100 protein-coding genes, 4 tRNA genes and 1 pseudogene (1 of these 105 cut by a window edge) are annotated in these 115,343 nt (G+C 42.0%); 37 read left to right on the top strand and 68 right to left on the bottom strand.

Going from position 1 to position 115,343, the window contains the following annotated elements; all coding sequences use genetic code 11:
• Window positions 1-686: 686 nt before the first annotated feature.
• The 3 genes from NKI27_RS09365 to NKI27_RS09355 form a co-directional block, all read right to left on the bottom strand.
• Complete coding sequence (locus NKI27_RS09365) at window positions 687-1,880, bottom strand: tyrosine-type recombinase/integrase (RefSeq protein ID WP_265049391.1); 1,194 nt, start codon at window positions 1,878-1,880, stop codon at window positions 687-689.
• 200 nt (window positions 1,881-2,080) lie between these two features.
• Window positions 2,081-2,650: a LemA family protein gene (locus NKI27_RS09360; RefSeq protein WP_265049390.1), complete on the bottom strand. Its 570-nt coding sequence runs from the start codon at window positions 2,648-2,650 to the stop codon at window positions 2,081-2,083.
• 31 nt (window positions 2,651-2,681) lie between these two features.
• A complete protein-coding gene (locus tag NKI27_RS09355) occupies window positions 2,682-3,755 on the bottom strand; it encodes a hypothetical protein (RefSeq protein WP_265049389.1) in 1,074 nt (357 codons plus the stop codon).
• 307 nt (window positions 3,756-4,062) lie between these two features.
• On the opposite strand from NKI27_RS09355, the gene NKI27_RS09350 reads away from it, so the two are divergent.
• From NKI27_RS09350 to NKI27_RS19480, 8 genes are all read left to right on the top strand, one after another.
• Entirely contained in the window at window positions 4,063-4,710 is a 648-nt protein-coding gene (locus NKI27_RS09350; RefSeq protein WP_265049388.1) for a hypothetical protein, read from the top strand.
• Window positions 4,711-4,731: 21 nt separating this feature from the next.
• Window positions 4,732-5,736: an SNF2-related protein gene (locus NKI27_RS09345; protein WP_265049387.1), complete on the top strand. Its 1,005-nt coding sequence runs from the start codon at window positions 4,732-4,734 to the stop codon at window positions 5,734-5,736.
• Window positions 5,737-6,050: 314 nt separating this feature from the next.
• Window positions 6,051-7,619, top strand: a complete 1,569-nt coding sequence (gene istA / locus NKI27_RS09340; RefSeq protein ID WP_265049386.1) for an IS21 family transposase — start codon at window positions 6,051-6,053, stop codon at window positions 7,617-7,619.
• A 31-nt stretch (window positions 7,620-7,650) separates the two neighbouring features.
• Complete coding sequence (gene istB / locus NKI27_RS09335) at window positions 7,651-8,409, top strand: IS21-like element helper ATPase IstB (protein ID WP_265045903.1); 759 nt, start codon at window positions 7,651-7,653, stop codon at window positions 8,407-8,409.
• A gap of 449 nt (window positions 8,410-8,858) precedes the next feature.
• Complete coding sequence (locus NKI27_RS09330; protein ID WP_265049385.1) at window positions 8,859-8,996, top strand: hypothetical protein; 138 nt, start codon at window positions 8,859-8,861, stop codon at window positions 8,994-8,996.
• A gap of 125 nt (window positions 8,997-9,121) precedes the next feature.
• Window positions 9,122-11,137 carry a hypothetical protein gene (locus NKI27_RS09325; RefSeq protein WP_265049384.1) on the top strand — a complete coding sequence of 672 codons (2,016 nt, stop codon included), beginning with the start codon at window positions 9,122-9,124 and terminating at the stop codon, window positions 11,135-11,137.
• Window positions 11,138-11,167: 30 nt separating this feature from the next.
• Window positions 11,168-11,656 (top strand): hypothetical protein, encoded by a 489-nt coding sequence (locus NKI27_RS09320; protein WP_265049383.1) that lies wholly within the window; start codon window positions 11,168-11,170, stop codon window positions 11,654-11,656.
• Between the two features lie 27 nt (window positions 11,657-11,683).
• Complete coding sequence (locus tag NKI27_RS19480) at window positions 11,684-11,797, top strand: GFA family protein (RefSeq protein WP_455168458.1); 114 nt, start codon at window positions 11,684-11,686, stop codon at window positions 11,795-11,797.
• Window positions 11,798-11,933: 136 nt separating this feature from the next.
• On the opposite strand, the gene NKI27_RS09315 is transcribed toward NKI27_RS19480, so the two are convergent.
• The 14 genes and pseudogenes from NKI27_RS09315 to NKI27_RS09250 form a co-directional block, all read right to left on the bottom strand.
• Entirely contained in the window at window positions 11,934-13,178 is a 1,245-nt protein-coding gene (locus tag NKI27_RS09315) for a tyrosine-type recombinase/integrase (RefSeq protein WP_265049382.1), read from the bottom strand.
• 4 nt (window positions 13,179-13,182) lie between these two features.
• Entirely contained in the window at window positions 13,183-13,371 is a 189-nt protein-coding gene (locus tag NKI27_RS09310; RefSeq protein ID WP_265049381.1) for a helix-turn-helix transcriptional regulator, read from the bottom strand.
• A 431-nt stretch (window positions 13,372-13,802) separates the two neighbouring features.
• Window positions 13,803-14,396: a site-specific integrase gene (locus NKI27_RS09305; protein WP_265049380.1), complete on the bottom strand. Its 594-nt coding sequence runs from the start codon at window positions 14,394-14,396 to the stop codon at window positions 13,803-13,805.
• 1 nt (window position 14,397) lies between these two features.
• Entirely contained in the window at window positions 14,398-14,592 is a 195-nt protein-coding gene (locus NKI27_RS09300) for a helix-turn-helix transcriptional regulator (protein ID WP_265049379.1), read from the bottom strand.
• A gap of 129 nt (window positions 14,593-14,721) precedes the next feature.
• Complete coding sequence (locus NKI27_RS09295; protein ID WP_406803142.1) at window positions 14,722-15,645, bottom strand: tyrosine-type recombinase/integrase; 924 nt, start codon at window positions 15,643-15,645, stop codon at window positions 14,722-14,724.
• 18 nt (window positions 15,646-15,663) lie between these two features.
• Window positions 15,664-15,852, bottom strand: a pseudogene (locus tag NKI27_RS09290) (Arm DNA-binding domain-containing protein); the annotation flags it as partial.
• 262 nt (window positions 15,853-16,114) lie between these two features.
• Window positions 16,115-16,201: transfer RNA gene (locus tag NKI27_RS09285), tRNA-Leu, on the bottom strand.
• Window positions 16,202-16,246: 45 nt separating this feature from the next.
• Window positions 16,247-16,320, bottom strand: a tRNA-Cys gene (locus NKI27_RS09280).
• 114 nt (window positions 16,321-16,434) lie between these two features.
• Window positions 16,435-16,510 (bottom strand) — tRNA-Gly (locus NKI27_RS09275).
• A gap of 80 nt (window positions 16,511-16,590) precedes the next feature.
• Window positions 16,591-17,148: a CDP-diacylglycerol--glycerol-3-phosphate 3-phosphatidyltransferase gene (gene pgsA, locus NKI27_RS09270; protein ID WP_265049378.1), complete on the bottom strand. Its 558-nt coding sequence runs from the start codon at window positions 17,146-17,148 to the stop codon at window positions 16,591-16,593.
• Between the two features lie 20 nt (window positions 17,149-17,168).
• The gene (gene uvrC, locus NKI27_RS09265) at window positions 17,169-19,001 is read right to left on the bottom strand and encodes an excinuclease ABC subunit UvrC (RefSeq protein WP_265049377.1); all 1,833 of its coding nucleotides are present in this window, start codon (window positions 18,999-19,001) and stop codon (window positions 17,169-17,171) included.
• Window positions 19,001-19,651, bottom strand: coding sequence for a UvrY/SirA/GacA family response regulator transcription factor (uvrY, locus tag NKI27_RS09260; protein WP_265049376.1), 651 nt, complete (start codon window positions 19,649-19,651; stop codon window positions 19,001-19,003). Before uvrY ends, uvrC begins: the two co-directional genes overlap by 1 nt.
• Before the next feature lie 123 nt (window positions 19,652-19,774).
• A complete protein-coding gene (locus NKI27_RS09255; RefSeq protein WP_265049375.1) occupies window positions 19,775-20,224 on the bottom strand; it encodes a hypothetical protein in 450 nt (149 codons plus the stop codon).
• Window positions 20,225-20,614: 390 nt separating this feature from the next.
• Window positions 20,615-20,705, bottom strand: a tRNA-Ser gene (locus NKI27_RS09250).
• A gap of 271 nt (window positions 20,706-20,976) precedes the next feature.
• On the opposite strand from NKI27_RS09250, the gene NKI27_RS09245 reads away from it, so the two are divergent.
• The 6 genes from NKI27_RS09245 (at window position 20,977) to NKI27_RS09220 (ending at window position 24,317) form a co-directional block, all read left to right on the top strand.
• Window positions 20,977-21,663 (top strand): Bax inhibitor-1/YccA family protein, encoded by a 687-nt coding sequence (locus tag NKI27_RS09245; RefSeq protein WP_265049374.1) that lies wholly within the window; start codon window positions 20,977-20,979, stop codon window positions 21,661-21,663.
• 144 nt (window positions 21,664-21,807) lie between these two features.
• On the top strand, window positions 21,808-22,200 hold the full coding sequence (gene tusD / locus NKI27_RS09240) for a sulfurtransferase complex subunit TusD (protein WP_265049373.1): 393 nt from the start codon (window positions 21,808-21,810) through the stop codon (window positions 22,198-22,200).
• 35 nt (window positions 22,201-22,235) lie between these two features.
• Window positions 22,236-22,607: a sulfurtransferase complex subunit TusC gene (gene tusC, locus NKI27_RS09235; protein WP_265049372.1), complete on the top strand. Its 372-nt coding sequence runs from the start codon at window positions 22,236-22,238 to the stop codon at window positions 22,605-22,607.
• A 7-nt stretch (window positions 22,608-22,614) separates the two neighbouring features.
• Window positions 22,615-22,917 (top strand): sulfurtransferase complex subunit TusB, encoded by a 303-nt coding sequence (gene tusB / locus NKI27_RS09230; protein ID WP_265049371.1) that lies wholly within the window; start codon window positions 22,615-22,617, stop codon window positions 22,915-22,917.
• A gap of 6 nt (window positions 22,918-22,923) precedes the next feature.
• The gene (locus NKI27_RS09225; RefSeq protein ID WP_265049370.1) at window positions 22,924-23,241 is read left to right on the top strand and encodes a TusE/DsrC/DsvC family sulfur relay protein; all 318 of its coding nucleotides are present in this window, start codon (window positions 22,924-22,926) and stop codon (window positions 23,239-23,241) included.
• Window positions 23,242-23,306: 65 nt separating this feature from the next.
• Window positions 23,307-24,317 (top strand): glycosyl transferase family protein, encoded by a 1,011-nt coding sequence (locus NKI27_RS09220; protein ID WP_265049369.1) that lies wholly within the window; start codon window positions 23,307-23,309, stop codon window positions 24,315-24,317.
• A gap of 75 nt (window positions 24,318-24,392) precedes the next feature.
• Here NKI27_RS09220 and NKI27_RS09215 read toward each other — a convergent pair whose 3' ends face one another.
• Genes NKI27_RS09215 through nfuA form a run of 3 tightly spaced genes read right to left on the bottom strand, consistent with a single transcriptional unit; the run spans window position 24,393 to window position 26,505 of the window.
• On the bottom strand, window positions 24,393-25,619 hold the full coding sequence (locus tag NKI27_RS09215) for a DUF445 domain-containing protein (RefSeq protein WP_265049368.1): 1,227 nt from the start codon (window positions 25,617-25,619) through the stop codon (window positions 24,393-24,395).
• A gap of 17 nt (window positions 25,620-25,636) precedes the next feature.
• Window positions 25,637-25,873: a hypothetical protein gene (locus NKI27_RS09210; RefSeq protein ID WP_265049367.1), complete on the bottom strand. Its 237-nt coding sequence runs from the start codon at window positions 25,871-25,873 to the stop codon at window positions 25,637-25,639.
• Between the two features lie 50 nt (window positions 25,874-25,923).
• A complete protein-coding gene (gene nfuA, locus NKI27_RS09205; protein WP_265049366.1) occupies window positions 25,924-26,505 on the bottom strand; it encodes a Fe-S biogenesis protein NfuA in 582 nt (193 codons plus the stop codon).
• Between the two features lie 329 nt (window positions 26,506-26,834).
• Here nfuA and metH point away from each other — a divergent pair, with 329 nt between their 5' ends.
• The 4 genes from metH to NKI27_RS09185 all read left to right on the top strand — a co-directional run bounded on the left by metH (window position 26,835) and on the right by NKI27_RS09185 (window position 34,248).
• Window positions 26,835-30,533 (top strand): methionine synthase, encoded by a 3,699-nt coding sequence (gene metH / locus NKI27_RS09200; protein WP_265049365.1) that lies wholly within the window; start codon window positions 26,835-26,837, stop codon window positions 30,531-30,533.
• A gap of 217 nt (window positions 30,534-30,750) precedes the next feature.
• Window positions 30,751-32,409: a nitrite/sulfite reductase gene (locus tag NKI27_RS09195; protein ID WP_265049364.1), complete on the top strand. Its 1,659-nt coding sequence runs from the start codon at window positions 30,751-30,753 to the stop codon at window positions 32,407-32,409.
• Window positions 32,393-32,878, top strand: a complete 486-nt coding sequence (locus tag NKI27_RS09190; RefSeq protein WP_265049363.1) for a DUF934 domain-containing protein — start codon at window positions 32,393-32,395, stop codon at window positions 32,876-32,878. Before NKI27_RS09195 ends, NKI27_RS09190 begins: the two co-directional genes overlap by 17 nt.
• A gap of 203 nt (window positions 32,879-33,081) precedes the next feature.
• Window positions 33,082-34,248: a cation:proton antiporter gene (locus NKI27_RS09185; RefSeq protein WP_265049362.1), complete on the top strand. Its 1,167-nt coding sequence runs from the start codon at window positions 33,082-33,084 to the stop codon at window positions 34,246-34,248.
• A gap of 147 nt (window positions 34,249-34,395) precedes the next feature.
• On the opposite strand, the gene sohB is transcribed toward NKI27_RS09185, so the two are convergent.
• On the bottom strand, window positions 34,396-35,442 hold the full coding sequence (sohB, locus tag NKI27_RS09180) for a protease SohB (protein WP_265049361.1): 1,047 nt from the start codon (window positions 35,440-35,442) through the stop codon (window positions 34,396-34,398).
• Window positions 35,443-35,826: 384 nt separating this feature from the next.
• Here sohB and NKI27_RS09175 point away from each other — a divergent pair, with 384 nt between their 5' ends.
• Entirely contained in the window at window positions 35,827-36,141 is a 315-nt protein-coding gene (locus NKI27_RS09175) for an SCP2 sterol-binding domain-containing protein (RefSeq protein WP_265049360.1), read from the top strand.
• Between the two features lie 78 nt (window positions 36,142-36,219).
• Here the strand turns inward: NKI27_RS09175 and NKI27_RS09170 are convergent, their stop codons facing one another.
• From NKI27_RS09170 to NKI27_RS09160, 3 genes are all read right to left on the bottom strand, one after another.
• Window positions 36,220-37,932 (bottom strand): hypothetical protein, encoded by a 1,713-nt coding sequence (locus NKI27_RS09170; RefSeq protein WP_265049359.1) that lies wholly within the window; start codon window positions 37,930-37,932, stop codon window positions 36,220-36,222.
• 285 nt (window positions 37,933-38,217) lie between these two features.
• Window positions 38,218-38,916, bottom strand: coding sequence for a DNA polymerase III subunit epsilon (dnaQ, locus tag NKI27_RS09165; protein WP_265049358.1), 699 nt, complete (start codon window positions 38,914-38,916; stop codon window positions 38,218-38,220).
• A 76-nt stretch (window positions 38,917-38,992) separates the two neighbouring features.
• Window positions 38,993-39,796 carry a class I SAM-dependent methyltransferase gene (locus NKI27_RS09160; RefSeq protein WP_265049357.1) on the bottom strand — a complete coding sequence of 268 codons (804 nt, stop codon included), beginning with the start codon at window positions 39,794-39,796 and terminating at the stop codon, window positions 38,993-38,995.
• Between the two features lie 150 nt (window positions 39,797-39,946).
• On the opposite strand from NKI27_RS09160, the gene gloB reads away from it, so the two are divergent.
• On the top strand, window positions 39,947-40,750 hold the full coding sequence (gene gloB / locus NKI27_RS09155; protein WP_265049356.1) for a hydroxyacylglutathione hydrolase: 804 nt from the start codon (window positions 39,947-39,949) through the stop codon (window positions 40,748-40,750).
• 263 nt (window positions 40,751-41,013) lie between these two features.
• Window positions 41,014-42,822: a lytic transglycosylase gene (locus NKI27_RS09150; protein WP_265049355.1), complete on the top strand. Its 1,809-nt coding sequence runs from the start codon at window positions 41,014-41,016 to the stop codon at window positions 42,820-42,822.
• On the opposite strand, the gene NKI27_RS09145 is transcribed toward NKI27_RS09150, so the two are convergent.
• Window positions 42,819-44,267 (bottom strand): HDOD domain-containing protein, encoded by a 1,449-nt coding sequence (locus tag NKI27_RS09145; protein ID WP_265049354.1) that lies wholly within the window; start codon window positions 44,265-44,267, stop codon window positions 42,819-42,821. The two genes, NKI27_RS09150 and NKI27_RS09145, sit on opposite strands and share 4 nt — an antisense overlap.
• A 130-nt stretch (window positions 44,268-44,397) precedes the next feature.
• On the opposite strand from NKI27_RS09145, the gene NKI27_RS09140 reads away from it, so the two are divergent.
• From NKI27_RS09140 to NKI27_RS09110, 7 genes are all read left to right on the top strand, one after another.
• Window positions 44,398-46,305 carry an extracellular solute-binding protein gene (locus NKI27_RS09140; protein ID WP_265049353.1) on the top strand — a complete coding sequence of 636 codons (1,908 nt, stop codon included), beginning with the start codon at window positions 44,398-44,400 and terminating at the stop codon, window positions 46,303-46,305.
• Window positions 46,306-46,326: 21 nt separating this feature from the next.
• Window positions 46,327-48,222 carry an extracellular solute-binding protein gene (locus NKI27_RS09135; protein WP_265049352.1) on the top strand — a complete coding sequence of 632 codons (1,896 nt, stop codon included), beginning with the start codon at window positions 46,327-46,329 and terminating at the stop codon, window positions 48,220-48,222.
• A 31-nt stretch (window positions 48,223-48,253) separates the two neighbouring features.
• Entirely contained in the window at window positions 48,254-49,342 is a 1,089-nt protein-coding gene (locus tag NKI27_RS09130) for a microcin C ABC transporter permease YejB (protein WP_265049351.1), read from the top strand.
• A 3-nt stretch (window positions 49,343-49,345) separates the two neighbouring features.
• Window positions 49,346-50,377: an ABC transporter permease gene (locus NKI27_RS09125; protein WP_265049350.1), complete on the top strand. Its 1,032-nt coding sequence runs from the start codon at window positions 49,346-49,348 to the stop codon at window positions 50,375-50,377.
• Between the two features lie 6 nt (window positions 50,378-50,383).
• Entirely contained in the window at window positions 50,384-52,000 is a 1,617-nt protein-coding gene (locus tag NKI27_RS09120; protein ID WP_265049349.1) for an ABC transporter ATP-binding protein, read from the top strand.
• A 44-nt stretch (window positions 52,001-52,044) separates the two neighbouring features.
• A complete protein-coding gene (locus NKI27_RS09115; protein WP_265049348.1) occupies window positions 52,045-52,833 on the top strand; it encodes an enoyl-ACP reductase FabI in 789 nt (262 codons plus the stop codon).
• A gap of 204 nt (window positions 52,834-53,037) precedes the next feature.
• The gene (locus NKI27_RS09110; RefSeq protein ID WP_265049347.1) at window positions 53,038-54,105 is read left to right on the top strand and encodes an alpha/beta fold hydrolase; all 1,068 of its coding nucleotides are present in this window, start codon (window positions 53,038-53,040) and stop codon (window positions 54,103-54,105) included.
• Window positions 54,106-54,201: 96 nt separating this feature from the next.
• On the opposite strand, the gene NKI27_RS09105 is transcribed toward NKI27_RS09110, so the two are convergent.
• Window positions 54,202-54,591: a PilZ domain-containing protein gene (locus tag NKI27_RS09105; RefSeq protein ID WP_265049346.1), complete on the bottom strand. Its 390-nt coding sequence runs from the start codon at window positions 54,589-54,591 to the stop codon at window positions 54,202-54,204.
• Window positions 54,592-54,602: 11 nt separating this feature from the next.
• On the bottom strand, window positions 54,603-56,354 hold the full coding sequence (locus NKI27_RS09100) for a DUF1631 domain-containing protein (protein ID WP_265049345.1): 1,752 nt from the start codon (window positions 56,352-56,354) through the stop codon (window positions 54,603-54,605).
• Between the two features lie 160 nt (window positions 56,355-56,514).
• Between NKI27_RS09100 and NKI27_RS09095 the strand changes: the two genes are divergently transcribed.
• Together NKI27_RS09095 and NKI27_RS09090 are read left to right on the top strand one after the other, a co-directional pair.
• Complete coding sequence (locus NKI27_RS09095) at window positions 56,515-56,709, top strand: hypothetical protein (RefSeq protein ID WP_265049344.1); 195 nt, start codon at window positions 56,515-56,517, stop codon at window positions 56,707-56,709.
• A gap of 244 nt (window positions 56,710-56,953) precedes the next feature.
• On the top strand, window positions 56,954-58,039 hold the full coding sequence (locus NKI27_RS09090; RefSeq protein WP_265049343.1) for a 3-deoxy-7-phosphoheptulonate synthase: 1,086 nt from the start codon (window positions 56,954-56,956) through the stop codon (window positions 58,037-58,039).
• 68 nt (window positions 58,040-58,107) lie between these two features.
• On the opposite strand, the gene cysG is transcribed toward NKI27_RS09090, so the two are convergent.
• The 21 genes from cysG to leuC form a co-directional block, all read right to left on the bottom strand.
• A complete protein-coding gene (cysG, locus tag NKI27_RS09085; protein ID WP_265049342.1) occupies window positions 58,108-59,484 on the bottom strand; it encodes a siroheme synthase CysG in 1,377 nt (458 codons plus the stop codon).
• A 101-nt stretch (window positions 59,485-59,585) separates the two neighbouring features.
• Window positions 59,586-60,863, bottom strand: a complete 1,278-nt coding sequence (gene serS / locus NKI27_RS09080; protein WP_265049341.1) for a serine--tRNA ligase — start codon at window positions 60,861-60,863, stop codon at window positions 59,586-59,588.
• A gap of 37 nt (window positions 60,864-60,900) precedes the next feature.
• The gene (gene crcB / locus NKI27_RS09075) at window positions 60,901-61,275 is read right to left on the bottom strand and encodes a fluoride efflux transporter CrcB (protein ID WP_265049340.1); all 375 of its coding nucleotides are present in this window, start codon (window positions 61,273-61,275) and stop codon (window positions 60,901-60,903) included.
• Between the two features lie 105 nt (window positions 61,276-61,380).
• Window positions 61,381-62,670, bottom strand: a complete 1,290-nt coding sequence (locus NKI27_RS09070) for a replication-associated recombination protein A (RefSeq protein ID WP_265049495.1) — start codon at window positions 62,668-62,670, stop codon at window positions 61,381-61,383.
• 92 nt (window positions 62,671-62,762) lie between these two features.
• Window positions 62,763-63,422 carry an outer membrane lipoprotein chaperone LolA gene (gene lolA / locus NKI27_RS09065; RefSeq protein ID WP_265049339.1) on the bottom strand — a complete coding sequence of 220 codons (660 nt, stop codon included), beginning with the start codon at window positions 63,420-63,422 and terminating at the stop codon, window positions 62,763-62,765.
• Window positions 63,423-63,440: 18 nt separating this feature from the next.
• Entirely contained in the window at window positions 63,441-66,041 is a 2,601-nt protein-coding gene (locus tag NKI27_RS09060) for a DNA translocase FtsK (RefSeq protein WP_265049338.1), read from the bottom strand.
• 188 nt (window positions 66,042-66,229) lie between these two features.
• Window positions 66,230-67,456, bottom strand: a complete 1,227-nt coding sequence (locus tag NKI27_RS09055; RefSeq protein WP_265049337.1) for an O-succinylhomoserine sulfhydrylase — start codon at window positions 67,454-67,456, stop codon at window positions 66,230-66,232.
• Between the two features lie 5 nt (window positions 67,457-67,461).
• Window positions 67,462-68,982, bottom strand: a complete 1,521-nt coding sequence (purF, locus tag NKI27_RS09050; protein ID WP_265049336.1) for an amidophosphoribosyltransferase — start codon at window positions 68,980-68,982, stop codon at window positions 67,462-67,464.
• Window positions 68,983-69,127: 145 nt separating this feature from the next.
• Complete coding sequence (locus NKI27_RS09045) at window positions 69,128-69,616, bottom strand: CvpA family protein (RefSeq protein ID WP_265049335.1); 489 nt, start codon at window positions 69,614-69,616, stop codon at window positions 69,128-69,130.
• Window positions 69,617-69,720: 104 nt separating this feature from the next.
• Entirely contained in the window at window positions 69,721-70,380 is a 660-nt protein-coding gene (locus NKI27_RS09040; protein WP_265049334.1) for an SPOR domain-containing protein, read from the bottom strand.
• Between the two features lie 43 nt (window positions 70,381-70,423).
• Window positions 70,424-71,731, bottom strand: a complete 1,308-nt coding sequence (folC, locus tag NKI27_RS09035) for a bifunctional tetrahydrofolate synthase/dihydrofolate synthase (protein WP_265049333.1) — start codon at window positions 71,729-71,731, stop codon at window positions 70,424-70,426.
• Entirely contained in the window at window positions 71,724-72,611 is an 888-nt protein-coding gene (gene accD / locus NKI27_RS09030) for an acetyl-CoA carboxylase, carboxyltransferase subunit beta (protein WP_265049332.1), read from the bottom strand. The genes folC and accD overlap by 8 nt, the downstream gene beginning before the upstream one ends.
• A 62-nt stretch (window positions 72,612-72,673) precedes the next feature.
• Window positions 72,674-73,477 (bottom strand): tryptophan synthase subunit alpha, encoded by an 804-nt coding sequence (gene trpA / locus NKI27_RS09025; protein ID WP_265049331.1) that lies wholly within the window; start codon window positions 73,475-73,477, stop codon window positions 72,674-72,676.
• A gap of 21 nt (window positions 73,478-73,498) precedes the next feature.
• The gene (gene trpB / locus NKI27_RS09020) at window positions 73,499-74,695 is read right to left on the bottom strand and encodes a tryptophan synthase subunit beta (protein WP_320109460.1); all 1,197 of its coding nucleotides are present in this window, start codon (window positions 74,693-74,695) and stop codon (window positions 73,499-73,501) included.
• A gap of 4 nt (window positions 74,696-74,699) precedes the next feature.
• Window positions 74,700-75,332, bottom strand: a complete 633-nt coding sequence (locus NKI27_RS09015) for a phosphoribosylanthranilate isomerase (protein ID WP_265049329.1) — start codon at window positions 75,330-75,332, stop codon at window positions 74,700-74,702.
• An 80-nt stretch (window positions 75,333-75,412) separates the two neighbouring features.
• The gene (truA, locus tag NKI27_RS09010) at window positions 75,413-76,252 is read right to left on the bottom strand and encodes a tRNA pseudouridine(38-40) synthase TruA (RefSeq protein WP_265049328.1); all 840 of its coding nucleotides are present in this window, start codon (window positions 76,250-76,252) and stop codon (window positions 75,413-75,415) included.
• Window positions 76,253-76,316: 64 nt separating this feature from the next.
• The gene (locus NKI27_RS09005) at window positions 76,317-79,649 is read right to left on the bottom strand and encodes a FimV/HubP family polar landmark protein (protein ID WP_265049327.1); all 3,333 of its coding nucleotides are present in this window, start codon (window positions 79,647-79,649) and stop codon (window positions 76,317-76,319) included.
• A 369-nt stretch (window positions 79,650-80,018) separates the two neighbouring features.
• Window positions 80,019-81,134 carry an aspartate-semialdehyde dehydrogenase gene (gene asd / locus NKI27_RS09000; protein ID WP_265049326.1) on the bottom strand — a complete coding sequence of 372 codons (1,116 nt, stop codon included), beginning with the start codon at window positions 81,132-81,134 and terminating at the stop codon, window positions 80,019-80,021.
• A gap of 100 nt (window positions 81,135-81,234) precedes the next feature.
• Window positions 81,235-82,320, bottom strand: coding sequence for a 3-isopropylmalate dehydrogenase (gene leuB, locus NKI27_RS08995; protein ID WP_265049325.1), 1,086 nt, complete (start codon window positions 82,318-82,320; stop codon window positions 81,235-81,237).
• A 117-nt stretch (window positions 82,321-82,437) separates the two neighbouring features.
• Window positions 82,438-83,085, bottom strand: coding sequence for a 3-isopropylmalate dehydratase small subunit (leuD, locus tag NKI27_RS08990; protein WP_265049324.1), 648 nt, complete (start codon window positions 83,083-83,085; stop codon window positions 82,438-82,440).
• Between the two features lie 32 nt (window positions 83,086-83,117).
• The gene (gene leuC / locus NKI27_RS08985) at window positions 83,118-84,536 is read right to left on the bottom strand and encodes a 3-isopropylmalate dehydratase large subunit (RefSeq protein ID WP_265049323.1); all 1,419 of its coding nucleotides are present in this window, start codon (window positions 84,534-84,536) and stop codon (window positions 83,118-83,120) included.
• Between the two features lie 172 nt (window positions 84,537-84,708).
• Here leuC and NKI27_RS08980 point away from each other — a divergent pair, with 172 nt between their 5' ends.
• Window positions 84,709-85,599: a LysR family transcriptional regulator gene (locus tag NKI27_RS08980; RefSeq protein WP_265049322.1), complete on the top strand. Its 891-nt coding sequence runs from the start codon at window positions 84,709-84,711 to the stop codon at window positions 85,597-85,599.
• 12 nt (window positions 85,600-85,611) lie between these two features.
• On the opposite strand, the gene NKI27_RS08975 is transcribed toward NKI27_RS08980, so the two are convergent.
• The 13 genes from NKI27_RS08975 to NKI27_RS08915 all read right to left on the bottom strand — a co-directional run bounded on the left by NKI27_RS08975 (window position 85,612) and on the right by NKI27_RS08915 (window position 100,258).
• Window positions 85,612-87,420 carry a PHA/PHB synthase family protein gene (locus NKI27_RS08975; protein ID WP_265049321.1) on the bottom strand — a complete coding sequence of 603 codons (1,809 nt, stop codon included), beginning with the start codon at window positions 87,418-87,420 and terminating at the stop codon, window positions 85,612-85,614.
• A gap of 207 nt (window positions 87,421-87,627) precedes the next feature.
• Window positions 87,628-88,077 carry a phasin family protein gene (locus NKI27_RS08970; RefSeq protein WP_265049320.1) on the bottom strand — a complete coding sequence of 150 codons (450 nt, stop codon included), beginning with the start codon at window positions 88,075-88,077 and terminating at the stop codon, window positions 87,628-87,630.
• A gap of 325 nt (window positions 88,078-88,402) precedes the next feature.
• Window positions 88,403-89,593, bottom strand: a complete 1,191-nt coding sequence (locus NKI27_RS08965) for an MFS transporter (RefSeq protein ID WP_265049319.1) — start codon at window positions 89,591-89,593, stop codon at window positions 88,403-88,405.
• Between the two features lie 52 nt (window positions 89,594-89,645).
• On the bottom strand, window positions 89,646-90,752 hold the full coding sequence (aroC, locus tag NKI27_RS08960) for a chorismate synthase (RefSeq protein ID WP_265049318.1): 1,107 nt from the start codon (window positions 90,750-90,752) through the stop codon (window positions 89,646-89,648).
• A gap of 65 nt (window positions 90,753-90,817) precedes the next feature.
• Window positions 90,818-91,828 (bottom strand): 50S ribosomal protein L3 N(5)-glutamine methyltransferase, encoded by a 1,011-nt coding sequence (gene prmB, locus NKI27_RS08955; protein ID WP_265049317.1) that lies wholly within the window; start codon window positions 91,826-91,828, stop codon window positions 90,818-90,820.
• An 87-nt stretch (window positions 91,829-91,915) separates the two neighbouring features.
• Window positions 91,916-92,944, bottom strand: coding sequence for a patatin-like phospholipase family protein (locus NKI27_RS08950; RefSeq protein ID WP_265049316.1), 1,029 nt, complete (start codon window positions 92,942-92,944; stop codon window positions 91,916-91,918).
• 46 nt (window positions 92,945-92,990) lie between these two features.
• Complete coding sequence (locus tag NKI27_RS08945; RefSeq protein ID WP_265049315.1) at window positions 92,991-93,944, bottom strand: DUF4892 domain-containing protein; 954 nt, start codon at window positions 93,942-93,944, stop codon at window positions 92,991-92,993.
• Window positions 93,945-93,988: 44 nt separating this feature from the next.
• On the bottom strand, window positions 93,989-94,861 hold the full coding sequence (locus NKI27_RS08940; RefSeq protein ID WP_265049314.1) for an alpha/beta fold hydrolase: 873 nt from the start codon (window positions 94,859-94,861) through the stop codon (window positions 93,989-93,991).
• 16 nt (window positions 94,862-94,877) lie between these two features.
• A complete protein-coding gene (locus NKI27_RS08935; RefSeq protein WP_265049313.1) occupies window positions 94,878-95,654 on the bottom strand; it encodes a TatD family hydrolase in 777 nt (258 codons plus the stop codon).
• Between the two features lie 67 nt (window positions 95,655-95,721).
• On the bottom strand, window positions 95,722-96,072 hold the full coding sequence (locus tag NKI27_RS08930) for a PilZ domain-containing protein (RefSeq protein WP_265049312.1): 351 nt from the start codon (window positions 96,070-96,072) through the stop codon (window positions 95,722-95,724).
• Window positions 96,073-96,161: 89 nt separating this feature from the next.
• Window positions 96,162-97,217 carry a DNA polymerase III subunit delta' gene (locus tag NKI27_RS08925; protein ID WP_265049311.1) on the bottom strand — a complete coding sequence of 352 codons (1,056 nt, stop codon included), beginning with the start codon at window positions 97,215-97,217 and terminating at the stop codon, window positions 96,162-96,164.
• Window positions 97,218-97,224: 7 nt separating this feature from the next.
• Window positions 97,225-99,300 (bottom strand): transglutaminase family protein, encoded by a 2,076-nt coding sequence (locus tag NKI27_RS08920; protein WP_265049310.1) that lies wholly within the window; start codon window positions 99,298-99,300, stop codon window positions 97,225-97,227.
• Between the two features lie 13 nt (window positions 99,301-99,313).
• Window positions 99,314-100,258, bottom strand: a complete 945-nt coding sequence (locus tag NKI27_RS08915; protein WP_265049309.1) for a DUF58 domain-containing protein — start codon at window positions 100,256-100,258, stop codon at window positions 99,314-99,316.
• Between the two features lie 271 nt (window positions 100,259-100,529).
• Between NKI27_RS08915 and NKI27_RS08910 the strand changes: the two genes are divergently transcribed.
• Complete coding sequence (locus tag NKI27_RS08910) at window positions 100,530-101,192, top strand: hypothetical protein (RefSeq protein ID WP_265049308.1); 663 nt, start codon at window positions 100,530-100,532, stop codon at window positions 101,190-101,192.
• Window positions 101,193-101,456: 264 nt separating this feature from the next.
• Entirely contained in the window at window positions 101,457-103,898 is a 2,442-nt protein-coding gene (locus NKI27_RS08905; protein WP_265049307.1) for a Calx-beta domain-containing protein, read from the top strand.
• 408 nt (window positions 103,899-104,306) lie between these two features.
• Here the strand turns inward: NKI27_RS08905 and NKI27_RS08900 are convergent, their stop codons facing one another.
• The 5 genes from NKI27_RS08900 to NKI27_RS08880 form a co-directional block, all read right to left on the bottom strand.
• The gene (locus NKI27_RS08900) at window positions 104,307-105,113 is read right to left on the bottom strand and encodes a DUF6160 family protein (protein ID WP_265049306.1); all 807 of its coding nucleotides are present in this window, start codon (window positions 105,111-105,113) and stop codon (window positions 104,307-104,309) included.
• Between the two features lie 218 nt (window positions 105,114-105,331).
• On the bottom strand, window positions 105,332-106,432 hold the full coding sequence (locus NKI27_RS08895; protein ID WP_265049305.1) for a DUF6160 family protein: 1,101 nt from the start codon (window positions 106,430-106,432) through the stop codon (window positions 105,332-105,334).
• 176 nt (window positions 106,433-106,608) lie between these two features.
• The gene (locus NKI27_RS08890; RefSeq protein WP_265049306.1) at window positions 106,609-107,415 is read right to left on the bottom strand and encodes a DUF6160 family protein; all 807 of its coding nucleotides are present in this window, start codon (window positions 107,413-107,415) and stop codon (window positions 106,609-106,611) included.
• Between the two features lie 217 nt (window positions 107,416-107,632).
• Window positions 107,633-108,733: a DUF6160 family protein gene (locus tag NKI27_RS08885; protein WP_265049305.1), complete on the bottom strand. Its 1,101-nt coding sequence runs from the start codon at window positions 108,731-108,733 to the stop codon at window positions 107,633-107,635.
• A gap of 206 nt (window positions 108,734-108,939) precedes the next feature.
• Window positions 108,940-109,524, bottom strand: a complete 585-nt coding sequence (locus NKI27_RS08880) for a hypothetical protein (protein ID WP_265049304.1) — start codon at window positions 109,522-109,524, stop codon at window positions 108,940-108,942.
• 238 nt (window positions 109,525-109,762) lie between these two features.
• Between NKI27_RS08880 and pabB the strand changes: the two genes are divergently transcribed.
• Window positions 109,763-111,163, top strand: coding sequence for an aminodeoxychorismate synthase component I (pabB, locus tag NKI27_RS08875; protein ID WP_265049303.1), 1,401 nt, complete (start codon window positions 109,763-109,765; stop codon window positions 111,161-111,163).
• A gap of 64 nt (window positions 111,164-111,227) precedes the next feature.
• On the opposite strand, the gene thrH is transcribed toward pabB, so the two are convergent.
• A complete protein-coding gene (gene thrH / locus NKI27_RS08870) occupies window positions 111,228-111,839 on the bottom strand; it encodes a bifunctional phosphoserine phosphatase/homoserine phosphotransferase ThrH (protein WP_251812196.1) in 612 nt (203 codons plus the stop codon).
• A gap of 259 nt (window positions 111,840-112,098) precedes the next feature.
• On the opposite strand from thrH, the gene NKI27_RS08865 reads away from it, so the two are divergent.
• On the top strand, window positions 112,099-112,827 hold the full coding sequence (locus tag NKI27_RS08865) for a phosphoadenylyl-sulfate reductase (protein WP_265049302.1): 729 nt from the start codon (window positions 112,099-112,101) through the stop codon (window positions 112,825-112,827).
• Window positions 112,828-112,868: 41 nt separating this feature from the next.
• Here NKI27_RS08865 and cysB read toward each other — a convergent pair whose 3' ends face one another.
• Complete coding sequence (cysB, locus tag NKI27_RS08860; protein ID WP_265049301.1) at window positions 112,869-113,846, bottom strand: HTH-type transcriptional regulator CysB; 978 nt, start codon at window positions 113,844-113,846, stop codon at window positions 112,869-112,871.
• Between the two features lie 154 nt (window positions 113,847-114,000).
• Between cysB and NKI27_RS08855 the strand changes: the two genes are divergently transcribed.
• Together NKI27_RS08855 and NKI27_RS08850 are read left to right on the top strand one after the other, a co-directional pair.
• On the top strand, window positions 114,001-114,798 hold the full coding sequence (locus NKI27_RS08855) for a sulfite exporter TauE/SafE family protein (RefSeq protein ID WP_265049300.1): 798 nt from the start codon (window positions 114,001-114,003) through the stop codon (window positions 114,796-114,798).
• A 159-nt stretch (window positions 114,799-114,957) separates the two neighbouring features.
• On the top strand, window positions 114,958-115,343 hold the 5' portion of the coding sequence (locus NKI27_RS08850) for a LuxR C-terminal-related transcriptional regulator (RefSeq protein WP_265049299.1). It continues 2,323 nt past the right edge of the window; the window shows 386 of its 2,709 coding nt (coding positions 1-386); the start codon lies at window positions 114,958-114,960; its stop codon lies beyond the right edge, outside the window.

Below are 115,343 nucleotides of genomic sequence, written 5' to 3'. Positions count from 1 at the left end.
GGCCTTCAGTCAAATACGCATTTTTTGTCTAAATAAATAACGGCGTCAGCATAGAGTTATCAATTAAAAGGGAAATAAGCGACGGGAATAGTACCAGTATCAGCTCAAAATAAGATTAAATAAATTAACGATAAAATCGCTAAGGGTGGGTCAATTTTAAATTACCGTTTAACCGCCAAAGTGGGTCAAAATTCAGTTACCGTTGACAATTTGTCTTCATTATTACTATCTCTAAATAGGTCTATTGATTTAAAGAGATAGTATTGACTTGGTTCCCCTTCTAAAAAGGGATAAAAGGTTGCTATTTTCACCCTTTCTAAACGTCATTAAACAGTCGAGATCAATGTGTATTGACGATGTCTAATGCTGAAGCTTAAATTTAAAATTATTGCACGTAATATGCTCAACGCAATTACTATCATTCGATCAATTGCGGTATAAATATTCTCAGTCCGTATTTCACAGACAATGAGGCATAGGTTTTCAACAGATCCCTTTGAATCACCCCTGAACCTCCCCCAATAGAGTGAGCTTCTCTATTACTATCAAGATGATTAAATACCTGAGGAGGTATTATCAAACGACTAACAGTGGTAATAACGATCAAATAGTCTCTATATTCACCCCCATAAGGACTAAACGCAGCTATCCCCCACTTCTAGCTTGCAAAGCTGTTTGCTTATTATTTAATAGCTTTTCCGCAACTGCTCTAAATGATTACCCCACCAAGCCATCATTTCACATCGATCCTTTAGGTACATCGCCCTGTTATAGGCCGCTCGAACGCTGTTACGTTCAACATGTGCTAACTGCCGTTCAATAATGTCATAACGAAATCCGTTTTCATTGAGTATCGTTGAGGCGACCGTTCTAAATCCGTGAGCGGTGGCGTCGTAGTGCAACCTTTTCCGTATTGAATATGTCACCGTATTTTCAGACATGTAAAGCCTGGGGTTGTGCTGCCCAGGGAATAAATACTCTCGTTTTCCGGTTTTAGAATGGAGCTCTTTTAGAATGTCTAATGCTTGAGAGGAAAGAGGAACGATGTGCATTTCTTTCATTTTCATACGTTCAGCTGGAATCCTCCATTCCTGCTTAATAAAATCTATCTCAGACCATTTCGCAGCCCTAAGCTCACCTGAACGTACAAAAGTATGAACTAAGAATTTAATCGCTTGTTTGGTAACAAATGTTAATCGCTCACTCACATCAACATCATTTAGAAATTTAGGTAGCAGGTCTAGATCTAAAGCCTTCTGATGCTTCACTTTACGTGCCTTAATGACATCCTTGAGGGCATCAACAGGATTATTATTTACGTATCCAGTATAAATAGCATAACGGAATATTGAGCCCATTCGCTGTTTCACACGGCCAGCAACATCTAGCGCATCCCTTGCTTCAATATGACGTACAACAGACAAACAATCTTGTGATGTTATTTGGTCTATTTGCATATCACCAATAATAGGAAAAGCCTCTTTCTCTAATGTTCTTTTTACACTTGCAGCATGATCTACAGTCCAAAGGCCTGACTTCTTATTCCACCATTCAATGGCAATTGATTTAAAATCATTCTCAGCTCGGCGTTGCTGTTCACGCCTTCTATGTACTGACGGATCAATGCGTTGAGTAACTAATTTTTTAGCCGCAAGTACCTTTTCCCTAGCATCTGCCAAAGTCACGTCTGGATATATACCAATCGACAGGCTTTTCTCTTTTCTATCAATAAAATACTTTAGTCTCCAATAGCGAGAACCATTTGTGCCAACTATTAAATAAAGCCCACCACCGTCGCTTATTTTGTACTGTTTTTCTTGTGCCTTAAAACTCTTAATTTTCGTATTAGTTAACTTTCCAGGTAAGCGTTGCCTGCTCATATGAGCCCTCTCCAAATCATATTAATGAAGAGATTAATTTACGCTTTTCTGAGGATATGCAATGACAATTAGTGGGGTTGGAATATAGCTGTCGCGTTAGGTTGCTCTAATTGGTGACTATTAAGGTAGGTTGACCTCTATGAAATATTTCATAGAGGTCATTTAAATGAAAATATTAGAATATTACCAGATCACCCCTATCAAAAATTAGGCTTAAATTCAAAACCTGAAGACGCAGTAGAATCAGAAAAGGTATCTAGCGTTGTCTTTTTTACCAACATGGTATTTATAAATGAATTTGGAAAATACTGAATACTATTATTAAATTCTTCAACGCCTCGATTAAAAAGTGTTATTGCCGCAGCAACATTTGTATTTTTATCTGAAATCTCCTGCATCAATTGCTGTACTACCCGATTTGTTTTTAATTCAGGATAAGCTTCAACAGACACACGCAGGCTCTCAGTTACATCTTTCGACATTTGTTCAACAACAGTCAGCTTACTCGTATCAATTGCTCTTTCATTTAAACCCTGTATTGCAGTACGTAGTTCAGTTACCTGTTTAAGTAAACCACTTTCAAACTCCTTAAAGTCTTCTGTGATATCAGCTAATTGTGGCAAAGTATCATTTTTCAAACGTTCATAAGTTATCACATCACCCCAAGCTCGTTTAGCCCTGTTGAAACGGCCAACGATCACATTAAAAGTGATGACAACCCAAAGCACGATAATAACAATCATTCCAATGATTACAGTAGTAGTATCCATACATTTTCCTTTTTAAACTATCAAAAAATAATTAGGCGCTATATTTATTGGTATTAAATGCAGTAATTACAGCAATATTTGATACCAATTCATTTAGCTCATTGTTTTGTTTATCTCCTCTCAAGACCTCAATAAATTTATTTCCCAATGAAAGGCTAATTGAGTGAGTGGATGGCAATATACGATTACTGGAAACAGATAAGCATAAACGCCCCTGCCCTTGAACCTGTAAGCATGGTTGTTTAAAACCCAATAAGCTCTGTTCAAACTTGAGGACTACTGCGGGCTGTAACAACTTAGCTAAGGTCAACTCATTTGAAGCCGTCATAGCAAGCTTCCGATTGAGCAATCTGTTTGTTGTTTTCCACTTAAATTTATAAGGTTTTAAACCTGTAGTTGATAGACAAAAGTCTGAACCACAAGGAAAATCCATAAGAATACCGTACCTATACCGAGTATGTCTGACGGTTTCAGTTTTTGTTTCATGTAGTTCTGAACTTGAGTTATATTCTGTATAAGTTCGTGTTTCTACATCTACATAATGAAACGAGTACAACCGGTACTTAAATTGAATTACCTCACCATCAAACCTACCTTCATAAAGCTCATCAATATACTGACTTTCATCTCCTCGACGAAAATCAGGAAAATCTTGCTTAAGTTCTTTCCATAATAAGCTTCCATTAAAAGCTGCAGATTCAAGATTATTATCAATCAACGTGCTTTTTAGTAACAAAGCCTTTGATACTTTAAGAACTTTATTTCGGTTTTGGCTAAAACCAATAGCAAACACGAAAAGACCAGTAGCTAAAGCAACTAACGAGGATATAGTGGAAGTATCATCCCTAATAATATCTGCTTGTCCTGTGACCCAAAAAATTAACGCCACTAAAGCAGAAATAATAAAAAAGATTAACAGATGAGTATGCTTGTACTGAAAATCGCCAGTTTGAGCAAAATGCTCAATTTCAGAGGCAATTCTATTAATATCTTCAGCAGTTTTTGCTGACTGCCGAGCAATGTCAATTTTCTCCAGTATCGTATCAAGCTGTTGATTACTAGATTTTGAACTTTCCAACGCAGTTTTTAGTGATGATGTGTCCATACAAAGCCACCCGAGTCCATGGTGTAATAGTTTATAGTACTTTGTTTAAACAGGATTTTTATCTTTCATTTTTGTTAATGTGAAGCTACTCACAAATATTTAAACCTTCATTTATTCATGTGTCAACGGCGCCCCCATTACCGATGAATCAATTACTACATATCATATATTCTAAATCAATAAACTCGATATGCTTACGTTATAGCGCATCATATAGGCTCTAAGCCCTATCCTTTCCATGGTCCAATAATCATGTACCGCCGCAAATGGCATTCAACTCAATATACATATTATTTGGAAATAAGAGATGACTTTAAAACCAACCATTAATAACACAGATAAAAATGAAGACGACTATATAACTGCTATCGCCGCTGAGAATATGCTTCCCGAGCAACAAACAGGCATATTATTCCTACACGGTGATACAGGGATCAAATGGAACCCTGACGATGAGCAGCATAGCTATCTATATAATAGAGTTAAAAAGTTGAATGGTAACTGGAATGGCATATTTTGGAATCTGAACACTACAGAAAACTTAAAAAAATTCTTAGAATTTTCAAATCAAAAGAAAAAAATTCGTAGCTATGAAATTATGCCAGTTAATAGCCAATTCACAGGAACAGTAATTAAAGTGGTTCGTCTCAATGATGACGCAGGTTACTTCTATCATGACAACCCAGAGATCGCTAGAGCTGAACTGAAACACACTTGGGTTACCAACAGCTCGCTGAATGCGTCACAATGGTGGTTAAACTCTCCAACTCTTATCTCATCTAATATTGATCAGGTATTAAATGAATATATGGAAAAAGGCGCAACCATTGAATTTATCAATAAAACCTCATTACCTATCACCGTATCCAAACTAGGGCGAGTTACTCAACTTAGTTGCAACCCTATTGTTGACCCTAGCCACTATTTATTGCGAGAAAGACTAGACAAAACATAGAAATGGTCTGGCAACTACCCTATGGGTATTAGAACACCTATTTCTTGGGATGGTATTATTAACATTGCTTCTGAGGACTTAGACAGCTGGCTGAATTTTCTCAATAGTTTAGGCATCCCCCATGAAATTGAACACACACCTGAAAATAAAGCGAGAGCGCTAACATTAGATTACTCAGCAATTCCTGGCTGGAATCAAGCGGCTCGCAATGGCAAGGTACTTCACCAGTATCAAAGGGAAGGCATTGAGTTCGCTACAGCCAACAGAGGCCGCATTCTCAATGGAGACGAAATGGGGACGGGCAAGACAGTTCAAACCCTAGGGTTCGCTGCAGGGATTCATGCTGAGCGGATACTGATAATCGCCCCAGCAAATGCACGCTATGTTTGGGACAGAGAAATAAAAGACTGGATTGGCCCTGAGGAAACGATACAACATATTACATCTAATTTGGACGAGATATGCCTAACCACACGCTGGACAATAATTACCTATGACGTCTTAGTTGAAAGACCTGGAATTATTAATATTTCAGAACAATGCGACAAGGATATAATTTCCTCAGCAAATTTAGATGATGAGATCATTGCATGGAGAGTATTGGAAAACGGAGACTGGCGCCTAACCATTACAATGCCTGTAAAACTTTCAGGACTGACCACGAAAGCTACCAAAAAGTTAAACAGAGTTAACGAGCGTCTTGGCGGAAAACTAACTGATTCATTAATGAATAACTCTATAGACCTATTGATAGCAGATGAGGCACATTATCTCAAAAACCCGAAAGCCAAACGGACCAAAGCAGTCTCTCGCATCGCTAATACCATTGATAAGAGGTTGCTCTTATCAGGCACTCCAATCAGAAACACCCTAGAAGAGGTTACCAGCCTGTTGAATTTAACCTGCAATGATGCGACTCAAGATATCAATCTGTTAAATAAAGATAGTCAATCTGCTTCTGCGGCACTCACCGAGTATTTCTACAGTGATACCTCGCTTCTGTCTAAATGTACTTGCCTCCAGTGAAGTGACGTCAGCTCTTGCGGGTTTATCAATGTATGCATGAAAATCAGTGCAGCTAATTTATATGGATGCGGTCCTCGGTAATTGTTGCATATTCCGAATGATCATGATCACCCTCTACGATCCAAGTTGATCACCTTCTGCGATTGAACGTGATCGCTTCCTGCGATCGATGATGATCACTTTTCGATAGTTATCGCAGAGAGTGATCAAGTTGTCGCAGACACCGATCACCTTCGACCGCAGACTCTTCCTACGCATTGATTTTAATCGTTTTTAGTATTGTATTCTTAGTGCTTTTTGAGCCTGAGGGTACGATGCCAAGCAAGAGATTACCAATGCGACAAATCAAAGATATTCTCCGCCTCAAATTTGAAGCTAAATTGAGTCATAGAAAAATTGCCCGCTGCCTTAATATTGGCGTCGGCACGGTCTCTCTATATGCTCGTCGAGCCAACGAAGTCGGTCTTACCTGGCCGCTACCGTCTGAGCTGAGTGAAAGTGAGTTGGAACAGCGCTTATTCCCAGAGCCTAAGATCAAAGATAGGCATGGCCGTGTTGAACCTGACTATGCACAGATTCATCAAGAGCTTAAGCGTAAAGGCGTTACTAAGCAGTTGTTGTGGGAAGAGTATAAGCAAGCCTATGGCGATGCAGGCTACCAGTTTTCCCAATACTGTAATTACTATCGTCAATGGATCAAGAAACAACAACGCTCGATGCGTCATATCCATCAGGCAGGTGAAAAGCTGTTTGTTGATTACAGCGGGGCGACGGTTCCGATCGTCAATCCAAACACTGGTGAAATACACCCAGCCCAGATCTTCGTTGCGACACTGGGTGCGAGCCACTATACCTTTGCCCTAGCTTCATGGTCGCAGCAAAAGGCTGACTGGATTGATGCGCACGTAAAAGCATTCGAGTTCTTTGGTGGTGTACCGGAGGTCGTGGTACCCGACCAGCTAAGAAGCGCTGTCAGTAAACCGTGCCGTTATGAGCCTGAAATAAACAGGAGCTATCAGCACCTGGCAACACACTACAAAACGGTAATTATCCCAGCCAGACCGCTAAAACCCAAAGATAAAGCCAAAGCAGAAAATGCAGTATTGATCGTACAGCGATGGATACTGGCACGACTGCGACACCAAACCTTCTTTACCCTCGCAGAGCTTAATCTCGCAATCAAAGCCCTGCTAGCTGACCTTAATCAGCGACCGTTTAAAAAACTGCCTGGTAGTCGGTTAAGTCAGTTCGAATTACTTGATAAACCAGCACTCAGACCGCTGCCCAGTACACGTTATGAATATACCGAATTTAAGCTCGCCAGAATTAACATCGATTATCATTTTGAATTTGATAAACACTTTTACTCAGTCCCGCACCACTTAGTTAAACATGAGGTTGAAATACATGCGACACGCGAAGGTATTGCCGTGTTCTTCAAAGGGCAGCAGATCGCAAGGCATGGCCGAAGCCAGCGACCAGGAAGCTTTACGACAGACGCAAATCATATGCCTCAAGCCCACCAACGACATAAGACATGGACTCCTGAGAGGTTAATGAACTGGGGGCGTCGTATCGGGGAATCAACACAACAGCTCGTTAAAGATATTATTGAGCAGAAACGCCATCCTGAGCAGGCGTATCGCGCATGTCTAGGCTTACTCAACTTGTCAAAACAGTACACGCCCGCACGGCTAGAGGCAGCGTGTCAGCGTGTCAGCGTGTCAGCGTGTCAGCGAGCAATACATATTAAATCCCCTCGATTAAAAAGCGTTAAGTCGATCCTCGAAAGCAATATGGATCAGTTACCGTTACCTCTCAGTCCGAATCAACCCAGCACACCCAACCACCCGAATGTACGTGGATCAGATTACTACCACTAACCGATCAGACACTCAGGAAAAGGAATCACTTATGCTACAAATACAAAGCCTACAACAACTTCGTCAGCTGAAACTACTGGGGCTAGCAGATGCCTTAGAACAGCAGTTTAATCAACCCAATACCTATGATGGTCTCAGCTTCTCTGAGCGCATAGGGCTACTAATCCAATACGAGATGACGTATCGCAACGATAAGCGATTACAAAGGCTGTTAAAAGCAGCGCATCTAAAAGTTCCAGCCCGCTTAGAAGATGTTGATTACAGTCACCCCAGAGGCTTGGGCCAAAGCACCGTTGCAGGACTACAGAGCAATGAGTGGATCAAACGGCACCAGAACCTAGTGATTACAGGGCCAACAGGCTGCGGTAAAACCTATCTGGCTTGCGCCTTAGGTCATCACGCCTGTCATCAAGGTTATCGAGTGCGTTACTTCAGGGCGAGTCGGTTGTTCGAACAGTTAACGATCTCACACGGAGATGGCAGTTATCTAAAGCTACTGGCCCAGATAGCGAAGATGGATTTACTCATTATTGACGACTGGGGGCTAGAGCCGCTAACTCAAAGTCAACGGAATGATCTGTTAGAGATTATGGAGGATAGGCACAATAGCAAATCGACCCTATTTACGAGTCAGCTACCGCTGACACAGTGGCATGATTTTATAGCTGACCCAACATTGGCTGACGCCATTTTGGATCGGCTATTACACAATGCTCACAAGCTAAATCTGAAAGGAGAATCGATGAGAAAACTAATGACAACATTGACGGAAGATGATCACTTAAAGTAAAAAGTAAGTTCGTAATGCTTAGGAAGAAAAAGTGATCATCATCGATCGCAGAGAGTGATCATCTTCAGCGGAATACGCAATTGTCAGAGACAGCTATATATGCAGTCCCAAGTTGAGTATTCAAAGATATCCGATCATTTATCAAGGCATTCATTAAAATCTCCATTTAGGTACTAATAAACATGAAGAAATTATGCTGATGACAGAAAACCTAAATGTTCCATAAGATTGCGAGAAACAACATCTATTGGATAAAACTAGGAATGCACCAAAAAAGGATTAATGATTATGAATTACGCACAACATGAATATTTTATTAATCATCGATCTCTACTGTTAAAAACCTCAAATAAACTATATAATCTATACATTAGGACGATTGATTGTTCTCATGCATTTGGTTTCCCCGTCAAACGAAACCAACAATGCATGCGTGAAAAGGATTTTTTATGATTAAGAAAACTCTAGACTCTACTAGTCGAGCCGCACATTTATCTGTGCGTTCAGCCGACAACATTAATATCTACTACCTCCCAAACGCCTTAATCGGTTTTCGCTTGAAACCAAAAACTCACCAACCGAGTTAGCTACACCCGACTTACAAGCCAATCACCTGATGACGACAATTACTTCTACCTGCTAACACAACCCCCTTGCAATTTAAGCCCAGGTAGTAAGCTAAGGACCCCATTCATTTTTCAAGGATACGAATATGAAAAAACTGGCAATTCCAACAGCATTAATTTCTGTTACAGCACTGATATCAGGGTGTGGCGGTGGCTCATCCACCCCTGCCCCCAGCCCTGAACCCAGTATCAACCAAGGCCAATTCATTGATTCAGCTGTCGCGAACCTGAGATACGTTACAGATAGCCAAGAGGCTTATACTGATGAGCAAGGTTATTTCGATTACCTAGAAGGAGAAACCATCAGGTTTTATATAGGAAATATATACCTGGGAGAATCCTTAGGAAAAGCCATCGTTACACCATTGGATCTATTTACGACTGACTCAGATATTGCATCTACTTCTGCATTGAACGCTATTCAACTTCTGCAATCATTGGATGAGAATCAAGACGTAAGTGATGGAATTAAGATCCCACAAGCGATTCATAATTTAGCGAGTGGAATGAGCATCGACTTCAGCGATTCAGCTTCAGTTTTTTCCCTAGATGAAGACGTAATCGAACTCATTAATCATTTAGGAATAAATTCCTTGGTCGATCGCAGCGGTGCTAAAAAGCACTTTAGCGAATCACTGGAAAACTTTGGAATAACGTATACAGACACATTTAAGTCTCTCAGCGCTCCAAATTTCGAGTTACTCACCGCTTTTTATGATGAACAGCTGATTAGCTACAGTTATGAAAACAACGCCCTAGCAACAGTGGTAGAAGACCAGCTCGCACCTGAATACACCCTTAAACCCCTTGTTCTCAATATTGAAACGGGATCTTTAGACAATAACATCATCATTAGCCAAGATGATAAGAAGCTAGTGGCATTTAACAGAACCGATGGTTCCTTACGAAACTTGAGCGGTCAAGGCTCTTCGACCCCCTGCTATTATGCAAAATCATTTGTTTCTACCTCCAATGACCTTACGTTTACCCAGCTATCAGGAGAAGACGGGTTATGTGGAATAGGAGGTGACGACTATATAGCTAGAATTCTCATTGATGATAGCGAAAATGACGAAGTTGTACCCACTGAATTAGATATAACCCCTACGGGCGCACTTTATGACTATTCAGGCCAAGTTTCTTTGATGTACGGAGGAAAAACTGATGGCACTACGGGTAGAGTTGGTTTTGTCGACGCAAACCTAGATAGCGGTACCGAACTTGACCTCAGGAGCCTGATTCAAACAGGTCCGAAAGGCGAATCCCAAAGCGCTATATACGCTTTGGCCAATAGAGATAGATCCTTGTATTTAGTCACAGCTGAAGATTTACTCCAGTCAGGCTATCAACTGCCCGGCACGCCGATATTCTCCGCCGAGACCTCGATTTATCTACCCACTTTCAATCAATTGGGAACGAACATTAGTCTGTTTTTTGCCGACTCTGCGGTCTATCAAGTTGATAGAACCGACCTATCAATAAACAAACTCTTTGACATAGAAGAAAAAACATCAGTGACTGATATATCACTGCACGGAGATTATTTAATCTTTGAAATTCGAGATATTTCTGATATTTCAGATTTCAAAGACCATATCTATTCGTATAACCTAAGCACGAGAGCATTTTCTCCGATATTCGAAGATAAATACCACGGACATATTCACGTCCACGGGGATGTATTGGCTGTATCCTATAGAGACAGCAACTCAACATCTATCAATGAAGCCACCGTATCACTTTTTGACCGCAACCTTGATATTGCACAGAACATAACCAACGCGCAATTGAAGCCTTATTTTGACTTAACATCTAATTCTCACTCCTTATTGATTGAGCAAAATTTGAATACTTCCGAGTCAACAGCTTTCGATATACGCCTCTATTCTATTTCAAAGGATAATGGTGCTCTCCGAGAAATATTAATCCTAGGCGACGTAACGGATACTTCGGTTAGTGATGCGCAAGATGAAAAGCTCCATGTGATTGCCAAGGGCGGAACAAATTCACGCCTTCACCAGGTTTCACTTGTTGAAATGGCAACTCAATCAACAAACCTACCTGAATACTCGCTATCCCCTATTCACGGACGCTTGTACTAACTCGTAAACCAAATTCAATGGATGAACACAATGAAAACATCAAAAGCACTTTTATTAGCACTCAGCATTCTAACCTTGGCTGGTTGCTCAAGCACAATAATCAAAACGGCCGACATGTTGAACGCTGAAGGTGAAGCACATGTATGCAAAGGGAAGGTGATTGGCTCTGCCATTTCTCTGGGGAATCAAATTATTGCTGCACGAAATAGAGATGCATGCGTCGATATATTCTCTAAGAAAGGGTTTATTAAAGTCGATGATATTGGTTGTTATCCTGTTATCATCGAAATGGAGAACGACAAGCCTATGGTTTTAGAAGCATACAAAATTTCTCATGGGCTCCCTGAAAATATGCCAGTAAGCTTAGCCTCAATCAATGGCGTGGAAATACCTAATATAGACGCCTACAAACAAGCAATATTTGGAAGTATAGATATGCCATTGTCATTTCTATTTGATCAACAGGGGACCAGCATTAGTGCTACGAAGAAGCTCGATGAATGCAAGCAGACACCATAACTTGGTTATTAGTTAAGAGGCCATTAAATGCTGAAAGGGAGCTGCCTCTGCAGGCAAGTGCAGTACGAAATCAAAAGCATGCCGCGAAAAGTATCACATTGCCATTGTCGTATGTGTCAAAAGCAGCACGGGGCAGCCTGAAGCAGCTTTCAACGAATGCCTGCTTCAGTTAGATTTACACTCATTGAAAGACTTGCATTACATAATTTCTGAAACAAAATCAGTCTCATTAATATCTAGATCCAGCAAATTTCTGCTGAACCTAGATATCAAAAAATTAATCAATTACATATTCAATCGGCTCCCTCTTCCCTAGCCTAACATCAGCTAGGTACTCGGACCACCAAGACATAAACTCTGTTCTCTTATTTAAATATTTTGCCTTATTATAAATGCCAACAATCTTGTTTTTCTCCACATGCGATAACTGGCGTTCTATAGCTGGGTGAGGATACCCTACTTCATAAAGCGTTGTGCACGCGATTTTCCTAAATCCGTGAGTTGTACCATCAAATCCTAGTCGCCTAATAGCTGCATTTAAAGTCCCCTCACTGATCGGCTTTTTAGGATTTATAGTGCTTGCAAATATCAATTCTCGGCGACCATTGATATCCCTGAGCCTTGTCAATATAGCTATAGCGGCATCGCTAAGAGGTATAACGAAATCCAAATTATTCTTCATTCGCTCTTTGGGTATATGCCAGAGCTTTTTCTCAAAATCAATTTCGCTCCATGTCCCCTCTCTAACCTCAGCTGACCTGCCAAACGTTTCAACTGAGAGCTGTAACGCCAGTCTGGTTAACTCTTCTATACGTATACTCGTTTCAACAGCATTAAGATATGAGCTAAGTTCTGAGACTGCTATTGCTTTGTAGCCCTTTGTTTTGCGCTTTTTACCAAATTTTCGTAGAGGCCCCACAGGATTTGACTTTATAAAATCAAATATAATTCCATGATCAAATATACAAGACATTCTCTGCTTAATTTTTTTACACGTTTCTAATGCTCCCCGTTTTTCAATTTTTTGCAAAATAATCAGGCAATCCTGTGTTGAGATCTCGTGTATTGGAACATCACCAAATGTTGGAAAAACATCTTTCTCCAACGAGTCCCATATATCAGCGGCGTGCCCTGTCTTCCATTTCTCTAACTCATTTTCGTGCCATGCTTTGGCAACTGATTTGAATTTGCTATCAGTTGAGGCATTCCCCTTATTTCCAATTCTCAAGGAGGGGTTAACACCTCTCAGCAGCATTGCTTTAGCTTCCAAAGCTGCTTCTCGCGCCTCTAACAGGGAAACGCCCTTATTATTAGGCAAGTAAGGACCAATAGTAATACACCGCTCCTTTTCAGCAAATTTGTACCTCATCTTCCAACGCTTAATATTCTTGCCGTCAATTTTCGTTTTGCTTACCTCCAGGAATAAACCTCCCCCATCATAAAGTTTATACTTTTTGCCCTTATCCTGGGCATTGCGGATGGTTGCATCTGTCAGGCGGCTTGGAATCGTTCGTCTAGTCATTATCTTACGCTCCTATGCTGTCAAACCAAGACTGAATATCATCTTGCCGCCAGGCAACCCGTCGCCTAGTGATTCGAATTGGCCCAGGAAATTCTCCATCTTTGATCAGTCTATAAATAGTGCTGCGAGATAACCCCGTTATTTTAGTAACCTGAGGGATCTTGAGTAATTGGGCGGTATTTGATTGAGGCATTTTGTACTCCACAGTAGGTTTCGATTAATGTGGAGGTATTATTGAGCTTAACGTAGTGGGTAAATCGGCTAAAAGATTGCTATATTCGCACTCGAAACGACTATATTAAAAATAAGCAACTAAACAACCGCTCTCACATCTATATCCTATTGATTTACTTAGGCATATTTAATTTGATATTTTTACTACAAAATCACAGCGCTTAAGTTATTAAACGGTGAGAAGTACGCTGCTTCACTCATTCCCACATCTCTGCTATAAATGTCTTTACTGTGTATTTCATTGATTTATTTGACGAATAGACTTGCTTTCTTATTGTCTAAGTCAGATTTAATAGGTTGCCTTGTTTATTTATAAGGATCAAATTGCACAAAAGCCAATAACAGATCAATAGATCCATTACTGGCTATGTTAAATCCAATCTAGAGCAGTTAAGGAAGAAAATATCGTAGCGATAACCTAAGGTTATCGATGTAATCTGCCCACCATTGAGTCAATACTCTACGCTCATCAAGTCGATCATCATCTCTCCAGATACTCTCGGATACTGAGATCACTCCAAATTGAATGGCGACCGCATCCCAGTCTGCGAATTTTTCAACAAGTGTATATTTAGCCAATTCTAATATTTTTGAGACTGGCAAATAGAACCCCGTTTTTCTTAGAGCATTGGTTAGCTGGCTCTCTGCAATATGGTTGTTTGATGTTTTATTTTTCGAAAAGACAAACCGATTAGCACCCGTAATCGACTTTAATGCCTCTAACAATCTGATCGCTCTCGTAGAAATAGGAATCAAAAGCAGGTTGTCACCTGAACGACTTCTCAACAAAGCATTGTCTAGATCAACATCATCCCATTGGATTTTAACAAAGATTTTCGGGTTCATCGGCATATAGATGTAGAGCTCAACGGCAAATTTGGCTACTTGGGAAATCCTGTATGCTTCCTCTACTAGGTTTGCTGCCTTAGCCACATCTAGCGAATTTAACGAGCAGGACGCCTGCTCCTTATATTCCATGTGCATATCAGGCCTCCAGTGATTCGAACCAGTTCATAATATCAAGTTCGCGCAAAGCAATACGGCGGCGAGTGATATGTACCGGTTTAGGAAAGCTATTGGCCTCTACGTTTCTATAAAAAGTACTTCTAGACAGACCAGTGATGCTGCTAACATCATTGATACGCAACATACGTGGGTATGTTGTTGTTTGTGCACTCATAATGACCTCCACACGAGTAGCAGTTAATGTAAGGAGGTATTATTAACGGTTATATATAAGCTAATTGACTCGAAAGATAGCTTATTTCGTCATGTTTCAGATAAAGTGAACTTATTTGAATATTTTGGCTTATTTAGTATTGCTATCCCTGTACTGTCGTAGCAATTCAGCTAGGTAACTAGCCCACCACTCCATCATATCACGGCGCTCATTAAGATAAAGGGCTCTATTATAGGCTGCTCTAACCCTATTTCGCTCAGAGTGCGCTAGTTGCCGCTCAATAATATCAGGCCTAAATCCATTCTCATTAAGTACAGTCGATGCCACCGTTCGAAAGCCATGACTGGTTGCATCAAAATTAAGGCGCCTACGTATTGCGTATGTCAGGGCATTCTCTGACATATGAGTACGAGGATTGTGATAGCCAGGGAACAAGTACTCAAATTTGCCGGATTTTGCCTGCAACTCGATGAGAATTGTGATTGTTTGAGGGGCGAGAGGGACAATATGGGTTTCTCGCATTTTCATTCGCTCAGCAGGAATTCGCCACTCCGCGTTATTCCAGTCTATTTCAGACCAGCGTGCAGCCCTAAGCTCACCAGGGCGAACAAAACAATGAACCAACAATTTGAGACCTAGCCGAGTCACCTCGGTTAGCCTATTGCATTCATCAACATCATTTAAAAATTTCGGGAGTAAAGGCAGGTCTAACGCTTTTTGATGGCGAACTTTTCTGCTTTTTATCACATCCCTGAGTGCATCAACCGGATTACCGTCTACATACCCAGTATAAATTGCGTAACGAAATACCGCACTCATTCGTTGCTTGACGCGACTGGCAACATCCAGTGCACCACGAGCCTCAATATTACGGACGACCTGTAGGCAATCTTGTGCAGTTATTTTATCAATGGGCATTTCACCAATAACTGGAAAAGCCTCTCGCTCTAGAGTCTGTTTTACCCGATTCGCATGGTCAGTAGTCCAAACACTCCGCTCTTTCTCCCACCACTCGAGAGCAATGGCATTGAAACAATTCTCTACCTGGCGCATTTTATTTCGCCTTTTCTGAACAGCAGGATCAGTCCCTTCTTCTAGTAGCTTTTTAGCTTCCACAGTTTTGTTTCGGGCCTCCTCTAATTTTGTCCCTGGATATACCCCCAAAGATAAAATTTTCTCTTTATTATCAATACGGTATTTTACACGCCAATAACAGGATCCATTAGGATGAATAAGTAAATGAAGACCTCCACCATCGGAAACCTTATAAGGCGTTCTTTTGGCTTAAGCTTCTTGATTTGTGCTTCTGTTAATTTTCCAGGCCATTTCTGTCTTTTCATAGGGACAATACCTAAACCACACTCAATTTGCCCCCTAATTTACCCCTTACAGAAAAGATGCAATGACACAACGCGGAACACAGTGAGACAAACAGGCACAGAAAAACCAACGCTAATACGCTGTATTTATTGGACTTTAGGACTATATTGGATTTTATGATACGAAGTGAAACTATTGAGAATGGTGCCTGGAGCCGGGGTCGAACCGGCACGCCCTTACGGACACGAGATTTTAAGTCTCGGGTGTCTACCAATTCCACCACCCAGGCTTTTCTTTTTTCTAACTAAATCGAATTGCTTCGACCTTCTAAATTTGGAGGCGCGAGCCGGAGTCGAACCGGCCTACGTGGATTTGCAATCCAGTGCATAACCGCTTTGCTATCGCGCCTTTATGCTACTTTTACCTAACTATCTAACATAACTACGCGAAATTTAACATAACTACGCTAAACAAGTTTGTAGTATAACTAAAAACCCCAGCTTTGCCGGGGTTTCTAAAATTTGGAGCGGGAAACGAGATTCGAACTCGCGACCCCAACCTTGGCAAGGTTGTGCTCTACCAACTGAGCTATTCCCGCTTGAGTGGCGCATATATTACTTGATTAACGATTTCTGTCAAGCGCCAAAAGTAAGATAATGTCACGCAATAACAGATTGATTATTTAATGTACATTTCTTCAGATAAATCGGGCCATGCAGCCTTCAAATATATGAACATTGACCATAAAGTGAGCACTGATGCCAAATACAATAACACCACACCAATATTTGCGACCAGTTCACCCGGTGGTGAGAATAGCATAAGCAGGATTGCCCACATTTGAGCCCCTGTTTTAATCTTACCAATATAAGAAACAGCAACACTTGCCCGTTTACCCATTTCAGCCATCCACTCTCGTAGTGCCGATATGACTATTTCACGGCCAATTATGATAATTGACGGAATGGTTATCCACATCGAATTAAAGTCTTCGACGATCATTGTCAGTGCTACCGCGACCATCAGTTTATCTGCTACTGGGTCTAAGAAGGCACCAAAACGAGTCGTCTGATTCATCTTACGGGCGATATATCCATCTAGCCAGTCAGTAAAACCGGCCAGAAAGAACACTCCCGTGGCCACCATACGATGAGACTCATTAGGTAAATAAAACGCAAGGACGAAAACCGGTATTAGCACGATTCTCGACATGGTGAGCATATTAGGCAATGTCATAAATAAGTTGTTTCGTCTCATCAATCTGAATGAAGGTGGTCATAAATTATGACGGCAATGGTTTTGGATATACCTGGGACTTTCGCAATCTCTTCTGCGCTTGCTTTCTTCACTTCTTGCAGTCCACCGAAGTATTTTAGCAATTCTCGACGCCTTTTGGGCCCTATTCCGTCAATATTTTCTAAAGTAGAGGTTTTTCTTACTTTATCTCGACGTTGCCGGTGACCTGTAATGGCAAAGCGGTGCGCTTCATCCCTTACATGCTGTATTAAATGCAATGCCGGTGAATCTGAAGCTAAGTTCAGCGTTTTATCCCCTAACGCTTTAGGAAGTATAAGCGTTTCGAAGCCTGCTTTTCGAGTAGACCCCTTGGCAACCCCCACAAGTTGTATGCCGGTTATTTGAAGTGCTTCAAAAACCTCGATAGCAACACCCAACTGACCCTTACCTCCATCAATCAAGACGATATCAGGCCATTTACCTTCACCCGCTTTGAGCCTTTTATAGCGCCTTGTGAGGGCTTGCCTCATTGCAGCATAATCATCACCCGGCGTAACACCTTCGATATTATATATTCTGTAATCGGCCTTAAACGGACCTTGATCATTGAACACCACACAGGATGCCACTGTTTTCTCACCAGAGCTATGACTAATATCAAAACACTCTATTCGCTTAGGGACCTCATCCATTTCAAGCGCAACTCTTAAAGCATCGACTCGCTGAAATACGTTTTCTTTTTTAGAAAGATAACTGGTGATACTCATTTCTGCATTTGACTGAGCCAACTGACGCCACTTAGCACGATCGGTTCTTACATTATGTAGGATTTTGACATTAATCCCTTGCGACTCACTCAGCGCCTCTTGTAAAAGATCTGCATCGACCGGCGCACAAGGTACAATGATCTCTCTAGGCTGGTCACTTGATCGCGCACCACTCAAATAAAACTGCGCTAAAAAACTACCCAGTAATGACGCTTCATCTTGCTCCAATGCTAATTTCGGGAAGTAATTTTTATGGCCTAGTACTCGCCCCCCCCTTATAAACATAAATGAGAGACAGGCCGCACCCGCTTTAATCGAAAGCCCAACGACATCAATATTACCGCCGCTTGACTCTATAGATTGCTGTTCTTGCACATGCCTTAGAAAGTCAATTTGATCTCTGATTTCTGCTGCTTTCTCGAACTGTAAATTCTGCGAAGCCTCACCCATCGCTTCAACCAGTTGATTGATCACCTGCGGATTCTTACCCTCAAGAAACATTGTCGCTCTCTGCATATCCTTTTGATAATCTTCTGGCGATATCAAATTCACACAAGGCGCACTGCAACGCTTTATCTGATGCTGCAAACAAGGCCGCGTTCTATTTTTATAAAAGCTTTCATCACACTGACGAATTTTAAATATCTTCTGGAGGAGATTAAGGCTTTCTCGTACCGCCCCCGAACTTGGATAGGGGCCAAAGTATTTGCCTTTTTCTTTTTTAGTTCTAGCTCTTTTGAACGTTAAAGAGGGGTAGTCTTTATGACTAGAGAGGTAGATGTACGGGTAAGACTTATCATCCCTTAGCAAAATATTATAAGGAGGCTTAAGGTCTTTAATTAAATTCTGTTCTAGCAGCAGCGCTTCTGTTTCACTGTCCGTTACTGTTATTTCTATATTAGCAATTTTAGCGACTAATGCGCGGGTTTTGACGTGTAATCCCGTTGTACGAAAGTAGCTTGCAACTCGGTTTTTTAAATTTCGGGCTTTCCCCACATACAGAATATCACCGCTGGCATCATACATTCTGTAGACACCAGGTCGGGTGGTTAACTGCTTTAGAAAGGGAGTGGAATCGAAAGACACTAATCTATATTTTCTGTATCAAGAATACCGTGGCGAACAGCAAGCAATGTGAGCTCGACATCACTGGTTATACCAAGCTTTTCAAATATCCTATAACGATAGCTATTAACCGTTTTTGGACTTAAACAAAGTTTATCAGAGATATCTTGCACCTTAATACAACCCACAATCATGGTGGTTATTTGCATTTCACGCTCAGACAAACTATCAAACACCGTACCTTCTTCTTTATCGTCGAAGGGCTTCAGTGCCAGTTTCTGGGCAATTTCAGGACTCATATAACGCTGGCCAGAATGAACCACACGAATTGCACGTATCATTTCTTCTATATCAGCCCCTTTTGTAATGTATGCAGAGGCACCCGACTGCATCACTCTGGCTGGGTACGGGTCATCATTACAGGCGGTCACGACAATGATTTTTATTTCATCATCTAAACGCTTTATTTTTCGGGTTGCCTCAAGCCCACCAATACCAGGCATCTTAAGGTCCATTAGAATTATATCAGGGTGTACAGACTTAATAATTCCAACAGCATCTTCACCTGAACTGGCCTCCCCGACTACTTCTATGCCGCTTTCATCAGACAGCATGCGTGAAATACCAGCCCTAACTAGGTCGTGATCATCTACCACGAGCACTTTAATCAAGCATCACCTCAAATATCAAAAGCACGATCTCGTATTACAAGAATACGCTATTTCGAAGCGTTAATATAACCAAAACTAATAAATGATCAATAAAATAGGCGACAATAACTTACAAGAGTACGTTTAAGAACCAAACTTTAAAACACCACTCTCTTCTACTAGAAGCTTAGCCTTGAAACCGCGTAGTCTCAACCACGCATCGGCATCTTCATTGCTTCTAAATACGCCCGTTTGGAAAGACTGCTTTCCTTTGAGTATTTCTTCAAACTGAAAGAGCAAGTGGTCACGATTCTTGTGCCCCACAATAATAGCTAGCGCCCCCATTCCTTTGATGTACCCCCAAGTATTAAGCGCTTTAAGGGTTTCTTGCTGAAAATCTTCACCTATTAGCATTTCAAGGTCAGAAATCTGCAATACGCAAGCCCACTCTTGAGCAAAGTACTTACTCACTAGGCGTTTATAGTCAGCCACAAAGTTAAGCGTATCATCTGTCGACCAAGAGCCTATTAAAGAAACATAAAGGATGTCGTGCACAGGTCTAATCGTGAACTTATCATTTAATACTTCAGACACATCCCTCTCCCCTTTACTGAGTGCGTTACATTTAAAGATACCATATAGTTCACATTTGTCACATTCTTATAAAAATAACTTACAGATGCTTACAGAGAGAGGAAAAACAGGCGATATAGGTGCATAAATTTAAGTGTATTTAATCTATCGTTCATATCGAACGGTATTAATATAACGATTAGTATTAAAAATTACACAAAGTGACTTTAAATGGATTTATTAGTGCTACAAATAGGATTTATTGCAATGCAAAATAGCCAGTATCGTAATTGAACGATCAAGATTGCCAAAAGCTAGAGTTTTTCTACTAAGAGATAAATATGAGGATGTTTAAATTATTTAGACATATTTCTGAGGAGATATAAAGAATATACAAATGCTTGTTGAAAGTGGCGGAGGAGGAGAGATTCGAACTCTCGGTGGGCTATGAACCCACGCCGGTTTTCAAGACCGGTGCATTCAACCACTCTGCCACCCCTCCGCTATATTCCCGTCACTAGCGTTGGTTGCATGCTAGTTTTGGGCTGTCTTGTTCGACAGCGGGGTGCATATTACCTGATTTATTATCAGTGTCAACGAGTTTTTTATTCGAATTAATAACATGTACTTGGAACACCCATCCAGTTAAAAGAAATGAGAATCGCTATTAATTTTAAGTAACAAAGCTTGTATTTAACACTTCCGCCATTATGATACAGATATAAAAGCTATTCTTTGTTTAAGTTTTAACATTATCGTCAACGGAGCAATATATGCAGGATCGTCGTTTCCCGGACAGCCAACCTCAAGGGATTACAGAAACACAAACGGGCACTACGCTCGACACCGGCGCAGCAGCAGTATTGAAAAATACATATATGCTGCTCGGACTCACTATTGCGTTCTCAGCGGTAGTCGCCTTTTTCTCAATGAACATGCCTCGCCCAGGCTTCTTAATAACACTGGTCGGGTTTTATGGCTTGTTCTTCTTAACAGCAAAACTTCGCAATAGCCCATGGGGTTTATTGTCTACATTCGCACTAACCGGCTTTATGGGTTACACATTAGGCCCGCTTATTGGCATGTTTGCCGGTGCCGGTGCAATGGGCATCGTAACAGATGCACTTGGCCTTACGGCGCTCGTGTTCTTCGGACTATCGGCTTATGCACTTATTAGCAAAAAAGACTTTAGCTTTTTAAGTGGCTTTTTAATGGCAGGCTTTGTAGTACTGATTGGCGCCATGCTCCTTTCTGTATTTACTAATATCTCAGGCCTACACCTAGCTATATCTTGTGGATTTGTTCTATTTTCATCTGCTGCTATTTTATACGAAACAGGCAACATCATTCATGGCGGAGAAAGAAACTACATTATGGCGACCATCAGCCTATATGTTTCTATCTACAACATTTTTGTTAGCTTGCTCAGCATTCTATCTTCGTTTAACGGCGACGATTAATAAATCAAGCGTTTTTAAAAACCCTAATCATTTATGGTTAGGGTTTTTTTATGCCTGTATTTTTTAATACCTGTAATTTTTTAGCCTCACAATCTATAATCATTATTTAACACAACGACTTACATTAGCTAAAAGCGACATATAATGAATTACTCACTAGTAGTCCTGGGTGCCCCCTACTCTACCGCTAGCGCAACAACGGCACTTAATTTTGCAAAAGCGCTACTCTCATCAGGGCATCACATATTTCGTGTTTTCTTCTACCATGACGGCGTACATAGCGCCAATAAGCTAACAACAACACCCCAAGATGAAATTAATATCCCCCAACAATGGCAAGCATTGAAAGAGGAGTACAATGTTGACTTAGTGGTTTGCATTGCCGCAGGCGTTAAGCGTGGCATACTTGACTCTTCGGAAGCCGAGCGTCATGAAAAAAACTGTTCGAATATGAGTAACGCCTTCGAGCTGTCTGGGCTTGGGCAATTAGTTGAAGCAACCGAACAATCTGACAGAGTAGTTACCTTTGGGTGCTAAAGTATGCATACACACGATTACAGGACTAGCGAACTATGAGCAGTAACAACGCTAAACAAGTGCTAGTGATCCTTTCCAGCAGCCCTTATGGTGGATCGTTGGCAAAAGAAGCCATTGATTATTGCCTTGCGGCTGCAGCATTTGAACAAAACATACAATTGCTCTTTACAGGCGACTCAGTACTGCAACTCCTAAAAGACCAACAACCAACAGGCATCTCGCAGAAGAATATCTCAAAAATGCTTTCTGCCCTGCCCATTTATGGCGTAGACCAGTTTTATGTCGAGCAATCGGCACTCTCGTGTTACGGCCTTGAACATGCACCACTCTGCCTGCCTGCTACCCCAGTAACATCACACCAAATGTCAGCGCTTTTAGCAGATGCAAACATCACCTTAAACTTCTGAATCGACTATGACGACACTACATATATTAAATAAGTCACCCCAGCATCCTTTTCCCGCTTCGCAGTGTAGTCAATTCTATTCAAAAGCGGACGCTATCCTTTTAATTGAAGATGCTGTTTACTATACATTGCCTGATGCCTTTGTTAGTTTTTTAAAACACTATCAAACCGAACCGTTTATTTATGCCTTAAAAGAAGATATTGACGCTCGAGGCATCTCAGCTTTAGCCCACCCAGATATTAAAGTGGTGACGTTCGATGGTTTTGTCGAATTAACCGCCATCCACGACAAATCAACTAGCTGGTATTAGGATACAATGACGCTCGACATTAACGTTGATAAAGAAGGTTTTTTAAAGCAGCTTAGCGACTGGACCCCCGCAGTTGCTCATCAGATCGCGCAAAACGAAGGCATTGCATTAACCGACGAACACTGGGAAATCATTTCTCTTTTACGCGATTTTTACACAACTTATGAGATTTCGCCTGCTATGCGCATACTGGTTAAAACAGCTAAAGAAGCACTTGGGAGCGATAAAGGTAATAGCATTCACTTACTTAAGTTATTTCCTGGAAGCCCAGCCAAACTAGCCAGTAAAATTGCAGGCCTACCCAAGCCAACTAATTGTTTATAAAAGTTACCTATCATTTAGACAAATAGACAACACCCAACACTTACAACCGAATTAAATTGACTACTATGACTACATTAAAGCCTCGTAACTACGAAGAACACCCTTTTGCAGAATACGTTCGAATACTAGGAAAAGGGAAAAAAGGCAGTCGCTCGCTTACTGAAGAAGAGGCACTCGAAGCCATGTCTATGATTCTTGAAGACAAGGTCGAAGACCTCCAACTTGGTGCGTTTCTAATGCTATTAAGAGTTAAAGAAGAGTCACCACAAGAGCTTAGCGGATTTGTTAAAGCTGCAAAAACAAAAATAAATGCCCCCAGCAATATAAGCGCTGATCTTGACTGGTCATCATATGCAGGAAAGAGACGTCACCCTGCCTGGTATTTGTTTTCAGCGTTATGCCTTGCCGAGCACGGCATGAATATATTTATGCATGGTGCTAGCGGACACACCGCTGACCGTATGTACACAGAGGACGCACTCATAGAATTAGGTGTCCCAATCTCTAGAGACTGGAAGCACGCGCAGAACGCTATTTCAAATACCCACTTCTGCTACATGCCACTATCCATACTATCCCCTAGAATGGATCAGATGATTAACATGCGGCCAATACTAGGCCTACGCTCACCTGTTCATTCGCTTTCACGATTAATCAACCCACTCAATGCCGACACAGTCTTACAAGGCATCTTTCACCCCGCTTATAGCACGATGCACCAAGAGGCAGGCCAACTTCTAGGATATAAAAAAATCGCAGTCATCAAAGGTGAAGGTGGAGAGATAGAGCGAAACCCTGATAACGCTTTAGATGTTTTGTATTCAGGTGACAACGGTTTAAATCAAGAAACATGGCCAAAAATGTTTGAGAAACGCCATGTTAAAGCTGACGATATGTCAGTGAACTATATGAAGGACGTATGGTCAGGTAAATGTGATGACGAATACGCAGAAGGCGCTATTACAGGAACAATGGCGTTAGCACTTAAGATAACAGGCAAGGCTGATAATCAGACGCAAGCACTTGAGCTCGCACGAAAGCAGTGGGCTGAACGAAACAAATCCCGCTTCAACTAAACGCGCCAAGAGGGCTTTGTTATTTCAATACAAAGCCCTTTACTGAGTCAATAGTACCTAGAAGCATTACATCACTTAAGAAAAAATAACCAACCATTGTACGATACCTGCCGCAGCCCCTAGCACGCCACCAATCAGCATTAATTGAATTTCTTCTTCTTGAAAAGCAGGTCTTAGTACGTCTTGAAATTCTGGAGGTGATAGTGATTTCATGCGATCAGACATTGCAGCCGCCACGACAGCCGAGCGGCTTTTATTAAAAGAGGGGTCATGAAAGGGGTCCACTGAGACTTCAATCGCTTTATTGTTTAGTGCGCGCTTTAGGTCAACATAGCCCGAAGCCCCTACTGTCAATTGCGCTACAAGCTTTAAGATACCCGCTTGATCAAGCATTGGCCTTATATGCTTTTGAATAATAGCCCGAGTACGATTAGCATAACGACCAAATACCATGGCGTTAGCTGCCCGCTCAACGGTAATCAGTTCTTCCGCTACTAACCGACTCCACACGTCTGACACTTCATCTTGACGCCTTAAAAATAGCCCTTGAAAGGTCATCCCCAAAAACGTGCGCGGATATAGTGGCCTAAAAATAACATTAAGGGCCAGCCAGTTGGTGGCAAAACCTACAATAAACCCAAAGACAGGTAGCATCCAAAACTCGCCATACGCTAACCACAAAGGTATTTGAATAAATCCGAACATAAAGCCGAATAACAAGCCACTCTTAACAATAAGGCTAAACTCTTTATCGCCAACTTCTTTAAATATACGTACCATCAACTCAGGGTGCTTCTTTAGTTCTTCTACAAACAACTCTTTTACATCAATTAGCTCACTCAACTCTGACCCAAAATCTGCAACCAACCCCTCTACCCTACGAGGAATCTGCGTATGAGCCCATTGATAAACCTTATTTTTAATAGATAGTGGCAGGTTGTCCCACAACACCGCTTGTTGCTCATACATTATTTCATCAATGTACTCTTCTATTCGCGGCTCAATCTGTGAAATGATTTGTGCTGTAATTTTTTCTGGTTCAAGCTTTTGGAATACATCATCCATATTGCCAAACCGTGTAATAGTTCGATCGACTACAATCGATGCCATTTTTTCAGCCTTACGAGGAACCACCCCTTGCCAACCTAAAAACGGTGACACACCTCGAAAAGTTAAAGGGTAGAACGTCATTTTGATCGCCACCCAATTGGTTGCCCAGCCTATTAAAGCAGCCATTATCGGCAGACTAAAATAGTTAGCCCAGTGTAGACTCTCAAAGAATTGTGATAATTGCAGGTCCATTATGCCTTCATTCAAGATTATAAATAGGTGAATTGTAAACGAAAATAATCACAATAACTGATCAAGTGTACTGTTTTGAGCTGCACTTGGCATTTATTGTACGATAGACCACAAAGCACAGCCATAGCGGTTGATCTGGCAGCAGAAAACCCTAGACAGACGTAGATATCAACGGTGAAACGTTCAGAAAATAAATCTTGGGGTACAAGTGTGTTATCTGTTTTATCAAGCGATAACACACTTTGATTTGCCATACCGGCAGCTAAGCCCTTATGAGCTAAACCTGATGAGAACTGAACTGACCTTATTGAAAATAAGCGTTATCAGTAACACTGTGATCGGTTACATCGCGAACACCGCCAAGCTGCGGAATTCTTTCTTTAAGGGTCTTCTCAACACCTTCTTTAAGCGTGATGCTAACAGCACTGCACCCTTGACAACCACCACCAAATTTCAGGATAGCAACATTACCTTCAACAATATCGACTAGTGAAACATCACCGCCGTGTGCAGATAGGCCTGGGTTGATTTCTGTAACCAGCACGTAGTTGACCTGCTCATTTAATGGCGAGTCATCGCTCACCTTAGGCACTTTAGCGTTAGGCGCCTTAATCGTTAGCTGACCGCCCATTTTATCGGCGGCATAATCAACCAGCGCCTCTTCTAAAAAAGGTAAGCTTTTTTGTTCGAGGTACAAAGTAAAGCTATCTAACTGTATTTTTTCATCGTCTGCGACAATTTCATCAGGCTTACAATAGGCCAAACATGTTTCAGCCATTTTTGTTCCTGGCTGAGTTACAAACATTCTAACGCCCATATCTCCAGTATCTTGCTTATCGATAAGCGTCTTTAGATAACCTTGAGCAGACTCTGTAACCGTGACCATTAAATTCACCACTAATAATAACAATAATTGATTTGTTCCTATTTTACGGTATATTTCACGAATGTAGAAGACCTAGTAATTTAGTTGGTTATTTTTCTCGGTTTATCCACCTTAATTGATAAATCACATGAACTGAGCACAACGTCCCTATATGTATAAAGACGAGCTCTATTCAATTTGTTATAGTAGCCGACTACTTAATAGGGGCCTATCCACCCTATTCATTCGGGTTTTCCGTGTTTCTGTCTTACAGACTAACAGACGTAAAGCAGCAATCACCAATCTCGACGATAACTAAAATATATTGCAGAAGAAGGTTAGCCTAAGCCATGACTGATCGCCATAACAGAATTGAACAACTGTACGAAGCCTTAAATAACCGTATCTTAATTCTGGACGGGGCCATGGGGACAATGATCCAGGGCTATAAATTTTCTGAGGAAGATTACCGCGGAACACGGTTTAGCGCCCACCCTAGCGATCTAAAAGGCAATAACGACCTTCTTAGCATCACACAGCCAGACATCATCAAAACAATACATCAGCAGTACCTAGATGCCGGCGCTGATATTTTAGGCACCAACACGTTTAACTCGACCGTAGTATCTCAAGCCGATTACGGTATGGAAGAGCTGGTATACGAGTTAAACTTTGAGTCGGCCAAATTAGCGCGCGAAGTGGCAGACCAACAAACACTTATAACGCCTGAAAAACCACGATTTGTAGCGGGCGCAGTTGGCCCAACATCTCGAACAGCCTCTATTTCACCCGATGTTAACAACCCTGGCTATCGTAACGTTACATTTCAAGAGTTAGTCGATAACTATTACCTAGCAGTAAAAGCCTTATGTGAAGGCGGCGTCGACATAATTCTGATCGAGACAATATTCGACACACTTAATTCCAAAGCGGCGATCTACGCAACCCAACAATTCTTTATAGACAGCGGGACTGAGCTTCCTATCATGATCTCAGGCACCATTACAGATGCTTCAGGTCGTACACTTTCAGGTCAAACAGCAGAAGCTTTTTGGCTTTCAGTTTCTCATGCAAAACCACTCAGTGTTGGCCTCAACTGTGCGTTAGGCGCTGATGCTCTTCGCCCCTACATTGAAGAGCTTTCAAAAAAATCCAATGTATTAATTAGTGCTTACCCCAATGCTGGTCTACCCAATGAGTTTGGTGAATATGACCAGACACCAGAAGAAATGGCCGATATCGTTAAGTCATTTGCAGAAGATGGTTTTGTTAACCTAATAGGCGGTTGCTGTGGCTCATCACCCGAGCACATAAAAGCTATTGCTGATGCAGTCGCACCATTTAGTCCCCATAAAATCCCTGACATAAAGCCTGCTCTTAAACTTTCTGGCCTTGAAGCATTCACCTTTGATGAAAATGCACTTTTTATCAATGTGGGTGAGCGAACCAACGTCACGGGTTCAGCTAAGTTTTTAAGACTCATTAAAGAAGAACAGTTTGAAGAAGCCTTAGACGTGGCTCGTCAACAAGTTGAAAACGGTGCTCAAATCATCGATATCAACATGGATGAAGGCATGCTTGAGTCTAAAGAGGCAATGAATAAGTTCTTAAAGCTTATTGCCTCCGAGCCTGATATATCTAAAGTACCAATCATGGTCGACTCTTCTAAATGGGATGTTATCGAAGAAGGCCTCCGCTGCATTCAAGGTAAAGCTGTTGTTAACTCTATCAGCCTTAAAGAAGGTGAAGCAGAGTTTATCGAGAAGGCTAAGTCATGCATGCGTTACGGTGCTGCAGCTGTAGTTATGGCATTTGACGAAGACGGACAAGCAGATACATTTGAACGTAAAACTGAAATATGTAAACGCTCGTATGATGTTTTGACCAGCATTGGCTTTCCACCGCAGGATATTATTTTTGACCCCAACATTTTTGCGATCGCCACGGGCATAGATGAGCACTCGAATTACGCTGTCGACTTTATTGAAGCAACAGCCTGGATTAAACAAAACCTTCCATATGCCAGCATCTCTGGTGGCGTAAGTAACGTTTCGTTTTCGTTTAGAGGCAATAACCCCGTTAGAGAAGCAATACACTCAGTATTTTTATACCACGCCATTAAAGCGGGTATGAATATGGGTATCGTTAATCCTGGTCAATTGGTTATTTATGACGATATAGACCCCATTCTTAAAGAGCGCGTAGAGGATGCTGTACTTAACCGTCGAGAAGACTCTACAGATCGACTACTAGAAATCGCGGATAACTATCGAGGCGATGGCGTCCAACAAAAGAAAGAAGACCTTGCATGGCGTGATTTTTCTGTCAAAAAGCGCTTAGAACACGCCTTAGTTAAGGGCATTACGACCTATATAATTGAAGATACAGAAGCAGCAAGACTTGAAGCGGATAGACCCATTCACGTTATCGAAGGTCCATTAATGGATGGCATGAACGTGGTAGGCGACCTATTTGGCGAAGGAAAAATGTTCTTACCTCAAGTGGTAAAAAGCGCCAGGGTGATGAAGCAAGCTGTTGCCCACCTCCTCCCCTTCATTGAAGCAGAAAAGGGGGAAGCCACTAAAGCCAAAGGCAAGATTCTAATGGCGACAGTTAAAGGTGATGTGCACGATATCGGTAAGAATATCGTCGGTGTTGTATTGCAGTGTAACAACTTCGAAGTTATCGACCTCGGTGTTATGGTTCCATGCGAAACAATACTGAAACGCGCCAAAGAAGAGAACGTTGACATTATCGGCCTGAGCGGGTTAATTACACCCTCTCTTGATGAGATGGTACATGTCGCTAAAGAAATGCAGCGAGAAGGCTTTGAAATACCACTGATGATTGGGGGTGCTACAACGTCAAAAGCCCATGCTGCCGTTAAAATTGAGCCACGCTTCAAAAACGACATTGCGATCTATGTTTCGGATGCATCACGAAGTGTTGCGGTTTCTACCTCACTTTTAAGTGACACCATGAAGCCAGAGTTTGTTAAAGGCATTCGTGAGGAATACGAAGGTGTTAGAGAACGCCGTAAAAACAGAGCCGCTAAAACACCGCTTTTAACATACAAAGAAGCGATTAATCGTCAATTTAAAACAGATTGGGATAACTACACACCACCGGCTCCGACATTTACTGGACTCAAAACATTTGTTGATTATCCTCTAGAAGAACTCATTGCATATATCGACTGGACTCCATTCTTCATAGCTTGGGATCTAGCAGGCAAATACCCTAAGATACTTAGTGATGAAAAAGTGGGTGAAGCCGCTACCAGCCTATTTAATGACGCACAAACAATGCTAAAGAAAATGATCGATGAGAAACTTCTCACCGCTCGAGCGGTTATTGGTTTCTGGCCTGCAAACACAGTCAACTCAGACTCAATTGAACTGTATAGCGATGATGCGCGTACCGAGTGCTTTCAAACGCTTCATCACCTCCGCCAGCAGACAGACAAGGCAACTGAAAAGCCCAACTACTCTCTAGCAGACTTTATTGCCCCAAAAGAATCCGGCAAGCAGGACTATATTGGTGGTTTTGTTGTGACGGCCGGTATTGGGGCAGAAGAACTCGCAAAGAATTACCAAGATAACAACGATGATTACAACAGTATCTTGGTTAAAGCACTTGCAGATAGACTTGCTGAAGCATTTGCCGAAAGAATGCACGAACGCGTTCGTAAAGAATTCTGGGGTTATGCAAATCAAGAAGCACTAGACAATCAAGACCTGATTAAAGAGCGCTATAAAGGGATACGCCCAGCACCTGGTTACCCTGCCTGCCCAGAGCATACCGAAAAAGGGTCTCTATTTAAGATTCTTGATGCCACAGCAAATAGCGGCGTTGAACTAACCGATCACTACGCTATGATGCCTGCATCATCGGTCAGTGGGTTTTATTATTCACACCCAGAATCTAGCTACTTTGCAGTAGGTAGAATAAATCGTGATCAAGTCGCATCCTATGCGAAGCGTAAAAACATGTCTCTAAAAGAGGCGGAGCGTTGGCTGTCTCCTAACTTAGCTTACGAGGCTGACTAAACGATCGATCAATAAATCTGTTAGGTGCCATTGCGAGCAAAAAGTACGTATGGCACCCCTTCTTTATGCCATTTTATTCTTAAGATATTAATAAATAATCATTTTAAGAATAAGGATAAACTGGTATCTTTAGCACCCTTTTAAATTCGGCCATTTTATAACTCAATGTGCCAAGAAAGGATTTCTGCTCAGTAACTGAATAGGCTAAATCATCACAATGTACAAGTACGACGACTATGATCGCAACCTCGTCCTTGAGCGAGTAAAGCAGTTCCGAGGTCAAACTGAACGTTTCCTTGCTGGAGACCTATCAGAAGACGAATTTCTAGCTCTACGGTTGCAAAATGGGCTGTATATACAGCGCCTTGCGCCTATGTTCCGGGTCGCCATTCCTTACGGTATGCTCTCGTCTGTGCAGCTTAGAAATCTTGCTGACTTATCTAGAACATATGACAAGGGCTATGTGCATTTTACTACTCGCCAGAACGTACAATTTAACTGGCCTGAATTAAAAAATATCCCAGATATGCTTGAATCACTGCATAAAGTGGAGATGCACGCCATTCAAACAAGCGGAAACTGCATTCGTAATACAACGACAGACCAGTTTGCCGGTGTATTCAAAGACGAAGTCACTGACCCTCGCCCTTATTGCGAAATCATTCGTCAATGGTCTACATTCCACCCTGAGTTTGCATATCTACCACGTAAATTCAAAATTGCGGTAAACGCTTGCCCTACCGAAGATCGTGCTGCCATGAAGGTTCATGATATCGGCCTAGAATTAGTAAAAAATGAACATGGCGAAACAGGCTTTAGAGTATTTGTAGGCGGCGGGCTTGGTAGAACACCTTTATTGGGTTCTGCCATTAATGAATTCTTACCAGAGCTTGACCTATTAACCTACCTTGAAGCGATTGTTCGTGTTTACAATCAACATGGACGTAGGGATAACAAATTTAAAGCACGTATTAAGATACTGGTTAAAGCACTAACCCCAGAAGTATTTGCACAAAAAGTTGAAGAAGAGTGGCAGCACATCAAAGACAGTGCAGCCAAATTAACCGTTGAAGAAATCAATCGCGTTAAAGGCTTTTTTGTTGAGCCTAGCTACGAGGACATCACCTCTTCAACTGAGTTTGAAGAGCAATTAGCCTCCAACAAAGCCTTTGCTAACTGGGTTAACCGAAACACCAACGAGCATAAGATTCCTGGTTACTCAATTGTTACGCTTACCCTTAAAAAGACAGGCATTCCACCTGGCGATGTCAGCGACGATAAACTTGAATTGATAGCAGATCTGGCTGACAAATATAGTTTTGGCGAAGTACGTATCGCTCACGATCAAAATATCGTGTTGGCTGACGTTAAGCAGTCAGACTTATTTGCTGTTTGGAGAAAAGCACAAACTGCAGGGTTTGCCACCCCTAACCTTAACATGCTAACAGATATTATTTGCTGCCCTGGTGGTGACTTCTGCGCCCTTGCAAACGCGAAATCAATTCCTATTGCAGAACAAATCCAAAGACGTTTTGATAACCTCGACTACTTATATGACCTGGGTGAAATTGAGCTCAATATTTCAGGGTGTATGAATGCTTGTGGACATCACCACGTTGGCAATATCGGAATATTAGGTGTAGATAAAAAAGGACAAGAGTTCTACCAGGTTTCATTAGGTGGTTGCTCTGGTAAAGATGCATCGATTGGTAAAATACTCGGCCCTTCTTTTGCTCGTGAAGAAATGGCAGATATTGTAGAAAAAATTATTGATGTGTATGTTGAAAACAGAACAGCTGAAGAGTTGTTTCTTGATACATACCGCCGAATTGGAATGACGCCATTTAAGGAGCGTGTATATGCCAAAGCTCATTAAAGACAATCAAATTATCGACGATAACTGGATTGTTGTTGACGCCGACTTTGAAGGTGCACTTCCTGAACAGCCAGCCATTGTGCCATTAAGCTACTGGAATCAGAATAAAGCATCACTAAGTGCAAGGTCAGATATTGGTGTATGGCTTGATAGTCACGAAGAACCTAGCCACATCGCTTCTGATTTAGACTCAATCCCTGTAGTGGCGATTAACTTTCCTAAATTCGCTGACGGCAGAGGTTACTCTTACGCGCGTTTATTGCGTGAGCGTTTTAACTATAAAGGCGAAATACGTGCTGTAGGCGACGTACTTCAAGATCAGTTGTTTTATATGAAACGCTGCGGCTTTAATGCCTTTGCTGTACGAGCAGACAGAGACATAGAGGTTGCACTAACAGGCCTTAATGTTTTTTCAAATAGCTACCAAGCGGCCTGCGACCGAAATACACCATTATTTCGAAGACGCTAACGCTTAGTAATTAGCGCTATTTTATAGCGCTAATTACTCCCCTCTATATGGCAACACCGATCATAATTCGTAAATTTTAACTCAATTTTATTTACTTTTAGGTTAAGATAAGCGGTACAAAGACGCTATCATCACTTCCTAAAACGAACACAAGCCACCACAAACTTTAGATGAACATCTGACTTAAATGGACACCTGAACCTATGGAAAGCCAATCAATAGTCACCACGTTCTTCCTGATATTCTCAGGCGCAGCCGTTCTGGCATCAGTAGTCTTATATACAAGACAACCATTACTCGTTGCATACATCGCGCTAGGCGCCATTCTTGGCCCCTATGGACTTCATTTAGTCACTGACGCTAGCCTGCTTTCAGAAATATCAGAGATCGGCATTATATTTTTGCTGTTTCTTTTAGGGCTAGACATGCAGCCCCGAAACTTAATTCACATGCTCAGAAAAGCAACCCTCGTCGCAATAGGCAGCTCACTCGTGTTTGCAGCTTGCGGCTATGCTGTTGCTTATCTATTTGGCTACACCCAAATTGAAAGCGCCGTAATTGGCGTAGCAATGATGTTTTCTAGCACCATTATCGGCATCAAATTATTACCCACAACAGTACTCCACCATAGACATACTGGTGAGCTTGTAGTTGGCTTATTGCTGCTGCAAGATTTGATCGCCATTATTGTTCTACTTATGCTGGGCGGAAAAGAATCTGAATCTACTTGGCAGCAGTTTTTGCAAACACTGATTATGCTACCCGTTCTTGTGCTGGTCGCCTTTGTAGCAGTTAAATACGTTATCGTTAAACTACTACAGCATTTTGATCGGTTTCACGAATACATTTTTTTGCTCGCTATTGGTTGGTGCCTAGGCATGGCACAACTTGCGGAGTTATGCGGACTATCACTTGAAATCGGTGCATTTATAGGCGGTATAAGCATCGCGACTAGCCCGATATCCCAGTATATTGCTGTCCACCTCAAACCTTTAAGAGACTTTTTCTTAATTTTATTTTTCTTCTCCCTGGGCGCCAGCTTTAACTTAGGGCTTTTGTCTGAGGTCATTTTAGCCTCTAGTATATTGGCCGCTTGTATCCTTATCATTAAACCGATCACATTCCGGTATTTGTTAGGCTTTATCAAAGAGCCTGCAGGCGAAGCATGGGAGGTGGGGTTTAGATTAGGTCAGATAAGCGAATTTTCTTTGCTTATCGCATTTCTTGCCACAACAACAGCGATTATCGGCACCAATGCCTCTCATGTTATTCAAGCAACAGCCATCATTACGTTTATTTTGAATTCTTATGTGGTGATTTTTAGATACCCTAGCCCTATTGCAGTAAGCGACAAATTAAGACGGGATTAGACCAGAGAGGTAGATAAGACGGGGATGACAGAAGACCTCTTATTAAGTAATAAGAGGTGCACACCAAAGTGTACTCCACCCCTACAACGTATAAGCAACATATACCACGATATAGGGGCACCACTTTGGCGCAATCAAATAGCCACTTTAAGAGATAAAACGACTCTGCTGTAGTGAGCTAATTAACTTATGAACTGATTTCTCTACCCCTGCCGCAACCGATAAACCAAGCTTTTCTTGCAGAGACTTCTTCTCTTTATACTGAACCTCAAACACATCAAGTGAATCACATGCGTGGTTTATGTATTCATCTGAAGTCTTGAGCTCGTCAACTAACTTAACATCAAGAGCGCGTCGACCAAACCAAACATCTCCATTGGCCACTTCCGAAATATTGACGACAGGCCGATGCTCTCTAACGAATGCTTTAAACAAGTCATGGGTATCTTCAAGATCATGCTTAAATTTCTCTCGACCTTGATCTGTATTTTCGCCAAACATCGTGAGCGTGCGTTTATGCTCGCCTGCCGTAAGCAACTCAATATCGATGCTATTTTTCTTCAATAGTTTATTAAAGTTGGGGACCTGAGCAACAACACCTATAGAGCCCAACACAGCAAAAGGTGACGCAATAATTTTATCTGCTACGCAAGCCATCATGTAACCACCACTGGCTGCGACTTTATCTACACACACTGTCAAAGGTATGCCTGCGTTTTTGATCCGGTTAAGTTGCGCCGATGCAAGACCATAGGAGTGGACCATACCGCCACCACTTTCGAGCCTAATGACAATTTCATCATTTTTAGGGTCAGCAACTGATAACACAGCCGTAATAGAGTTACGTAGCGTTTCATTTTCAGATGCCTTAATGTCGCCATCAAAGTCGATGACATACATTCTTTTTTTAGCCTCAGTTGTTTCGTCGGCGCTTTTGTTTTTCTTTTTAGATTTTTGCTCTTTTTTTGCAACTTTCTGCTTTTCTTTAATCGTATCCCTATCGAGTATTTTGTCCTCAATCGCTTCTTTCATCTCAGCTATTCGCTTATTGATTTTGGTGACCTCAATAGCCCCCTCAGCGCCTGCTTTACCCTTTGATGAAACAGCCACAACACCTGCAACCGCTAGCACAACAGCAATAACAACTGTTACTGCCTTTGCAAGAAAAACCCCATACTCCGCCAAAAATTCCAACACCTTCCCCTTAATAATCTATATTTTGAGTATATTTAAAGAAACGCTAAGGCTTTGTAACAGTGACTGAACACTATCAAGCCTGCAACCATGATATAAAGCCAGCATTTAATTAACTGAGTCAATGCTCGATTATGAGGGCGATCTAGCTAAATACAAGGCCGAAGACCCATTCGGTTGATGGTTATTTTTAACTAATGTGAAGTGAATTTAATTTCAAACAAGCGTTCGATTGGCTATTGACATAACGCTCAATACGACATAATCTGACTTTACTCGATTAATAATCGACTACTAAACCAAGAAAGATACACTAGCATCACATGATATCTAAACATTAATTAGTAAGTGTGAGTTAATCCAAATACGCAAAAGGATATACAAATGCCTGTAGCAAAAATCTTCGAGACTTTAAAAGACAACTTTAACGCCGATGCAGCAGCTGGTGTCGATTTAGTATTTCAATTCGCAATCGAAGATGCCGACGATTATCACTTGGTAATCAATGACGGCAAATGTGAACTTATTGCTGGCGAACATGATGATCCATCTGTAACGCTAATCATGAACACTGAAACTCTTCAGGGTATCGTTAGTGGTGAAACTGACGGTATGCAAGCGTTTATGGCTGGTCAGCTTCGTGCTGAAGGCGATATGATGCTAGCGACTAAATTAGGCGAGCTTTTCAGCATCGGTTAATTTTTTGCTAAATAAAAAAGGCAGTTATTATTAACTGCCTTTTTTATGCCTGTTTATCGATGTAAACACCCTACTCGGTTAACAGACAGGGTAATTGATAGATTTTAAGCTTTCTTCCGCCAAGGACAATAAATCAGCATTCACTGACTCTCTGCCGCTGATTGTTTCGATGTAATACTCTAAAGATGTTAATACATCAGCAAGTGTATCTAATATCGATTCATCTGGACGCGAATCTTTTTCAAGCAATTCTTTTTCTATGCATGCAGCACTTGCTGAGAGGGCAGCCGCTAATCGCTCCTCACCTACAATAAACATACTTCCACGAACAGCATTTAGCGTGGTATTAACATTCGCCAAGTGCATCTTATCCCAATTAGACTCAACAAATGCCGTAATCGCTCGCTTGGTCAACGTTATTCCCGACTGAGCTTCACCTGTGACAACTATCATAGCCTCAGAAAGGTAAGGACTATTCTCGACCACTTGCTTGCCGAGAGCACTGCTGTCGAGTTCTGGCGTAATGCCTGTTTCTTCAAACCGTTTAATTGCTTGCTCTATATTCAAGACAGCATTTGCAACCGATATAAGCTCTTCTTCTGATGGTGTTTTTCCACCCTCTGACCAAGCTTTTAGTTGAGTATTCTGACTAGACGCCAGCTCAGCAAGCTGAGTTAAATCGAGCATAACGAGCGTACTGGTTAACTTATCTAAACTAGTCGATATAACGCTGAAATCTGTTACATCTGGGTCTATACCGCGTTCAATAATATCTAGTTTATCTTTAAGCTGACTAATCTCTTCAAGCAAAGCACCGGAAAGCGATCTAAGTACATCTGCACCAGGGCCAAATAATCGCTTGCGATTAGATATAAGGGTTTGTTCATTAAGCGCTAGCGGTTTCACCCCATAAGCATTGAGTATATTGACCACTTCTTGATTGGTTGACCCACTTAACGCTAACAAATAAAGGAGCTCTTTAAGAATTGAGTCGGGCGCCGTTTTTGACGTAACCACCTTCCCCACGTACACCAACTCTTTCGTGTAACGTTCTATCTTCATTAGCAATCGCTTGCGCGACTTGGTTGTCTCCATCTGCCGATCCATGACAGCCTGGCCAACAATTGCTAACAAGCACCATAATCCAGACAAAGGGGTGTTCACGCAAAGCTTGGATAATCCCAACGCTGAACGTGTCAATAATTTAGTGCTCACCTCAGTATTGTTATCACGAATGATGCCTAATAACGCAACCTGATACATATGCCTTAATCGTCTTGCTCGGTGATCAAAGTCTGATATTTCAGTCACGTCACTCGTATCAAAGTTGGCGCAGTAGTCTACCTTTTTCGACATATCTATTTCGAAAAAGTGTGAATCAGGAAAAGGCTTGCCCTTTATGGCAACTCTTAACTCATTAATAATTGGCAAAAGTAATTCAGGATGATCTTGACGACTTTGCTGATAATATTCGATGTAACGCCTTAATATAAACAGCGCGTTATTGAGCGAGGTTAAAAGATTGTTTTTGTCATCTGTTGCCCCCACAGGGACTTCGTTTGCAACAGAAACGGCTTCATGACATAACAGCACGCCGCCTTGAATTTCAACAAGAACGAAAATACCACGAAGCTGATTAAGAAAGTCGATACAATTCTGTAGCTCTTCCCCGCTCTCCCGGTTTTCTTGAAATCGTTCTAAATTTTTCTCGGCCTGTTTAACCGTTGTTTCGATCTCTGACTGAACGAGTTCAAACGAATTAGCCTTCGCCGCTACTGAAGCTGCAGTCATAAACTACGAATTCCTAATGTTGTTTAGCTACCCATATAGGCTTTATTGCCATGCTCACAAAACCCTATGACTAACCTACTCACGATGCATAGTGAAATGTTAATAATTTTTTATTTAACTTTAACTTATAACACAAATTTCATGTGATACAAGAAATTGACTGTTTCAAAGCATTACTTTTAGTAACTTTTTATAACCCATTGAACCCAGCAATAACGTAAAACTTAATTATAAAAATAACGTTTATTAAAGCTTAGCGTACTAACGGATAAACTGCCATCCACGCTATTCTGCACGCCAAAGTGCAGCGCCTGATGCTTTTTCTAGCGCATCTAATCGACCTTCATGTGCAATCAACTCTGGCTCCGTTGCTTTAATTACATTAAGTACGGGTCGACCTGCCGCTAGCCGTTGAATGCCCGTTACTTGCTCAGAACCTTCTTCCCCCCCTAATGAGAGCATTGTTTGCCCCCCTGTCATCAATAAATAGACATCTGCCAGGATCTCAGAATCAAGCAAAGCGCCGTGCAAATCACGCATACTGTTATCAATGCCGTATCGCTTACACAGAGCATCAAGGCTGTTACGCTGGCCAGGGTGCTTTTTTCTAGCCATGGCTAGTGTATCAAGCACACCACAGTATTTTTCGATCTTGCCTGGTCCGCCTTGTAACATAGCGAACTCGTGATTAATAAAACCAATATCAAACGGGGCGTTATGTATAACTAACTCTGCACCGTCAACAAACGCTAGAAAGTCTGCATAGATATCTTTAAATACAGGTTTATCTGCTAGATATTCATTTGTTATTCCATGAACTTCAATCGCGCCGCTATCAATTTCGCGCTGAGGATTGATATATTGATGGTAATGATTACCGGTAAGCTTTCGGTCGATTAATTCTACACAACCTATTTCAATTATTCTGTGTCCCTGGGAAGGCTCTATACCTGTAGTTTCTGTATCTAATACTACTTGTCTCATTGAACAGTTCTTCCTATAAATTTTCTTACCACACTCACTGGCTTCATGATTGTGCGTACGTCTTTTTATATCTTAACTAAGGCTTCATTCGGTTAGCCACAGGCAAACCAATTACATTCGTTTCTTTCCATTTTGGCTTTGCAGAAATCGAGCAGCCTACCTGTTTTTTTGCCAGAATCATATAATAGGCCCCCATTGGAAACTTACCATTATCAAATTTATCCGCAAAGGCAAAACGCTCTAACAAACGGTAATTTTGAACTGGCGGTCTCAAAAAATGATGATCTGCACTCGTTATTTCAAAATCCAATAGTTTAAGCCAGTCTTCCACCCGGTGTCCTGAGGTAAAACGGCCATTCCAAGGTGCTGCTTTCTTTCTTGAAACAAGTTTTCGTACACCCCACATACTCATAGGGTTAAACCCTATAATGAGTAGGTGCCCGCTACTCTTAACCACCCTTGACGCCTCACGAAGTGCTTGATGAGGCGAAACAGTATAATCTAACGTATGATGCAGTATCGCTAAATCTATACTGTCATGGCATAAGCCTAACTCATGAGGTTCAGCGACAAGTGTGTTTTCAGGCATGTCGGACTGCCACTCGGGAACCGTTACTATCTTATGGCCAAGACTACTAGAATTCCCCATGGGGAATCGATGACTCACCAGCATTTCTAACTGGTGATAACCAAACATTCTGCCAATAACGCCATCAATTTTTCGTCTTTGATCTGAAAGCAAAACACGCCCTAATGATGACTGAAACCAAGCTTCAAATGTATGCTGTAAATGTAGATATTCACAATCTTCTTTTGTTCGAGTAAACCCCATAATATCACCTGCAATCCGTCGTCTAGGGACCCATCTAAAAAGATTCATCTAATCGTCAGAGTATATCGTTAAATCACTATAAACTTTTACGGTTTAAAATCCATCCTTTAACGATTAAGATAGGATTCTATACAAGATTAAGCAACCTCATCATGAAACAAACAATCACAAGATTAATCATCTTAACTGGGTAAAATAATGCTAACTGTATTACCAATTAACGCCTATCAAGATAACTACATCTGGTGTATTCAGAACCCGCTCTCTCAAGCTTGCATAGTTGTTGACCCGGGTGAAGCCCAACCGGTAATAGATCATTTAGAGAAACATCAGCTCACACTCGTTGCGATATTAGTCACCCATCATCACTACGACCATGTCGACGGCATTTGTGATCTAGTCTCATATACCCAGCAACAAACGGGTAAGTCTATAGATGTTTATGGACCTTTAAACCCTAAAATCAAGCAAATCACCCACCCCCTAAAGCATGGAGACGTGCTAACAATTTTAGGCACCCTCTATGAAGTGACCGAGGTTCCCGGCCATACGCTTGACCACCTTAGCTATTTTTCTCCAGAAGATTCTCTGCATTCAGCACCCTGGCTGTTTTGTGGAGACACGCTTTTTTCGGCAGGTTGCGGTCGCTTATTCGAAGGGACCCCTGCACAAATGCTAAATTCTCTTAAAGCGTTAGCATCATACCCTTTAGAGACTGAAGTTTATTGCACTCACGAGTACACCCTTTCAAATCTAGCCTTTACTCAGGCCGTATTGCCGAATGATACGGAAGTAAAGCTTTACATTGAGAGATGCCAAACGTTACGAGATTCAAACAAACCGACACTGCCCTCTACTATAAAAACAGAGTTAGCCATCAATCCATTTTTAAATTGTACCAGACCCGACGTACAAGCGTCGGTATCCCTGCAGTCTCAATCCCCCATAACCGATGAGTTAGACACCTTTACTCGCCTACGAAAATGGAAAGATACATTTTAGCCACGGCTTAACTAATTTAGAGGCTCCTAGACCATAAACACACAAGTAAATTGCTGTGGACGTCCCATTTCACAGCGTTTCATTTCTTTTTTTATCAATATTAAAAATAGTTAATTACGCCCCTTAGCCTATTGACCCTGAAAGCCTAGGCCAATAGACTTTCGGGTTGGTTAGGAGCTAAAAGGATTTTTAGCTCCTCACTTACACCGTGCTTTTCAGATATTACCTGAAGTACCGTCTTTATCCTCAAATGTTGCGCTTTAATGTTTCGAATTTCTTTATTTATAATTTCTTTATTTTTACTTTCTGCTTGCGCTACACCACCTTCAAATAACGAAGGTGAACCCCATACAACAGATAAAGTAACGCCAACTGTGATGAAAGAGCCTGATATAGACACTCAGGGTCAATCGTCATTTTTCTCGTTATTTACACTACCAGACTCACTTTTTGACTCTGAAGAAATCGTCATCACAACAGAAGATGGGCGTGAAGAGTCGACTGATCAAGACTCATTATCGGCAGACGCTAAAATCTTATCGGCTAAACATAACTGCGTTGATGTAGACTGTACAGCCATCACCACAGAGTTTGCGGAACGTCTTGCTGAGGCTGAAACCACTAACCCGTTTAAAGCTACGTCTAGTGAGCAAGATTTATGGGATCGAATGCGCAGAGGGTTTGCGCTCGACCTTGCCCCTAACAACCCTAGGTTTATGAACCAGCTCAACTGGTATAAGAAACATCAGCGCTACCTTGATAGAACCACGGCTCGTTCATCTCGTTACCTCTACCACATTGTTCAAGAAACCGAAAAAAGAGGGATGCCCCTTGAATTGGCGTTATTACCCGTCGTTGAAAGTGCATTTGACCCTTTTGCCTACTCCCATGGCAGAGCATCAGGTATATGGCAGTTTATTCCTGGTACAGGTAAAGCCTTTGGTTTAAAACAAGACTGGTGGTATGACGGACGTAGAGATATTGTGGCGTCTACTGATGCCGCATTAACATATTTACAAGCACTGTCCAATCGATTTGATGGTGACTGGCTTCTTGCGCTAGCCGCCTATAACTCAGGGGGCGGAACAGTATCAAAAGCCATTCGGTACAATAAAAAAAGAGGCCTTAATACCGACTTTTGGTCTTTAAAACTGCCGAAAGAAACTCGCGCATATGTGCCAAAATTACTCGCCATCGCTAGGCTAATTAAAGAGCCTGAAGCATTTGGTCTGACCCTTCAATCACTACCAAATGAGCCTTATTTCGATATTGTAAAAGTTGGCTCTCAGATTGATTTAGCTCAGGCTGCGAAGATGGCTAACATTACGGTTGAAGAAATTTACTTGCTTAATCCGGGATTTAATCGATGGGCAACATCCCCGATTGGACCTCATCGCCTTCTCATCCCCATAGCAAACACCGAGAATTTTAAAACAGCTTTAGCTGCTTTACCCAGCAACCAAAGACTAAGTTGGCAGCGTTACACGGTTAAATCTGGCGATTCACTTATACGCATTGCGAATAAATACAACACAACGCCTGCGGTTATTAAGCAAACCAATAACCTTCGATCAAATATGATCAGACAAGGACAAAAACTGCTAATACCCGTCGCTGCTAAAGGTAATTCATATTACGCATTTAGTGCACAGAACCGTATTGAGAAAAAGCAAAATGCAGCCCCTAGAGGTAATAGCTCGTCAAAAATTGACTATACCGTCCGATCTGGTGACACGCTTTGGGATATATCCAGAAAATATAAGGTCGGTGTACGAAGTCTTGCTCGATGGAATAGCATGGCCCCTACAGACCCCCTTAAACCTGGCAAGAAACTGGTTATTTGGACTAAATCAGCACCAACGGTGACAGCATCTAGGTATGCCCCCCCTAGTCGCTCTAACATTCGAAAGATAGGTTACCGAGTTAGAAAAGGTGACTCACTCGCACGAATTGCAGGTAAGTTTAACGTCACCGTTAAGCAAATTGTCACGTGGAATAATATTGACCCTAAAAAATATTTAAAGCCTGGGCAAAAATTAAAACTTCATGTTGATGTAACAAATGGGTCTTAAGACCCATTTTTATTAGCTAATACCGCCAAACTCATATTAATTTGTGCGCAAAAGTGCTTAAAGCCATTAAAGTAACTGTCATTTAGCGCTCGCTTACTTTCACCTAAATCAGCATATAAAAAACCCACTGGTTTTTTATTCGCTTTAATCGGTGCAATCAAAAACGTTTTCACGCCGGTTACTGCAATATAATCAGGTGTCAATGTGGAAGTAAGTTCCTTAAAATTTTCATTACCGACCCATGACGCCTTACCCTTGCTGAATAACTGAAACAAGAAACCAGACCGGCTTTTGACAAATGTAAATTTAAATTTTTCTCGCCAGTTTTCAGTACCTTCTCCAATCATATACTTAGCTGAAACCGTTTCTCGTCCTTTATCAAAAATAGCTAAGCACACTCGCTCTAACCCAACGCCACGATGTAGTCCTTCAAGTACCATTTGGAAGAGTGAATTCATATCCACTCCGTCCATCATCATACTGGTTAACTCTTGTAGAATTTTTAATTGAAGCTCTTGATTAGGTTGATGAACACTTTTTACTCCAACACAGGCATCACTCTCCATTTCAACCGGACGGGTTGACGGAATCATAGCGACAAGCACATCACTACCATAGTTGGCAGCCACCTCTGCCGCTTCATTGGCGCTTTCTTGCACCATGCTTTCTACATCTTTAATGCTACTGCCGGTAAAAGTGGATATTTTCTTCATCAGCGCATTCATCTCAGCGCTATCCCAACCTTTTTTTGATACCTGGCTGACCTCCTCCCCCATTAAAACCGCTTCAGCCTTATGTGACATTTTACTGGATGGCTGTAATGACTCTTGAAGAACCGCACCTAAACGCCAGCTTTTTACCAAGGCAAGACCTAAACGCTTGTAACTGACACCAATGACACTCTCAGCAATTCGGTCACGTTCTTTATCGGTTGAGTCCTCTTCATAAAGTTCATACAGCTCGGCAACCTCACTTTCGCCACTTGATAACACCAACATTTCTGCAAGATGAAGAAGCAATGTCGCGACAAAAATCTCTTCTTTTCCATCTGCAGACATTTTGATGCAAATATTTCTGGCCTGTGTAGCGGCATGTATCGCATCGGCCATTATTTCATACAGACGGGTGGCAGGCTGCCCATGCAAGATACTCTCAAGCACTTTTATCGTGATGCAGATGCTTTTAATGGTATTAAAGCCAATCGCCAAGATTGATCGACTGACCGTTGTAATCGGGCTTCCCGTGGGATTAAAGTGAACCGTATTGGCGACTTTTAATACCTGAGTCGTTAACGAAGCATCTCTTAGAATAACCTCTGCTAATTGGCTGGCTGACGTTTCATCAGATGAAGTCAGTATATTAAGTTCTGCGAGGACAGACGTGAGTACAACACCATCTTCACTATCAAGCCTTTCTACCCACGCAGCTAAACCCTTTTTTTCCACCAATAGCCTCCAGTTAACGCCATAATTCAGGTGTTTTTTACATTTCTTTAACTTTAATATAGCTAATGATCCTGATAAGGTATTGATACTTTGATAATTAGCATTAAAAAATAATAAATACCGGACTCAAATGCGCTATTTTATAAAGCTCTTTACGACACACATGATGTCGATTTTAGTGCTGACTTATTCCCTATTTGCCCCTTTAATTACGTTTGCTGAGAATGCAACAACGCGCTCAGAAAACATAACGACCAGTCACGGCTTTGCTCTTTATGGTGATCTAAAGTATGCACCCGACTTTTCTCACTTTAACTACGTCAATCCAGCAGCACCAAAAGGCGGTAACATCCGTTTAATGGGTTTTGGAACGTTTGACACGCTAAACCCTTACACACTTCGCGGTATCAGCCCCATTAATACACCTGGCCAATATGTTTATGGTTTCTCCGAAGAAACGGATTCATTACTGGTAGGCACCGGTGGCGTATCAAGATCAGGCGATGAGCCACAGTCAGCCTATGGACTCATTGCAACGTCAATCAGCTACCCTGATGATTTAAGCTGGGCTATATTTAATCTTAGGCCATCCGCTCAATTTCAAGATGGGCATAAGATTGATGCAGACGATGTTCTGTTTTCGTGGCAGACACTCATCAAAGAAGGTCATCCCCAATTTCGTCAAAGCCTTAAAGGTATTGAGGATGTTGTGGTGATCAGCCCCTTAAACGTTAAAGTTATTTTCAAACATAGCCATGCGAGAGCTGATTTATTACGCTTTGGCGAACTCCCAATTTTGCCTAAGCATTACTGGGAAGATAAAGACTTTTCTAAAACGACCCTGACCCCTCCCGTTATAAGCGGACCGTATAAGATCAAGTCCGTCTCTGCTGGAAAGTTCATTACATTTGAACGAAACACCACTTATTGGGCGAAGGACCTTGCCGTCAATAAAGGTCGATATAACTTTGATACGGTTCAGTTTGACTATTACCGTGATCAAACCATTGCTTTTGAGGCCTTTAAAAGCGGTGAATTTGATACATTTATAGATTACACCGCTAAGAACTGGGCTGCAGGTTATGACTTCCCAAATCTAAGAAACAACAACGTCCTAAAAGAAGAGATACAACACCAAATCCCTTCTGGCACTCAGGGGTTCTTTTTTAATACACGAAAGCCAGTATTCAGCTCGATAAAGGTAAGGCAAGCCATTGCACTCCTGTTTGATTTTGAGTGGACCAACAAAAATATATTTCATGATGCCTATACCAGAAACACGACTTACTTCCCAAACTCTATCTTTGATGCGTCATTAGCTAAACCCGATGATGCTGAACTTAAACTACTTGAACCCTATAGAGATAGTTTACCTGCCTCACTTTTTATTAAACCTTTCACAGCCAACACCATTAACAGCACAACAACTGCTGCAGATTCAAACAACACCTCAGGCAACATAAGGCACAAACAAAGACAGGCATTAAAACTACTTAAAGACGCAGGATGGGCACTCAACAACGGTACGCTCTACCACCATACAACTAAAGAGCCGTTTGAATTTGAGATTCTGCTGAGACAGCCAAGCATAAAAAGAGTGATAGAGCCCTTTATAGAGAACTTGAGAAAAACCGGTATTAAAGCTACCGCGAGACTCGTCGATGCTAATCAATACAAAGTCAGGCTAGACGACTTTGACTTCGATATGACAACATTTGTGCTATCGCAAAGCCTTTCTCCAAGCCATGAGCAGCGAGAATATTTTCACTCTTCGACAAGGGACATAAAAGGGAGTCGAAACTACGCTGGAGTTAACCATCCTGCTGTGGATTATCTAACTGAGACAATAATTAGCGCTAAAACACGTCAGGAGCTGATAACCGCCACGAAAGCACTTGATCGTGTGCTACTATGGAACCACTATATAGTTCCTAATTGGCATTTGAATTATCATCGCATTGCCTATTGGGATAAATTTCTCAAACCTGAACAACAACCACCGTATAAACTAGGTTTTGAGAATTGGTGGATCAAATAATAATATCATTCGGTATATAAGATGACTTCAATGCAACATCCGTCAACGACGCACTCTAATGCACTTAACGCTGTTATAACTAGCATTAAGCTTGCTGGCTTTTCACTATTTATGTCACTTTCATTAGCCTCACCTACACAGGCTATCAATTCAGACAGCCATCAAGCAGTGATGAAAGACACAACGCCAACAACGCCAAAACACGGTGTAGCGATGCATGGCGATGTTAAGTATCCAGCAGACTTCACTCATTTTGATTATGTAAACCCCTATGCACCTAAAGGCGGAACCGTTCGACGAAGTGTTGTGTCTAACAGTTATGACAGCTTTCACCCTTTTGTTTTAAAAGGCGTACCTGCCGCGGGTGTTAGCCATTACTTGTACGACACCCTTACCGTACAGTCAGAAGATGAAGCGTTCAGTCAGTATGGGCTCATTGCAGAAAAAATAGAAATGCCTGCAGATCGTAGCTGGGTCACTTTTCATATAAACCCTAAAGCCCGCTTTCAAGACAACCACCCTATACTGCCTGAAGATGTTATTTTTACCTTTAACAGCCTTATTGAGCATGGTGCTCCTTTTTACAAAGCCTATTATGGCGACGTATTGAATGTCAGCAAAACAGGTCAATATCAAGTACGCTTTGACTTTAAGAATAACAAAAACCGTGAATTACCCTTGATACTCGGCCAGCTTCCGGTACTACCTGAGCATTATTGGGCGTCTCGTGACTTTTCTAAGTCGACCCTAGAGACCCCATTAGGCAGCGGGCCTTATAAAATAGACTCATTTAACACGGGTCGATCCATCAGCTATAAACGTAACCCTAATTATTGGGCTAAAGACCTCCCCGTTAATAAAGGACTCTATAATTTTGATGAAATAATATTCGAATACTATGGCGATCAAACCATAGCGCTTGAAGCATTTAAGGCGGGTGAATACGATTTTATCGTCGAGAATATAGCCAAAAACTGGGCTACGTCTTACTCCGGCGATAAATTCAACAATGGCCTGATCGTTAAAGAAGAGGTCGAGCACGAGCAGCCTGTGGGCATGCAAGGCTTTATATTTAACACTCGAAAAGATATCTTCAAAGACCCTAAGGTACGTGAAGCGCTTAGCTATGCCTTTGACTTTGAGTGGACCAACAAACAACTCTTTTTTGGTCAATACAAGCGTACTAACAGCTACTTTGAAAACTCCGAACTAGCGTCATCAGGGCTGCCAAGCAAAGAAGAGCTTGCTATTCTGAATACGTTTAGAGGGCAAATACCCGACAGCGTATTCACAACCGTTAACCAAGCCCCTAAAACAGACGGTTCTGGTAAAGTCCGTAAAAATCTTCGTACAGCGCTTAAATTACTTAAAGAAGCAGGATGGACGGTTAAAAATAAACAACTTGTTAACGAAAAAACCTCTCAACCGTTTAAATTTGAGATTTTGTTATACCAAAAAAGCTTCGAACGTATTATTCACCCATTCACCAAGAACCTTTCTACCCTCGGTATTCAAGCAGATATACGCTTAGTCGACACAAACCAGTACATTGGTCGTGTGAGAGAGTATGACTATGATATGTTTATAATGACCTTATCTCAGTCTAACTCGCCCGGTAATGAACAGCGGGACTATTGGTATTCAACAAATACTACTACACCTGGAACTCGCAACTATATTGGCGTCTCTGACCCTGTCGTCGACCAGTTAGTCGACATGATCATTGCAGCCCCCGATAGAGAGTCATTAGTGACGCGCACAAGAGTGCTCGACAGAATCCTATTGTCCTATCACTATGTTATTCCCCAATGGCACCTACCAAAACAGCGGATTGCTTATTGGAAACGTTTAAGCCACCCGAAAGTATTTCCTAAAGCGGGTGTTGATTTTGATACTTGGTGGACAAACGACCAATAAATTAACCTAATTCACACAGCAGAATTCACTTATGTCTGTTTATATTTTACGGCGCATACTGTTAATGATTCCAACCCTGTTTGGGATCATGCTACTTAACTTCCTTATTATACAAGCGGCCCCTGGTGGGCCCGTTGAACAAACCTTAGCTAAGTTACAAGGTTTAGATTCAAGCGTACAGAACCGCATGGGTGATAGCATGTCGGTCGAGGTATCTTCATCTAGTGGCGATAACTCATCCTATCGTGGCGCTCAAGGGTTAGATTCAGAGCTCGTTAAAGAAATCGAAAAGCTATATGGCTTTGACAAGCCCCCTCATGAACGTTTCTGGCTAATGATTAAAAGCTACGTGTTCTTTGATTTTGGTGATAGCTTTTTTAGAGATCAGTCTGTTATTGATTTGGTCATTGAAAAAATGCCAGTTTCAATATCTATCGGGCTTTGGTCCACGCTCATTATTTACCTAATTTCTATACCTTTAGGCATTAAAAAAGCAGTCTATGATGGTTCCAAGTTTGATGTATGGACTAGTAGTCTTATTGTTGTCGGCTATGCAATACCCGGTTTTCTGTTTGCCGTCTTATTAATCGTGCTATTCGCTGGCGGCACTTATCTAGATTGGTTCCCATTAAGAGGGATCGTTTCAAACAATTTTGACGATTTAACGTTTTTCGGAAAAATTGCCGACTACTTTTGGCACTTGGTTTTACCGATAACCGCTAACGTTATTGGTGGCTTTGCCACTTTAGCACTCCTCACCAAAAACTCATTTCTAGATGAAATCCGAAAACAATATGTTATTACCGCTCGCGCAAAAGGGCTTGAAGAAAACAAGATTCTTTACGGCCATGTGTTTAGAAATGCGATGTTGATTGTCATTGCTGGCATGCCCGGGTTGTTAATGGCGTTATTTTTCTCAGGCTCATTATTGATTGAAGTGATTTTTTCATTAGATGGGCTTGGTTTGCTTGGTTTTGAGTCAGCTTTAAATAGAGACTACCCCGTCATGTTTGGGACGCTGTATATCTTCACGTTAATGGGATTATTTTTGAAGTTATTAAGTGATATCACCTATGTACTGGTTGACCCTCGTATCGACTTTGAAAGCAGGGAGGGATAAGCCATGAAGAACAATCGACCTATCAATCCTATAACTCAAAGAAGAATCGACAATTTTAAAGCAAACCGTCGAGGCTATTATTCATTATGGATTTTTGCCTTTCTATTTTTTATTACATTATTTGCTGAAGTCATCTCAAATGATAAGCCGTTAGTGGTGTATTACGATGGGTCTATTTACACACCCATTATTAATACCTATACCGAAACGGAATTTGGAGGCGATTTTGAAACTGAAGCAGACTATCGTGATAGTTATATTCAAGCGCTTATTAATGATAATGGCTGGATGATCTGGCCACTTATTCGCTATAGCTATAAAACCATAAATTACGATCTACCTGTGCCTGCACCTGCCCCTCCTTCTACTGAGAACTGGTTAGGCACCGACGATCAAGGTCGGGATGTCTTCGCCCGCCTGATTTATGGGTTTAGAATATCGATTCTGTTTGCGTTAACGCTCACACTGCTGAGCACTGTTGTGGGCGTGATCGTGGGTGCTACTCAAGGCTATTACGGCGGTAAGGTTGACCTGGTTGGACAACGGCTTATAGAGATTTGGTCAGGCCTTCCGGTTCTTTACCTATTAATCATTCTCTCAAGTTTTGTTCAGCCAAGTTTCTGGTGGCTGTTAGGTATTATGCTGTTGTTTAGCTGGATGGGGCTAGTAGATGTCGTTCGTGCAGAGTTTTTAAGAGCGAGAAACTTTGAGTATGTTAGAGCAGCCAGAGCCTTAGGCTTGAGTAATCGCGGTATTATGTTTAAACATATGCTGCCTAATGCAATGGTCGCCACCCTAACCTTTATGCCGTTTATTCTCACTGGTGCCATTGGCGGGCTCACTTCGCTCGACTTTCTTGGCTTTGGTATGCCACTAGGCTCTCCTTCTCTTGGTGAGCTTATCGCGCAAGGCAAATCAAATCTGCACGCACCTTGGTTAGGTATTTCTGCATTTGTTGTATTGTCACTTATGTTAACGTTATTGGTCTTTATCGGTGAAGCCGTTCGAGACGCTTTTGATCCTAAGAAGGCTTAATTGATAATGGATAGTCAATCACTCATTTCAATCAAAAATTTACGCGTTTCTTTTTCGCAGGGTGACCAGCCAATAGAAGCGGTAAAAGGCGTGTCCCTTGATATCCAAAAAGGGGAAACAGTCGCCATCGTAGGTGAAAGCGGCTCAGGTAAGTCAGTAACTGCACTGTCTATTCTAAAACTACTACCCTACCCGAAAGCCTATCATCCTAGCGGCGAAATCATATTCGAAGGGCAGGATATCCTTCAAAGCAACGAAAAGTCGATGCGCTCTATACGCGGTGATAAAATCAGTATGATTTTTCAGGAACCGATGACGTCGTTTAACCCGTTACATTCGATTGAAAAACAAATTAGTGAAACGTTACTGCTACATAAAGGGCTGAGTGGCAAAAAAGCGCGTGAACGTGTCATTGAGCTATTATCATTAGTTGGTATTCCTGAACCTGAGTCACGCCTAGCGTCTTATCCTCACCAATTATCAGGTGGTCAGAAACAGCGTGTGATGATTGCCATGGCCCTCGCAAACGAACCCGACCTTCTTATTGCAGATGAGCCAACCACTGCGCTCGATGTCACGGTTCAAAAGCAAGTATTAGAACTGTTAAGGGATCTTCAAGCAAAATTGGGGATGGCCATATTATTAATTACCCACGACCTCAACATCGTTAGACACTACTCTGACAAAGTCGCCGTTATGCACCTAGGAAAAATTGTTGAACAGGCAGAAACTGCAGCGCTCTTCAAGTCACCTAGCGTCGACTACACCAAAACATTGATTGACGCAGACCCGACGGGTACACCCGAACCAGTAGCAGATGACTCACCTACATTATTAAATACTCAGGATTTGAATATTTGGTTTCCGGTTAAAAAGAACTTTTTTGGAAAAACAACGGCTTACTTTAAAGCCGCTAATAATATCACTATATCTGTTCGTAAAGGTGAAACGCTCGGTATCGTTGGTGAAAGCGGTAGCGGAAAGACAACCTTAGGCTTATCGCTGGTCAAATTACTGCAAAGCCACGGTGAAATTAATTTTAAAGGGCACCCGATACACACCTACAATCAAAATCAATTTCGCCCTCTCAGACGTGAAATTCAAATCGTATTTCAAGACCCTTATGGTAGCCTAAGTCCTAGGATGTCAGTTCAGCAGATCATAGAAGAAGGGTTAGTGATTCATCAGCTAGGCAATGATCAAGAACGAGAAGCGAAGATTATCCAGGCGCTTAAAGATGTTGAGTTAGACCCCGAAACTCGCCACCGTTATCCTCACGAGTTTTCGGGGGGTCAACGTCAACGTATTGCGATCGCTAGAGCATTGGTCCTTCAACCTGAATTAATCATTCTAGATGAGCCTACCTCTGCACTTGATAGAACCGTGCAGTCTCAAGTTGTAGACCTTTTGAGAAATATTCAGCAAAAATATCACATTAGCTATTTATTTATCAGTCATGACTTAGCCGTCGTCAAAGCGCTTAGTCACAGGGTGATGGTGATGAAACAAGGTGAGGTCATTGAATATGGAGACTGCCACCAAATCTTCAATCACCCCAATGAGTCATATACTCGCTCGCTTATTGAAGCGTCATTCTATAACACTCAAGAAGCCGTCAGTTAGCCGTAATTAGGCATGAACAAGTACTATTATTAAAGGAGTTAATTATGGGTCTATTAGCGGGTAAAAAAGCGCTAGTGGTCGGTATCGCAAGCAAGCTCTCTATAGCAACGGGCATCGCTCGTGCTCTTCACCAACAAGGTGCCGAATTAGCGCTAACCTATCAAGGTGATAAGTTAAAAAAACGTGTTGAAGATTTCGGTCAGGAATGGAACACAGATATGGTGTTTCCTTGTGATGTTACCGATGACCAACAAATAGAAGACCTTTTTACCAGCATCGGTAAAAAATGGGATGGAATTGATATTATCGTCCACTCTGTTGGTTTTGCGCCTGCAGACCAACTTGATGGCAACTTTGTTGATGTTACCACTCGAGAAGGGTTTGCGATTGCTCATGATATCAGTTCATATAGCTTTATTGCCCTAGCAAAAGGTGGTCGTGAGCTAATGAAAGGGCGAAATGGCTCATTACTCACTCTCACCTACTTAGGCGCAGAACAAACCCTACCTAATTACAATGTGATGGGCTTAGCTAAAGCGAGTTTAGAGGCGAACGTCAGGTATATGGCTAATAGTCTAGGCCCTGAAGGTACACGCGTGAACGCGATATCAGCAGGACCAATTAGAACACTTGCCGCTTCCGGCATAAAAAGCTTTAGAAAAATGCTAGCGGAAACAGAGCGAAGAACACCATTGCGTCGTAATGTCACAACAGAAGAAGTCGGCAACACCGCGGCATTTTTAACCTCAGACTTGGCTAGCGGTATCACCGGTGAAATTCTCTATGTTGATGCGGGCTTTAACATTACCGCGATGGGCAGTCTTGAGGAATAATTCAACTTATTCTAATAATTTTGGACTACGTCACTGTAACAGTTTGTAAAAAACATTAACTTCTATGGGTCTCAATGCTCCGGTATTCGAGACCTTTATTTATGACAATTAATTTTCTGTCTTTTTAAGTGCCAAAACTGTTACACACTACCCTGTAGTGGTTAGGCCATCTAAACAAAGAGTACGACTAACCAGGTGACTTCAGTGCAACGAATTTATACTCAAATTTTTGTTTTATTGTTTATAGCGTTAGGTGTAAGCGGCTGTTCCAGTATGGGCGCAGCAATGAAGGCCAGCCCTTCATTTGTCAATTCTCTAGGGTTTGCTGATATCCCTCTTGAAGATTTAGAAGAACGCTATACCAATGAATATTCCAAATGGGCTAATGTAAACGGCTTAAATATTCACTATCAAGAGGTCGGAGAAGGCCCTACGATCGTACTGGTTCATGGCATTATGTCATCGTTACAAACCTGGGATGACTGGGTACTAGAACTTAGTAAGTCCTACAGAGTAATCAGCCTCGATGTGCCTGGTTTTGGTTTAACGGGTGCGCCTGAGTCCATGGATGACTTCAATGAAGAGTACTTACTAAACACTTTTGCTAAGTTTCTAGATATTATAGAAGTCGACCACATGTCTATAGCTGGAAACTCTTTAGGCGGCTATATTGCAGCACAGTATGCCTCTAATTACCCAAACCGTGTTGATCGTCTAATTTTATTAGACCCTGTCGCATACCCGCAAGAAGTCCCTTGGATTATTGACTTTGCAACAGCCCCTGTAATCTCAACCATTGGAGGTTTTGTTCAGCCACCTCTACTTATTACCTTGAATGTTAAACAAGTTTATGGTGATCACCAGCGGATAGAACGAAGGCATATGGATCGCTATGTCCACATGTCACAACGCCCTGGTGCAAGAAAATCTTATATTAAAATAATGGAAATTTTGAAAGAAAGAAGCTCTCAGGAAACACCACTCCCGTTTGCTCAAATTAAAGCCCCAACACTTCTAATGTGGGGTGAGGCTGATAAATGGGTACCTGTCGAGTTATCTAAGCGTTGGAATGAAGATATCAGAGATAGCCAAGTAGTCATCTACCCAGGGGTTGGCCATATGCCTATGGAAGAGATCCCAAGCAAGACTGTCATGGATGCCATCGCCTTTTTAAATGGTAAAGAAATCATCCCACCTAAGCCGATATCTAAAGTGAAAGAATTCAGTGAGCCCGGTGCTTCTGAGCGAATGATAGAAGCGGTAGAAGAGTAATACTGTACTAATAAGAACGAACTGAAACACGATTTCACTATGTGATTCCCCTTCTCTGGCGGAATCGCATAGTTGAATCATAAAACTGTAACGACGTTAGTCGCTCAACCAATTGGCGATGGCTAATTTCCAATCAATTATTTCTGTCCCCTCAGAATTAAATAGCATAATACCTGCTACATAACCTGAACCACTACTGGACAAGCGAACCCAACGAACCTCACCGGTTAACTCGAACTTCTCATCACTATTAGGAAACTCTAACGTCATCTGATGAATTGCACCAGCCGTTAAAGGCGTATCCATTTTGACCTGCAGTCCATTTGCCGAAAAGTCTAAGGTTTTGCAAGACACTACCTCCGCACCATCTAGACTGCCGGGAGCTGCAGAAACGGTTTCAACAAATAAAGTTGCTGAACGACTCAAGCGAGACTCTTCACGCCTCTCATCATCTTTTATTAAATTCTTTATATCAAAATTATCCATTTATCCCCCTGCTATTTCCCGACCCTGAGACGACCTACCACTCTTGATAACGTATCATCAAATTCAGCCCCTCCACTCAGAATTTCAATCTCCCCATCAATCAACTTTTTCATAAACGCTGGGGTTTTGACTTCAAACTTCTTAAGTCCCATTTTATCAACAAAAATAAGCTTATTGGTTGCATTAATTTTAACAACTAGCTTATATTTTTCTTTTATATCGCCTTCTAGCACTGATATCCAAGCACCTAATGATAAGTCAGCAATCAATTTTAGGGTTTCTTGTTCTTTTTCTAATCGTTTTTTCTCTGCGGCCTTTAACTTTTCCTCTTTTAAGCGCTTGGCAGCCTCTTGGTTTTTTAAGCGAATAAGCGCTTCTGCTTGCTGTTTTTCTAGCCTTAATTGCTCTGCTTCAGCTGCCGCTTTTTGTTTCGCTTTCTCTCGTGCCTCATGTTGCGCATGCGCAACCTTGCTAAGCCCTCGTAGGGTCTCATTAAAAACCTGACTTAGAAGATAACAACCCTTTATGACACTAATGGTACCCGCTTTCATGCCTTTTTTTAGGTCTTCATAAGGCATAATTAAAGACTTCATACCTGCATGGTTTAACCAAAGAATCTGCCTAGAATCAGAAAAATATCGTGCAAATTTTAGTCGTGTAGCGCCTTCATTTTGCTTAAAAATAAACCAGTTTCCGCACATCTCGGAAAGCGCTTGAGCATCAGGTCTGCCCTCATCATCAAAGTTAATTTCACTTTCTCTAACCGTGGCTGCAGTTCTTTCTATATCCGCATTTTGTAATACTAAGATGAGTAACTGCTGAATGGACTCCCATTCGTCATTTGGTATTGCTATTTCGTAAAGATTTGCAGCTGCAGCAAGTTCATCCACCAGACCTTCAGCATGACGAAAGAGCGATTCATTATTTTTGCGATTCATATCTGCAAAGACAAAGATAACCCGTTCGGTTAACGCCACAAGTTCCTTCCATTTTGCTTCTGTCTCTGGGTCCCCTTGCCCGTTTTTTAATAACGCACTTCTAAGTACTGGTTGCCACTTTTCTACTAAAAATGCGTTTATTACAGGCGGTATATGTTTACCTTTAAGCCGTTTACCAAGGGTGTAACAGCTAAACTCTGTTGAATATCTAGACGTTGCAGCCCCCTGCTCAGTAACCTCTAAACGTTCAAATAGCTTTGCGATACGTACACGCTGCTTCTCTTGTGCCTTGGCCCAATTGTCCCTTAAGGCTTCGAGCGGTTCAGGTGAGATAGAATTAATTGTAAGCAGTGATTCATGTATTTCAGATAGACGATCAATAACAGTCTGACTCACTCGCTTAGGTTCTTGAGCCCAACCTATTTGACTGGCACAAATATCATCAATCAAAGCCAAAATTGGACTACTCTCAGACGCAAGTAGTGACGGGTACATTACAAATATTTTAGCCAGCACAAATCTCCAGCCACTTATAATGCCTTTTAACTGCTCATCAATATTCGCCTTACGAAAGAAAACATCAGTAAGCCTATCGCACAAAAATAAGGAGTTATAAATCCGTGGAGATAATCGAAACCTATCCCCTTGAATCTCCAGCACCTTGATGAGTGATGTCTCACCGTCCAACAGAGAAGCATCGCGCGCACAATCACTCAAAAAATCGGATAGCGCGACGACAATCTCTTCAGTTTCCTGACTGTTACTAATTTCATATTTTAAATCGGGAATTCGTAACTCTTTGGTAATCTGATCTATCGATACCACTCTTTATTCCTTAATGACGTTTAACGGGATAGAACCCCGTATTTGGCAATCTACTTTAAGCACTCTACTCTCAATTATAGCCGCGTTTTTCAAAACGGATCTTTATTCGTTAATTATTCTTAACCTAACCGTCATGGTTATTTTTTATACAAGTAGTATAATGAACTTACCCATAACAACAGGGGACTATGTCATGTATAACTTAACGTTAGATCGTAGAAAGCAAGAAAGACGGTATGTTCAATCAGCCTCAAACAAAGGAAGGTCTTCTTTATGCAGAAGAAGTATCGAAAGACGATGCGATAAAAGACCGTTAACTGAGTTTCCTTATTTACCTGAAGTAATCAGCTATTAATTTTATTAACCCGCTTTTTAGCGGGTTTGTTTTTATCTACCCTACGATATCATCAGCCCGTAACCGACTCGATACCTTCATACTTTTGTGCCACTTCCTTGACCTATTCCGTTGCATTATTATTTTGAATAAAGCAACATAGATACACTTTTAAGTCTCTCACTCATATTGAGGGCCACACTAGACAGCATGTACCCCATGCGGTGTGTAATAATACTAATTAAATAACCATTGGATCGGACTGATGACCACCTCTTCTCTCGACAACGTAAATGTAGCTAGCCAAGAAATTCTCATTACACCTGATAAGCTAAAACAAGATATCCCTTTAACAACACTCGCTGAACAAACCATCCTTAATGGCAGAGAGACCATCAACAATATACTCGATAGAAAAGATCATCGTATCTTTGTCGTTGTGGGCCCCTGCTCAATTCATGATTTAAAAGCAGCAAAAGAGTATGCTGTTCGTTTAAAGAAGCTAGCTGAAGAGGTTAGCGACACACTTGTACTTGTCATGCGTGTCTACTTTGAAAAGCCAAGAACGACTGTTGGCTGGAAGGGTTTAATTAATGACCCACACCTTAATGACTCTTTTGCGATTGAAGAAGGCCTCCATATCGGTCGTCAATTACTGATGGATATCGCTGAAATAGGCCTTCCAACAGCAACAGAAGCATTAGACCCAATTTCACCACAATACTTACAAGATACTATCGCTTGGAGTGCTATCGGCGCTCGTACGACTGAATCACAAACTCACCGAGAAATGAGCAGTGGCTTATCAGTCGCTATTGGTTTTAAAAATGGGACCGACGGAAATTTAGACGTCGCCACGAATGCGCTTAACTCTGTATCACATCCACACAGTTTCTTAGGTATTAACCAAGAAGGCCAAGTCGCTATTATTAGAACAAAGGGCAACCCTTATTCCCATATCGTATTACGTGGTGGTGGCGGTAGACCAAACTACGATTCAGTCAATATTGCACTATGTGAACAGCAACTTGAGAAGTCAGGTCTTGCTAAAAATATTATGGTTGACTGTAGTCATGCAAACTCAAATAAAGATGCCAACCTACAGCCATTAGTTGTTCAGGACATCACTCATCAGATTCTTGAAGGAAACGAATCAATCGTAGGTTTAATGATTGAAAGTAATCTAAACTTCGGCAATCAATCGATTCCTAAAGACCTTTCTGAGTTAAAGTATGGTGTATCAGTAACGGATGCTTGTATCGATTGGGAGACGACCGAAAAAACCCTTAAAGATATGCGTAATAAGTTAAAAGATATATTGCCAGCAAGATCTACGTCTAAGACTTCATAACGTCGCTTTTGACGAACATAAAAAAAGCGCCTGCTATTTGGCGCTTTTTTTATGTCTGGATATTAGGATTAATTCATCCATTTCAGTTTATTTCTTAAACCCACCACTTCACCAATAATGATAATGGTCGGGGCTTTTACTTTTTCGGACTTAACGATATCCGGAATGGTGGAAAGTGTACCGACAACCACTTTTTGATCTTGTGTGGTTCCCTTAGAGACAAGTGCTATCGGCATATCTGCACGCATTCCATGCGCGATTAATTGGTCACAGATAATGCTTAAACCAACGAGCCCCATATAGAACACAAGCGTTTGGTTCTCCTGCACGTAATCTAGCCAAGGCAGGTTACAGGAATCATCTTTAAGATGGCCTGTCACAAAACGCACAGACTGAGAGTAATCCCGATGGGTTAGAGGGATTCCCGCATAAGATGAACAACCTGAAGCAGCCGTAATACCAGGCACTACCTGAAAAGGAATACCTTCATCGCTCAGACGGTCAATCTCTTCGCCACCACGACCAAAAATAAAAGGGTCTCCACCTTTAAGCCTTAATACTCGCTTTCCTTGCTTGGCCAATGTAACCAACAGTTCATTAATTTGTTGTTGCGGAAGTGTATGATTAGCTCTCTCCTTCCCTACATCTACTCGCTCAGCATCAGCTCTCACCAAATCAAGAATCGGCTGAGAAACCAAGCGATCATATAAAACAATATCTGCCTGCCGCATCAGCCGTAATGCTTTAAAGGTCAACAAGTCTGGATCACCAGGGCCTGCACCGACTAAATAGACTTCACCGCCGGGTTTAAATTCATCACTCTTTAAAGAAGACTCTAAGATTAATTTAGATTCTTCTTCATGACCTGAAAATATTTTCTCTGCAAAGAGGCCTTCAAGATGGTGCTCCCAGAAACGGCGACGTTGGTTTAGGTCTGGGAACTTTTCCCTCACTTGATCTCGATACTTACCTGCCACATCAGCTAACCGACCAAATGAAGAAGGTATAGCCGACTCAAGTTTACTTCTTAATAAACGCGTTAAAACAGGTAAAGAACCACTACTCGAAACCGAAGCAATAATAGGCGATCGATCAATAATCGATGGAAATATAAAAGAGCTACTTTTTGCTCTATTTACCACATTAACAGGTAGGTTGCGGGCCGTCGCTTTTGTGGCAATGCCATCGTCAACGTCAGTATTACCCGTAGCGGCGACCACTAAAACAACGTCATCCAGTAGTTTTTCATTAAAAATTGAAGACACCAGGGTAACGTCACCACTATTGATGACCGCTTGTATTGATTTTACAGGTTCGCTTGCACATAGCTTGACGCTTGCACCTGCTCTCAGCAAGAGCTCTATCTTTCTGGCAGCAGGTTCACCACCACCGACTACTAACGTAGACGCATTTTTTAGATCAAAATAAAGCGGTAAAAAATCCATAACTACAACCGTTATTCATGTAATGTGTATTTGATTAACGAAATTCAAACGTTTGAGATTCCGTTAATCAACTTAGCCTTAAAACAGATAGCTAAATGCAATTACCGACCAATGACGTCTTTTCCACCCATATAAGGCTTTAGAACGTCTGGCACTTTTATTGAACCATCTTCTTGTTGGTAGTTTTCCATTACCGCAATCATTGTTCTGCCAACAGCTAAGCCCGAACCGTTCAAGGTATTTAGTAATTGTGGCTTACCTGTCTCTGGGTTTCTCCAACGCGCTTGCATTCTTCTTGCCTGATAATCTCTCATGTTGCTACATGAAGAAATCTCACGGTAAGTGTTTTGGCCTGGTAACCATACCTCTAGGTCATAGGTTTTCGCAGCAGAAAAGCCGAGATCTCCACCACACAAGATAACCAGTCGATAAGGAAGCCCTAATTTCTGTAAAATAGTTTCTGCATGCCCTGTCAGGTCTTCTAATGCCTGATCTGATGTTTCAGGTGCGACCATTTGCACAAGCTCAACTTTGTCAAACTGGTGCTGCCTAACCAACCCTTTAACATCACGTCCGTAGGACCCTGCTTCGCTTCTAAAGCTAGGTGAATGACACACAAACTTTAGTGGTAACGCTGATGCATCTATAATTTCATCACGAACAATGTTCGTGACAGGTACTTCTGCAGTAGGGATTAAGTAAAAATCACGCTCCCCTGGCACCTTAAATAAGTCTTCTTCAAATTTAGGTAACTGACCCGTACCGAATAGCGACTCGCTATTAACAAGATAAGGCACATAAATTTCATCATAACCGTGTTCAGCGGTATGGGTGTCCAACATAAATTGAGCTAATGCACGGTGCAATCGAGCAATATCTTTCTTCATCACAGCAAATCGAGAGCCTGCTAATTTTACGGCGGCTTCGAAATCGAGCTGACCCAATTGCTCACCTAATTCGATATGATCTTTTACTTCAAAATCAAATGTCTTAGGCTCTCCCCATTTACGAATCTCAACATTGTCATCTTCACTTGCACCTTCTGGCACACTATCATCAGGGATATTAGGTATTCCTGCTAACAGGCTATGAAACTCATCTTGTACGGCTTTAAGTTCTTTTTTGGCGGCCTCTAGCTCATCACCCATCGCATTCATTTCTGCGAGTATAGGGGCTATGTCTTCACCTGCAGCTTTTGCTTTTCCGATATTTTTAGAGCGCGTGTTACGCTCACTTTGCAACTCTTCAGTTTTAGTCTGAATGGCTCTACGCTGTTCTTCTAGCTGATTAAAGCGAGCGATATCAAGCTGATAACCTTTCTTTTTAAGTTTAGTGGCTATTTCTTCAGCGTTTGCACGAACAATTTTGGCATCTAACATTGGAGTGGTTCTTTCCCTATATTAATCTTATAAACAATTATAGTAATTTTGCGAGTGATACGCCGGCCCATACGGCAAGAATACATAGTATAACGGAGCTTAGTATATACGTCACAGCACTTAGCAGCTGACCCTGACTAATAAAGCTAAACGCCTCTAAAGAAAATGTCGAAAACGTTGTAAATGCACCTAAAAAGCCGACTACTAATATAGATTTAAGCTCGGGTGACAAATGCATTTTTTGCACGACAATCACGTATAAAATACCCATTAGGAACGAGCCGAGTATATTGACTAGCAATGTACCAAATGGAAACGTTTTACCTAACCAGCTTGTGACCAAGCCAATAACGGCGTATCTCGACAAAGCTCCGAGGGCTCCACCTAAAGCAATGGCCATCACTTGGAACATATTATATATACCTAAATGTAAGCTATTATGAATATTAATTCAGTTAAGAATGGCTAACTTTTTGTTAAGAGACACCATTCAAATTTACACAATGATAAAGTGTTGTTAATCCTGACCGTATCGTTTGTGCCGGCTTGTTCGATTCTGCTCTCTTAGCCAGTTGAGTTTATCTGAGATTTTCTTTTCCATTCCACGCTCAACAGGATTGTAGTATTGGGTATCCTTCATTTCTTGAGGAAAGTAATTCTCGCCTGCAGCAAAAGCATTGGGTTCATCATGCGCGTAACGGTACTCTTGGCCAAACCCTAAATCTTTCATTAACGCGGTTGGTGCGTTTCTTAAATGTTCTGGCACGTCATAAGCTGGCGAAGCACTAACATCGGCACGACATTGATTATACGCGGTATAAACCGCATTACTTTTGGCCGCTACCGCAAGATAGATGATAGCTTGCGCTATCGTCAACTCGCCTTCTGGTGCCCCTAAACGGGTCTGAGTGTCCCAAGCGTTAAGGGCAATCTGAAGGGCTCTAGGGTCTGCGTTACCGATATCTTCACTGGCCATCCTTACCACACGCCGAGCAATGTAAAGGGGGTCACAACCGCCATCTAACATCCTAACATACCAATACAGTGCACTATCGGGGTCTGAGCCCCTTACAGATTTATGAAGCGCAGATATTTGTTCATAAAAAATATCGCCACCTTTATCAAACTGCTTTAAGCTCGACTGCATCACTTCTTGCAACACTGATTTAGTAATTAACTTACCACTCTCTGACTCTTCTGCAAGGTCTGATGCTATTTCTAATATATTAAGCGTTTTACGTGCATCCCCGTCTGCGCTTTGCGCAATCAGGTCGACAAGCTCAAGGTCAATGCTAATATGTTCATTCACTAACCCTCGTTCGTCGTTTAAGGCATTGGATACTAATTGAGACAACGCATCAACTGAGAGTTTTTTTAACGTATATACCCGTGCACGAGACAAAAGTGCGTTGTTTAATTCAAACGAGGGGTTTTCAGTTGTCGCCCCAATAAAAATTAACGTTCCATCTTCAACAAAGGGTAGGAACGCATCTTGTTGGGTTTTATTAAATCGATGAATTTCATCCACAAATAAAATGGTATCTTTGGCAGATGAAGCTCTAAGGTTTTTAGCACGTTCTATTGCAGCTCTTATATCTTTAACGCCACTTAGCACCGCAGAGATACTTTCAAAATTGGCATCGCAACAGTCGGCTAATAATCGCGCAAAGCTGGTTTTTCCTACCCCAGGCGGCCCCCATAAAATCATCGAGTGCAACACACCTTTTTCGACGGCCACTCTTAGTGGTTTATTAGCACCTAATATGTGATCTTGACCGATATACTCAGCGAGGTTTCTCGGACGCATTCGAGCGGCTAGGGGTTGATACTGCCCAGAAATAGCCGAGCTAGGGCTTTCGTCTATAGAGCCAAATAAATCGTCACCCGAAGCCGTGGTCATTACTGGCCTAACTCGCGAATGACATCGGTGCCCTCTGGGATAATAAACTCAAATTGCTTATCCGTCATTCCACTATTAATTTTGGCATCGTTGAAGCCAATGGTGCTTTTTTGACCTAATGAATCAGTTAAGCGCATTTCAACCAATATATCGCTATCAAATCGCAATCTAAGAGATTCAAATAATGAGTCAGCACCTCTTGGCATAAGAACATATTGATTAATCGTCTTATCCCAGTTTTTATGATGAACTAAATAGCTCTCCCCTAACTTTTTAACATCACCACTAAACAAAAGAGCCGGCGTATTAGACAACTGCTCTGTCACCGGTTGTACAGTGGCTTGCTCAAGGTCAGGGTCATAAACAATCACATTATGTCCATCTGAAACAATAACCTGCTCTAAAGGCGGTTCGGTATGCCAATAAAAAAGTCCTGGGCGCTTCGCTTTTAGTATACCTCGACTTTCTTGGACCGACGTACCCGCTTTATCAACCACGTATTGAACAAAATGCGCCTCAATGGATTGAAGTTTTTCAAGCTGACGAATAAGCGATTCTGTCGCTTCGTCTGCATGACTTGTCACCGATATAAAGATCAAGTTAAAAGCGATCAACGTGCGCATCGCGTTTGAAAATAGTCGTTCTTTAAATGTCGTCATGTATGTGATTTCCCTAAATTAATCTTTTGGTGGAGGCGGTGCGAGTACTTCACGAGCACCATTATGCCCTGCCTCACTAACAACCCCAGCGGCTTCCATTGCTTCTACAAGGTTAGCCGCGCGGTTATAACCAATTTTAAGCTTTCTCTGAACCGATGAAATAGACGCTCGCCGTGTTTCTGTGACAAACGCAATCGCTTCATCAAATAATGCATCTTGTTCACTGTCACCACTGCTTTCTCCCGAAAGCCCTGGGATCGGTTCTGATGTATCGCCACCCGATAGAATTTCATCTATATACTCAGGTTCACCACGCTGTTTCCAATCTGCAACCGTTCTATGAACTTCATCATCAGAAACAAAGGCACCATGAACACGTATTGGTAAACCGGTGCCGGGCGGCATATACAGCATATCACCATGTCCAAGTAGCTGCTCTGCGCCCCCTTGATCTAATATTGTACGAGAATCTATTCTTGATGATACCTGAAACGCTATTCGCGTCGGAACGTTAGCCTTAATAAGGCCTGTAATAACATCAACAGAAGGTCGCTGAGTGGCCAGAATTAAATGTATACCTGCTGCACGTGCCTTTTGTGCGATGCGGGCAATAAGTTCTTCGACCTTTTTACCCACGATCATCATCATGTCGGCAAATTCGTCTACCACCACCACAACGCATGGCAATGTCGTCAATTCAGGTCGATCTTCTTCACCATTCAAAAGGTGTTCATCGGGTTTCCAAATGGGGTCTTTTAACGGCTCGCCTGCTTCTATACCATCCTTAACTTTACGGTTATAGCCCCCAAGGTTTCTGACCCCTAGCGCAGCCATCAAGCGATATCGACGCTCCATCTCTGCCACACACCAACGTAAAGAGTTGGCCGCTTCTTTCATGTCGGTCACAACAGGTGTTAATAGATGCGGAATACCGTCATAGATAGATAGTTCCAACATTTTTGGATCTATCATGATCAAACGCACTTCTTCAGGCGTAGACTTATAAAGCATGCTTAATATCATGGCGTTAACACCCACAGACTTACCTGAGCCTGTGGTACCTGCCACCAAGAGGTGAGGCATTTTGGCAAGGTCAACGACAATGGGGTCGCCTGCTATATCGTTACCAAGAGCAAGTGTTAGCGGAGACTGCGAATCATCAAAATCTTTAGTTGATAGCACTTCACTAAAAAGAACCATCTGTCTTTTTTCATTCGGTATTTCTATCCCTACTACCGACTTACCAGGAATAACCTCAACCACCCTTACGCTTAATACCGCCAGTGATCGAGCCAAATCCTTAGCCAAATTAGTGATGCGACTAACTTTTACACCTGGGGCTGGTTGTATTTCGAAACGGGTAATGACTGGGCCAGGATTAACCTCGACAACTTCAATAGACACGCCAAAGTCTGCAAGTTTCTCTTCGAGCAAGCGAGACAGGTGCTCCAACACTTCAGTTGAATACCCTTGTTCTTTTACCTTTTCAGGGGCATCTAGCAGCGAAATGGGAGGTACCCTTCCCTCTTGAAAAGCGAACAGCTTGCCCTGTTTCTCCTTAGCCACTCGTTTGCTTTCAGCTGAACTACTCTTTTTAAGGAAAGGCGCTATCTTAAGTCCTTTCCCTTTTTTCTCTTCCTGAACTGAGCGTCCATTATTGTCTGCGAAAATAGTATCTGAAGCAGACTGATTGCTCGATGGGCGTTGAGAGTCACTCGATTGCTCATTATGCCGTCCCATTACAGGATCTACACGTTTAGCAACAGTCAGATCATCACCTTTATTTGGATTATCCCCCGTCTTTCCAATACCCACTTTGCGCTGAAGCTTTTTGATCAGCGAGCGATTTTCTGTCACAGCCGCTGATTCACTAGCCGTGACTTTCTCAGTAAGAATAGGTGGGTCTATATTGGCGATATTGTCATTAGGATTACGCGCTCTTTTTTGTGCTTTTCGCTCGCGTGAAGCCTGTATGCGCGCACTGACAAACGCCTTAAGTTGTTTAAACCAAGCAATCATTTTATTCACGAACTTTAACGTAATTCCACCCGTGCTATCCATAAGCTTGAGCCACGAAAGGCCTGTAAAAACAGTGATGGAAAACAAAAATATCGCGACCAACAGTAGACTACTGCCCGACAAATTAAAGGCTGACAACATACTTGCAGAAATTTCTTGCCCTAATACACCGCCAGATGAAATAGGTAGCCCTGCAATAGAGTAAATAGACAACAAGCCAGTAGCGCTAACAAGAACAAGGAAAAAACCAATCGACCGCACTAAAAAAAGAGGCCAGTGAAACTCCATCTTTTTATGACGATTATGGAATTGAAGCCAAGCTTTGTATGAAATGAGTAATGGAAATAAATAGGCTACATATCCGAAGAAGTAAAACAGAACATTAGCAAACCAAGCCCCCGTTACACCGGCATAGTTTGTTGCGACCTGATTATGACCCGTATTAGCCCAACCAGGATCATCAGGGTTGTATGAGAAGAGCGCCATAAATAGGTAAACACAGAGCGCTACTAAGCCGATCAGAGCACCTTCTCTTACACCTTGTGATATATAAGCCTGAAATCGACCTTGTTTATCTACTTTTACGTCTGCTTCATTCATACCGAGTGGGTTATTTTTTAATACAAAGAGGAAGTGTATCGTTTCTCAAGCGCTAAATCACCTTCGTGGTTCAACAATTGAAAAGATAAACTTAATATAGTGCTGATAGTATAGAATCTTTCTCAGGAAATGACGCTATATATATGAAAAATAGCATCATTTACCGAGAAATTTAATACAGAACCGCGTTACGCTAGCCCTGCAGACATAAACCCTAATTGCAGGTCTTTTTTGATATCTTCAACTGACTCTAGGCCAACAGAGATTCTGATAAGATTGTCAGTAATACCACTGCGGGCTTTAGCCTCATCAGATAAACGCCCATGCGTGGTGGTCGCCGGATGAGTGATGGTCGACTTTGTATCGCCAAGGTTAGCCGTAATAGAAATGAACTGAAGCCCATCTATAAATTTCCAAGCTTCGTCTTTACCGCCTTTAATTCTAAACGATAAAACACCACCAAAACCATTTTGCTGCTGTCTAGCAAGTTCATACTGAGGGTGTGTCTTTAGCCCTGTGTAAAATACAGATTCTACTGAGTCTTTCGAATCGAGCCATTCAGCAATCGCCAGTGCGCTTTCGCTATGCGCTTTCATTCGTAAACAAAGTGTCTCTAGACCTTTAAGAAATACCCAGGCATTAAAAGGGCTCATGGTAGGCCCTGCTGACCTTAAAAAACCATAAACGTCTTCCATGAGTACATTACTACCCACAACCACTCCACCCACACAGCGACCTTGTCCATCAAGGTATTTAGTAGCCGAATGTACAACGATGTCAGCACCGAGCAATAGCGGCCGCTGAAGCGCTGGCGTACAAAAGCAATTATCTACAACTAGTAACGCATCATGACGATGAGCCAACTCAGAAAGCGCTTTTATATCGCCTATTTCACAGACGGGGTTAGAAGGCGTTTCAAGAAACAATAATCGTGTATTTTGACCCACTGCTTCTTGCCATTGCGCAAAATCAGTTAAGTCAACAAAGGTGGTTGTTACACCAAACTTAGCCATGTATTTCTCAAAAAATACATTAGTCGTACCAAACACACTTCTTGAGCACACAACATTATCACCTTGCTTAAGCAAAGCAACGCAGGTGCTTAGTATTGCAGCCATACCCGATGCAGTCGCTACAGCACGCTCACCACCTTCCATCGCAGCAATGCGCTCTTCAAACATTTGAACGGTAGGATTTGTAAATCGCGAGTAGATATTGCCTTTTGATTCACCACTAAAACGAGCCGCGGCTTCTGCTGCATTATTAAACACAAAACTAGAAGTGGGAAAAATCGCCTCACTATGCTCTAACTCATGCGTGCGGTGAATCCCTGCTCTAATAGCGATAGTGTCTATATCTACACCCTCTAAATTAGCAACAGGAATCGCGCCATCTTTTTTTATACTATTAGCCATAATTCTCAATCGTTATTATGCAGGTCGATCACAGTATGATCGTCATCGAATTCTTTATTCTTGGTACGTTTACTACTTTCTTTGCGCGCTAATTCTAAGTTCTCTAGATAGGCAGGCGTAATATCACCAGTAATATACTCACCGTTAAACACAGAGCAGTCAAAGTTATCAATGTGCGAGTTACCTTCTTTAGCACACTCGACTAGATCTTCAAGGTTTTGGTAGATCAACCCATCAGCACCAATCGCTTCTTGTATTTCAACCACTGTCCGGTTGTGTGCAATTAACTCGCTTGCGGCCGGCATATCAATGCCATATACATTTGGGTAGCGTACTTCAGGGGCTGCCGATGCGAAAAACACCTTGTTTGCACCAGCGTCTCTTGCCATCTGTACGATTTCTCTACACGTCGTACCACGCACAATTGAATCATCAACAAGCAATACGTTCTTTCCCTTAAACTCTAGCTCAATAGGGCTTAGCTTCTGACGAACTGACTTTTTACGCTGGCTTTGGCCTGGCATAATAAAGGTGCGGCCGATATAACGGTTTTTAATAAACCCTTCTCTGAATTTAACCCCTAGCCGATAAGCCATTTGCATTGCTGACGTTCGGCTGGTGTCTGGAATGGGAATAACCACATCGATATTATAATCGGGGCATTCTTTCATCATCTTATCAGCTAGTTTCTCACCCATACGTAAGCGGGCTTTATATACTGACACTTTATCGATGATCGAATCAGGTCGTGCAAAATATACATGCTCAAAAATACAAGGATTTAACTGCGGATTTTCTGCGCACTGCTGACTGTACAGCTGACCGTCCGTTTCTATATAAATCGCCTCACCTGGGTCAATGTCTCTGACTAAAGTAAAGCCTTCTGCCGTTAGAGCAACGCTTTCGGAGGCAATCATATACTCTGTACCCTGCTCGGTTTCACGCTTACCATAGCAAACAGGTCGAATACCATGAGGGTCTCTAAACGCAACAATACCGTAACCGGTTACCATTGCGATAACCGCATACGCACCCTTACAGCGTTTATGAACCGCTTTAACCGCTTCAAATATTTCTACTTCTGTTGGAACTAATTTACCTTGCTTTTGAAGCTCGTGAGCAAACACATTAAGTAATACTTCAGAGTCGGAATTAGTATTAATATGTCGTAAGTCAGACCGCAGCAACCCTTCAGCGAGTTCCGACGTATTAGTGAGGTTGCCATTGTGCGCAAGCGTGATACCGTAAGGAGAGTTAACATAAAATGGCTGAGCTTCTGCAGAGCTTGAAGACCCAGCTGTCGGATACCGAACATGGCCAATCCCCACGTTACCGACAAGTCTACGCATGTGGCGAGTGCGAAAAACATCGCGAACTAGCCCATTATCTTTTCTAAGAAAAAATCGATCATCCTGATAAGTTACAATGCCCGCGGCGTCCTGTCCCCGATGCTGTAAAACCGTTAGTGCATCATAAAGCACTTGGTTAACATTGGTTTTTCCAACAATTCCTACAATACCGCACATTAAAGCTACCTCACTAGGGCATAAACAAGATATAAAGTAAATCTTAACAGGTTTTGGGTGATGGAGCTGTGTACTATTTTAGTCTAAACAAAACAAATTTAATCTAAAAAAGCGAAAACCATCATACTAACTTCGTATTTACACCCTAACTCGTAAAAACAGAAAATTGATCTTCAAACATTGATCTTGACCATTGCTCTAACACTTGGAGTTTCGAGATCATGACTGAGTCTCTCCACCAAGTATCTTCAACTACAGGCGTCACCCTGAGTAATGCTATCGTGACAACCACGATTATGACGCCTCTAGCTACGCCAAAAATAACACCTAAAAGGCGATCAGTTGTCGATAATCCCGTTATTTTGACCAGTAAACCGATTAGGTTATTAATAATGGCACCCACGATCAGTGTACCTATAAATAATATTGCAAACGCAGCCACTGCACGAAAAACGACGGTATCAATAACATCGATAAGAAGAGTCTGTAAATTAGGGTTAAACGTACGCGCAATAATGAATGCGGCTACCCATGTCACTAGAGATAAGGCTTCTTTGACAAAGCCTCGTTTCAAACTGAAAAGGCTAGATAATGAAATGATCGCTATGATTGACCAGTCTGCCCAATTAAACATAAATGTGGTTCATCTAATGATAGGTTTCGATGGCGCGCATTCTAACAAAGAAAATAAACATAACCAACGACAATCAAAACTTGTTGCTCTATGTTTTGCCTTCATTACTTAAAATGAACTACAAGTGTTTTAAGCTTATACTTTTTATCGAGCTGTTTTTTGATTTTATCAGCATACCCTTTATCAGCATAAGGCCCACTAAACACTCTAATTAACGGCTTACCGTCTTTGTCTACTTTGGTTGTGTGCCCGTCAAAACCATCTTTATTTAAGGTATCTCGAAGGTTGAAAGCATTTTTATGATTACCGAAGGTTCCAAGCTGAACCATCCAAACATTACTGAGCTCCTTCTCTTTAAACACAGTAGAGGCTGGCTTTGCATCCACAACCTGTGGCTTTACTTCTAAAGGCTTGCTGCTTTCGGCCGGCTTATCACTGGCACTCGTTTGTTCTATTTCAGGCGTAGTAGAGGCGTTATGCGAAACTGCAGTTTGGTTTACTACCTGAACAGGCGTTTGATCACTTTCTACTGAGCTTACGACTGAACGCTCTATAGGTTTGTTATCAGATGAAGGCTCAATGAGCTTAAATTTCGGTTTTTGAGGCGAATTTAAAGTAATAACCGGCAACTCTGATTGAACAGGTATTGGGATAAGCTGTGTTTTTGATGGCTGATGTGGCTCATCAAAAATCATCGGTAGAAAAATAACTGCAAGCGATACAATAACTAGTGCGCCTACAACTCTTTGCTTTAATCCATCCATTTTAATTCTCTTTCACCTATAACGCGTTAAATCGAATAATGAGTCAGTTTATATCAGAAACAACATGAAAGGAGCCAAAGCACATTACAATTCCGTCACTTTCTTTTGCAACGTTAACTGCCTCATTAAAAGCATTGTTAAGCCCATCATACTCTGTAAACTGCTGTTGATTGTTGCTGAGCGCATTGCAAATTTCTGGCAATTTCATTGCACGCGGACATGCGAGCGGAGCAATATACCAATGATCTATTTGGCCGTTCAATCCTTCAACAATGCCATTAACATCTTTATCTGTAAGTACTGAAAACACCGCATAAACAGGCCTCCCCCCTTTTATCTCTGACAGTCGACGAGATAAAAACCTGGCAGCATGGGGGTTATGACCTACATCTAAAAGCACTAGCGGTTGGCTGCCATAAACCTCAAACCGCCCCTTAACCGCAAAACCATCTAACGCTTTTAAAATGTGAGTGTCATTAGTAAGATGACCAAGACACGCCATTGCTTGAATAGCCGTTAATATATTACTTTCTGGCAACAAGCTATAGGGCATTAAAATCTCTTTAGTTGAGCCCGTTTGATCACGCAAATAACCGACTACTCTCTGTGCACTTTGAGAAGGCTGGGTATCGAACACCCAGCTATAGTCTGCAACTGCTTCGCTCGGCTGATTCCTTAAGCCAAAGTGGGTGTCATGTATATGAAGATCTATATTTTGAGCGTTAGCTTGTTGAATAACGCTTTCTGGTGGATTATCGCCGCCATATATAGCAGGCACACCCTGTCGAAAGATTCCGGCCTTTTCAAAACCGATACTTTCTCGGTTGTCGCCTAGCCACTCAACATGGTCAATATCAACCGATGTGATAATAGAAAGATCTGGATCGACAATATTTACCGCGTCAAGCCGTCCACCTAGGCCTACCTCGAGCAAAACGACATCTAGCCGCGCCCGCTCAAGGCAGTAAAGTGCACCGAGAGTACCACATTCAAAATACGTTAAAGGTGTTGTGCGGCGCGCTTTTTCGACGACCTGAAAGCTTTCTACAAGACGTTTATCATCTATAAGCTCGCCATTAATTCTGATACGTTCATTATAGATATGAATATGGGGTGAACTATAAACCCCAACACTTAGACCGGCCTCTAATAACAACCGTTCAAGCACCGCGATAGTGGAACCTTTACCATTTGTACCTGCGACCAGCACTACTTGCTTTGCAAGTCGCCCCTTCCTGAGCCTAGTGTAAACTGTGAGAGTTCTGTCTAACCCCATTTCAATATCAGAAGGATGATTTTGCTCTATTAAAGTCAACCACTGTTGTAACTCGTCTTGATAGGACTTAGTCATTGTCTAAATCGTCATCCTCAGGGTGTGATTGTCCCGTTAACTTCGATAATAAGGACGCTAAACGAGTTCTTAACTGTTGCCTTGGAAGAATCATGTCAATAACACCATGTTCTAAAAGAAACTCACTACGCTGAAAACCCTCTGGAAGTTTCTCTCTAACCGTCTGCTCGATAACTCTTGGGCCAGCAAACCCGATCAATGCATTAGGCTCTGCAACATTTACGTCACCCAACATGGCAAGACTGGCTGAAACACCTCCAAAAACAGGGTCTGTTAACACTGAGATAAAGGGAATGCCCATTGACTTCATTCGCTCTAACACCGCGGCCGTTTTAGCCATCTGCATTAACGAGGCAAGCGCCTCTTGCATTCTAGCACCACCACTGGCACTGAAGCAGACCAATGGAATACCTTGCTCCATAGAAACCTGAGCAGCCCTTACAAACTTCTCACCTACAACAGCCCCCATAGAGCCGCCTAGAAACTTAAATTCAAACGCCACAACCACAACGGGGATTTGTAATACCGTCCCCTGAAAACACACTAAAGCATCTTTTTCGCCGGTTGCTTTTTGGTTTGCAATTAGACGATCTTTATACTTTTTACTGTCTTTAAATTTTAAGCGGTCTTGTGGGGCCAAGTCGTTTGCAATCTCTACTCGCCCCTTTGGGTCAAGGAAGATATCAATTCTACTTCTTGCAGTAAGTCTCATGTGATGTTGGCATTTAGGGCAAACATCTAGGTTTTTCTCAAGCTCTGGCCGATATAAAACGCTTTCGCACTTTGGACATTTTTTCCATAACCCTTCAGGCACAGTACTTTTTTGTGAGGATTCAGACCGAATAACACTGGGTACAATTTTATCAAGCCAACTGCTCACCAACCTACTCCTTTTAAAATACCGTTAACCAACATCACTAACACTCATTTTGAGGCAACCACTCAGGCATCCATTGCTTGACGCATTGATGAGATTATATTGTATATTTTAGATTTAATTTGCTCATTATTGCCTTCATTCTCGGCAATAGTATTGACCAATACACTCCCTACTATAACGCCATCTGCAACGTTCGCAACAGCGGCGGCTGACGCAGCATCCTTGATGCCAAAGCCAACACCGACGGGGATATCACTAATACTTCGTATTACGGCAAGTTTATCTGCAACACTGTCTACATCAAGGCTTGCAGACCCCGTAACCCCCTTAACGGATACATAGTAAACATAGCCTGAGCTTGCATTACAAATAGCCTTAATACGGTCATCTGTTGTGGTCGGAGCAATCAAATAGACGGAGTCGAGGTTATGACGCTTCATCTCTTGAAGTAGTTGATGACCTTCCTCTGGCGGAAGGTCTACCACTAACACACCATCAACACCGACCTCAACAGCTTTACGCGTAAATACAGCATATCCCATTTTAATAATGGGGTTTAAGTAACCCATTAACACAACAGGCGTTGTGGTATTTGTTTTACGAAAATCAGCGACCATCGAGAAAATATCATCAAGCGTTACATTGTGTTTTAACGCTCTTTCGCAGGCCAACTGAATAACAGGACCGTCTGCCATCGGGTCAGAAAACGGAATACCTAACTCAATAATGTCAGCCCCCCCCTTCACCAACTCATGCATCAACTCGACGGTTAGCCCAGGCACAGGGTCTCCGCCAGTAATATAAGGAATCAACGCACTTTTTCCGTCACCCTTCAATTGTGCCATAACAGCTTTAATTCTACTCATTTGAACATCCCTAAATAAAATTTATACGGTTATGCCATCGATGGCAGCAATAGTATGCATGTCTTTATCACCACGTCCCGACAAGTTAACGATGATAATTTGATCTTTATCCATTTCTTTCGCCAGTTTCATGCTGTAAGCAATAGCATGACTGGACTCTAACGCAGGTATTATTCCTTCTGCTCGCGTTAATGTACGAAATGCGTCAAGTGCTTCCTGATCGGTAATAGCCACATATTCAGCACGACCTTCGTCTTTCAACCAACTATGCTCTGGCCCTACCCCCGGGTAATCAAGCCCCGCAGATACTGAGTGAGTAGCACTAATCTGGCCATTATCATCAGACATCAAGTAAGTACGATTGCCATGTAGAACACCCGGTTCGCCCGCGCATAATGGCGCCGCATGCTCGCCTGTTTCTAAACCATGACCTGCTGCTTCTACGCCGTACATTTTAACGGACTCATCGCCGATAAACGGATAAAATAGCCCAATGGCATTTGAACCGCCTCCTACACAAGCCACTAATGCATCAGGTAAGCGCCCCTCTTTATCTAAACATTGTTGTTTAGCTTCTTTTCCAATAACCGTCTGGAAGTCTCTGACCAACATAGGGTAAGGATGAGGACCTGCTACAGTACCTATAATATAAAAGGTATTATCTACATTCGTCACCCAATCACGCATAGCTTCGTTCATGGCATCTTTAAGCGTACGCGTGCCGCTTTCGACGGGCACAACAGTCGCACCCAAAAGTTTCATACGATAAACATTTTGTGCCTGACGCTGCACATCTTCAGCGCCCATAAACACAGTACACTCAAGACCAAGTCGAGCAGCTACCGTAGCGGTTGCTACGCCATGCTGACCCGCACCTGTTTCGGCGATAATTCTAGGCTTACCTAAATGTTTAGCCAATAGAGCCTGACCAATGGTGTTATTAACTTTATGCGCACCAGTATGGTTTAAGTCTTCACGCTTTAAATATATTTTTGCGCCACCCACCTTGTTGGTGAGTCTTTCTGCAAAGTAAAGCGGCGACGGACGCCCCACATAATCGGCCAAATCACGGTAAAACTCTTCTTGGAACTTTGGGTCATTTTTGAGTATGTTGTATTGTTCTTCTAACTGAAGAAGAGAAGGCATCAGTGTTTCAGACACAAACCGCCCACCAAACTCTCCAAAATGTCCGGTTGCATCCGGTATTGCCCGGAGCATGTCATCAGTATATTTTGTCGGCACTTGCCACCTCTTTCATAAATTGATAAATCTTTTCACGATCTTTTATTCCCTTACTGCTCTCTACACCGCCACTTATATCAACCGCATATGGCCTAATAGTCTTAATGGCATCAACGATGTTTGCGCAGTTTAATCCACCGGCCAATATAATCTTAGACCGATACTCTGAGGGCACGAGCTGCCAATCAAACGTGCTGCCTGTCCCCCCTGGCACGCCCGGTACATAGCTATCAATCAACATACCAAGCGCATTAGAGTGAGCCTGCATGGCTTCAAGAATACTTTCTTTGCATTTAGCTCGAATCGCTTTTATGTAAGGAAGATTAAATTTCTGACAAAACTCAGGGCTTTCATCGCCATGAAACTGTAAAAGATCAATATTGACGTTTTCGATAACATCCCTGACCATTTCTTCGCTGGCATCAACAAAAAGGCCAACCTTTGTTACAAAAGGAGGAATATTGCGACAGATCTCAGCAGCACACTCTATGCTAACATATCTGGGACTCTTCTCGAAAAAAACAAAGCCTAATGCATCTGCGCCAACTTCTGCAGCCGTAACACCGTCAACTACCCTTGTAATACCACAAATCTTTACACGCGTTCGAATCATGTAACCTATTCCATATTAAAGAATACTGAGCTTAATTAGCGCTATAACTTAACATGCACCGTTCTCAATGCGCATTAAATCTACAAATAATAAGGTTTAATAAAAGAAGGCCCTAACCCTAACACGGGAATTTCACCGACTTCGTACCCTACATCAATAAAATAAAGCCCAAATGGCGGTGCTGTAACCCCCCCTTCAGCCCGGTCTTTTGCCTGTAAAACCTCTTCAGCCCATCCTTCGTGCTGAATACCCGCTCCGATCGACATGAGTACACCCGAAATATTACGCACCATATGATGCAGAAATGCATTCGCCTGAATATCGATAACAATAAAATCACAAAACCGGGTTACCGATAAAGACTCGATTGTACGAACCGGGGATTTAGCCTGACAACCTGCAGCCCTAAAGGATGAGAAATCATGCTCGCCTATTAGCACTTCAGCGGCTCGAGCCATTTTCTTTTCATCTAAAGGTCGATAGTTCCAAGTCACTTCTTTGTTATAGAGTGCCGGTCTAATAGGGTTATTATAAATAACATACCGGTAACGCCGGCTTTTAGCGGAGAAACGCGCATGAAAAGCCTCTGTTACATTACCCACCCAGTGCACCGAAATATCGTTAGGCAAGTTTGCATTCGCTCCCATTACCCAAGAACGGAAAGGACGAGACACAGAGGTATCAAAATGAATCACTTGATGAGAGGCATGAACACCCGCATCAGTTCTACCTGCACAGACGACTGCTACAGGATGATTAGCAACTTTAGATAGCGCAATTTCTAACTGCTGCTGAACTGTGGGAAGGCCTGATTTCTGGGATTGCCAGCCATGATATTGACTGCCATTATACTCTAGTACTAACGCAACACGCCCAGAGCCAATTAAGGTTCCGGGCGTGTCTGATTTTTCTAAACTCATGAAGTAATCTATACCTTAATCTGGCCGTTTATCCTGATCAGTATAGATTACCTTTTTTGAACCATTAGTCCAACGTTTTAAGAAGGTCTTGTGCTTCTTGTTTTTGCTCATCACTGCCTTCTAACGCAACTTCTTCTAAAATATCTTTAGCACCATCACCATCACCCATATCGATATATGCTCTGGCGAGGTCTAGCTTAGTTGCTGCTTCATCGGTGCCTGCAAGAAAATCGAAATCTTCATCTTCAGCAATATCTGCTTCAAAATCTTCACCTGAAGCATCGGCGCCTGCCGCGATATCAAGCACACTATCATCGATATCCAAGCTTGTATCAATGGTGTCTTCTGCCAATTTATCATCAGCCTTATCTACATCAACTGACGCTAAGTTTTCATCTAGCTCTAGATCTTCATCCAACTCTAGACTTTCATCTATTTCGAGTGATTCCTCTATCTCAAGAGCATCATCAAGATCCAAGCTTTCATCTAACGCTAAGCTCTCATCTAACCCAAGATCATCTTCAGCCGCTAAATCATCATCTGACGATAGCGTATCAGCTATACCTTCAAGCTCTTCTAGCGCTGATTCTGAAGTCAATGGCTCTGACTCTTCTGAGGTCACTTCAGGGCTATCTGAAGACTCGACATCATCAAAGTTATCGTCTAATTCAGAGTCAATTTTATCTAATTCAAGATCAAGGTCATCAAGATTTAAACCATCTTCCAAATCTTCCACTGCTATATCGAGATCTTCAGCATCATCACTATCTGATTCATCTAAGTCTAGCGCTATATCATCAAGATCGGTATCAACACCCGCCAACGCCTCATCAAGCTCTGCGTCAAGCTCCATGCTCTCAAGATCAATATCAAGACCATCTTCATCCGAGGATTGGGTAGAAGCAAGATCAGCACTTTCGTCTAAACCTAAATCTAAATCGAAGCTAACCTCTTCATCAGTCGTTACTGAATCGTCCAGCGGTGTATCTACGCTAAGCTCATCAAGGTCAAGCGCAGCAGAATCTGCATCTTCAATAGAAACATCATCGCCGTCTAAATCAATTTCATCAATATTGAAATCAATATCGAGGTCATCTTCAACATCTAATGCCGCATCTTGGAGAACACCATCTGCAGCAAGATCAGTCTCAAGAGCGCTTAATTCTTCATCTACATTTAGCTCACCATCAATAGTATCGCTTTCTGGCGTTTCTATCTTTGTAGGCTCAAAATCAATGCTATAGTCATCGTCCTTTTCGTCACTTGAGCCAGTATCACCGGGTAATTCTTCAACCTCCGCCGCTTCATCACTTCCAGATAACAACTGACTTTCTAAATCATCAAGAGATACAGCCTCATCAGAACCACTTAAGCGACTTCTGATTTCTTGAGCTTGCTCCATTGCATAGTCGTCATTCAGGGCCGCAACTTCATTAAATTGCTTATCAAATGACTCAACTTCATTAGACTCAGCATAGACTTCTAATAACTTAATTCTAATATCCGTTCGCTGAGGTTCAGACGAGATAGCACCTTCTAATAGTTGGGCGGCCTGATCTAAGCGACCATACGCTATATAGATATCCGCCTCAGCAATGACATCTTCTGTTTCAGATTGAGGCGCTTGATGAACGGCATCCGTATCAGCCGCATCACGCCCCTCGAGATCAACAAGCGTATCATCTAACTCATCAGCCCCAAGCGTCTCATCCGCATCAAAAATATCACCAGGCTCTTCGCCCTGTTCATTTCGCGTTTCAAAGAACTCTTGCTCTTTTTGCGCATTCCTACGAGACATTGCCCATACGATAATCAGTAAAAGTAACACTAACCCAGCCGCCATCATTTGATACATCGGGTTGTTCATTACTAAATCAACAACTGACTGAATAGTGAACTTTTCTTCCGCAGGTGCAACCGGTGCAGGCTTAGCTTTTGGCTTAACAGCAGCGTCTGGTTTAGCCGTACCTGCAACAGGCGCCATGCCCGCCGTCTCAGTTGATGCAGGCTTAATAGCCGCTGCACCTTCTACTGAAGCATCAGATTCTGCAAGGTCACTTTCTGTGGCCACAGCTTCGTCATTAACGGCTCCATCTTTAACAGCTTCATCTGTAACCGTACCGTCTTTTAAAGCATCTACAGCAGCCATGTTCTCTTCGACAACTGAATCTTCAGCGACTGTTGATTCATCGACAGTTGTACTAACGGCTGGCTCTACTGCATCCTCTTTACCCATTTGTGTTTGCAAGTTCGCAAGCTGGTCGTCTTTTAAGGTTAATAAGCGCTGCAACGTCTCTAACTGTTCTTCGAGATCTTGTACTTTGCTATTTAATTCCTGCTTTTCCAGCCCTGCCTGATCAAGCTTCTCTAAGGTTATTGCTAAATCATTTTTAAGTGCGTCAGAAGCCCCTTCACTGCCCACCTCACCTGCGTGTGCGCCAGCTTGGTTTTCTGACGAAGATTTTTCGGCTACCACCAATTTGAGTTCGTCGCCCGTATTTACAGCCGATGAAGTAGGCATTCCGCTAGCCGCCACACCTGAATCTTCGGTCGAAGGCGATGCATCCACAACATTCTTATTTAACGTGCGGTTTTCAAATGCTCTATTTTGCGCAATAACACCTCTAACAGCATCTCGCTTTGATCGCTGCCTAATGTCATTTAAACTGGGCAAGCGTAAAACCTGACCTTTCTTAAGGGTATTAATATTACCATTGATAAAAGAGTCTGGATTCAAGTCTTGAATAGCTAACATGGTCTGTTGAGCGGTTACTGAACTATCAGGTCGCACCTCTAATGCAATTGCCCACATAGTATCGTTGTTAGTGGTAGGGCCATATACGTCGCCCCTTTGCTGACTACTTGCTGATGACCGTGAAACCGGCGTGTAAGCCTGCTGAACAGAGGACGCATCATCTACCACTTCAATTTCAGGAAGACTACTCACTGATTGGGTTGGTGCAGACTGAACTTGCTGCACAGGTGCAATCGGCTCTTCGCCATAGATAGGGGGATCAATAAGAAGCGCATATTCTCTTAGAAGTCTGCCGCTTGGCCAAATAACTTCTACAAGGAAGTTCAAAAATGGTTCACGCACGGGTTTAGTGGTTGTTAATTGAACCACCATATTACCGCTTTCATTGCGTTGCACTTCAAAGCGAACATCTGAAAGAAAATAAATCCTTTCTACACCTGCTTTTAAGAATTCTTCTCGCGATGCTAAGCCTGGAAGAATTTCATTATCTTCAAGGTCTCGAATATTAACCAATTCAATTTCAGCTTTGAGCGGTTGATTAAGGGTAGACTCTACCGAAGCCTCGCCCAGTCCTAAAGCCTGTACAACACCAGCACCTAAAACGCTGACTAGTGATAGAGCAACCGCAAGCTTGCGCATCATCTCTTATTTCCTTTCTTGTTTTGAACTTCGCACTAAATTTAAGAGCATTTAAACTAGACCAACATAAATGTTAGATCATCTAATGAACTTTCCAGTTTAAAAAACTATTCCAGACAGTTGCTTTTATTCAATAATTTCTGATTTGACACAACTAGGTAACAAGTATTGTTTATAAATTACGATTTTTCAATAATTCTTTGTGTTTCGAATTGTTAACAGGCACTGGTGTGCAGCACAAATTAGACCAATATTAGTATAGCCATGAGTCATGATAGCGACACGGGAATATAATTCTTAGATATTGAAGTGATGTGCGTTAAGAGGTAAGACTCACCTACCCCTTAACGAATATAGATCTGTCAGATATGACTAATCTCGAGCCAGCAAAATTCTCAGCATTCTTCGTAGCGGCTCTGCAGCCCCCCAAAGTAACTGATCACCGACTGTAAAGGCTGAAATATATTCAGGCCCCATATTAAGCTTACGAATTCTGCCCACAGGAATACTAAGCGTACCTGTTACGTTTGTTGGCGTGAGTTCGTTAACTGTTTGGTCTTTATCATTAGGGATCACTTTAACCCAATCATTTGAACCCGCTAAGATCGACTCAATTTCTGAGACAGGTAGATCTTTCTTCAGCTTAATTGTCATAGCTTGGCTATGACAACGCATTGCACCCACACGCACACATAGCCCATCAACAGGAATGGGCGCTTCGGACAAACCAAGAATCTTATTTGTTTCCGCTTCTGCCTTCCACTCTTCACGACTCTGCCCATTATCTAACTGAGAGTCGATCCATGGAATCAAGCTTCCGCCCAATGCTACACCAAAGTTTTCAGTGGGCATTGCGTCAGACCGAATAGTCTCTGCAACAATTTTATCAATCTCTAAGATAGCAGATGCTGGATCATCTAATAACTCAGCAACAGAAGAGTGAATGGTTCCCATTTGATTGATTAGCTCGCGCATATGCCGAGCACCGCCACCAGAAGCAGCTTGGTAAGTCATTGGACTCACCCACTCAATCAAATCTTTCTCAAACAAACCACCCAATGCCATTAGCATCAAGCTAACAGTACAATTACCACCTACATAGGTATTAATGCCGCTTTCTAGCGCGTCATCAATCACGTTGCTGTTGACAGGGTCTAATACGATAACTGCATCGTCTTCCATTCGTAACGATGACGCTGCATCAATCCAATAGCCATTCCAGCCTGCTGCACGCAATGTAGAATAAACCGCTTTAGTATAATCTCCACCTTGGCAGGTAATAATAATATCCATCGCTTTTAGCGCATCAATATTATTTGCATCCTGCAACTCAGCAACAGGCTTGCCTACATCAGGGCCTGCTTGTCCAGCCTGGGATGTTGAAAAAAATACAGGATCAATAAAATCAAAATCGTTTTCTTCACGCATCCGTTGCATTAGCACAGAACCAACCATGCCTCTCCAACCCACTAAACCTACTTTTTTCATGACTCATCCAAGTAATACGGTTAAATTTTGAACAACTACAACTTAAAATATCAAGAATCGGGCTCCACATCAATGATGTAGCGCCTTTAGACTCAATTTATTACACTAATTTACTCAAAGCACTAATAACAGCATCGCCCATATCAACAGTACTGACCTTAGTCGTGCCTTCAGAGTAAATATCAGCTGTTCTAAAGCCCTGATCCAGCACATCGCTCACGGCTTGCTCAATTAAATCCGCGGCTTTGTTTTCAGCTAGACTGTAACGCAACATCATTGCCACCGAAAGAATGGTAGCTAGTGGGTTTGCAATACCTTGACCAGCGATATCGGGGGCAGAACCATGACATGGCTCGTACATTCCCTTACCCCTCTCATCAAGAGACGCTGAAGGCAGCATACCGATAGAGCCCGTCAACATGGCTGCAGCATCAGACAAAATATCGCCAAACATATTTCCCGTCACCACAACATCAAATTGCTTTGGTGCACGCACGAGCTGCATTGCTGCGTTATCAACATACATGTGGCTAAGCTCAACACCAGGATACTCTTTTGCCAGTTCATCCATAATTTCACGCCAAAGCACCGTCACTTCTAATACGTTAGCTTTATCGACTGAACACAATTTACCACCGCGCTTCTGAGCGGCCTCAAATGCTACGCGACCAATACGCTTAATTTCGGTCTCGTTATAAACATAAGTGTTGTAGCCTTCACGATCGCCATTTTCAAGTACTCGAACGCCTCGTGGCTGACCGAAATAGATACCACCGGTTAATTCACGCACAATAAGAATATCAAGCCCAGAAACAACTTCAGGCTTGAGTGTTGAAGCATCTGCTAATTGAGGGTAAAGAATAGCTGGACGTAAATTACCGAACAATTCCAGATTTGAACGAAGTCCGAGCAAGCCTTTTTCAGGCCTAATGGCCATATCGAGGTCATCCCACTTAGGGCCACCCACAGCACCTAATAGAATTGCATCAGACGCTTTAGCTTTATCAAGCGTCACATCAGGAAGCGGAACACCATGCTCGTCAATTGCTGAACCACCCACCAACGCGTGATCAATCGTCAGCCCTAGCGACAAAGAATCATTAAGAAGGCGAAGGACTTTTTCAGCTTCTGATACGATTTCTGGGCCAATTCCATCACCCGGTAAAAGCAATATATTTCTATTCATTTTTAACCTTTAATGTCTATTAATTCAATATTTTATAACGACTATCTAATATCAGTTATACCATCAATAACAGAAAGATTAATTGACAGTAACCGCTCTAACACATTGAGCAACCTACTAACCAATCGCATCAAACAACCAAGGAGATTCTTTTCTGCTCTTCGCTTCAAATTCACTTATTGAATCAGCATCTTCAAGCGTTACACCAATATCATCCAACCCATTAATCAGGCAATGCCTTCTGAAAGCATCCACCTCAAATGATACGGTTTCACCGCTCGGTGTTTTAATCGTTTGGTTTTCCAAGTCGATGGTAATTTCATAACCTTCGTTGGCAAACACCTCTTCAAACAAACGGTCAATCACAGTTTCGTCTAGCGTGACAGGTAATATTCCATTTTTAAAGCAGTTGTTATAGAAGATATCAGCAAAACTTGGCGCTATAACACAACGAAAACCGAAATCTTCTAATGCCCAAGGCGCATGCTCACGACTAGATCCGCAGCCAAAGTTTTGGCGTGCCAGCAAAACCGTTGTGCCCGCGTATCTTTCTTGGTTTAACATAAAGTCTTTATTTAATGGCCGCCCTTCGCAGCTCTGATCAGGCTGCCCCTCATCAAGATAACGAAGCTCATCAAACAAGTTCTTGCCAAAGCCTGTTCTTTTAATAGACTTTAAAAACTGCTTTGGAATTATCATATCAGTATCGACATTGGCGCGATCCATTGGCGCAACGATACCGGTAACCTGAGTAAACTTTTTCATTCTATTGTCCTCTTACGCGCTCGGTGCCGTTATTAGCTTAAGTACTCTCTAACATCTACAAAATGACCTGCAATAGCAGCAGCCGCTGCCATTGCTGGGCTCACTAGGTGTGTTCTACCGCCAAACCCCTGTCGCCCTTCAAAATTTCTATTTGAAGTCGAGGCACAATGCTCACCCTGCCCTAGTTTATCGGCATTCATGGCTAAGCACATTGAGCAACCTGGCTCACGCCACTCTAATCCGGCCTCTTTAAATATCACATCAAGCCCTTCTTGCTCTGCCTGCTTTTTGATAAGACCGGATCCAGGAACAACCAATGCCTGAATTAGTGTGTCAGCTACTTTACGGCCTTTTACCACTTCAGCAGCAAGTCTTAAATCTTCTATGCGAGAGTTAGTACAAGACCCGATAAATACGCGATCTAACTTAATGCTAGTGATAGGTGCACCCGCCTCTAACCCCATATATTCTAATGCTCGACCAATGCCTTCTTTTGCTACCGCATCGTCATGGTCATCTGGATTTGGCACAAAGTCATCAATGGCTACTACCATTTCAGGTGAAGTACCCCAAGTGACCTGAGGTTTAATGTCAGCAGCGTCTAATTCAACTATTTTATCAAAAACCGCATCGTCATCACTGTGTAAATCTGCCCACGCTTTAACGGCGTTATCCCAGTCTAAGCCTTTAGGCGCATAGGTACGACCCTTAACGTAGTCGATAGTAGTTTCATCAACCGCAATCATGCCGACTCGTGCACCAGCCTCTATGGCCATATTACAAACCGTCATGCGGCCATCCATTGATAAATCACGAATCGCTTGGCCACCAAATTCAACCGCATAACCCGTACCACCAGCCGTACCAATTTTACCGATAATAGCTAGTACAATATCTTTTCCTGAGATACCTTTTCCGACTTTACCGTTAACCTTAACAAGCATGTTTTTCATTTTCTTTTGGATCAAGCACTGAGTCGCCAAAACGTGCTCAACTTCAGAAGTACCAATACCATGAGCCAAGGCGCCAAACGCACCGTGAGTAGAGGTATGAGAATCACCACAAACCACTGTCATGCCGGGCAATGTAGCACCTTGTTCTGGGCCTACGACATGAACAATACCTTGGCGTTCATCTAACATTTTGAATTCAGTAATACCAAACTCATCACAGTTATCATCAAGCGTCATAACCTGAATACGAGAGACTGGATCCACAATCCCTTCAACACCGCTTGAACGCTCGGTAGTCGGTACGTTGTGGTCTGGCGTTGCTAAGTTAGCATCAATTCTCCAAGGCTTACGCTTGGCTAATCTTAAGCCTTCAAATGCTTGAGGAGAGGTCACTTCATGCAACAATTGCCTATCGATATAAATCAGAGCAGAACCATCTTCTCGTTGTTTAACCATGTGGGCATCCCACAACTTATCATAAAGCGTTTTTCCTGCCATGATCTCTCTCCGGTACAGTGTTTTAATAGGTGCGGCTTTAATTTTAATTGATAGTGTTTTATAAATACGAGTATTTTTAGTGACGTCTATTCAATGGATGAATTCTAATCCGCATGGTAAGATAAAACAAATTCATATTTTTTATAGTTACCATAACAAAACGGAATAACTGATGGATATAGACTCACTGAGTGCATTTGTACATATCGTCGAAGCTGGCTCTTTTTCTAAAGCAGCGGATGCTATTTCGGTGACACAACCTGCCATTAGCAAACGTATCAGTACGCTAGAAGACACACTTAACTGCAAATTATTTGAACGTGGCCAACGAAGCATTAGACTTACTAAAGAAGGAGAAGAACTTTTACCTAGAGCAACCTCCATTCTCAGAGAGGTGCAAAGCGCTAAGCAATCTATTTTAAATATATCAACCAGTATTTCAGGACAACTTACGGTTGTAGCAAGTCATCATATCGGACTACACAGACTTCCTTTTGTGATAAAGCCGTTTCTACAGGCTTATCCGAGTGTTGACCTTAAATTATTATTTATGGAATCTGAAAAGGCGTTTGAGGCACTTGATCATAACCATGCTGATATTGGTTTTATTACCGTTACACCGGGTGCGTCACCAAACTATGTTGAGCACTTAATCTGGGATGACCCTATGAGCATCGTTTGCTCTCCTGATCATGAGTTAGCAAAAAGCCAAAAGACCTCAATCGAAAAACTAGCAAAAGCCAACGCTATACTCCCCTCTAAAGCGACATTAACCTATCAGATCATCGAAGCGTTATTTGCTCGCAAGCACTTAAAACTCAATGCAACTATCCCGACTAACTATCTAGAAACAATTAAGATGATGGTATCGGTTGGCCTAGGCTGGAGCGTGCTACCTAATACCATGATTGATGAACACCTTACGGTTTTATCCACGCCTGAATATAACCCGTCTAGAACACTTGGCGCCGTTACACACAAACGAAAAACAATGAGCAACGCAGCCAAAGCGCTCATCGAACAAGCTAAACAGGTATGGGGGAATGATATTCCCCCATACTAATAACAGGCGCCATTAATGCTTAATGGCATCTGCTATTCTTAGTTTTACATAAGACCCAGGGGCGTCTTCAATAACTTCAAGCGCCCTATCGCCAGGCACCCTTGGCTCTACTAGGTCACCTACATGCTTATCTGACCACGCCTTCCAATCATTCCACCAAGAGCCTTTATGCTGTTTTGCCGCCTCAAACCATTGATCTGACGCTGCAGGCATATCGCTGTTAGTCCAGTATCCATACTTTTCTTGGGATGGCGGATTGACGACACCTGCAATATGACCAGAACCAGACAAGACAAACTTAACGTCCCCACTGTGTAGCAAAGCACCTGTATAGGTCGTCTTCCATTTAGCAATATGATCTTGAATAGTCGACAAGAAATACGTTGGCGTCTTAATCTTACTAATATCTATTTTAACGCCATCGAGCTCAATCCCACCTGGCTTTACCAGGTTATTCTCTAGGTACATATTTCTGAGATAGTACCCGTGCATTTTAGCTGGGAGGTTGGTGCCGTCAGAGTTCCAATACAAAAGATCAAACGGTGCAGGTTTCTCCCCCTTAAGATAGTTTTTAATGACAAACGACCAAAACAAATCATTCTCTCTTAGCATATTAAAGCTAAATGCCATTGCGCGACCGTCGTAGTAACCTATTTTATTAAGTCGTTTTTCAATATTTGAAATAGAGTTTTCATTAATGAAGACACCAATGCCTCCAGGGTCTGAAAAATCAATCAAGGTTGTCAGATAAGTCGCAGACTTTATTGGCTTTTTACCTTTAGCCGTTAACCAAGCAAGCGTACTGGCTAACAGCGTTCCACCAACACAATAGCCCATTGCGTTAACGTGTTTTTCATCGGTGGCTTTCTCAATGGCCTCTAGAGCATCAAGAGGCCCTCGCTTCATGTAGTCTTCAAATCCAGTATCTCTGAGCCCTGGACCTGGATTAACCCAAGAAATAATAAATACGGTATTTCCTTGATCAACCAACCATTTTATTAGTGAGTTTTTTTCTTTTAAATCAAGAATATAATACTTATTAATCCAAGGCGGAATAACCAATAATGGGGTTTTATTCACTTTTTCTGTGGTAGGTTGATACTGTATCAACTGCATCAATTCATTTTGATAAACCACTTTACCAGGTGTTGTTGCAACGTTTTTGCCGACTGAAAAAGCAGTAAAGTCCGTCATGGATACGTTAAACATACCCGGGTTTTTCTTATAATCATCTACAAACTGCTTAAAACCATCAATAAGGTTCACCCCGCCTGATGAAACTGTTTTCTTTAATACTTCAGGGTTTGTAAGCGGAAAGTTACTCGGCGAAAGCGCATTAATGATCTGCCGTGAGTAAAACATAAACTGATCGTGTGTGTGAGTATTAGAGTCCTCTAACGAATCAACCAATTCCATTACGGCATTTGAGTTCAGCAAGTAAGCCTGCTTGATATAGTCAAATATCATATTATCAGACCAATCCTCATCTCCAAACCGGTGATCACCTTTGTCTGGCACCACCACTGGGTCTGACATTTTACCTATTAACCTATTGGCCGTAGCGCCAACAAGTTTTGCATGACTCTTAACCAACTCTACTTCAGTATGAGCAACTCTAAACGGGTGAAGTGCAAATTGTTCAGCCATGTCTCTGAATGAACCCATCATATCAATGACGGTATTAAGCTGAGAATCGTCTATGTCAGGGTTTTTTTTAAGGTATCCTTCTAGTGCCTTACGGTATTGCCCTGCAATATTGTCAAAATTACTGAAAAGTTTTTTAACTGCATTTTGAGCCATATTGCTATCGAAACTACGCATACACCCTCCTGGTGTTATTTTGTTTTTTAGAGAGTATCTATTATCTGTACGTCTAAACACTGCTTATAAAGCCTAACTACCTCCTATAATAATATCGATAGCAAGGTTGAGTGCTTACATTCACAGTGACCCTAATTAATGCTGAATAATATAGCGCCCTAAGTCATTTAAAAGGGCGCTATATAGACGTGATATCTCAGTCAACGATTATGATTTGGCATCAGTCTTTGGTTCTGCTTTGGCATCTGCTTTTGGCTCTGCTTTCTGTGCTGAGGCGGTTGCAGCCTTTGCTTTGGCTTTAGGCTTTTCCGTCGCATCCTTTGCTGGATTTTTTGCCTCAGAGACGATTTCTTCTATCTGAGATTTAAATTCCACCCCCATCTCACCCAACGCTTTCATGTCTTCTACGATTTTTTTACTAATCTCACTAGCCACTTCACTCTGGCTCGTCCCAAACGTCTTAAGACTCTCTAAGTCGCGAACCTCAGCAACCTGCTTAACCTGCTTCATCGCCAGCTCAGCATATGATTTCATGGCACCCAATTGGAACTCTGCCACTTTTTCGATATTCGACATCATTAGTGCGTTTATCTTACCCATTGGACCGTAAAAAGCGGTCGCTTGTGAGGTTAAGTTTTCTATTAGACTATCATTCATAACATCCACCCATTCGTTTTGTAATTTTAATTCCCTAAGCTTGAAGCCACTAAACTCCTCAAGCCATCTCTTTAAAAAATAGCCATCACGATGATCACTAGAAGCAAAGACACAATGAGGTAATCACCTACCATCCACTAACCTTTTACTCCACATTTATTACAACACTATAGTTGACCTGAGTAGTTGACAAGCATCAAATATACTCATAAGTAGATAGTTAATGAGTGCTTTTGATAGATTAGGAAATCGTAAAATGCATCTAAACACGCGACAAATTTGAAAAACCTTTTGAAAGCGCCTCAAAGAAAATAAAAAAGAGTATTTATGCTGAATGTGACTTTATTTTGAAACTAAAAATGCCAATCAATAAGGCCAAGCCTGAACAGACCGCAGCAAGATTAAACGCCATAGGGCTGCCGTACGCGTTGACAATTTCACCACTAACTATTGCCCCCAAGGCACCACCGGCACCAAAACTCACGCTCGCATATATAGCCTGTCCTTGCCCATGGATATTGACAGGGAAATAACGGTGAACAAAATGGATAGCAACTGCATGCATCGCACCAAAGGACGCAGCGTGTAAGCATTGCGCCAACACAACCATTACCAGGTACTCTGAATAAACGCCAACCATCAACCAGCGTAAAGTCGTTAACAATAGAGACAACAGTACGATGTCTCTCAAGCTAAATCGCTGCATTACGCGATGCATAATAAAAAACAATAACACCTCTGCTAGCACTCCCACAGCCCACAACACACCTATAGTCGACCGGTCATACCCGAGATCCTCCATATAAATGCTATAAAACGTGTAATAAGGGCCGTGTGACAACTGAAGTAAGAAGTTAATCAACAAAAAGGACATGACCAATGGTGATGCCAAAGCCTTAAGAAAGGCACCTTTGGCTCTCTGCCGGCTATAAGCAGGCTGCTTAAATCGAAATAAACTACAGAGGCCGATAAAAGCAATGATACCCAACAAAAAGTCAGGTAAATACGAAATAGACACATGATCAAAGATAATACCTAAGAGCACCACCGACGCGACAAACCCTAATGACCCCCAAAGCCTTACGCGACTATAGCGCTCTCGTCTTTCCCCTAAACTATGCAGTGTAATCACTTCAAATTGCGGCAATACAGCATTCCAGAAAAAACTAAACACTGCCATAACAGATATAAACCACCAGAACTGGTTATCTATATAAAAGGCTAGAAAAAAAACAAAGGTAAAAAGCGAACCGTATCGAACAAGCTCTAAACGCTTGCCGGTGTGATCACCCACCCAGCCCCAAAGGTTAGGCGCAAGAATCTTTGTCACCATCAAGACTGAAGTAATTTGGGCTATTTCAATCGTATTAAAGCCTGTATCTTCAAGATACAGCCCCCAATAAGGGGCGAGACCTCCCAAAAGCGCAAAGTAGAAAAAATAAAACGAGGAGAGCTTAAAGTAGAGCCTCATATCACTACCATCTTGTTGGCATGAGGCTCTATCTTCTGAAGACATTCATGTATCCTTGAGCGTGAACGCTACTCAGATATTGATAGATATAAAGACACTAATAACTTGCAGGTGTTGCTGGAATCACAGGCGTGATGGGCTCGACGTCGGCGTTCTGTCCTCTATTACGCATAAAGTGATCCATTAATACTAATGCCATCATAGCCTCAGCAATGGGGGTTGCACGAATACCCACACAAGGGTCATGACGACCATGTGTCGATACCTCAATGGCATTACCATGAACATCAACACTTCTACCTGGTAAATGCAGACTTGAAGTAGGCTTTAATGCAATGCTAGCGACTATATCTTGACCGGTACTGATGCCGCCTAAAATCCCACCTGCATGGTTGGATAAAAAGCCTTCTGGGGTTATCTCATCTCGATGCTCAGTCCCTTTTTGTGCAACACAGTCAAAACCGGCACCAATCTCAATACCCTTAACCGCATTAATACTCATTAAGGCGTGCGCTAACTCGGCATCGAGCCGATCAAATATCGGTTCACCAAGGCCCGGAGGTACATTCTGCGCAACCACAACTATTTTAGCGCCTACTGAATTCCCTTCTTTATTGAGTGCCTTCATGTAGTCTTCCATTTCTGGAACCTTATCTACATCAGGACAAAAGAACGGGTTATTTCTGATCTCGTCCCAATCGACTTTATCAATCGTAATAGGACCAAGCTGAGAAAGATAACCTTTAATCTCAATACCTAGACGCTCTTTAAGATACTTCTTAGCTATACCACCTGCCGCTACGCGCATCGCAGTTTCACGTGCAGATGAGCGGCCGCCACCACGATAATCACGAACACCATATTTGTGCATGTAGCTGTAATCAGCATGAGCCGGTCTAAACGTATCTTTTATATTAGAATAATCTTTAGAGCGCTGATCAGTATTTTCAATCGTTAGACCAATGGGTGTACCGGTGGTTTTACCTTCAAATACACCCGATAAAATTTTAACCTGATCTGCTTCACGTCGCTGTGTGGTATAACGCGAGGTCCCTGGCTTTCTTCTATCTAAGTCTTGCTGCAAGTCTTCTTCTGACAGTTCAAGCCCAGGAGGACAGCCATCAACAATACAACCTAATGCGAGCCCATGACTTTCACCAAAAGTGGTGACGTTAAACAGTTTGCCAAATGTATTCCCAGACATAATATTTTGTTCTTTCAGTTGTTATCTAACGTTTGTAAAACGTAGATATAAATTAAAATAAACGATTAAGCGAATTGTTCTTGATAGTGATCGAGCTCTGCAGCACTAATAATAAACACACCGTGGCCACCATACTCAAATTCGATCCATGTAAACGGAACCTCAGGGTAAGCAGCGTCTAACGCCTCCCAGCTATTTCCGGTTTCAACAATCAAAATCCCATCATCTGTTAAATGTTGTCGTGCATCAGATAATATTTCGCGAACAATATCTAACCCATCTTCACCCGCCGCCAACCCCATCTGAGGCTCGTTATGAAACTCTTGAGGCATTTCAGCAATATCTTTTGCATCAACATACGGCGGGTTAGACACAATGATTTGATATTGCTTCGTCACATGTTGAAAAACATCGGACTCAATCACACTCACGCGATCTGCAAGATCATGTTTTTCAATATTAATGGCAGCTACATCTAGCGCATCTTTAGACAAGTCAACTAAATCGACATGCGCGTCGGGAAAGACCATTGCAGATGCAATGCCAATGCACCCGCTGCCCGTACAAAGGTCAAGTATATCGGTTACGTCTTCAGTTTGAAGCCAAGGCTGAAAACCGTTTTCTATTAATTCAGCGATAGGCGACCTAGGCACCAATACACGTTCATCGACATAAAAAGGCAAACCCATAAACCAAGCTTCGCGCATTAAGTAAGCAGACGGCACCCGATCAACCACCCTACTTTTAATTCTCGATAATATACGCTCTCGCTCTACCAACGTTAAGCGACTCTCCATAACTACGTCGGACATATCCCAAGGTAGATTAACCGTATTAAGGATCAACTGAACGGCTTCATCCCAAGGATTATCGGTACCATGGCCATAGAACACATTAGCTTGATTAAAGCATGTCATAGCATATCGTATGTAATCTCGAATAGTCTCTAATGCAGCAGTTACGTCATCTGAAAATAATACGTCAGTTTCTACTTTTTGTTCATCACAGGTATCGATAATCAATGTTCCCCTAGGGCTATTATTACGTGATTGACGCGTTATATTTTCAACTGGCATAAGCTAACCTAAATAAACAACGCTTAATACGTTACATTATAACGCTATTGATTCTAACTGTCCCTACTGGGTTGCATATACTGCCTGCTATGCTGATCGCTCTTCATACTTCAGCAATGCTTTTTCAGTTTGAGTCCTACCCAACTGTATAAGCTCAGGGGCTTTATGGTAGTCAAATGTTTTACACGAATTCTTAGGGATGTTAACCAGAACATCAGGCGGGTATCCCGCTAGTTTGTATTGAGTTAACGCGCTTTGCATCGCCTCAAATGACAAGTTCATGATATCAATCATACCAAAGGGTAGCTTGTGCCCCCCCTTTGCAACTTCAAAATCGCTTTGTGCGGTATCCTCTATAATCTTTTTGCTAGACGCGATCTCAGGGCTAGGTGATTCCGCACGCGTTTCCTGTGCATTATTACCTGAGTTATTCGTCGCTTCTTTCTCAAACAACGACGAGGCCTTGGTTTTCATCTTCCCCATCCATTGGTCAAGCTTAGATGACTCTTGGGGGTTATAAACATCGCGTAGTCGTATATTAGCGCCACTCTCGCCCCCGAGATTGACGGCAACAATCAAGTCAGCATGAGACGATATAGTCGGAAAAATCGGCAACGGGTTCAGCAACCCACCATCCACCAAGAGCCGCTCACCTAAAATGACCGGCGCCATTAAACTTGGAATAGCCACAGAAGCTCTAATTGCCTGATGCAACGGCCCTTCTTGAAACCAGATTTCTTTATGTGCTAAAAGGTCTGTAGCGACAGCCGTATAGGGAATGGGAAAGTCTTCAATATTGGTATCTCCAAGCAATTCACGCACAAACGTAAACACCCGATTACCTCTTATAGCCCCCGGCGATGTTAATGAAAAATCAACTAACTTAAGTACATCAAGCTGATCAAGACCAGTTGCCCAATCTTTAAACTCTGTGAGCTTATCGGCCGCATACACGCCACCAATCATTGCACCGATAGAGCAGCCGGCCACGGCGACAATCTCATAGCCACGCTCTTGAAGTACTTCAATTGCCCCAATATGGGCGTACCCCCGCGCACCACCACTCCCTAATACTAAGGCGACTGTTTTACCGTTTCCACTCATCGACACTGACACACGCTATCCTGTTGACCTGACCTCATACATACCTTGACCTCATGCATTACTTATCAAGCACCAATACTTCTACGCGATTACCTGAATGGGCACCTTGGCCGAACGGCACTAGCGGGCCTACGCCCATTACAGTAATTTTACTCGCATTAATGCCTCGTTTTTGCAGCAACGTTGAAACTTGGTCTGCTGCATTTGTTGAGCGTTCTATAGCTTCTTGCGTAGTTGTGTAGCCTTTCTGCAGATACCCAATAACGTATATTTTAGCATCCGGATTTGCCTGAGAGAGGCTTATAATTTTGTTAAATTCAGCCAAAGTCGGGTTGACTGTTACAATGCCATTCAAACCATAACTAAATATAAATAACGGATTTTTATCAGTGAGAGCAGCAGGTGCCAAATCACTCGATAAGGCAGTGTTTAACTTCAAGGTTTCTACATGCGCATAAACACGTCGATTTCCACGCTCTACTGCATAAACGCTCACCAACCACTGTTGATTATTATGTTCGATAGACGACACCATATAAAACTGTGAACCGTCTTCACCATAGAGCTTCGAAATATTAAATATATTCTGAGCCCAGTTACTACTTCTACCGCAATCTCGACTAGAGCACTGATATAGGATTTTTCCGCCCAGCTGTTTTATTTGTGATAAATAATGATCAAACGCCTGCTGAGTAGTATGCCCTTCGTTTATCCGATGAGTATCTTTTACACCGGTAACATCGACTCTTAGCTCTTTTTCGATACGTAATTGGTTATTAACACGACGAGGCACAGAAAGCGGCACGAGATAATCTTCATCATTAATTTCACCTGATTCAGAAAGACTAGAATGAGCGTAAGGCTTTATCGCTAACTCTTGAGCGAATGCGAATTGTGCAAGCCCCCCTCCCAATACGCCAATGAATAGGACTATAGTTCTTAACTTTATAAACCGTGCCATAACGCGCCCTTTAACAACCATATTTAAACCCTTTCCATTTTGGTGGTTCATTAACCTTACCTTACGCAACAAATCACTATTACTCATTAACTATTTTAATTGTGAGCATTAAACGTAATAAATTTATTAATAATATCAGCCGTCTTAGTGACATCACCGTCCAAATGAAAGTGATGGTGACCTGACACTTTATGCGTCTCAAGGGCTGCTATATAACTCAGCCTAGGGTTATACTTAGGCTCAAGAGAGACATAGCCATCTGAGGCAGCAATAAGACATACAGGGCATTCAACCCCCCTCATAAAACCCTCCACTTGAGGCTCAGACAAGCGAATCAGAGAAGGCTCTCTAAGACGAGCGTCTGTTGCCCAACTATAACCGTTTTGCCGTTTAATAAGCCCTCTCTCTAAAAGCACACGAGCAGCATCAGGTTCAATTTTGCCGAACCCCCCGAGTCGCACCTTAACCGCATCATCAATGGTGTGATAAACAGCTGGCATGCGAGGGGTAGAGAGACAAATTTTACTAATCGCTTTTCTTAACTGCTCTGACACTTGATCTTCTTTATCAACCATAGGTCCAAAAGAATCGAGCAATATTAATTGGCCAACCTTACTCGGTATTGCACTGGCTGTAAGTAACGAAATTATTCCACCCAACGAGTGGCCAAGTAGAACAACCTGATTAAGCGCTAACGACTTAATTAACCCCACAATATCAACGACATAATCCATTAAGTGATATATCTGACCTTTGTCGCGATGATCACTAAGGCCGTGCCCCGGTAAATCAACGGCTATTAATCTAATATTAGAAAGATCCATTTTCTCGGATAAACGACTAAAAGACGCTGCATTGTCTAGCCATCCATGAATCGCTAAGACAGGAATACCATCAGGATTGCCTGATTCAACGTATGCGAGCTTTATTCGATCAGTATTTATCGTCTTACCCACAAAAGCCATCATTGCATCTTCTTATACATTAAGCACGTCGATTAAATAGAGTGCGATAGTTGTTTGAAGTAATCTCTGCGATCTCTTCAATACTCACTCCTTTCAGATCGGCAATGCAGCGAGCCACTTCAGGAACATACTTAGGTTCATTAGGTTTCCCGCGATGAGGGATGGGCGCCAGATAGGGGGAGTCTGTTTCGATTAAAATTCGCTCAAGCGGAACATTTTTCACTACGGAGCGTAGCGCTTCAGCATTTTTGAACGTGACGATACCTGAAAATGAAATATAGTAGTTTAAGTCAATGGCTCTTTTCGCCATATCCCAATTCTCAGTAAAGCAATGTAGAACACCGCCCACATCAATGTCACCTTCCCGCTCAATAATCGCTAAAGTATCTTCTCTTGCATCACGGGTATGTACGATGACAGGTTTCTTGCAGATTTTAGAAGCATTCAAGTGAACAGAAAATCGACTCTGCTGCTCATCTTTACGGTCCTCACTATAGTAATAATCAAGCCCCGTTTCACCAATTGCGATCACCTTCGAGTGATCTGCTAGGGCCAACAGACGTTCCAACGTAGGCTCCTCTCCTACATCTGTGCCAGGATGAACACCGACCGATGCATAGACACTGTCATAAGCATCAGCTGCCGCTAACACCTGATCAATGTTTTCAAGATCGATAGCAACGCACAACATCTCGCTTACACCGACATCGTGTGCCGCTTCAATAGCACCATCAAGCCCATTTTCATATTTTTCAAGCTTTAAACGATCAAGATGGCAGTGAGAATCAACAAACATTAAATACTCCACAAAAAAAGGCCAGCAACACGCGTCAACCGGCCTTCGAATTAAATACTTATACCAACTACATAGTATGAGTTGGACGGTCTGAATTAAGTGACCCAGCAAGATAGGTTTCAATTTTGTTTTTGGCGGTTTCGTCCTCGCCATTGAACTGAACGCCAATACCTGCAGCCCTGTTGCCTTGAGCGCCCTTTGGGGTTACCCAAATAACCTTGCCAGCGACAGGAATCTTTTCGGGCTCATCCATTAGGTTTAATAATAGAAAAACCTCATCCCCAAGATGATAGCTTTTTGAAGTTGGGATGAACAATCCACCGTTTTTAATAAACGGCATGTATGCAGCATAAAGTACTGCTTTGTCTTTAATTGTTAGGGTTAGTATACCGCTACGAGCACCAAAGCCAGGTGGCATTACACATTCTTCCTATAGTTTTATTTTAGATATCTGTTTATTGTAGATAAATACAGAATTTATTCCAGAGCTAACAACTAGATACCGACCTAAGCTGGCGTCTTCTGCATTAGCTCACTCCACCCTACTAACACATTTTCGATCAATATTTGGTGATTAGGGTTAGTTTTACGTGCAACTAAATCGCACGTTGTTTGAACCTTATCGAGTAGCTCGTAAAATCGAGCAGCAGAATGTTTCTCAGCTAAGTACTGGATCATTTTTAAAAGTGTATCATCTTTTACTAACTGTGCGTCCTTGGTCATAGAAAAACGTATCAGCTGCTGAAGCCACGTAACATTCCAAGCCAAAACAAGTTGCAGCTCATATTTTTGCCATTTAGCGGCCACGGACACCACCGTAACCTCGCGTTTTAAGACTTTTGCAAGATCAGCAATCATCGATTGTTTCTGCGCAACCGCCTCACTGCCAGCTAATTCAACCGCCTTAATGGGGCTTCCTGCAGCTAGGAGTAACAAGTCTTCGAGCAGCGCACTTTCAGGTAGCGCTTGCGATAACCACGCCATCGACTGTTGATGATTTGGCATTGGAAAATCAACAACCTGACAACGCGACCGAATCGTTGGCAGCATACGACCAGGATGATCAACGACCAAAATAATAAGTGTTTTTTGAGAAGGCTCTTCTAGAGACTTTAAAAGTGCGTTGGCTGCACTTGTATTCATAGCCTCTGCAGGGTGAATAATCGCCACTTTGTAACCGCCCTGCTGGCTTGATTTAGAAATATATTCATTCAATTGTCGAATTTGATCAACTTTGACGATGGTCGATTTTTCTTCAGGTGAAAAATACCGAATATCAGGATGAGCCTCTGCCTGTACTAAATGACAATTTTTACAACGCCCACAAGGTACTGGCCCTGGGTTCCCTTGGTTATTATCGTACGCCTGCTCGCATAACACCAAGTTAGCAAGTGTATCGGCAAATAATGTTTTTCCTGTTCCGCCCACACCACTCAGCATTAACGCGTGCGGTAAACGACCACTGGAAAAGACAGTGGTGAGCTTATCCCACTGGGAAGCCTGCCAAGGGTAGTATAAATCAGGAAGACCACTGACAGTGGTATTGGTTAAATTATCATTCATAAAGATCTTACGCGGGTTTCTGCGTTCTCAAGCGACGATTTTTAATATCCCTAACAAGGGTTTTTCTTTTTTCTTTCATACTTTTTAAGAGGCTAACTTCATCAGGCTTATTTTCGTCACAGGCATATTGCAACCAATAAAAGCAGTCGGACAGATAATCAAGGCTCTTTTTATGGTGAGGAAAACGACCCACTAATCGATTGGTAAACTGCTTAGGGGTTTCACCTACCGCCCTCTTTACTCCAATTTTTTCAAGTGATGAACAAAAACGTTCGAATTCTAGCACGACTTTGTCGACCGTCCTTCGTTTTTTACTATAACCCAAAACGACAAAGGCTAAGGTGACCATTACGCCACCCAAAACAGCCATTATCAATGCCAGCGATTTAAACGAAACATCACCCAACCATCGACTTAAAAATTTGTACTGCGTTTGCCCATCATACCCTACCACCCATTTCTGCCAGTTGTAGTTAATTGAGTCTAACCGTAAACGCATCCACCGAACGAGTTCTATTCTGTTATAACGAGCAGACGAAAAGGCATTATCTGATAAAAAAGTACCTTCATCTCGGACTGCTTCTTCAAGCCCCTGCTCTATACGATCAGGTGCGACCATGGCCGTAGGGTCATAACGCAACCACCCCGTACTCTCATGCCAAACCTCAACCCACGCGTGTGCATCATACTGATGAACCATTAAGTAACCTTCTTGCTCATTAATTTCCCCCCCTTGATAACCCACCAACACCCTTGACGGAATGCCTGCCAACCTAAGCATATACACTAAACTGCCCGCATAATGCGCACAGAAACCGCGTTGAGTACTGAACATAAAATCATCAAAGAAAGCGCCACTGGTACGAGGTGGACGGAGCGTATAATGAAAAGGTTGCTCTCTGAAATAGCTCATCAGGTATTCTGTTAACTCGACCTGACTCAAGTCTTTCGCGAGTAACGCCTTAATAAAAGCACGCGTTTGAGGGTTTCCTGTAGACGGCAATTGCAAATAACGCTTCATTTCTTTAGCGCTAAGCGCCCGTACAGGTGCCTCTGTGTTTGAGGATTGTTGATTTAATGCTAATACACCTAAATCATAAGATAGTTTATAACGAGTAGGCTGAATTACATTACTTTTAAACCGAACATACCCCCGCTCGCTCATAAATATATTACTTGAAGCCACTTCCGAGCCTGCAAGCCCATAAGCCCACTTTTTATCGGTGGGCTCAATCAGAACAGTGTAACTAGGTTGCCCTTCAGTATCATCAGTCCGCACTTCATTTAACCGCCCCATAAAAGATCTCGCCAAATACTCACTAGAGCGCCATGTATCCCCCTCTAAAAAATCTAGCGCTAAACCGCGCCAATACAGCTCGCTTTTAGCAGGAATTTCACCCGAAAACTCAACTCTAAAGGCTCTAGCTGACGACTGTGTTAGTTCTGCGATCTGGCCTGGGGACATCGAATCACTGATGCCTGTATATGCCTTACCGGTTGATAAAGGGATACTCCATAAAGGGGCAATTCTTGGAAAAAACATAAAAATGGCAATGACCAATGGTACCGCAACCATTATCAATTTAGTGACCTCAATAACTCTAACCTTGCGCGGTATTGTTAACGTGCCCTTATGCAATGAAAACAATACCGATAACGCAACGAACGCAGCTGAAATTTGATAGAGCGCTGTAATAAACGTCTGAGAAAACAAAAACTGACAAGCACAAAGATAGAGCAGTATAAATACGAACAAATAACAGTCTTTAGCAAACTTAACTTCAATAAGTTTGAGCGATACCGACATCACAAAAAAGGCTACAGCAGTCTCAACTGAAAACTGATGCCGGTAGGTCATATAAAAAGCAGCAATGGCAATAAAAACCAATAACGTCTTAGCGCGAGCATTAGGGTAAGGCAACCAGCCCTTGTAAATCCCCACTCTTAATAATGCAATCACGACAGATGATATCGCCAACCAAGCAGACACATTCGAATAATGAGGCAACATCACTGCAAAAAACGCCACTAACAAGGCAAACAATGCGTTTCTGGGTATTAAGCTATCATGACTGTGTTGCATTAGTGTGTGTCCATCATGCTAAGGCTAAAGCGCGTAAACATTGCATTTTATGATTATCGCCTGACGAAGGCTCTACCACGCCGCCAGGAAAGACCATTCCAAAACGCCCCCCCTTTCGATGAGAATCAAGCACATCATGGCATAAATAGCTGAGTCGTTGTTCTTTGTTACCGCTAGTGTAATCAGAATAGTTAAGCCAGCAAGTAGATGAGGACACGCCATCAAACTCCTTGACGTATAATTCTCCCTTTGATGCATAGTGCTTCCACGCTATACGGTTAGGCGAATCACCTAGCGCATAATCACGCAACCCCGAGAGTTCATCTTCTCCCTTTACCTTTACACCCTCTTCAAAATCATCACCACTAGAAGCCTCAACAAGTGATCGATCACCTTTTAGCGGCGTTGGAAAAACCAGTGCTTGCTTTTCAAATGCTAACCATGTCCAGGCTCTGATCAAACCTAAAGGGTATACCGTTTCTAATCGTATTCGTCCCAATGAAACAAGCCCTCGATGAGTCGCAGGTATAGTTAGCGCAACCGCGGCAACCTCAGATGCTGAAATATCAACTTTCTTAATTGGCTGGTTAGGCACGCTGAAGAATAAAGATTCACAGTATTGATTAGGCTTACTTTTTAGCGCAAATGAATAAACCGCCTCTTCGCCAACAAAGCATTCATTTGTCGCTACTAAAGACAAGTGAAGCCCCGATAAGTTTTTAAAGCAAAAAATAATCGAGAACACAAACAGCGAACCTAACAAAAAAGTAAAAAGATAAACGAGACTACTCTGATAATTAATTGCCGTCAGCAACAATAACAGCAACAAACCTACAAACAAACCGCCCTCTTTAGTCGGGAAAATATACACATTCCGCTGAGTAAGTGTCTTGATATCTGACACAGGACTCCGTCGAGCAACCCATTGAAAAAACGTCTTTCTCATCAATGCTTTCATAGCGAGGATAATCGCCTCAAATCAGTTAATTATTTATAACAAAGTCAACATGTTACTGTTATCGACTGGTTTCTTTACGTTTAATAACAAAATATGATAAGTCATCACTTGAAAAAGATTTGAATAAGCCAAATACTGGAGAGTATAGGAGATGTATTAATAGATAGCAGTATCAGAGTGTTCTTGGTATATCGTTAGCATTTAAGCTGACCTAAGAGGCTCAAACCATCAAAAACATCTTATACGACTCAAATCACACAAGAGAACGTTCATGAAAAACAAAACAACATCAATCATCACTAAAGCAAAAAACAATGCTTTTGTTGGAGGCAGTGCTGTTTTGTGTGTTTCAACTCTGACAGCATTACTATCTGCTGGTGCATCTGCCGATGTAAAGTCACTCACCAGTTCAGAGCTAACTGAAACCTACATAAAAGACTCTACCATTATAGTAACCCCTAAGAAAAAGAAACAAGAAGCAAAAAAGAAAACACTAGGGAGCATCACCATTTCTCCAGCAGAACCAGAAAAGTCTGAAGAGGAAGAGCTGCTAGAATTTGAGCAAGCGGTATATGAAACAGAAGTACAGACCACAGGCGCTATTCTAAACACAGAAGAGCAACTAAGGGAGCTTGCGTTTTCGACTACAGGACCACAAATAGAAGCGCTACGCCCGAAGGTTCCTGATGTAGATATTCCTTATACTCAACGACCAGATTTAGATTTTATAGATCTCACCCAAAACTTTAGTTACGCCCCTGTTGGAAACGACTTGGGAATCAGCAGAAACGAAGACCAACTAACGTTCTCTATTGGTAATCTACCTGGGGTTAACACCATCAATCTACCACAAGGCATTAACGAAGGCCCTGTTCTCCTAGTTCCACGACAAGGTGGCGGGTTTGATTTAACGATTGATATACCCAAGAACTAAAAACCCTCAATTAACGCTAAGAATCCATTTATGGTGCTTTCTTAGCGTTACTGACTACCCACTACGTCTCTCAACAACCTCTCTCGCCCCCAACTTTCTGTATAAAATTGTCGCTAAAGCTATAAAAATTGAATTCCATTACCATTTAATGTGAACCAATAATTGTTTCACAAAGATAATAGTGGCTGAATTTTGGCGTATTTAATACCATCAGAGTAATAGGACATTCTTATAATTAAAATATGTTTATTCATGGAGTTATAAATGAGATCTTTTTCTCGTTGGGCCATATCGTTAGCATTTTTGGCGGTTTTATCTTTATTAAGCGCCTGCAGCGAGACTAAAAGCGCCGACACCCCCAGCATTCTGGGCACACCACCAAAGCTTGCTTATATAGACGTACTCTATGAGTATGAGTTTGGTGCAGACGGCGGAGACAAAATACTCACCTACCGAATAATAGACGCCCCAAAATGGCTTAAAATCGAAAGCACGAATGGCGCAAAACCTGCATTTAGAATCTACGGTGTACCCAAACTTGAAAATGGTGAAAACTTTAACACCTATGAAGATACACCGTTCAATATCACCCTAGAAGTTACTGACGGCTCAAGAAGCCAACAGTTTAGCTATAAAGTCACGCTTCAAAAGAACAAAGTTGATTTTGCACTGGCCACAGTCGAGGTGGTAGAAGGTGCTCAAGCAGAAGAAATAGGCGAAGATGTTTTTGACAAAGAATGCAAACTTCCCTCTTTAAAGCCAAAAACAGTGGGCGGAAAAACAGCCTACCCGCTACCTATATTTGTCACAATGGCACAACCATCTGTTTCAGATGTAACACTAAGAGTCAGTATAACCACCGCCTTCACCGACTCGAAAGACTCACGAGACATAAGCAACATTCGTAGTGCCCAAGCAGATATTGACTATAACAGTGAAGAAAAATTTGTAACCCTTAAAGCAGGTGTACAAGCCTGCTTATTTGCTATTGATATCTTTGACGATAATATTATCGAAGCTACTGAGTCGTTTGATCTAACACTCATAGAGGCAACAGAAGGCTGGGTTGAGCATGAAAGACCAGGCAAAGCAAAAGTTAACATTGTAGACGATGAACCCAGCGTAGACTTCACAGGCGAAGACATTGTGCTTAGCGAAGGTGAAACCAGCAAAAAATATGACGTAACACTGTCTGAAGCCGTTGACTACCAGGTATCTGTCGAGGTTTTTGCCGATGAAAAACTATCGACTGCAACAGCAGATGACTACACATTATCTTCAACAACACTGACATTTGAAAAAGGTACCACTAAAAAAACATTTTCGGTTAAAATTCTGACCGATCCAGATGCCATCGATACATCAAAAGGGCTTGATGAAACAATCGTTATAAAAACCGATGTATCAGATATCTTTGAGCTAGTCCCACTTAACATTACCATTAACGAATGGATCGACATCAAACAAACAGCTTCATCAGTCGACAATAAGCAATCACACGCACTTATCACCGACTCAGATGGCAACGTAGTTATACTCAACAGTATCGACAACGCCACAAAAGATGTTGAGATATTGTTTCTAGACCGTCGATCAAACGCCAACCCGTTTACCAACCCTATAGACGATAGCACTATCGAATCCACAGCTCCTGCAGGAGACGACACCCCAGTAGCAATGGACTATATGCTTACCGGCAGCAACAACAACTTGGTTGTAGTCATAGAAACAACCGGGAAAATAAGTGAAACGGCAGGCGAAACGCACCTTGGCTTAAAAGATATTTTTGTACGAAAATACACCCGAAAGAAATCAAAAGATTACTATGAAAAAGTGTGGGAAAGACAAATAGGTACAGATAAAGATGACGTGCCAACAGGCGTTTATTTTGACCCTCTTGGAGACGTTATTGTCTATGGTTACTCTGAAGGCTCATTACCCAGTAACACTAACGCAGGCGGCAAAGATGCATTCATGGCCAAACTTGATAAAGATGATGGCAGTGATATGTGGACAAAACTAATCGGTAGCGGAGGCAATGACATCGCCACAGGTGCAACTTACAATGGCATATCACACGTTATTGTAGGCACCACAACAGGCACACTTCAAGGCTCAAACGCAGGATCATCTATTGACGGCTTTATAGTCGCTATTAATGATGACGGAACAACCAAAAACATTCACCAGTTCGGCACTATAAGCGATGATCAAGTAACAGGCGTTACCGCTTACAACAACTTGATAAGAGTTGCAGGATACAGTGAGGGGGACTTTACGTTGATTGATAAAAACACCATCGACCCCAACAACCCTAGAAACTCAATTGACGGCTATTATATAGCCTTTAATACCGCTTATAGTCAATCGGATACCGTTACGTGGGGAGACAATTTTGCACCAGAAACAACGACATCCATCAGCAGCTTTGATGAGAAGTCGTATATTGGCGGCCTAACTGAGGGCACCTTAACAGGCGAAACCACTAAAGGGGGGCCCGACGCAACCTTGATTGCTATCGACTCTAGCGCGCTGAAGAGCAACATTATGTGGAGATCTCAGTTTGGTACCGGAGCAGATGACCAAGTAATCTCATTAGATTCTGACAAAAATAAAGTCATGGTGCTATGGGAAACTAATAACGGCGGCCCAACCAGTTACAACATTACACCCTTCAGCTCGAACGGTAAGAACTTAACCGAATAATCACCTTGTTGATCGCTAAAAGAATAAAAAGAATAGGTGCAGGCACTAAACGCACCTATTCTTCACACCTCACACCTCACACCTACCATTCTAAACGCAACCTAGCCATCAAGCACAACGCTACCCTACCGCTAAATCCAAACTAGAAACGTATATCCACCCCTTCTTTAATCTCAAAGTTTTAGTGGCTAAGTGCTGCATTCTAAATTAACACTCTATTCTTATAATTGATTTTTTTTGATAGAGTTTTCAATATAAACTTAAGACAGGGAGAGACCTTTTAAGCAAAGGTATTGGGTAATGGTAGCATGGCGACTAGAGACTGATTCCATTAAAAATAGGCGGGATAGATAGACAATAAAATACCAGAAGCGTTACCCCCTTCTGGTATTAGTGCTAAATAGTCAATTAATGACCATAAATTTCAAACGAAGAACCATTTAACTGAAGGTCATTTACATAAACAGACCCTATTGAGGCGCCACCTATATTAATAGTAGGAAGAACAATGTCGGCCTCAAACTGAACCACATCAAACTTTAACCCTTTACTACCTTTATAGATGTTTAAGTTAACCGGCATCATCAAATCTGATACACCGTAACTACTCACTTCCATATTCTCGATATAACCTGTGCCTGCAATAACAGCATCTTCGATACCGATACCCAAGAAATCAATTTCAACATCTAGGTCATCAATACCAAAACCTGCCTGGAGATTAATAACACTCGTGGCTTCATCTATTCTGATCTTTAACTCGGACGCAACACCGGTAAAACTTAGGCTCGACAATAAGGTAGTGTGACTAATCCCAGTAGACTGCATGAGCCTCCAAGCGCCTGTCGACACACCAAAATCGACCAAATTACCGTAAGCGGGCAACGGCTTAGCCACTATCCACAAATCACCATCATTCGCTACGTCTATATCAAGCTTAATTCCATCAAGCATATCACCCGAGTGAGAGCCTGGCCCCCAATCGATATTGAAATACTTCTGCTTGTTAGCACCGCCAATTAGAATATTTTCTATTGCGATACTACCGCCATCTGTGTACCGAAACTCTCCCATTTTCACTTTTGCACTTAGATCAATGGATATACCTGCCTGACCCGTCACATCACCCAACATACCATCATCAAGTGGTTGAATGTCCGCATGTGCGACAACAGGCAAGATAGAAAGCATCGACACGAATAGTTTACTATTCAAGTTCATCATCATATTCCTTTTATTATTGATGCTTGCTCAATGGTTGCAGCCTTACAGCATTACTCCCCTATACAGTAATAAAGAACCCGCAACCAGTGCATTTAACAGCTCAGTAACCCTAAAATTTACCCTTAAAGACTTACTAATCCGTTAAATTTTTTCAAAAAAAAAGCCACCCAATATGGGTGGCCTCTTCTTATACCATTGATGGTACGATCTTAGTGACCGTAAACATCCATAGTAGCAGTAACTTCTAGATCAGTGATGTAAACACTACCGATTGAAGTTCCACCTAAGTAGATATCTTCCATATCCATGTCTGCAGAGAAGTCTTTAACGTCAATGAACAGACCTTTAGCGCTAGCAGATACAACTGCTGCTGCGTGAGCGTAACCAGCTGTTGCTAGCTTGTTAGCACCACGGCTGTTGTTCATAGCGAAACGACCGATTTCAACATCCATGAAATCAAATTTCATAGCGTTAGCGGCTGAGTTTCCTGCCACACCACCTTCAACCTGGAAGTAAGCACTAACTGCTAGCTTAGAAGTATCTTCGTCGATGATGATATCAACAGGACCGATCTTACCACCCAACGCGATACCAGAAACAAGAACAGTGTTAGCTGCTGCTGCTGGAGCAAGTGGATCAACACTTGAACCTACAACGTAATCACTCTTACGTAGAGCAACCTCACCTAGCTTGAAGCCAAAATCTACGCCGTCAAACTTAGTGTTAGCTGCATCGTAACCGTTAGTAGTACCCAAGTGGATTACTAGATCGCCATCAGCGATTGCGCCATCAGCTAAGCCAGCGCCAGTTTCAAGAAGCTGTGCAACTGAAGTTACGTCTGCATCACCAGGAGTACCTGAGTAAGTACCTGCACGGTGAGCTGCGTATGCACCAATTGCTTGCTGCTGCTTAAGGTCTGAAGTTTGTGCTGCAAGATCAGCTAAACCAGTCGCTGGAGAATCAGCGATGTAGTCATTGATTTGTGCTTCAAGACCGAACTTGAAGTCACCGTTTGATTCGCCAGCACCGGCAACGTCTACAGTGATAGTGATGTTATCTAATGCAGTCTTAGAAGTGTCACCAGTAACGATACCAGATCCACCTAATTCCATACCAGTCATCGAGATGAAACCGCCATCTTTATACGCGATTTCGCCAACTTTTACGTTAGCAGTCAAATCGATAGTCAAACCTGCTTGACCAGTCATCTCGCCCATTACAGCATCATCAAGAGACTTAAGTTCTGCTTGTGCGCCAGCAGAGATAGCAGTGATTGCTGTTACTAATGCAATTTTATTCAGGCCTTTCATATTATATTCCTTAAAATATAGATTGTTTTTGTTATTCAAATAACACCGCTCGGCTTTTGATTTGTTTTTACTTTGCCGTTTGGTTAATGATCATTCTACGCAGTTAACGGTTAACTTCCGTGAAGATAGTCACACTTTGTTACTCAATGATAAATAATATAATCATAACCTACAGCTCAGTGACCATAAATTTCAAACGAAGAACCATTTAACTGAAGGTCATTTACATAAACAGACCCTATTGAGGCGCCACCTATATTAATAGTAGGGAGAACAATGTCGGCCTCAAACTGAACCACATCAAACTTTAACCCTTTACTACCTTTATAGATGTTTAAGTTAACCGGCATCATCAAATCTGATACACCGTAACTACTCACTTCCATATTCTCGATATAACCTGTGCCTGCAATAACAGCATCTTCGATACCGATACCCAAGAAATCAATTTCAACATCTAGGTCATCAATACCAAAACCTGCCTGGAGATTAATAACACTCGTGGCTTCATCTATTCTGATCTTTAACTCGGACGCAACACCGGTAAAACTTAGGCTCGACAATAAGGTAGTGTGACTAATCCCAGTAGACTGCATGAGCCTCCAAGCGCCTGTCGACACACCAAAATCGACCAAATTACCGTAAGCGGGCAACGGCTTAGCCACTATCCACAAATCACCATCATTCGCTACGTCTATATCAAGCTTAATTCCATCAAGCATATCACCCGAGTGAGAGCCTGGCCCCCAATCGATATTGAAATACTTCTGCTTGTTAGCACCGCCAATTAGAATATTTTCTATTGCGATACTACCGCCATCTGTGTACCGAAACTCTCCCATTTTCACTTTTGCACTTAGATCAATGGATATACCTGCCTGACCCGTCACATCACCCAACATACCATCATCAAGTGGTTGAATGTCCGCATGTGCGACAACAGGCAAGATAGAAAGCATCGACACGAATAGTTTACTATTCAAGTTCATCATCATATTCCTTTTATTATTGATGCTTGCTCAATGGTTGCAGCCTTACAGCATTACTCCCCTATACAGTAATAAAGAACCCGCAACCAGTGCATTTAACAGCTCAGTAACCCTAAAATTTACCCTTAAAGACTTACTAATCCGTTAAATTTTATCAAAAAAAAGCCACCCAATATGGGTGGCCTCTTCTTATACCATTGATGGTACGATCTTAGTGACCGTAAACATCCATAGTAGCAGTAACTTCTAGATCAGTGATGTAAACACTACCGATTGAAGTTCCACCTAAGTAGATATCTTCCATATCCATGTCTGCAGAGAAGTCTTTAACGTCAATGAACAGACCTTTAGCGCTAGCAGATACAACTGCTGCTGCGTGAGCGTAACCAGCTGTTGCTAGCTTGTTAGCACCACGGCTGTTGTTCATAGCGAAACGACCGATTTCAACATCCATGAAATCAAATTTCATAGCGTTAGCGGCTGAGTTTCCTGCCACACCACCTTCAACCTGGAAGTAAGCACTAACTGCTAGCTTAGAAGTATCTTCGTCGATGATGATATCAACAGGACCGATCTTACCACCCAACGCGATACCAGAAACAAGAACAGTGTTAGCTGCTGCTGCTGGAGCAAGTGGATCAACACTTGAACCTACAACGTAATCACTCTTACGTAGAGCAACCTCACCTAGCTTGAAGCCAAAATCTACGCCGTCAAACTTAGTGTTAGCTGCATCGTAACCGTTAGTAGTACCCAAGTGGATTACTAGATCGCCATCAGCGATTGCGCCATCAGCTAAGCCAGCGCCAGTTTCAAGAAGCTGTGCAACTGAAGTTACGTCTGCATCACCAGGAGTACCTGAGTAAGTACCTGCACGGTGAGCTGCGTATGCACCAATTGCTTGCTGCTGCTTAAGGTCTGAAGTTTGTGCTGCAAGATCAGCTAAACCAGTCGCTGGAGAATCAGCGATGTAGTCATTGATTTGTGCTTCAAGACCGAACTTGAAGTCACCGTTTGATTCGCCAGCACCGGCAACGTCTACAGTGATAGTGATGTTATCTAATGCAGTCTTAGAAGTGTCACCAGTAACGATACCAGATCCACCTAATTCCATACCAGTCATCGAGATGAAACCGCCATCTTTATACGCGATTTCGCCAACTTTTACGTTAGCAGTCAAATCGATAGTCAAACCTGCTTGACCAGTCATCTCGCCCATTACAGCATCATCAAGAGACTTAAGTTCTGCTTGTGCGCCAGCAGAGATAGCAGTGATTGCTGTTACTAATGCAATTTTATTCAGGCCTTTCATTTTATTCTCCTTAAAAGAATTTAATTGTTTTTGTTATTTGAAATAACACCACTCAGCGTTTTATTGTTTTGCTGCTTGGTTGAAAATCATTCTACGTAGTTTACGGTCAACTTCCGTGAAGATAGTCACACTTTGTTACTCAATATGAAGGAATGAAATAAAAACAACGACCATTTTACACTTTTTAACAAAGCAGCGTTTTTAAACTACTTTTCGGTTTTTGAACCAGCATCTAACACTAGGTCAGACTTAAAAAACACCTTAGGTGAATACTCTTGCTCACCCGCCCTACCATACATAATCACGCCGTTTACAGTTTCGAACTCGATAGCTCTAGCGACAGCAACACCCGGAAGGTGCTCAAGCTCTACTACAATCTTACTTTGAATCGTTCCATCTGATTTTTCATCTTCTAATATATAGTACACAGCACTGGCGACTATCTGCTCATTGACGGCATTAACATGCAATGTTTTTCTGATCGCCGGCAAAGCCAATGCAGGTGACGGTAATTTCTCTGGTTCAACACCGACATCAGCCCATACATAACGAACCTTTCCTCCACCAAACAGCGCAGCACCAAATGGATAAAACTTCCCATCTTTAGAAAGCTTTTCTTTCGCTTTCACTAAACTTTGTGCCATTAAATAGTTCATATTATTTAATGCGGTTGCTTTTGTTTCCTCTGTTATTTCTAATTTTAATACCTCTTCTGCATTAACAACATTTATTTGGATAGAGAGAAGTAGCGCAATTGTGACTTTAAAAAGCTTGTTATTTTTAATAAACACCGGCAACACCTTTAAATCATTGTTTAAGACAGTAGAGGAATGTACGTAATTAGAAATATAGTTTCAATATAAATGATAAACAAACGCAAACTTGATCACCGAAAAAACCTAATATATTAACCGCTTATCATTTAACAGCAGTAGTCACTTCCTCCCACATTAACTAACGTTAGTTACGCCTACCACTATTTAACACTTTCAATTAAAATAGTTTTTTTCAATAAAAGTTCCTTTAAGCATGCCACAGATAAGTGTTACCGAACATTCACACTACATTCCCATAGACACAGCCATTGGCTTACTTGAGAAACTAGGGGGGGCTGTTTGCCTATCTGGCACGTGGAATCAACCTGAAACATCCGTACGCTACGATATTATGTCTGCAGCACCGTCGCACCAGCTGCGCGAACACAATAATCAATTATCGATTACAACAAATGAAACAACCTCAGCTAGCAAAATGCCGTCAGGTCTTGAATGGCTAGATAAGCACCTCAATAAAATCGGCTCTCCCGCGCTTTTACTAACACCTGAAAAACTTAATCACTTACCTGTAATGCTGGGGTTCATTGGTTATGCCAGTTATGACTATGGCAAATTACTTGAGACACTTCCTGAAGCGACGATTAATGACACCCACCTCCCAGATTTATGCGGCGGGATTTACCACTGGAATTTAATCAACGATAAACAAACTCACACAACCTACCTACTGTTTGCCGATAGCTGCCCTCAATCGGTTAAATATTCAGTACTTGAAGCACTAAGTAACCCCCAACCTCAACAGAGTGTATTCTACTTAAAGACCCCCTTTAAACAGAACGAGCCTTTTAACACATACCAAAATGCATTTGCACAAATAAGCCGTTATATATCAGAGGGGGATTGCTACCAAATTAATTACGCCCATAGACATCAAGCTGAGTATGCGGGCAGCCCTTTGATAGCTTACACATGGCTTAATAATAAAATAAATACGCCCTACTCAGCTTACCTGCAGTTTGATGACCACCAAATCCTGTGTCTATCTCCTGAACGCTTCATTAATGTTGACGGTAACAATGTTCAAACTAAGCCTATAAAAGGGACTCGACCAAGAGATTTAAACAAAGAGAAGGACGAAGAACACATTAACACCTTGCAAAATAGCACGAAAGATCGCGCCGAGAACCTCATGATTGTTGACCTATTAAGAAATGATCTTAATAGAACCTGCATTCCAGGTAGCGTAAAAGTGCCAGACCTCTTTAAAATAGAAACATACCCCAATGTACATCACCTCGTGAGTACGATAACAGGGCAAAAGCCAGAATCTACCTCAGCACTAGAAGTTTTTAAACAAGCATTCCCTGGCGGTTCAATTACGGGCGCCCCCAAAATTAGAGCAATGGAAATTATTGAAGAACTTGAGCCTACCCGGCGAAGCATTTACTGCGGGTCTATTTTTTATGCCGGTTTTGATGGTCGCTTTGACAGCAACATATGTATCCGCACACTACTATGCAAGGATGATAATGTTTACTGCTGGGGTGGCGGAGGTATTGTGGCCGACTCTAATTGCGAAGATGAATATCAAGAGTCCATCACTAAGGTTAAGAACCTAATGGATGAACTGGAAAAAATGAGCGGACTAAGTTAACCGTTATGATGTAAGGGTAAGCCGCATGGTTTCACGCGACTTACCCTTCAAAACAGAAAAGTGTTTAGTTATGTACTAAGCTGGCTTTAATAAACTCTGCTTTTAGTTCTTCATATTCATGCACAGCAGGAAACTGCGGAAATTCATCAATAACGTTCTGCGGAGACTTGAACAAAATACCTGCCTCAGCCTGTTTAAGCATGGTGGTGTCGTTGTATGAGTCACCCGCCGCTACAACACGATAGTTAAGTAACTGAAATGCTCTAACTGATTGACGCTTTGGATCACGCTGTCTCAATAAGTAATTTGTAATCCGCCCTTCTTCATTCACCTCTAGCTTGTGACAAAGCAGTGCGGGGAAGCCCAGCTTCGCCATCAACGGCATAGCGAACTCATAAAACGTATCAGACAAAATCACTACTTGATACTTAGTACGTAACCAATCTAAGAATTCTTTAGCGCCAGGGATAGGGTCCAACTCACCGATAACCTCTTGTATGGCGGGCAAACCGTAACCATGCTCATCAAGAATACGAAGACGCTGCTTCATCAATACGTCGTAATCTGGAATATCGCGTGTTGTTGCCTTTAACTCTTCAATACCGGTTTTTTCTGCAAAAGCGATCCAAATCTCAGGGATTAAAACCCCTTCTAAATCAAGGCAAGCCAGTTCCACGATAGACTCCAAATGTTACTTATTAAATAGTTTTAGTTTGTTTCGAGGCGACAATAATATAGAAATATAATTGAGTGGCAAGCCCTCATTAAACTGACTATTGATTTAACATACTGTATAGCTATTAATTTATTCTTTTTTATTCTTTTTTATTCTAACTCGCTATCTGATAAGCTCTTATTTATAGAACATAATGGCTATATAGCGTATAGCGCTATATAGGTCAGTCAAAATCGAGATTACGACACCGAGAACCCAAATGACATCATTTAATCACGACATTGAAGCACTTAATAAAGAACTGAGCTCTAAATCCCCCCGAGAGATCATTAAATTTGCACTATCTAGCTTTGACAATATTGCCGTATCATTCAGCGGCGCTGAAGATGTAGTGCTAATTGAGCTTGCCCACAAACTCGCCAATCCTCTACAGGTTTTTTCGCTCGATACTGGGCGATTACACCCAGAAACATACCGATTTATCGATCAGGTCAGAAATCATTACAATATCGACATCGAAACCATGTCACCACAACCTGAAAAACTACAAGCGCTCACTAAAGCAAAAGGGTTATTTAGCTTTTACGAAGACGGACATTCTGAATGCTGTGGTATTAGAAAGATTGAACCTCTTCGCAGAAAACTAGCCACCGTTGATGCATGGATAACCGGACAACGAAAAGATCAAAGCCCAGGAACACGCTCAAATGTAGCTGTAGTAGAAATAGATGAAGCATTTTCAACGCCAGACAAAAAGCTTATAAAATTTAATCCACTGGCAAATTGGAGTTCCGAAGACGTTTGGAACTACATTAAAATGTCTGAAGCACCTTACAACCAACTACATGAGAAAGGCTATATCAGCATCGGTTGCGAGCCTTGCACTCGCCCTGTGTTGCCTAATCAGCATGAACGTGAAGGCCGCTGGTGGTGGGAAGAAGCCACGCATAAAGAATGTGGGCTACATGCCGGAAACATTGAAAAATAGTATTAATATAAGGGCAGAGCTATGAGTCTGCCCTTATAACCTCAATAAGTCGGCAGATCAATCCCTTCGAACACTTGCTCTAACTCAGCCTTATTACTATGACACCGGTACGCCTCGTCAATAATATCTTTGGTTAAGTGCGAAGCAAACCGGTTAATAAATTCATACATATACCCTCGCAAAAAGGTTCCCTTCCTAAAGCCTATTTTGGTAATACTCGAGGTAAATAGTTTACTGGCATCTAAAGCGACCAGGTCACTGTCTACTTTTTCGTCATACGCCATTTTAGCGATTATCCCAACCCCTAGACCTAGTCGTACATAGGTTTTGATAACGTCGGCATCAGCAGCAGTAAACACCACATTTGGGCTTAACCCTTTGGAGCTAAAGGCGTCGTCTAATTTAGAGCGTCCAGTAAAACCAAATACATAAGTAACCAGTGGAAACTTCACCAGTTCTTCTAGACTTAATTCAGATACCTGCGTTAACGGATGGTTTTTAGGGACGATAACGCATCGATTCCATTTATAGCAGGGCATCATAATGAGATCAGAAAAATGGTCTAGCGCCTCGGTTGCGATAGCAAAGTCCACAGTGCCGTTAGATGCCATTTCTGATATTTGCATCGGTGTGCCTTGATGCATATGCAATGAAACTTCAGGGTATTCTTTAATAAAGCTTTGAATCACATTCGGTAACGCATAGCGAGCTTGTGTATGGGTGGTGGCTATCGCTAAATCACCTTTTCGTTCATTACTAAATTCTTGGGCAATTTGTTTTATCCCTTCTACTTTACGTAAAATTTCACCCGCTACCTTAATGATTGTTTCACCTGCAGGCGTTACTCGCGTTAAATGTTTACCACTTCTGGCAAACACTTCAACCCCTAACTCATCTTCTAACAACCTGATTTGCTTACTAATTCCAGGCTGTGACGTAAATAAACTCTGAGCAGTTGCTGAGACATTTAGGTCATGGTGAGCTACTTCCCATATGTAGCGTAGTTGTTGTAATTTCATCCATCCTCCCATCTCTGCAGAATTAATTGCCCAAACCTAACAATTTGGAATAAAAATATAAACAAATATTCCTTTTCAGAATAGAACAAACTCTATAAATTGGCTAATGATCTTTGTTTATTCCTTAATATTAAAGGTAGTGTAGACCACTTTTATGGAAACACTGTTTGAAATTCATACAATTATGTATATTTTGGCGGGCGCTGGTGTCGGCTTAGCCGTGGGTGTAACAGGTGTTGGAGGCGGATCTTTAATGACCCCTCTATTACTACTTTTTGGTTTTCCCACCCATATAGCGATAGGTACAGACCTTATTTATGCCGCCATCACAAAAAGTGGTGGTGTGTTTTCGCATCAACGGCAATCAACTATTCAATGGGATGTTGTATTTCGACTTGCACGAGGCAGCATACCCGCATCTATCATTACCGTTATATTGCTGAACGTTTATTTTGAGGACTCTGAGACTTATACCCATGTACTTGTCACAACTCTCGGTGTAATGCTTATTCTTACCTCTATCGTTTTATTGTTTAAAAAACGTCTGCAGGCAATAAGTAAAGCTAGATTAAAGAGTGATTCTTTTTTAACAACACACCGCAATAGCCTAACAACCGTAATGGGTGTTTTACTCGGTATTTGTGTAACGCTTTCTTCAGTCGGTGCCGGCGCATTCGGGGCGGCTATTCTATTGGTCTTATACCCCCACCTAAGCCCTATTAAAGTCATTGGAACGGATATCGCACACGCAGTTCCTTTAACGCTAATAGCGGGGCTCGGACATTTATCGTTAGGGAATGTTAATTTTATTCTTTTATTCAGTCTATTAATTGGCTCTCTTCCTGCCATACATTTAGGTACAATGTTAGGAAAAAGGTTGCCTGATAAAGTACTACAGCCAACTCTCGCCAGTATTTTATTGATAATTGGTGTAAAGTACGCATTCTTCTAATAATGAACAGATGTACCTGACGTTTAGCGAGTGAGGTACTCAAAATGTCCGATTATTTAAATATTTAGTCTGTGTGTCCTTTAATTTCTTGACAACAGAGCTGATTATTGGAGAATTTTAGTATTGCCTATTTTATCTATATGGACATAAACGCGCTTAATGCTGTTAAAGACTAAATTCTTAGCTCCTGCTTACAATCCTAAAAGCGTCGAAAGAAACCGCCTTATAAGTCGTCTTGAAAACCGTCATGGGCGTAAACTCACGACAATAGTAGCTCCTGCAGGGTACGGTAAAACTACCCTCGTTACTCAATGGATTCACAGCCAAGAAATCACCTATAGTTGGCTATCACTTGATGAACCCGACAACGAATCAAGACGGTTTTGGCAATACATTATTGGCACGCTGGCAAACTCTTTTGACAGCATTGGCGTCGAATCTCTCAAACTGTTAAACGACAACCAAACACCTATCGAAGCAGCCGTTACAGCATTAGTAAATGAAATCTGTAGCATTACGAGTAGCTCGCCTATTTATCTTATTCT

Origin of the sequence: Alkalimarinus alittae, assembly GCF_026016465.1 — a bacterium.
In the GTDB taxonomy this organism is placed as follows: domain Bacteria; phylum Pseudomonadota; class Gammaproteobacteria; order Pseudomonadales; family Oleiphilaceae; genus Alkalimarinus; species Alkalimarinus alittae.
Note: the sequence above shows the minus strand (reverse complement) of the source record. Positions and strands in the feature narration are given on the sequence as shown.

Coding starts and splice junctions, on each gene's coding strand:
- NKI27_RS09365 (WP_265049391.1), bottom strand. CDS start 1,880: ATGAGCAGGCAACGCTTACCTGGAAAGTTAACTAATACGAAAATTAAG.
- NKI27_RS09360 (WP_265049390.1), bottom strand. CDS start 2,650: ATGGATACTACTACTGTAATCATTGGAATGATTGTTATTATCGTGCTT.
- NKI27_RS09355 (WP_265049389.1), bottom strand. CDS start 3,755: ATGGACACATCATCACTAAAAACTGCGTTGGAAAGTTCAAAATCTAGT.
- NKI27_RS09350 (WP_265049388.1), top strand. CDS start 4,063: ATGACTTTAAAACCAACCATTAATAACACAGATAAAAATGAAGACGAC.
- NKI27_RS09345 (WP_265049387.1), top strand. CDS start 4,732: ATGGGTATTAGAACACCTATTTCTTGGGATGGTATTATTAACATTGCT.
- istA (WP_265049386.1), top strand. CDS start 6,051: ATGCCAAGCAAGAGATTACCAATGCGACAAATCAAAGATATTCTCCGC.
- istB (WP_265045903.1), top strand. CDS start 7,651: ATGCTACAAATACAAAGCCTACAACAACTTCGTCAGCTGAAACTACTG.
- NKI27_RS09330 (WP_265049385.1), top strand. CDS start 8,859: ATGATTAAGAAAACTCTAGACTCTACTAGTCGAGCCGCACATTTATCT.
- NKI27_RS09325 (WP_265049384.1), top strand. CDS start 9,122: ATGAAAAAACTGGCAATTCCAACAGCATTAATTTCTGTTACAGCACTG.
- NKI27_RS09320 (WP_265049383.1), top strand. CDS start 11,168: ATGAAAACATCAAAAGCACTTTTATTAGCACTCAGCATTCTAACCTTG.
- NKI27_RS19480 (WP_455168458.1), top strand. CDS start 11,684: ATGCTGAAAGGGAGCTGCCTCTGCAGGCAAGTGCAGTACGAAATCAAA.
- NKI27_RS09315 (WP_265049382.1), bottom strand. CDS start 13,178: ATGACTAGACGAACGATTCCAAGCCGCCTGACAGATGCAACCATCCGC.
- NKI27_RS09310 (WP_265049381.1), bottom strand. CDS start 13,371: ATGCCTCAATCAAATACCGCCCAATTACTCAAGATCCCTCAGGTTACT.
- NKI27_RS09305 (WP_265049380.1), bottom strand. CDS start 14,396: ATGCACATGGAATATAAGGAGCAGGCGTCCTGCTCGTTAAATTCGCTA.
- NKI27_RS09300 (WP_265049379.1), bottom strand. CDS start 14,592: ATGAGTGCACAAACAACAACATACCCACGTATGTTGCGTATCAATGAT.
- NKI27_RS09295 (WP_406803142.1), bottom strand. CDS start 15,645: ATGCGCCAGGTAGAGAATTGTTTCAATGCCATTGCTCTCGAGTGGTGG.
- pgsA (WP_265049378.1), bottom strand. CDS start 17,148: ATGACATTGCCTAATATGCTCACCATGTCGAGAATCGTGCTAATACCG.
- NKI27_RS09245 (WP_265049374.1), top strand. CDS start 20,977: ATGCAGGATCGTCGTTTCCCGGACAGCCAACCTCAAGGGATTACAGAA.
- tusD (WP_265049373.1), top strand. CDS start 21,808: ATGAATTACTCACTAGTAGTCCTGGGTGCCCCCTACTCTACCGCTAGC.
- tusC (WP_265049372.1), top strand. CDS start 22,236: ATGAGCAGTAACAACGCTAAACAAGTGCTAGTGATCCTTTCCAGCAGC.
- tusB (WP_265049371.1), top strand. CDS start 22,615: ATGACGACACTACATATATTAAATAAGTCACCCCAGCATCCTTTTCCC.
- NKI27_RS09225 (WP_265049370.1), top strand. CDS start 22,924: ATGACGCTCGACATTAACGTTGATAAAGAAGGTTTTTTAAAGCAGCTT.
- NKI27_RS09220 (WP_265049369.1), top strand. CDS start 23,307: ATGACTACATTAAAGCCTCGTAACTACGAAGAACACCCTTTTGCAGAA.
- NKI27_RS09215 (WP_265049368.1), bottom strand. CDS start 25,619: ATGGACCTGCAATTATCACAATTCTTTGAGAGTCTACACTGGGCTAAC.
- NKI27_RS09210 (WP_265049367.1), bottom strand. CDS start 25,873: ATGGCAAATCAAAGTGTGTTATCGCTTGATAAAACAGATAACACACTT.
- nfuA (WP_265049366.1), bottom strand. CDS start 26,505: ATGGTCACGGTTACAGAGTCTGCTCAAGGTTATCTAAAGACGCTTATC.
- metH (WP_265049365.1), top strand. CDS start 26,835: ATGACTGATCGCCATAACAGAATTGAACAACTGTACGAAGCCTTAAAT.
- NKI27_RS09195 (WP_265049364.1), top strand. CDS start 30,751: ATGTACAAGTACGACGACTATGATCGCAACCTCGTCCTTGAGCGAGTA.
- NKI27_RS09190 (WP_265049363.1), top strand. CDS start 32,393: ATGCCAAAGCTCATTAAAGACAATCAAATTATCGACGATAACTGGATT.
- NKI27_RS09185 (WP_265049362.1), top strand. CDS start 33,082: ATGGAAAGCCAATCAATAGTCACCACGTTCTTCCTGATATTCTCAGGC.
- NKI27_RS09175 (WP_265049360.1), top strand. CDS start 35,827: ATGCCTGTAGCAAAAATCTTCGAGACTTTAAAAGACAACTTTAACGCC.
- NKI27_RS09170 (WP_265049359.1), bottom strand. CDS start 37,932: ATGACTGCAGCTTCAGTAGCGGCGAAGGCTAATTCGTTTGAACTCGTT.
- dnaQ (WP_265049358.1), bottom strand. CDS start 38,916: ATGAGACAAGTAGTATTAGATACAGAAACTACAGGTATAGAGCCTTCC.
- NKI27_RS09160 (WP_265049357.1), bottom strand. CDS start 39,796: ATGAATCTTTTTAGATGGGTCCCTAGACGACGGATTGCAGGTGATATT.
- gloB (WP_265049356.1), top strand. CDS start 39,947: ATGCTAACTGTATTACCAATTAACGCCTATCAAGATAACTACATCTGG.
- NKI27_RS09150 (WP_265049355.1), top strand. CDS start 41,014: ATGTTTCGAATTTCTTTATTTATAATTTCTTTATTTTTACTTTCTGCT.
- NKI27_RS09140 (WP_265049353.1), top strand. CDS start 44,398: ATGCGCTATTTTATAAAGCTCTTTACGACACACATGATGTCGATTTTA.
- NKI27_RS09135 (WP_265049352.1), top strand. CDS start 46,327: ATGACTTCAATGCAACATCCGTCAACGACGCACTCTAATGCACTTAAC.
- NKI27_RS09130 (WP_265049351.1), top strand. CDS start 48,254: ATGTCTGTTTATATTTTACGGCGCATACTGTTAATGATTCCAACCCTG.
- NKI27_RS09125 (WP_265049350.1), top strand. CDS start 49,346: ATGAAGAACAATCGACCTATCAATCCTATAACTCAAAGAAGAATCGAC.
- NKI27_RS09120 (WP_265049349.1), top strand. CDS start 50,384: ATGGATAGTCAATCACTCATTTCAATCAAAAATTTACGCGTTTCTTTT.
- NKI27_RS09115 (WP_265049348.1), top strand. CDS start 52,045: ATGGGTCTATTAGCGGGTAAAAAAGCGCTAGTGGTCGGTATCGCAAGC.
- NKI27_RS09105 (WP_265049346.1), bottom strand. CDS start 54,591: ATGGATAATTTTGATATAAAGAATTTAATAAAAGATGATGAGAGGCGT.
- NKI27_RS09095 (WP_265049344.1), top strand. CDS start 56,515: ATGAACTTACCCATAACAACAGGGGACTATGTCATGTATAACTTAACG.
- NKI27_RS09090 (WP_265049343.1), top strand. CDS start 56,954: ATGACCACCTCTTCTCTCGACAACGTAAATGTAGCTAGCCAAGAAATT.
- cysG (WP_265049342.1), bottom strand. CDS start 59,484: ATGGATTTTTTACCGCTTTATTTTGATCTAAAAAATGCGTCTACGTTA.
- serS (WP_265049341.1), bottom strand. CDS start 60,863: ATGTTAGATGCCAAAATTGTTCGTGCAAACGCTGAAGAAATAGCCACT.
- crcB (WP_265049340.1), bottom strand. CDS start 61,275: ATGTTCCAAGTGATGGCCATTGCTTTAGGTGGAGCCCTCGGAGCTTTG.
- NKI27_RS09070 (WP_265049495.1), bottom strand. CDS start 62,670: ATGCGTCCGAGAAACCTCGCTGAGTATATCGGTCAAGATCACATATTA.
- lolA (WP_265049339.1), bottom strand. CDS start 63,422: ATGACGACATTTAAAGAACGACTATTTTCAAACGCGATGCGCACGTTG.
- NKI27_RS09060 (WP_265049338.1), bottom strand. CDS start 66,041: ATGAATGAAGCAGACGTAAAAGTAGATAAACAAGGTCGATTTCAGGCT.
- NKI27_RS09055 (WP_265049337.1), bottom strand. CDS start 67,456: ATGGCTAATAGTATAAAAAAAGATGGCGCGATTCCTGTTGCTAATTTA.
- purF (WP_265049336.1), bottom strand. CDS start 68,982: ATGTGCGGTATTGTAGGAATTGTTGGAAAAACCAATGTTAACCAAGTG.
- NKI27_RS09045 (WP_265049335.1), bottom strand. CDS start 69,616: ATGTTTAATTGGGCAGACTGGTCAATCATAGCGATCATTTCATTATCT.
- NKI27_RS09040 (WP_265049334.1), bottom strand. CDS start 70,380: ATGGATGGATTAAAGCAAAGAGTTGTAGGCGCACTAGTTATTGTATCG.
- folC (WP_265049333.1), bottom strand. CDS start 71,731: ATGACTAAGTCCTATCAAGACGAGTTACAACAGTGGTTGACTTTAATA.
- trpA (WP_265049331.1), bottom strand. CDS start 73,477: ATGAGTAGAATTAAAGCTGTTATGGCACAATTGAAGGGTGACGGAAAA.
- trpB (WP_320109460.1), bottom strand. CDS start 74,695: ATGCTCCGGGCAATACCGGATGCAACCGGACATTTTGGAGAGTTTGGT.
- NKI27_RS09015 (WP_265049329.1), bottom strand. CDS start 75,332: ATGATTCGAACGCGTGTAAAGATTTGTGGTATTACAAGGGTAGTTGAC.
- truA (WP_265049328.1), bottom strand. CDS start 76,252: ATGAGTTTAGAAAAATCAGACACGCCCGGAACCTTAATTGGCTCTGGG.
- NKI27_RS09005 (WP_265049327.1), bottom strand. CDS start 79,649: ATGATGCGCAAGCTTGCGGTTGCTCTATCACTAGTCAGCGTTTTAGGT.
- asd (WP_265049326.1), bottom strand. CDS start 81,134: ATGAAAAAAGTAGGTTTAGTGGGTTGGAGAGGCATGGTTGGTTCTGTG.
- leuB (WP_265049325.1), bottom strand. CDS start 82,320: ATGAATAGAAATATATTGCTTTTACCGGGTGATGGAATTGGCCCAGAA.
- leuD (WP_265049324.1), bottom strand. CDS start 83,085: ATGAAAAAGTTTACTCAGGTTACCGGTATCGTTGCGCCAATGGATCGC.
- leuC (WP_265049323.1), bottom strand. CDS start 84,536: ATGGCAGGAAAAACGCTTTATGATAAGTTGTGGGATGCCCACATGGTT.
- NKI27_RS08980 (WP_265049322.1), top strand. CDS start 84,709: ATGGATATAGACTCACTGAGTGCATTTGTACATATCGTCGAAGCTGGC.
- NKI27_RS08975 (WP_265049321.1), bottom strand. CDS start 87,420: ATGCGTAGTTTCGATAGCAATATGGCTCAAAATGCAGTTAAAAAACTT.
- NKI27_RS08970 (WP_265049320.1), bottom strand. CDS start 88,077: ATGAATGATAGTCTAATAGAAAACTTAACCTCACAAGCGACCGCTTTT.
- NKI27_RS08965 (WP_265049319.1), bottom strand. CDS start 89,593: ATGTCTTCAGAAGATAGAGCCTCATGCCAACAAGATGGTAGTGATATG.
- aroC (WP_265049318.1), bottom strand. CDS start 90,752: ATGTCTGGGAATACATTTGGCAAACTGTTTAACGTCACCACTTTTGGT.
- prmB (WP_265049317.1), bottom strand. CDS start 91,828: ATGCCAGTTGAAAATATAACGCGTCAATCACGTAATAATAGCCCTAGG.
- NKI27_RS08945 (WP_265049315.1), bottom strand. CDS start 93,944: ATGAACCACCAAAATGGAAAGGGTTTAAATATGGTTGTTAAAGGGCGC.
- NKI27_RS08940 (WP_265049314.1), bottom strand. CDS start 94,861: ATGATGGCTTTTGTGGGTAAGACGATAAATACTGATCGAATAAAGCTC.
- NKI27_RS08935 (WP_265049313.1), bottom strand. CDS start 95,654: ATGTTTGTTGATTCTCACTGCCATCTTGATCGTTTAAAGCTTGAAAAA.
- NKI27_RS08930 (WP_265049312.1), bottom strand. CDS start 96,072: ATGCCACCTGGCTTTGGTGCTCGTAGCGGTATACTAACCCTAACAATT.
- NKI27_RS08925 (WP_265049311.1), bottom strand. CDS start 97,217: ATGAATGATAATTTAACCAATACCACTGTCAGTGGTCTTCCTGATTTA.
- NKI27_RS08920 (WP_265049310.1), bottom strand. CDS start 99,300: ATGCAACACAGTCATGATAGCTTAATACCCAGAAACGCATTGTTTGCC.
- NKI27_RS08915 (WP_265049309.1), bottom strand. CDS start 100,258: ATGAAAGCATTGATGAGAAAGACGTTTTTTCAATGGGTTGCTCGACGG.
- NKI27_RS08910 (WP_265049308.1), top strand. CDS start 100,530: ATGAAAAACAAAACAACATCAATCATCACTAAAGCAAAAAACAATGCT.
- NKI27_RS08905 (WP_265049307.1), top strand. CDS start 101,457: ATGAGATCTTTTTCTCGTTGGGCCATATCGTTAGCATTTTTGGCGGTT.
- NKI27_RS08895 (WP_265049305.1), bottom strand. CDS start 106,432: ATGAAAGGCCTGAATAAAATTGCATTAGTAACAGCAATCACTGCTATC.
- NKI27_RS08885 (WP_265049305.1), bottom strand. CDS start 108,733: ATGAAAGGCCTGAATAAAATTGCATTAGTAACAGCAATCACTGCTATC.
- pabB (WP_265049303.1), top strand. CDS start 109,763: ATGCCACAGATAAGTGTTACCGAACATTCACACTACATTCCCATAGAC.
- NKI27_RS08865 (WP_265049302.1), top strand. CDS start 112,099: ATGACATCATTTAATCACGACATTGAAGCACTTAATAAAGAACTGAGC.
- cysB (WP_265049301.1), bottom strand. CDS start 113,846: ATGAAATTACAACAACTACGCTACATATGGGAAGTAGCTCACCATGAC.
- NKI27_RS08855 (WP_265049300.1), top strand. CDS start 114,001: ATGGAAACACTGTTTGAAATTCATACAATTATGTATATTTTGGCGGGC.